This is a genomic window from Lewinella sp. IMCC34183 (assembly GCF_003390915.1).
Lineage (GTDB): Bacteria > Bacteroidota > Bacteroidia > Chitinophagales > Saprospiraceae > Neolewinella.
In genome coordinates this window covers 344,808-459,841 of sequence record NZ_QMEM01000001.1, presented here as the reverse complement: position 1 = coordinate 459,841, position 115,034 = coordinate 344,808, and the positions used below count along the sequence as shown (strand labels likewise).

The following is a 115,034-nucleotide window of genomic DNA, read 5'->3' as shown; positions in this document are numbered from 1 at the left end:
TTGTCGATATGGTAATTACCGATGCTGGCGATCCCCTGGCGGATGATCTCGGCTCCCGGCACGCGAAGCTCGTTACTCACCTTGGCGCGGTCTTCGCTTTCCAATTTGAGCAGCTGGTCCCGCAATTGCTCGACTACCTTGATGAGGGCATCCTTCCGGAAGTAAAAGTCTTCCGCGGGGAGCCGCAGGAGGGCATACAGGTCGTCCTTCGGGAAGCTGCGCTCGAGCATGGCGAAGGCCGCGTAGCTGATCAGGTGGCTGGGAAGCACGATACCGTCCGCATGGTAGCGCTCGACGATGCGGTTGGCCAGTAGCCGCGTATACTCGCTTTCCCGCTGCAGGTCTTCGTTGATAACCCCGTGCTGGTCGCGGAAGTACTCCCGGGTCGATACGTGGCGTCCGCTTAGTGCGTAGCTCTTGCCGTTGGCCTCTACGCGGTTGCCGACCACGTCCAGGGGCTGGCCGAGGCTGATCGTGATCTCGTTGCCCTTGCTGAAGACGCCCCAGACGAATTTGAGGATACTGCGCAGCGAATGGAAGCTGTCCTTCGCCTTGATGTAGCGGTCCTGCCCCTCGCGGCGCAGGTGTTGCTCGATGAGGAACTGTGCCTCCAATACGAAGGGGTAGCTCAGGATGACCGGCACGATGAATACCTTTTCGTCGCGGCCCTGCTGGTAGCGCGCCCGCTGTGCCTCGACGGCCGTACCCAGCAGACCGAGCTTCAGGTGGGTTTCCAACGCGCCGGATCGCGAACGCGTCCCCCCGGGGAAGAAGAGTGAGGGCACCCCCCGCTGGATGAGCAATTTACTCATCAGCTTCAGGGTGGTCATGTAGATCGGGTTGCGCTTTCGCCGGTCGACGCGGTAGGCACCCAGGCGGTTCATGAAGTAGGCCGTGTAGCCGGTGTTGTACAGGTTGAGTCCCGCACCGAAGGCCATCGCCTCGAGTCCGGCCACTTGGTCCAGGGCGTAGCCGATCAGGATGCTGTCGAGGTTACTGAAGTGGGTGGGGACCAACACCACGGTACCCTTGCGGCTGAGTTGCCGCACCTGGTCGACGTAGCCGCGTACCTGCAGCTTTTCCTGCAGCAGCACCTTCTTGGAAAAGAGGCTGGTGAACGTGCGCCCGCCGGCCGCATTAAGCAGGCGGCCGAAAAAGAAGGTAAGGAAGCGCCGCGCGAAGCGGAAGGTGGGTATTTTGAACGTGCCCACAATCTCCTCGGCGTACCGGTGCACGATACGCTGCAGCAGCGACTGGGCGGCTTCCTCGGCGGAGGCGGGTTCGTCCTCGTCGATGGAGTGGGTGGCCAGCAACTTGGCCAGACGCTTCCAGTAGCTGCGCTCCTGGGGCGGGTCCACCTTCCAGGGTTCGGTTTTGGTACGTACCTGCTCGCTGAAGATGGTCTTGCTCAGCACGTCGGTCAGGTTGTCCCCGTGCTCCTGGTTGATCCGGTCCACGCTGGCCGCTTCGAGCCGGCGTACGAAATTCGCCCGGTCCTCGCTCAGCTTGTAGATCTCCCACTTCTCGATGTCCGATTCGGTGTGCGCGTACGCGCTGCCCTCCCGTTCGAAGGGCGGGGCGGGGTGGGGAAGGGTAGGGTCCGGTGTGGGGTACATCTGCTCAGCTTTGACCGTCGGGACGCCTTATGCGCCCGTGGTTCCGTAGAAGGGCCAATTTACCGCTTCCAGGGCGCTTTCCATGTATTCGAGTATTTCGTCGCGCCCGGCCTCGCTGGTGGCGCTGGTGAGGAAAACCGGTGGCAGTTCTTCCCAAGACTTGAGGAGCTCGGTACGGAACTCCTCCACGCGTGCCCCGTCGCGCGCCTTTTTACGGTCGGTCTTGGTGAAAGCCAGCACGAAGGGGACCCCGTGTTCACCCAGCCAGTTGACGAATTCCAGGTCGATAGTTTGGGGAGGGATATTGCTGTCGATCAGCACGAAGGCACTGACGAGGGACTGCCGGTTCAGGAAATACTTTTCCGTGCGGCTCTCCCACTTTCCGCGGGTCTTCTTGCTCTGCTTCGCGTATCCGTAGCCGGGCAGGTCGGTCAGGTACCAGCTGTCGTTGATCAGGAAGTAATTGAGCAACTGGGTCTTTCCGGGTTTGCCGCTGGTATGCGCCAGCTCCTTGCGCTGGGCGAGCATGTTGATCAGGCTGCTCTTGCCTACGTTACTGCGCCCGATGAAGGCGAATTCCGGCTTTCCGTCCTGGGGAGCCTGCACGACGCGGGCGTGGGAGGAGGCGAAACGGGAGGTCTTGATCTGGGCCACGGGGAAACTCTTGGGGGTAGATAAAAAACGGGCGCCCGCTTACGTGAAGCGGGCGCCCGATAGATCGTAGGCTGAAGCCTAATTGTTGGAGTCGCTGTTGGAATCCGACTTGGAGGATTTCTTGGACACCTTCTTGGGGCTGATGATTACGTTCATCCTACGTCCCTCCATCTTCGGCATCGCCTCGGCGGCACCGAGATCCTCCAGCTCCTTCATGAAGCGGAGCAGCAGCAGCTCGCCACGGTCCTTAAAGACGATGGAGCGGCCACGGAAGTGGACGTAAGCCTTAACCTTGGCGCCATCCTCCAAGAAGCCACGGGCGTGGCGGGTCTTGAAGTCGAAGTCGTGGTCGTCGGTATTGGGGCCGAAACGGACCTCCTTGATGACGGTCTTAACCGCTTTGTTGCGGATCTCCTTTTCCTTACGCTTCTTTTCGTACAGGAACTTTTTATAGTCCGTAAGCCGGACGACGGGCGGACTTGCGTTGGGGCTAATTTCCACCAGGTCGAGTCCGAGGTCACGTCCCCAACCTTTTACCTGCCGGGTATCGAATACGGTGCCGCTTTCCAGCTGCTTACCGATCTCTCCTGAAATCTCTTCCAGGTTATCGCCTACCAGGCGCACCTCGGGTACGCGGATCATGTCATTGATCCGAAATTGGGGGGTGGTTTCCTCTCTGCGCGTATAACGATTGCGGCCGCCGCCTCTTCTCTTAGCCAATAGATTGTTGGGTTATGTTATAAAATGTAAAAGTACGTAAGGGGGGATTGTTCAACCCACTACCGCCGCCGCCCCGGATATCCCGAAAAAATCCGCGTGAGCGGGCATTTTGGGTCCTCCGGGGCGGCGGATAGGGTCGTTGGTTACTCTTCCGAAGTTACCGCTTCCTGCTGAATGATCGTCAGGCCGTCGCCACTTTCGTTCAGCTTCGCCACGAGGGCGGTGCCACCCTCGGGGTTGTTGTTCAGGATGTACTCGGCCAGCGGATCCTCGATGTACTTCTGGATAGCGCGGTGCAGGGGCCGGGCGCCAAACTGAGGATCGAAGCCTTTCTCGGCCACGAACTTCTTGGCATCCTCGGCGAGCTCCAGCTGGAACTCCATGGTCTGCAGCCGCTTGTACAGGTCCGACAGGGCAATGTCGATGATGCGGAAGATCTCGTCCTGTCCCAGGCTGTTGAAGATCACCACGTCGTCGATCCGGTTCAGGAACTCCGGCGAGAAAGTGCGCTTCAGGGCGCTGTTGATCACCGACTTGCTGTTCGCCTCGGCATTCTCGGTACGGGCCTTGGTCGCGAAACCTACGCCCTGACCGAAGTCCTTCAGCTGGCGGACACCGATGTTGGACGTCATGATGATCATGGTATTCTTGAAGTCGACCTTGCGCCCCATACCGTCGGTCAGCTGTCCGTCGTCGAGCACCTGTAGCAGGATGTTGTAGACGTCGGGGTGGGCCTTCTCGATCTCGTCGAGCAGGATGACGCTGTAGGGCTTGCGGCGGACCTTCTCGGTAAGCTGGCCGCCTTCTTCGTAGCCGACGTAGCCCGGAGGCGCACCGATGAGGCGGCTGACGCTGAATTTCTCCATGTACTCCGACATGTCGATCCGGATCAGGCTTTCCTCGCTGTCGAAGATGTACTTGGCCAGGGCCTTGGCGAGCTCCGTCTTACCGACACCCGTGGGGCCGAGGAAGATGAAAGTACCGATGGGCTTGCTGGGATCCTTCAGGCCCACGCGGTTACGCTGGATGGCCTTGGTCACTTTGGTGATGGCGTTGTCCTGTCCGATGATGACGGACTGCAGGTCGCTCTCCATACCGACGAGTTTCTTGCTCTCGTTCTGGGCCACGCGACGGACGGGAATGCCGGTCATCATGCTGACCACCTCGGCAATGTCTTCTTCGTTGACGGGGTAGCGCTTGGTCTTGGCTTCCTCCTCCCACTGCTTCTTGGCGTCCTCCAGGTTGCGCTGGAGTTTGCTCTCCTGGTCGCGGAGGTCGGCGGCGCGCTCGTACTGCTGGTTCTTAACCGCAGCGTTCTTCTGCTCTTTGACCTCCTCGATCTTCTTCTCGACCTCCTCGATGTGCTCGGGGACGGTGATATTCTTGAGGTGGGTGCGGGCACCTACTTCGTCGAGTACGTCGATGGCCTTGTCCGGCAGGAAGCGGTCGGTGATGTAGCGGTCACTCAGCTTTACACAGGCCTCGATGGCTTCGTCGGAGTAATTGACGTTATGGAAGTCCTCGTACTTCGGCTTGATGTTGTTGAGGATGTGTACGGCCTCCTCGGCGCTGGGCGGGTTGACCAGGACCTTCTGGAAGCGACGATCCAGGGCGCCGTCTTTCTCGATGTGCTGCCGGTACTCGTCCAGGGTAGAGGCACCGATGCACTGCAGTTCGCCGCGGGCGAGGGCGGGCTTGAAGATGTTGCTGGCGTCCAGCGAACCGGTAGCGCCACCCGCTCCCACGATGGTATGGATCTCGTCGATGAAGAGGATCACGTCGCGGCTCTTCTCGAGCTCGGTCATGATGGCCTTCATTCGCTCCTCAAACTGGCCACGGTACTTGGTACCGGCTACTAGGGCGGCCAGGTCAAGCATCACGATGCGCTTATCAAAGAGTGTCCGGCTCACCTTGCGGTCGCGGATGCGCAGCGCCAGACCTTCCACGATGGCGGTCTTACCCACGCCGGGTTCGCCGATCAGGATCGGGTTATTCTTCTTGCGCCGGCTGAGAATCTGGGAAACGCGTTCGATCTCGGTTTCGCGGCCGATGATGGGGTCGAGGCGGTCTTCCTCGGCCAGGGCGGTGATGTCCCGACCGAAATTATCGAGCACGGGGGTGCGTGACTTGGAGTTACCCTGTCCGCGTCCGCTACGACCCTGACCGCCGCGGCCGGATTCGTCGTCCTCGAAATTCTCTTCGCCGCTGCCCGGTGCCTGGTTGAGGGGCAGGGAGAGGTCTTCGGTAAAATCTTTTTCGTCTTTCACGTAGTCAAGTTCAGCTTTGTAAATTTCGTATTCCACCTCGAACTGTCGCAGGATCTTGGTCGCGGGCAGCTCTTTGTTGCGCAGAATAGAAAGGATTAGGTGTTCGGGGCTGACCTGGGAGGTCTTCAGGGCTTTGGCTTCCAGGAACGTGACTTTCAGGACGCGGTCGGCCTTGTCGTTCAGGGGAAGCTTGGAAAGGGAGTTGCCGCTGGCTTGTCCGCCGTTGCGCTGGATGTTTTCGCGCAGGGTGTCGGTGAGGGCACTGATGTCCACGGCGAGGTTGCGCAGGACGCGGGTAGCCAGGCTGTTGCCCATGCTGAGGACGCCAAGCAGCAGGTGTTCGGGGCCCACGTAGGAGTGCCCCATTTTCTCGGCCTCCTGCTTACCGCGAGCCATGGCCTGCTTTATTTCGGGGTTAAATTCCCGTTGTGGAGGATTCATTCAATAGACTTTGGAGGGGTTTCAATAAATAGATCGGGCGGGGTCGCAGGTGCGGGGGGGGATTGGTAGAAGCGAACGCCTGCCCGTAAGTTAAGACGTAACTGAAAGAACCGTGCCACGCGTATGGGGCTGACAAAATATCCTGACAATTCGCCGCGGTCGGCCAACAAAATTCGGCCCTTCGGTTGACTTACGGTATGGAAACAAAGCAGGGACCCAATAGTTGGTTTCCTGCCGGCTTGGTTGGGGCTTCTGGACTGCTTTTCCGGCCGGGACCGAGCCTTCGGTCGGTTAAGGAATACCTAAGGCCCACGGGCGGCCCGGCCCCCGCCTTGCGACTTCGTACCTTCGTGGACGCTTCGGGGCCACCCGGCGTGCTACTGCTACCTGCCATGTCTTTCTACCGTTACCTTCTCCCGGCCACGCTGTTCCTATCCTGTGCCCTGCTACCGCGGGAGGCCCTCGCCACCGGTGACAGCCTGTACTTCCTGCTCCCCTCCGATACCGTGATTCTGCGGTCCGACCGCCTGTCCGGCCACCTCCTCTTCGATCACGTACTCGCCCCGCGGCAGACCCTTTACGGTGCCGCTACGTTCTACGGCCTTTCCCTGGAGGAAGTTTACCGTATCAATCCTGAGCTCCGTAAGGGCTACACCCCCGGCTCCCGCGTCACCGTGGCGATTCCCCGGGAGGCGGTCCGGCCCTCCTTCTCGGCCGACAGTATCGCCTGGTTCGTGCCGGTCCGCTACCGGATGTCGCCCGGCGAGACGCTCTTCGGCCTGTCGCGCCGCACGCTCGGGTTGCCGAGCGACAGCCTGCTGCGGGCACTCAATCCGGGGCTTACCCCGGAAACCCTGTCGCCCGGGCAGGTGCTGAAGGTCGGCTACCTGCGCATCGACGGTATCGCCCCCGATTCGCAGGTCGAAGTATCCGATCCGTACGTCCTGCGCAACATGCCCCTGCGCACCCAGTGGGACAGTACAATGCTGCAGCGGAACCTGCAGCATACCAACGGCAAAGCCGCCTGGTCGGGCCACGGCGACCAGGCCAAGTGGATGGTCCTGCACCGGACCGCCCCCCTGAACAGCCTCGTGGAGATCGAGGAGCCCCGCAGCCGCAAGACCCTTTACGCCCGCGTGGTCGGCCGTATCCCGGAACAGGTCTACGACAGCCGGGTGATCCTGGTCGTGAGTCCGCTACTCGTAAAGGCCTTCGGGGTCCGGGACCGGGAATTCTACGTGCGTACCCGACATCTTTAATTAGCAGCAGGAGTACCGGACGGGTTACCGCCTCCCGGGGTAACGGCCACCGGCCAGGACAATCGACCGGGATATTGGCTGAGTACCACGATACCTGCGATCGGCCGCTGCAGGAATAGCCTCGGCACCCGCGGCCGCGCCAGGCAACCATCACCCGTGGTGAGGTTAAAAGACGACATCCATACAACCGACGGCCTCCATCAGACTGCTTACTTTACTACCTTCGCCGCCCGATGCGCCTCAAGCAACTGGACATAAAGGGATTCAAGAGCTTTGCCAGCCAGACGGTGGTGAACTTCGACGCGGACGTGATCGGCATCGTGGGCCCCAACGGATCGGGCAAGAGCAATATCGTAGATGCCATCCGCTGGGTACTGGGCGAGCAGAAAGGCTCGGAACTGCGGCTCGATAAAATGGCCTCGGTCATCTTCAACGGTACCCGCAAAAAAAAGGCGGGCAACCTGGCCTCGGTCAGCCTGACCTTCGAGAACGACAAGGCGCTGCTTCCCACCGACTACAACACCGTGACGGTGACCCGCATGCTGTACCGGAGCGGCGACTCGGAGTACCGCCTCAACGGGGTACAGTGCCGCCTCAAGGATATCCGGGATCTCTTTCTCGACACCGGCATCGGCTCCAATTCCTACGCCATTATCGCACTGGGGATGGTGGACGATATCCTGGCCGACAAGGACAACAGCCGCCGCCGCATGTTCGAGCAGGCCGCGGGCATCAGCAAGTACAAGAACCGGAAGAAGGAATCGCTCCGTAAGCTGAAGAATACCGAGGATGACCTGGACCGCATCGAGGACGTCCTCCACGAGATCGCCAAGAACCTCACGAGCCTGGAGAAACAGGCCAAACGGGCCCGCAAGTACCGCGAGCTGAAAGGGCAGTACCGCGACCTGAGCCTGCTGCTCACGGGGATCCGCGTAGAGAAACTGCGGCTCGACTTTTCCCGCGTGAAGGCCGAAACGGAGCAGGCCGAGACCGCCTACCGGCAGGCCGACGAACGCATCGAAGCCCTGGAACGGCAACTCGACCAGCAGCGGAAGCAGCACGTGGACAAAGAACAGCTGGTCGGCGAACGGCAGCGGAAGCTCAACGCCCTGGTCGGCGAACTGCGCGGTCTGGAGAACGACCAGCGCCTGCTGCAGCAACGGAAGACCTTCATAGCCCAGCAGACGCAGAAACTACGCGCCGATATTGCCGCGGCCGACGGGCAGCTGGCCGACCTGGCCGAGCAGCGCGACCGCATGTCCGCCCAGCTCAAAGAGGAGCGCGCCACTCTCACGGCGCGGGAAACCGAACGTACCGCCGCCGAAACCGCCCTGCAGCAGGTGCGGGAGGGCCACGCCGGGCTGAAGTCGCAGCTCGACAGCGGACTGCGGGAGCAGCAGGAGGGCGAGCGCAAGATCTTTGAACTGGAAAAGCGCCGGGCCATCAACGGCAACCAGATGGACAACTTTCGCTACCAGGTGGAACGCAACCTCGGTGACTTGGAAGCCCGCCGGGGGGAGCGCGAATCGGTGGAAGAGGAACTGGCGGCCCTGCGCAAGGAGGAAACCGCCCTGGCCGAAGCCCTGGCGGACCTGGAACGCCGCGAGGCCGACCGGCAGCAGGCCATCGAGGTCACCGTAGCCGAAACTGAGCGACTGCAGGCGGAACTCAGCCGCATCAACCGCGGTCTTGATGCCCGCCGCAACGAGTACAAACTGACCAAAAGCATGATCGACAGCCTGGAGGGTTTCCCGGAGTCGATCCGCTACCTCAGCAAGAACCGCGGCTGGACCGACGACCCCCAGCTGCTCTCGGACCTGCTCCTCGTGGACGCCGACTACCGCGCCGCCATCGAAAATTACCTGGAGCCCTACCTCAACTACTACGTCGTGGAAACGGCGGCCGAGGCCCAGCGGGCCATCAAAATGCTGGCGGACAAGCAGAAGGGCAAGGCCAACTTCTTCCTGCTCGAGGCCATCCCCGCGGAGCCTGCGGGGAGTCCCGCCGCCGCTCCGGAGGGGGCGCGGCCGGCCACGGCGGTCGTCACCGTAGACGCCGCCTACCGGCGACTGACCGACCGGCTGCTCCACAACGTTTTCGTGACCGGCGACGACGAGCTGCCCCCGCCTCCCGCCGACGGGGCAACGGTGCTCTCGCGGGCGGGCCGGTACATCCGGCGCCCCTTCGCGGTCTCCGGCGGTTCGGTGGGGCTTTTCGAAGGGAAAAAGATCGGGCGCAAGAAGAACCTGGAGCTGCTCGAGAAGGACATCCGCGAGGCGGAGGGACAGGCGCGGGGCGTCAGCAAGCAGCTCGAGGCCGAGCGGGCGGCCCTGGCCCAGCTGCGGCAGAACCGGCTCGACCGGCAGCTGCCCGAGCAGCAGCGCTCGCTGAGCCGGCTGCAGCAGAAAGCGGCCGGCATGCAGGCGCGGGTGGAGGGCTTCCAGTCCTTCTTTTCCGATACCCAGGCCAAGAACACCCGCCTGGAGGCCGACGCCGAAAAGCTGGTCGCCACCAACGCCGAGATCGACGCGGAACTACGCCAACTGCGGGGGCGCATCGATGCATTACGCGATGCCGTATCCGGTACCGACGAGGAATACCGTCGCTTGAGCGAGGCCCTGTCCGCCGCCAGCGCCCGCTTCAACCAGGAAAATATCCAGTACATCCAGCAGCAGAACCGGGTGGAGACCCTGGAGCGCGAGCTGGCCTTCCGCGAAAACCGCCGGGCGGAACTGGGCCGGCAGGAGGAACGCAACCGCGAGCAGCTGGCGGCCCTGACGCGCGAGGGCGACCAGATCGGGCAGCAGGAAGGCACCCTCGCGAATAACATCGCCCAGATGCGCCAGGAGAAGGAGGCATACCAGGAAACCCTCGGCGCTGCCGAGAAGGCCTACTACGCCGCCCGCTCCGAGATCAACGCCCGGGAGGACGAGCTGCGCAAGGAGAACCGGCAACGGCAGGACGCGCAAGTCAAGGTCAACCAGCTGCGCGAAAAGCTCACGGACGTCCGTTTCCGCCTCAACGGCGTCGAGGAACGGCTGAAGATCGAATTTAACCTCGACCTGGCCCAGCTCGCCGAAGTGGAGATCGAGGAATGGACAGGTACGGTACCCGAACTGGAAATGAAGGTAGATCGCCTCCGCAGCCGCATCGGGAACTACGGCGAGATCAACCCGATGGCGGTGGAGGCCTTCGACGAGATGAAGGAACGCCACGAGACCATCACCGCCCAGCGCGACGACATCATCGCGGCAAAGGGTACCCTGCTGAAGACCATCAAGGAGATCGAGGAAACGGCGACGGTCCAGTTTTTAGACGCCTTCGAGCGGGTGCGGGTGTACTTCATTGACGTGTTCCGCAGCCTCTTCACGGAGGACGACAACTGCGACCTCATCCTCCTGCAACCCGAGGACCCGTTGGAGTCCGGTATCGAGATCGTAGCCAAGCCAAAGGGTAAGCGGCCCCAGACCATCAGCCAGCTGTCGGGTGGGGAAAAGACGCTGACGGCCACGGCACTGCTCTTTGCCCTTTACCTGCTCAAGCCCGCTCCCTTCTGCATTTTCGACGAGGTCGACGCGCCGCTGGACGATGCCAACATCTCCAAGTTTAACCGGATCATCAAAAAATTCAGCAAGGACAGCCAGTTCATCATCGTAACCCACAACAAGCTCACGATGGAGGCCGTGGATTCGATCTACGGGGTATACACCACGGAGCAGGGCGGATCCGGTGTGGTCCCCGTGCAGTTCACCGAGCTGGAAGGCAGCACGGCCTTTTCCGCCCGCTAGGTCAGTTCCTTACCCACGAGGTATCCCGACGTGCCGTTCAGGCCGGGGCCGGGGTGGGTGGCCGCGCCGATGTGGTACAGGTTCTTGATGGGGGTATGGTGCCCCTTGGGGTCGGGAAGGGGCCGCCAGAAGAGGAACTGGTCGAGGCTGGCTGCACCGCAGTAGGGGTCGCCGTTCACGAGGTTGGGATTGATGCGGGCCAGATCGGCGGGTGAGATGACGTGGCGCTCGAGGATGTCGGCACGGAAACCGGTCAGTTGCCGGTCGAGGATGTCCACTACGCGGTCGGCGTACGCTTCGGCGATGGCCTCGGTCCACGCGCCGGCGCACTCGATCTCGCCCTTGCTGTCTCCGGTGGGATAGGCCGGAAGCTCCTGCAACTGGATCCAGATCGTCCATTTGCCCTCCGGGGCGCGGCTCGGATCGATGGCCGTATGCTGCCCCACTACGATCGTCGGCTCGGTTGGTAGCAGGCCGCAGACCGCTTGGTTGACGGCCTGGCTCACGCCGTTGAGCCCCGGCGTGACGTGAACCATGCCGGTGCGGCCCAGCAGGGGGTCCGGCCACCGCGGCGGGTGGTCCAGGGCAATCATGATCTGCATGTCCGCCCGTCCGTAGCGGTAATTGCGGGCTTGGTTCCGGGTCTCGGCGGGTACCGCATCCTCCGGCAGCAGGTGGGTGTACAGGGCGGTGGGGCTTACGTTGGCCAGGACGATCTCGGCGGGGTAGGCGGTCCCCCCCACGCTAACGCCGGTCACGCTGCCGCCGGTGACGTGGATCTTCTCGACCAGAGAATTGGTATGACAAACGCCCCCCTGCTGCTCGATGATGCGTACCAGGGCTTCGGGCAGCCGGGAACCTCCTCCTTCGGGAACCGGCATTCCAACCTGTTCGAAAGACGCCAGGATGACCCGTAGCATCAGGCTGCCGGCGGCATCGTCGGGACCGAGGCCCGTGTGCAGCGTCCAGGGAGCGATGGCGGCGTGGACCAGTTCGCTTTGAAAGGTGTTGTCCAGCCACTTTCGCGCGTTGGGAAGGGCTTGGCCCAGAAAGTCCATAAGTCCGTCCGGTCCGAGGTTCCACACGCCCTTGGCGGCCAGGCCGGCGCCGGACAGCGACCACAGTTCCCGTGAAAGCAGGCCGAAGACCAGCTCGGCGTGCCGGTCGAACGCTTCCATCGCGGCAGCGTAGGCGTCGCCGTCGCCGGAATGGGCGCCGTTGAGGGCCGCGATATTTTTTTCGCGGCTATCGTGCAGCACCAGCGAGCGTCCGTCGGGCAGCAGCACGCCGGCCGTATTCTCCGTATTTAGGTAGTTGAGCCCCTGCTCGGCGAGCGCCTCCTTCAGTTCCTGGTAAAAGGGGCCGGAGGTGAACAGGGGGTGAAAACCGCTGAATACCTCGTGGCGGAACCCCGGGACGTCCATCTCTTTGGTCAGGATGTTGCCCCCCAACCACTCGTTTTTTTCAAAGACCGTGACCTGGTGGCCCCCGCGGGACAGCAGGACGGCGGCGCAGAGGCTGTTGATGCCGCTGCCGATTACGATTACACGTTTACTCATGGGGTGCTGGAGTTGGGGGCCGCTCCCCGCGCGGCCAATTGGGCGCGCAGGGCTTCGATGTTGCCGAGGTACTTTTCCACGAAAGGCAGCCACCCGCCGATCTGTTCGCGCCGCGCGGGGGTGTCGGCAGCGGCGATCTCCGCTTCCAGGTACCTCCGCGCCTGCGCCCGCAATGCCGGCGTGGTACCGATCCGCCGCAGCGCCGTAAGCACCACGAAGCGGTAGCGGGAGCCGATGCTTACCCCGAGAACGGCCGCCAGCATCGCCGACCGGTCGCGCAGCGGCAGTGACCGGCGGCCGAGTACATTGAGCACCTCCACGTAGACCTTGTCGTAGCGCGAGCGGACCAACTCCCGGAGCCGCGCTTCCGTCTGGGCCGGCAGGGGGTCCGCCGGCGGGTGTTCGGCCAGTACGATCTTGAGTTGCAGCAGGGCGTTCCGTTGCAGGCGGGGCTCTGGCCGTGCCAGGTACTCGCCCAGCACGGCAACCGCGTGGTCGGCCGGGGTGGTCCGCACCAGGTCCGCCCAGCCGGGCTCGAGCTGCTGGGGCCAGTTGACGGGCGGTACGTCGGTGAAGGCCGGGCGGGCGGCCTTGCGGTTCATGGCCTCGAGGTCGATCCGTTGGGCGGCTACCTCGAGCCCGTTGACGGCCCGCAGCAGGCGGTCCAGCACGTAATAGTCGGTTTCTTCCCCGTCGAAGCGGGCGCGTATCCGGTGGGCCACTTCGGCCCGGGTCTGCCCGCTGGAGCCCAGCGCGTGTACGATGCCGTCCACTTCGTAGGGGTGGTCGGCGAGAATTTCCTCGAGGTGGGGCACCAACTCGGGCGTGCGGTAATGAGCCAGCAGGTGCAGGTAGGCGGGCAGGTCATCGTCGCCGAACTTGCCCCCCCGGTACACGGCGGCAAGGCGGGCCAGGGTCTCAGCATCGCCGTATCCCGAAAGGTTTTTCAGGATGGCGGTGGTGTAGATGTGCCGCCCCTCGCTTTCAAGCGACTCCAGCAGGAAATCGCGGGCTTCCCCGTTCCCCAGGGCCCCGAATACGCCGTAGATCAGCCGGGTAGCTTCCGGCGATTCGATGGCCAGCAGCCGGTGCAGGTACGGCGGCAGAAATTGCGCCAGTTCCGGTTCCTTCGCGTGGACGGCGGACTGCCCCAGCCGCCGCAACACGCCGTTGCGCGCCCCCTCGTCGAAGTCAAACAGGGCCATGTATTCCGGGTGCTTAGCCCAATAAGCCACGTAGGCATCGGGTACGGCACCCGTACCGGATTCCCGGCGGAACGCTCCCACCACCCCTTGGAAGGCTTCGGGCACCACCGTCGACCCCAATACGGCCGCTACGCGGTAGGGGAGGGTGGCACCCAGATCGGCGAAGTACGTACGCACTGCTTCCCAGCCGTTTCCGTAGGTGAGTTTCCAGACGCTTTCGGGTAGACCCGCGTACGGAAGCGCCGCTACCGTCACCCGGCCGCCGCCATCGAGCAGAAAAGTATACGTAGCGGAACCGTAGCGGGTTTCTAGGGTAGATCGGTATTCGAATGGGGCCATGTATCGCTGTAAACGCGTGAAGTGCCTAACGGATGACGAGCACCTGGTCCGGACGAAACGGGGGCGTGGGCGGCGGCTGACGGCCCTCTCCGTCGCCGATGAGCCCGAAAAGCAGGGGGAGGGCGTAGGGTTGATCTGGGTAGGCGGTCAGCCCGTCGGTAAGTACGAGGACCGCATCCGGGCGCGGCGTCAGTTTGAGTGCGGCGGTCAGTCCGGCGCGCATATCGGTGCCGCTGCCGCCGGGGAGGTAATTGATCCGGAAAGCCTCCTGCTGCGACACCACCCGGATCGGTTCGTAGGCCTGAAGGTCGCAGGGAATGATCGTCACCGGCGCGTCGAGCTGCCGGACCACGCCGGCCACTTCCGCGAGGGCCCGTTGCAGGTCGGGCGCCTGCATCGAGGCCGAGGTGTCTACGACAATGGCTACGTTGGCGGTCCGGTCACCGGCCAGGGTCGGCGGTAAGACCGGATGGTACACGGACTGTCGCCGGTTCGGCCGGCCGGAAACGTAGTCAGTGCGCATCCCGCGTCCCCGCTGCAGGGCGATGCTCAGGCGGTGATTCAGTCGCTGCCGCCAGTTGACGCGGCTGCCCAAGACGTCGGCGGCCCACTCCTTCCAGCTTCCGGGGACGTCGCTGTCGGCAGCCTCCCGGGTACGACGGGCCACTTCCCGTCGGAGGATCTCCTCGTCGAGCGGACTGAGCCGCTGCCGGTCGCCCCGCTCCCAGGGGCGGGGCTGTCCGTGAATGCCGCTTCCCTCGTCGGGCACTTCGTCCGCCGCGGCGGGCAGCTGACGGTAGTAGGTTTCGGCGAGTTCCCCGTCGGCGAGTCCGTAGGCGGCCGCCCGCTGCCCGGGATAGGCTTGGGGCATGTGGAGACCCCGCCACCGCCCGTCGTTAATTTCCAGGTCAGCCGCCACGTTCCACCGGCGGGCGGCTGCCTCCCCACGTACGCCGAGCGCTTCGGCCCGTTCCCCGTGCTGCCGCAAACGGTGGCTGATCTCATGGACCCACAGGAAGGCCAGTTCGCTCAGTGCGCGGGTATGGTCGTGCTGCTCATAGATACGGTCGACGACGGACGGATTCCAGTATATGTTATAGTGTAGGTCGATGGCGGCCACCCGAACCGCCTCCGAAACGAGGATCCGGCAGCGAAACAGGGCCGGTGCGAACCAGGGCAGCTGCTCCGCGGCGAAAGCGCGCCCGAAGCGTACGCGTTCCGCCTGCCGCCGCCGCTCATCCGAGGACACGTACGAACTCGTTGAAGGCCGGGTCGCTGAAGACGGTACTCACCCTTTCCATCACCGTAGCGTAGGCGTCGGGGTTTTCTTGCGGACCGTGGGCCGCGATGCGGGCCAGCCAGCCGGCGCGGGCCAATTCCTTGAGGTGGACGAAGATCACGTCCCGGCGCCCGTCCGTGAATACATCCTCCGCCAGTTCCAGGTACCGACGAGAATAGGGTAGGAGGTCATCCGATTCGAGGGCGGGCAGAAGGCGGGCGTTGAGCCCGTAAAACAGCACGTAGAGCTCGGCGTCGTCGAGGTCATGCACCTCCACTTGGGTCTCACCACTGAGCAATTCGCGTGGGTCCGGCAGGCGGAGGTTGGCCAGGTGCTCGATCAATTGCAGGGCCGTAGCCTCCCCCAGGCAGCCCGCCACGAGGGCCAGGATGACGCCGCGATCGTCCGGCTCCGGGCCCTGCAGGGTATAACCCAGCAATTCGCAGCTGCACAGCAGGGCGGCCACGAAGTCCCAGGTACGCGGACTGGCGAAGCCGAAGGCGTTCTCTTCCGGATTACCGTGCAGGGCAGCGGGCCGCAGCCGCAGGAAACCACCGATGCGAATCTTCCATTCCGGCAGCTGGGCCCGGTGAGCGGCCGGGTCGATCTTTGGCAGGGTACCGGACGTCCAGCCCTCGGTGAGGGACCGGATATAAAGGTCCTCGGGAATATCCCACTGCAGGTGCACGAAGCGGTTGCGCAGGGGCGGACTCAGTTCCCACCCTCCCACCATCAGGTCGGGCGGGTTGGCGGCGGCCACGATGCGTACGCCGGTGGGAAGTGGCGCGAAACCTACCCGCCGCTCGAATACCACCCGCAGCAGGGCCGCCTGCACCGACGGCGGGGCCGTACTGAGTTCGTCGAGGAAGAGAATGCCGTCGGCGGCGGCGGTGAAGGCTTCTACCCATTCTGGCACGGCGTAGCGCACCCGCCCGTTCTCGAGGAAGGGCAGCCCGCTGAAGTCCGTCGGATCGTGGATACTGGCGATCAGCGTCGTCACCCGTACGTCATCCGAGGCGAGCCCCTCGATGAAGCTCGATTTGCCGACCCCCGGGCGTCCCCACAGCAGTACGGGAATGCCGGTCGGACCCTGCGGCGACGGGGTAGCCAGGGCGATCAGGAGGGCTTCGGCGCCGGTGGGCAGGAAAGTGGAATCCGGTAGGGGCATACGTAAGATCAGGGGGCGGAAACGCGGGTGCAGGGTAAAGGGGGACGCCCGGGCAATTGTTTGGGCTAGCAGGGAAATTGTCGGCCCGGGCTTTTTAGTCTGGCCTCGGGGCAGTAACTTTGTAAAACAAAGTGCTTCATGTCGCGTAACATCTCTACCCCCATTTCTGATCTCAGCCGCATCCGCAGCCTGATGGAGCGGTCGCGCTACTTCATCGGGCTCAGCGGTCTCTCCGGTATCGGGGCGGGCATATCGGCGCTGTTGGGCGTCGTAGCGGTAGTCGCTTACCGGTGGGCGGGGGGTAACGATCTCGCCTATATCTCCGAAGATCTTTACGCCAATGCTGCCCACCCGTGGGGTATGGCTCCGCTGCCCTTTCTGGTGGTGACGGCCGCCGGGGTGGTCCTGTTGGCCCTGGCCAGCAGCTACGTATTCACCCACCGGCGGGTACGGCGACTGGGGCACTCCATCGACGACCCCAAGACCTACAAACTCATCGCCAACCTGGCCGTTCCCCTCATGGCCGGCGGCGTCTTCTGCCTTGGGTTGCTGTACCACGGCGCCCCCGGCTTGATCGGGCCGGCCACGTTGGTGTTCTATGGGCTGGCGTTGCTGAACGGCAGTAACTTCGTCAGTGAGGCCCTCCGCGTACTGGCTTACCTGGAGATCGGGCTCGGGCTGTTGGCCCTCTTCGTGCCCGGCTACGGCCTGTACTTCTGGGCTGCCGGCTTCGGCTTCCTTCACATCGGGTACGGAGCCTGGATGTACCGTAAATACGACGCTAATGAACAAGGTTGATGCCGTAAAATCTACCGTAGCCGGGCTGAGTAAGCTCTATAGCCACCGCATGCGCCTCGGCCTGATGGGCATTTTGGTGGTGAACGACTGGGTCGACTTTGTCACCCTTCGCGATGCCCTGAAGCTGACCGACGGAAGTCTTGCCGGGCATATTAAAGCCCTTGACAAGGCAGGGCAGATCGAGACGGAGAAGCAATTCGTCGACGGCAAACCGCGAACCTCCTACCGCGCCACCGCCGCCGGGCGCACCGCCTTCGAACACCACCTAGGCGAACTCGAGGATTTCCTGCGTCTAATGGATAACTAGGCATCCGGTGGCCCACCGGCGAAATCGTCATGTCTTAAAACTTTAAAAATAAAAGTTCTTTATGATAAAATCCTATCATCTCTTCCTGCTTAGCGTGGCGTTCGCGTACTTCTTTTTTCCCATGGAACTCGGGGCGAACGTGTTTGCTTTCGATGCCCTGCTGATAGTGTTTCTCCTGCGGCAGCGGCCCACCCTCGGTCGGCGGGCACTCTTCGTGTGTACGGTAGCCGGACTGCTGGCCTCCGCCGTCAGCGTGGTGATCGTACATGGACGCGCCTCTATCCTGGCGCACCATATATCGCTGCTTTTGCTTCTCGGCTATGCCCAGCGGCGGGAGTTGCGGTTCGTCGGGTACGCCGCTCTGCTCGGGCTACTATCACTGGCCTGCGGACCGATGCGGTTCTTGCGGCGCATTGGCCGGTCCACGCAGTTTCTGCCCGTCGTGCGTACCTCCGGGCGATGGATAGGCCCCGCGGCGGTGGCGGCAGGGGTGAGTGTGCCGTTCCTGGTGCTCTACGGGGCGGGCAATGCTGCGTGGGGAGAGACGCTGCAGGAAGTCTTCGGGCGTTACCTGCCCTTCATATTCCACGTTACGGCACTCGAATTCGTAGGTATGATGGTGCTGGGATTAGCATTAACGGTGCCATTCTTCCTTACCGGCGACGAGGGCGGGTTGCTTGGCTATGATGCCGCCCTCAGCGATGAACTCCTCCGGCAGCGAAAGAAACGCTTGTCGCTGATTTCTCCGCTGGCTCTTCCGCGGGCGTACCGCCGCGGCCTGGTGACCTTTGGCCTGCTCAACTGTATCCTTTTTGCCGTCAACCTGACCGATCTGCGGTTCGGGTGGTGGTCGCCGGCCGGGCTGAGTGCTGCCGCGCTGAGCAGCTACCTCCACGAGGGGACCTACAGCCTTATCCTGAGCATCTGCCTGGCTATGGTCATGGTGCTGTACTACTTCCGGGGGAACCTGAACTTCTACGGGCCGGCCACACCGCTGCGGAGAATGACGTACCTCTGGCTCGGCCAGAACGCGTTTCTGGCCTTTTCGGTCGCGCTCCGCAACTACCACTATGTCCGGGAGTACGGCCTGGCCACGGGGCGGGTACAGGTAGGGTTCGTACTCGTGTTGATGCTGGTGGGACTGTACACGCTTTACCGCAAGGTGCGGTACCGCCGGTCGCTGACTTACCTTCTCCAGGTGAACGGACTTGCCGCGTGGCTCTTTCTGATCGCCTACGGCGCGGTAAACTGGAGCGGGGTGATCACCCGGGTGAATCTGCAAAGTGCTCCTGAGCGCATCGACTGGCAGTACCTCGTGCATGGACTGGACGACCGCAACGCCTTTTTGTTGCAAGCTTCATATGATCGGATTCCTGCCCAGTTTCAGCGCAACGTGAAGACCTCCAGGATGAAAATACCGCGCTACGACTGGCGGAGTTGGAATTACGCTGATTGGCGTAACCGATAGGGAACCATCGTCAGGGAAAATGCGCAACGTGACACGGCAATACGGTTGCCTAATCAGCGCTGGGGCGTAGCCTGATGAGTGGCCAGGCTACGGCAATTTTTTCTGTGCAAAAGGTTCCGGGGAGGCGCTAGAGCAAGATGAGGTATAGTCAAGATTACTGGCTTACGCAGTTGGTAGTGTTTATGTCCTGGCGGCAAACCGGATCGGATCAGCTTGGTCCTTGTGGAAGTATACCGCCCGCCTGAACGACCAGGCTTTATGTTAACTGTGGGTTAAGTTTTCGAAACTGGTACGTACGGAAACTCGCCGGTCCGGTAGTGGCCGGTCGATTTATCGACCGGCCACTACCGGACCAGCCACTAGTCGAACGGCCGCTACGCTGTCCCGCCTACCGATAGGCCAACTCAATTAGTTACTTAAAGAAACGGTAGGCAGCCGTCAAGGCGACCGAATTACTGTTCAACCCGGCGCTGAAGCCCACCACGTCAAGATTGCCGGTCGTGATGAGGACCGACACACTGGGAATCACCTCCGCCGAAACGTGAAATTGTGGATTGATGGTGTAGACCAGACCCAGTACATACCCGAAACCCGGAGTGATATTCACCACCGTCTGGGAAGCAGCGAAAAGGGCGCTCAGCGACAGGCTAAATTCCGGGCCCCGGGCAAATTGCAGGCGATCTGTTAGCGGACTACGACGCTCCTTGCCGATGGCGGCACCAACGCCCAGGTTTCCCTGGGAACCCGCGTTCGTATTTAAGTACGTGACGGAAGAACTGAACAGTCGGTACCGCCGGTACACGTCCTCGCCAATCCCCCGCTTGTAGATGAAGCCGAAGTTCTCCAGCCCGGTCAGGCGTATGCCGACCTCGCGCACCATCGCCGTCTGCGCACTTACCGTATTGCTGGTAGTAAGCACTACTGCCAGGAAAAGAAGGAATAGTGAAACTGAACGCATGATTTGGGCTCTAGTCTGCCGGACACCCGGCTGCTGCTATGATACGCTGCGCGTTCACTCCTTCATACCGCGGTGCTGGGTTTAACCCTACCTTAGGACTTACCGTCTACCTTAGCCGGTTGCTGCGCGCCCGCACGCAGTACGCTTTCCACGGACGTCCACTCCATATCCGCATAGCGATCGTTGTCGAGCGGGTTAAGCTTCCCCCGGCCGCTGAACATGTTGCGCATGTACTGCATCCCCTGCCAGGGCGGATATACCTCGTCGCGTTGGGGAGCTACCAGGCGCGTGACGTCGATTAGCGTACTCAACAAGCGTACCCCGCCGATGCGCAGGGTCCGATAAGGTTCGCCCCGAGCCCGGGTGGCCGCCTCCGCCAGTCCGTGGGCGTCGAGCACGTCGCCCGCGATACGCAGGTAGCGCGGGGTGTCGGGATCCAGGGCAGCGTGGGCCGTGAAGCGGGCGGTGTCGTCCATGGTGGTGAAATCCATGGGCTGACTGGCATCCCCGTAGTACAGCACGCGGTGGATGCGGTCGATTACGAAGGGCGCCAGCCCGTTGAGCAGGTCGGCAAACATGCCGTTCAGCACGGAGGTGATGCGCAGGGAAGATGCATCGGCGCGCGCGCGAAAAACGTTCCGCATATCCAGGTTGCGGTTCGTGCCCCGGGGAAGCCCCGTAAAGTCCAGCGAAAAATCCGAAGGCATAAAACGCGGTACCCCCGCCGCTTCCGCAGCTTCGAGCAACTGCGTCTGGCCGTCGATCACCGTGGCGGCCAGGCCCGATAGCGCGGAGACCACGCAGGCGGCCCCGCCGCAGGCGTCGGCCAGCCCGGCGGCGTCGGTGAGTTTGACTTCCCGGATTTCGGCTCCGAGCTCCCGGAGCGACCACAGGCGATCTTCCGCGGTGCCCGGCCGGACCAGTGCGCGTACCTGGCCGCCGAGCTGGGTGATCTCCCGGGCGATCCGCCCCCCTAGGTCGCCGGTTGCTCCGGCCAGTACGATGATGGGTGCCTTCTCCTCCATAACGGTATTTTATTGGTGTAACCCGCGCCAGACGGCCTCCGTTCGCAGTTGGAACTTTTACGAGCGCAGCTAGCGTTACCCACCCATGAAAACCGGAAAAGACCTCATCGACCTCGGCTACCGCCCGGGAAAATGGTTTGGAAGTGCATTGGCGCACATCAACGCTGCCGGCCTGGAGGGCGATGCGCTGCACCGGTTCCTGGCGGATGCGCAACCCCATGTGGTCGAACCCCACGCACCGGGCGCGCTGCCGTTCCACTGCAACATCCGGGCCGAAACGCCACTGGAGGAAGAAAACGTCCGGGCCGTTTCCGAAACGATGGAAGCAGTGATGACTACCCCCACCGCCGTAGCGGGTGCCGTGATGCCGGACGCGTGTCCTACCGGCACCCCCGGACAGATCCCGGTGGGTGGGGTAGTAGCTACCCGCAACGCCATCCATCCCAGTATGCACAGCGCGGACGTCTGCTGCTCCGTAATGATGACCAATCTGGGCTACGCCGATCCGCGGACGGTCCTCGACCACGCCCAGCAAATCACCCACTTCGGGGGCGGCGGCCGTACGGACACCTTCCCGCTGGAGGATGGCATAAGTAAGCGTATGAAACAGAACCCGCTGCTCAACGACGAGAAGAGCCGGCAGCTGGCCCGCGCGCACCTGGGCACCCAGGGCGACGGCAATCACTTCCTGTACGTAGGCCAACTGGAATCCACCGGCGAAACCGTCCTGGTGACCCACCACGGCTCCCGAGGCTTAGGGGCCTACCTCTACTCCCAGGGTATGCGGATCGCGGAAAACTTCCGGGCCGAACGCTCACCCCGTACGCCCGCGGTGAACGCCTGGATACCGGCCGACGAAGACTACGGACAAACCTACTGGGACGCCCTGCAGATCGTTCGCGACTGGACGAAACTGAACCACGGCGTCCTTCACGATCGTACCGCGTCCGCCGCCGGGCAGGACATAGTGCACCGCATCTGGAATGAGCACAATTTCGTCTTCCGGGACGGTAAGCTGTTCTACCACGCCAAGGGGGCCACGCCCCTAGAGGACCGCTTCGTGCCCGACAGCACCGACGGCCTGCGCCTGGTGCCGCTCAACATGGCCGAGCCCATCCTCATCGTGCGTGGCAGCCGTACGGCCACCAACCTTGGCTTTGCGCCCCACGGTGCCGGCCGCAACCGCAGCCGCGCGGCACACCTCCGGAGCAAGCGCGGCATGCCCGAGCGGGAGGTATTTGCCCGGGAGACCGCCGGGCTCGACGTCCGGTTCTTCTCCGGGCACATTGACCTTTCTGAATTGCCATCGGCCTACAAGGACGCCGCGACCGTGCAGCGGCAAATGTCCGAGTTCGGGCTGGGTGAGGTGGTCGATCGGGTACTGCCCTACGGCTGCATCATGGCCGGGAACTGGAAGCGCGACGCGCCCTGGCGCAAAAAGCGCAGGAAGTGACTAGGCTTCGCGGGTACGCAGGGAGGTTCCGTCCGTGCCCGTGAGGTCTTTTTGTCGTCCGATGGTGCCGCCGAAGAAGCCGGCCGCGGCACCGACCAGCAGGGCAAAGAACCCAATGATGGCGACGGTGGAGGCGGTACCGGCCACGTCACCCCCGACTTGCTGGGCGGTTTGTCCCAGTTGGTCGAGTTTGGTATTGACGGTGGAAACGGCGGTTTCGTACTGCTCTACCCACTCGCCGACGGTTTCGTCGGCCTCCGCCGCTGTCATGTCGGTACGCTCGGTGAGCACGTTGACCAGCGCCTGCCGGTCGGCGGCCTCGACCACCGCTTCGCCCTTCTGGCCAATGCGATCGATAACGGCACTGATTTCCCGGGCGGCGGACAGTGGATTCTCGGTGGCGCGTTCGACACCTTGCCGCGCGGTTTCCGCGGCCGAGCCGGCACGGTCCTCAAGGTTAGTGGGATCCAGGGCGGGCTTACCGGTGTCTTCCAGGATCTGCATGGCCTCGTTGCGGATGTCGTCGAGGCTGATGTCCACTTCCTGCAGCTCGCTGCGTACGCGCTGGCCGAGGTCGTCGGGTACGACGGCCCCTACGGCGCTGCCTGCGGCACTGGTGACGGTAGACAGGGTGGAGCCGACCACGTTAAAGGCAGCACCAACCGCGGAATTCAGGAGGTAGAGGCTGAAGATGGTAAAGAGGGCCCACGCGAGGAGCCCGTGCAGACCCGCCGTGGATGCCTTGGGAAAACCGGCCAGGCGCCCGGCGACGTAGCCTCCGGCGAAGAGGGCCAGCAGCATGGAAATGACGTACCAAATGATGGCGCCCGTGCCGATCCCCGCCAGTGGGTCGGACTCCGCGGCGGGATTGATCGTGGAGAGGCCGATGCCCAGTCCAAGCAGGTTGAGGGCAAATGCCACCGCTACGGCGAGGAGCGCTCCGGCGAAGACGGCGCCCCAGCTGATGCGGCGGAAAGCGGCGTAATCTTCGTTGTGGGCGGTGACGGGTTGGCTGTACATGGGGAAGAATTGAAAATAATGGGTTGCAAAAGTGATGTACAGGGGTAAGGCAGTAGGGCAGTGCATGTTCGGATTTGTGAAAAATATTGACATATATATAAAAGGGTCTTGCGTCAAACCGGGGCGATAAATAGTGTTATTATCGCGTGAAATTTTCCGTTTTACGTCAGCAAATTGCCGCTCCTGCACGTTGCGTGGTAGTATATAGGTCTCCGACCTCCCCAAAATCAACCGAATGTTTACCCGATTTCTCCGCCTTACCCTGTTCCTCTGCACCTGCGTTCCCGCCCTCCTTCTCGCCCAGCCCGATCGCTGGCAGCAGCGCGTGAATTACGAGATGGACATCGACATGGACGTGGAGACCAATCAGTACAGCGGTACCCAGGTGCTTACCTACTACAACAACTCTCCGGATACCCTGGATAAGGTCTTCTATCACCTCTACTTCAACGCCTTCCAGCCCGGTAGCCAGATGGACATCCGCAACCTGAACCTGCCCGACGCCGACGACCGCGTGGCCGACCGCATCAGCAAACTGGACGCCGCCGGTGAGGGCTACCTGAAAGTGAACGAGCTGACCCGCGACGGGGGCTCGCTGACCTACGAAACCGTAGGGACGGTGCTGGAAGTAGCCCTCGACGAGCCCATCATGCCCGGCGACAGTGCCGTATTCCGCATGGCCTGGGACGGACAGGTACCCGAACAAATCCGCCGCAGCGGACGCGACAACGCCGAGGGTATTCGCTACAGCATGGCGCAGTGGTACCCCAAGCTGGCGGAGTACGATTACCAGGGCTGGCACGCCAATCCGTACATCGGCCGCGAGTTCTACGGCGTCTGGGGCGATTATACGGTCAACCTGACCATCGACGAAGACTACGTGGTAGGCCACACCGGCTACGAACGCGGAGCACCCACCGCCGCCGGTAACGGGAAGCTTCGTCACCACTATGAAGCCCCGATGGTGCACGACTTCGTGTGGGCCGCCGACCCCGACTACCGGGAAATTACCCTTGACCGGCCCGACGGGCTGGCACTGAATTTTTACTTCCAGCCCGGGGAGGCCACCACCGAAAACTGGGAGGCCCTACCCGCGATCATGAGCGCGGCCTTCGACTACATCAATGCCCATTACGGTCCGTACCCCTACGAGGCCTATAGCTTCATCCAGGGCGGCGACGGCGGCATGGAATACCCCATGGCAACGCTCATTACGGGCGAGCGCAACCTGAACAGCCTGGTGGGCGTGAGCGTCCACGAACTAATGCACACCTGGTACCAGATGCTGATGGGCACCAACGAGTCGCTCTACGCCTGGATGGACGAAGGCTTCACCAGCTGGGCCAGCAGCGAGGTGATGAACCACCTGCGTGCGGAAGGCCTCATCTCGGGCGAGGTAGCCGAAAACCCCCACGCGCGCACCTTCGCCAGCCTGCGGGGCTTCCGGCAGTCGGGCCTGCAGGAACCCCTGACGACCCACGCTGACCACTTCGCCACCAACGCCGCCTACAGCGTGGCCAGCTACGTCAATGGCTCGGTCTTTCTGGAGCAACTGCGCTACATCATCGGGGAGGAAGCTTTTGACTGCACCCTCCACCGCTACTACCACGACTGGCGCTTCAAGCACCCGAACCCCAACGACTTCATTCGCGTCGCGGAAAAGTGCTCAGGACTGGAGCTCGACTGGTACCGCGAGTATTGGGTCAACGGGACCGACTACGCCGACTACGCCGTAACCGACGTGGAGGATCTCGACGACACCGGCAAGACACGCGTCGACCTGGAACGGGTAGGACGGATGCCCATGCCGCTGGAAATTACCGTGACCCTGGACGACGGCAGCGAGAACTACTACTACATCGCTCCGCAAATCCTGCGCGGAGAGAAGCCCCAGCCGGATTACGCCACCAGTTGGGCCGTACTGCCCGACTGGGGGTGGACCAACCCGAAGTACTCTTTTGAGCTCGATATTGACAAGAAGCAAATCGAACGCGTGGAAATTAACGCCCGGGGCCGCATGTTTGAGGACGACGTTGACAATAACAGCTGGAGCCGGTAGGTCGCTGTTGGGTAAAAAGTGCTCAACTTTTGGCACTTTCGCCGAAAGTTTCGTGTTAGCAGGCAACGGATAGCGGGGAGGAAGTATCCTCCCCGTAATCCGTGCCCCACCACAGCCCCACCCGGTATGAAATTACTCGTCCTGACCAAAAAATTCCCCTTCCCGCTCAAGGACGGGGAAAGCCTTGCGATACATGGCCTGACGAAGAGCCTGAGCGAGTTGGGTTGTCAGGTGAGTCTGCTGGCGATGAATACCACCAAGCATTTCTACGCCGGCACCGACCGCCCGGCCGAGATGGCGCACTACCGGGAGGTACGTACCGTAGCCATCGATAACCTGATCAGTCCCATTGACGCGGTCGCCAACCTGGTCCGGGGCACCAGCTACCACATCAGTCGCTTCCACCAGGAGGCCTACCACCGGGCACTGGAAGAGTGGTTGCGCCAGGAGACCTTTGACATCGTTCAGCTGGAAACCCTGTACCTGGCCCCTTACATCCGTACAATACGGCTCAATTCTAATGCCCAGGTGGTCATGCGGTCGCATAACGTCGAGCACGAGATCTGGGAGCGCTGCTGCGAGAATATCTCCTTTGCGCCCAAGCGATGGTACCTCCGGCACATCACCCGCCAGCTCCGGGAGTACGAGCGCAGCCAGCTGAATCAGTACGACCTGCTGCTGCCAATTACCCACCGCGACCGGAAGAATTTCGAACGGCTCGGCGGCCGGGGCCGTATGCACGTCCTGCCCATCGGGCTGGAAACCCCCTGCGGGCCGCCCACCTACGAAAGCTTTGATGCACCACCCGATCTCCACTTCATCGGTTCGCTCGACTGGTTGCCCAACCTGGACGGTCTGCAGTGGTTCCTGAACGACGTATGGCCCGAGATCCACCGGCGGTTCCCGGCCATCCGCTTCCACGTGGCGGGCCGCAACATGCCACACAGCATCCGGCAGCTGCGGCTGCGCAACGTCGTCATCCACGGCGAAGTAGAAAGCAGCTGCGCATTCGTGGCGGCGTACAGCATCAGCATCGTGCCCCTGCTCAGCGGCGGCGGCATGCGGGCCAAGATCCTCGAAGCCATGTCGCTCGGCCGGGTGGTCGTGACCACTACCCTGGGCCTGGAAGGTATCCGGGCCGAAAACCGCCGCGACCTCTTCATCGCCGATACGGTCGAACAGTTCGTACAGGTGATCGAGGAATGTTTGCGCATGGGACCGCGGCTGGAGGACGTCGGCCGCAACGCCTACGCCACTTTCCTGCGCCACTACGACCGCCGGGCGCTGGCCCGGCAACTGGTGGACACCTACCAGGGAATCCTGCACGGCAGCCCGGTGGCCCAGTAGCACCCCGCGAACCCGGTTCGAAACCCGCGGCCCGAAAATGATATATTGTGCGGCACACCACCGAGATCATGCCGCAATACATCCTAGCCCTCGACCAGGGCACCACTTCCTCCCGGGCCATCCTGTTTGACCACGCCGGTGCCATCGTCGGCACCGCGCAGAAGGAGTTCACCCAGTATTACCCAAAGCCCGCGTGGGTCGAGCACGACGCCGATGAGATCTGGACTTCGCAGGTAACGGTGATCCGGGAGCTGCTGCAGCAGACTGGCACGGATGCCTCCCAACTCGCCGGTATCGGCATCACCAACCAGCGGGAAACCACCCTGATCTGGGACCGCGCCACCGGCCGGCCCATTCACCACGCTATCGTGTGGCAGGACCGCCGCACGGCGGGTCTCTGCGACGAACTGAAGGCCCGGGGGCTGGAAGCTCACGTACGGGATACCACCGGCCTGGTGATCGATGCCTACTTCAGTGGGACGAAGATCAAGTGGCTGCTGGACAACGTACCCGGCGCGCGCGAGCGTGCGGAAGCCGGCGAGCTCTGCTTCGGCACGATGGACAGCTGGCTGGTGTACCAACTCACCGGCGGCGACATCCACGTCACCGACGTCACCAATGCCGGCCGAACCATGCTCTTCGACATTCGCAAGCGGGAATGGGACGACCGCCTGCTGCGGGAGCTGGACGTACCCCGGTCCCTGCTGCCGGAGGTAAAATCCAGCAGTGAGGTCTACGGCCGCACCTCCCTGTTCGGGGCTTCCGTACCCATCGCCGGCATGGCCGGTGACCAGCACGCGGCCCTCTTCGGGCAGGCGTGCTTCTCCCCGGGCCAGGCCAAGAATACCTACGGTACGGGCTGCTTCATGCTCCTGAATACCGGCAAGGATGCGGTGCCCAGCACCCACGGGCTGCTGACGACGATCGCCTGGGAAATCGGCGGCGTCACCGAATACGCCCTGGAGGGTAGCGTCTTCATTGCCGGCGCCGCGATCCAGTGGCTCCGCGACGGCCTTAAACTGATCGACGAGGCTCCCGACAGCGAATACTTCGCCAAGAAAGTGAAGGACACCGACGGGGTCTACGTCGTCCCCGCCTTCGCCGGACTAGGTGCGCCCTACTGGGACATGTACGCCCGCGGTGCCATCTTCGGCCTCACCCGCGGCACCTCCAAGGCACACATCGTACGCGCCACCCTGCAGAGTCTGGCCTACCAGGTCAAGGACGTGCTCGAGGCCATGCAAAAGGACGCCAACATGCCGCTCTCCACCCTGCGGGTAGACGGCGGCGCCAGTGCCAACAATTTCCTGATGCAGTTTCAGGCCGACATCCTCGGGGCCTCGGTGGAGCGGCCGCGGATCGTGGAGACGACCGCCCTTGGCGCGGCCATGCTTGCCGGACTGGCCGTAGGGTTCTGGAAACGGGAGGACCTGGAGGCCACCTGGCAGCTTGATACCGCATTCAAGGCGGAGATGTCTGACGCGGACCGCAAGCGGCGCTACGCGGGCTGGCAAAAGGCCGTGAAGCGAACCATGGACTGGGAGGAAGGGGAGTGAGCCGCCGGCCCCTAGATGGGGATGGCCTCCAGCAACTCCTCCAGTTGCCAGGCCTCCTCAATGCGGTATGGGCCCACGGAGACACGCCGCAGGGCCGTGAGGTGCCCGCCGCTGCCGACGGCCTGCCCGAGGTCGTGGGCCAGCGAGCGTACGTAGGTCCCCTTGCCGCACGCGACGTGGAAGTCTACACTCTCCCCGGTGAAGTTGCTCAGTTCGAAGCGGTCCACGCGGACCGGCCGCGCCTTTACCTCGATCGCTTCACCGCGGCGGGCGCGCTTGTAGAGGGGCTGTCCGTCCACCTTGATCGCCGAGTAAACGGGCGGTAGTTGCTGCAAGTCGCCCGTGAGGGATGCGGCGGCGGCGCGCAGGTGCTCTAGGGTCAGGTGAGCTACGGGGAAGGTGGAATCGACCTCCGTCTCGGCGTCGTAGGACGGGGTGGTCGCTCCGAGCCGTATGGTGCCGGTGTACTCCTTGTCGAGGCCCTCAAGTTCCTGCAGGCGCTTGGTCCACTTGCCCACGCAGAGGTTCAGCAAGCCGGTGGCCATGGGATCGAGGGTACCCGCGTGGCCTACCTTGAATTTTTTCACTCCCAGGTGTTTGCGGATCCGCCAGCGCAGCTTGTTGACCACGTCAAAGCTGGTCCAGCCCTGGGGCTTGTCGATGAGGAACAGGGCCCCCTCCCGGAAGGGGAAGGGCGGGGTAGTAGCGGCGGGTAGCGACATGATCAGGCCAGGTGAAGTAGACGGACGAAGAGGACCACCGCGGCGACGGCAAAACAGTAGTAGGCGAAATACTTGAGCTCGGCTTTCTTGACCAGCTTGATCATCCACATACACGCACCGATGCCGGTGAAGAAGGCCGCCAGGAAACCAACGGTGAGCTCCGCCGTGGAAGTAGTATGGGAAAACTCACCGTCCAGCAGGTCCTTGGCGATCTTGCCGAGGATCAGGGGCACCACCATCAGGAAGGAGAAGCGGGCCGACTTCTCGCGGTCGATGCCGAGCAGTACGCTGGTGGAGATCGTGGCCCCGGATCGGCTGATGCCCGGCAGGATAGCGATGGCCTGGGCAATCCCGATAAGAATGGCATCTTTCCAGCCCACTCTTTTCTCGGTGTGGCGGGCGCGGTCGGCCAGGAAGAGCAGCAGGCCCGTCACGATAAGCATAAGCGCCACCAGGACGACCTGCCGGTCGAAGAGGGTTGTGAGCAGGTCGTCGTAGAGGACGCCAACCACGGCGGCGGGGATCATGCTGACGACAATGAGGGCGGAAAACTTGGTGCCCTCATTCCACTGGAAGCGGAACAGGTCGGCCAGTATCTCGGCGATATCTTTTCGAAAAACGACGATGGTAGCCAGGGCCGTGGCGGCGTGCAGGGTCACCGTCATGAGCATACTATCGGCGGCGAGGCTCTGGTCGCCGGAGATCCACTTGGTGAGTTCCAGGTGGCCGCTGCTGCTGACGGGGAGAAATTCGGTGAGTCCCTGGACGATGCCGAGGATAAGCGCACGCAGGATATCGAGCACGGGTTATTTCTTGAAGATCGCGTAGGTGACCACGCCGAGACCAGAAAGAATAATGATAGGGGCCAGGGTGATCTTTCGCCAGCTATAGATGACGGATTCGTCGAAGACGGTAGGATCGTCGCCACGGCCACCGGTCATGAGCAGGAAGCCCAGTACGATGAGCAGGAAGCCCCCCCCGAGCCAGAGGTATGTCTGGCGACCGAAGACGAGCGGGTGCGCCGGCCGTTCCGTCCGCCGCTGGGTCGGCGCGGCCGTCTTGGGCGCGGCAACGGTACGTACGGGGTCGGCGGTCCGTTCCCCGGCCGGGGTGGACTTAATCTTCTGCTTCTTCCGTTTGCTCATACTCTGGTGGTTCGTTAGGCGCGACGAAGGTAAGGAGATTACCGGGCTACCCGATGGGTAAACGGCCCGAAACGCTACTTTAGCGTCCGTGGCACCCCTGCGCGGGGCACTGAGCCGCTATTCTTCACCCTGACTATTTGCCATGAACCGCCTCTTCCCGCTCCTCGTTGCCTGCCTGCTTTGCACCTGCGTCCGCGCCCAAATGACCAACGCGGCCGACCGCGGCGAGGCGTACGGCGCGGGCCCGTATTCCCAGCTCATCCTGCGCGGCGTGACCCTGATCAACGGTAACCTCGCGCCGCCGATCGGGCCGGTAGATATCGTGATCGAGGACAACCGCATCGTTTCGGTCAATACCGTAGGCTTTCCCGGGATGCCGATCGAGGCGGACGGGCGCCCCGAACTCCGGCCCGGCGGACGAGAGATCGACGCGGAGGGTATGTATGCCCTGCCCGGCTTCATCGATATGCACGGCCACACCGGCGGGCGCGCACAGGGTACGACACCGGATTACGTCTACAAGCTCTGGCTGGGCCACGGCATCACGACCATCCGCGAGCCCGGCAGTTTTAATGGCCTGGACTGGACGCTGGAGCACAAGCGCCGGTCGGCGGCCAACGAGATCGCGGCCCCGCGCATCCAGGCCTATACCGGCTTCGGCATGGGCCGCGCGGAACCCTTCACTACCACCGAAGAGGTCCGACAGTGGGTGCGGGAAAACCAGGAAAAGGGGAGCGACGGCATCAAGTTCTTCGGCGCGCGACCCGACCTGATGCAGGCGGCGCTCGAGGAAAACAAGCGGCTCGGACTCCGGAGTGCCATGCACCACGCCCAGATGAACGTGGGCCGCTGGAACGTACTTAATTCCGCCCGCGCCGGTCTCACCACGATGGAGCACTGGTACGGCCTGCCCGAAGCGCTCTTCGAGGACCGCCGCGTCCAGGACTACCCCGTCGACTACAACTACCAGAACGAGGACCATCGTTTCACCGAGGCCGGTAACCTGTGGCAGCAGGCAGCCGAGCCGTACAGCGACCACTGGAACGCCGTGATGGACACCCTGCTGGCACTGGACTTCACCATCAACCCGACCTTCAATATCTACGACGCTAACCGCGACATCATGCGCGCCCGCAACGCCGACTGGCACGAGGAATACACCCTGCCCAGCCTCATGCGCTTCTACGCGCCCAGCCGGGTTAGCCACGGCAGCTACTGGCACCACTGGGGCACCGAGCAGGAGGTCAACTGGAAAACGAATTACACCCTCTGGATGACCTTCGTCAACGAGTACAAGAACCGCGGCGGCCGCGTGACCGCGGGCTCCGATTCTGGATACATCTACCAGCTGTACGGCTTCGGCTACATCCGCGAGCTCGAACTGCTGCGTGAGGCCGGCTTCCACCCCCTGGAGGTGATCCAGGCAGCTACCCTAAGCGGAGCGGAGGCCCTGGGCATGGAGGACCGTATCGGTACCATCGAGCCGGGCAAGCTGGCCGATATCGTGCTGGTAGCGGAAAACCCGCTGGCCGACTTCAAGGTCCTTTACGGCACGGGGGCTACCCGGCTGACCGAGGACAACCAGGTCACCACCACCGAGGGCATCCGCTACACCATCAAGGACGGCATCGTCTACGACGCCATCAAACTGCGGGCAGCCGTACGGGATATGGTCGCCGAAGCCAAGGCCCGGTAGGGCTACTTGGCCGACAGGGTCTCCTCGATCTCGGCGCTGACTTCCGCCAGGTGGTACTTGACGATGCCGTCGCGGTAGCCGCGGGCGGCGCTTTCCGTCAACTTGGCGATCGCGTTGAGTTCCGCACGCACGAGGGCGCTTACGTCACTGGGACTGTCCGCGTCCTCCTCGAGCAGCTCGGTCAGCCGCTCGACGTGGGCGCGTTGCAGGTTGCGGCGGTAGACGTCGATATCGCGGCCGCGGCCCGCCTCCGACCACAGGCCGTTGCGCAGGTCGCGGAGCATGTCTGCGGCCGAGTAGGCAGCGCTGCCGTTAAGGGCTTCATTCTCGATCATGCGCTCCAGCCGGTCCGCGTCGAGCAGGTTGTTGAGTTGCCGGGCCTGCAGGTTGCGCATACGGGTGATGATGCCGCTGGCTCCGATGTTGGTGATGATCTCCTCGGGCATGAGCCAGTCGAGGGTAGTGAAGACCTCTTCGTTGAGGAAGGTCACGGCTTCACGCTGCTTCTCCCGTGCTACCGGCGTGTAGGTGGTACCCTCCTCGTCGGTGGTGCGCAGCTGTTCGTAAACGCCGCCGACGTTGGCGGTGACGTGGGCCGCGTAGCGGGACCACACGCCCAGCAACTCGCCGTACAGTTCATCCAGGTCGGTGTAGTCCTCGCCGGGCTGATTGACCCAGTCGGCCAACTGGTCGGCTACAATGTGCAGGTTCTTCATGCCGTAGCGGGTGGCCTTGACGGGATCATCACCGACGGACTCGGTCTGGGCGCTCGGGTCGGAATTGCTGCGTCCCCCGAAGAGGTATACCGGGTCGCCCTGTTTTTCGGCGATCCATTCGTTCAGCGTTTCTTTCTCCTCGGCGGGCGTCTGCATGCCGGGCAGGTAGCGGTAGCCGTAGTTGATCGCGTAGCTGTCGTAGGGACCGAGCATTCGGACCCAGCGTACCCCCTCGTCGCCCGGCTGGGCCACGTAGTTGTAGCGGGTATAATCCATGATCGTGGAGGCCAGGCCCCACTTGTTGGTGAAGGTGGCGGAGCGCAGGCTGTCGGTGGGGTAGGCGTAGCTGGCCTTCATGTTGTGCGGCAGACCGAGTGCGTGGCCGACCTCGTGGCTGATCACGCGCCGCATCATTTCACCGATCTCCTCGTCCGGGGTGTCGAGCGTGCGGGCGGTGGGGTTGGCCGCTCCGGTTTCCAGGAGGTAGCGGTTACGGTAGCTGCGCAGGTGGTTATGGTACCAGATGATGTCGCTCTCGATGATCTGCCCGGAACGCGGATCGGACACACTCGGTCCGACGGCGTTGCGGGTGGTGGAGGCTACGTAGCGCACCACCGAGTAGCGGCTGTCCTCGGGGCTCCAGTCGGGATCCTCCTCCGGGCTGGGGGGTAGGCGGGCGACGATGGCGTTCTTGAAGCCGGCGGTCTCAAAGGCCTCCTGCCAGTCCTCTATGCCCTGGATGAAGTAGGGGCGAAACTTTTCGGGGGTGGCCGGGTCGAGGTAGTACACGATGGGCTGTTCGGGTTCCACGAGCTCACCGCGGGCGTATGCTTCCTTGTCCTTCGGCACCAGTTTCCACCGCTTGATGTAGCGTTTTTGGTCGGCCTTCAGGGCATCGGAGCCGTAGTCGATCTGGGACACCGTGAACCAGCCAACGCGCTGGTCGTACAGCCGCGGCATCATCGGCGTGGTGGGCAGCAGGTACATGGACTGGCTCAGCTGCATGGAGATCGTGCCGGTGCTGGAGTTCGACGGCGGGTCGCTGGCTACGTAGGTCATGTCGTGCCGTACCTCCACGTTCTCGGGGTAGGCGGCCATGCGGCTGATGAAGCTGCGGTCCTTGTCCAGGTTACGTACCCCGTAGGACTTGCGCAGCCGTTGATTGAGGCCTGAAATCGCGGGTACGTCGGTGGAAAAAAGTTCGTCCACCTGAATCACCGCCGCCGTGGAGTCGGGGGAAAAGGCCTGGATGGGGAAGGCCATGATGACCGGGGCGTAGTTGTTGTCCCGGACCGACTGGCTGATGGGCAGGGCGTCATCCGCCACGCTTTCGTAGGAAACGGAGGTCAGGTGGAGGGCGTCGTTGACGCGGCTCCACTGCACCAGCTGTTCGTTGGCCTTGGAGCCGGCGTTCAGGTAGCCGCCCCCGAGGTCGGAGGGGATCTTGGCGATGCGGCTGACGAGGAGCATATCCTGCCCCAGTCGCTCGAAGGGTACCTCATAAAAGTATTTGCCGTCTACCCGGTGCACCGTGAAGAGCCCGGTGTCGCTTACGGCGGCGCTGGTGATCACTTTTTCGTAGGGTTTGAATTTTCCCGCTTTAGCGGGAGCCGGGTCAGTTTCCGCAGCCGCTACGGCGGTGGTGTCGGGGGCGGGAGCGGGGGGTGCCGCGGCCTGGCCGGGGCGGGTGGTCTGGCAGGCCATGCAGGCCAGAAGGCAGAGGTAGAGGTAGCGCATTGACTGGGAGGCTTTTGGGGTAAGGGCGGGTACTATTCTTCGAAGTCGAACTCTTCCGTAAGGTTGCCGACGGTGACCCGGAACGTACCGGGCTCCGTCACTGGTAGGTTGCCCAGGCCGATGAAGGAGACGTCAGCCGGGGTCAGGGCGAACGTGATGTCGCGGTATTCCCCGGGTTCAAGGTGGAGTTTGGTGAATTTGCGCAGCCGCAGGACGCTTGGCGTGACGGAAGCTACGAGGTCGGAGGTAAAGAGCAACACGGAATGCTTGCCCGCGCGGTCGCCCTCGTTGGTGACGCGCACGGATACTTCCAGGGTGTCGTTGGGGTTTAGGACGCGGCTACTGAGGTTGAGCTCGCTATAGGTAAAGTCGGTGTAACTAATTCCGGCACCAAAATCAAAGAGCGGATTGTAGTTGCCGTTCAGTTCCTCGGTGTACTTGTGGTCGTAGGTGAGCAGGGCGTTCGGCTGCCGGGGGTAGGTGAGGGGCAGGCGACCACTGGGGTTGACCCGTCCGGACAGGATGGCCGCCAGCGCATCGCCCCCGTGGGGGCCCGGGTAGCCAGCAAAGATGACCGCCTGTGACCGATTGGCCATTTTCGACATGAGGCGGGGCCGGCCGGCGTTCATTATTAGCGCGATCGGCTTCCCCGTTTCATTAAGCCGGTTGAAGAGGCGACGCTGTGCGTCGGGCAGCACCAGGCTGTTGATGTTGCCCACGTCTTCGGTGTACGAGAGTTCGCCCACGCACAGCACGATCACGTCCGCATCGGCCGCCGCCGTCACGGCTTCGTCCGCGTTACGCAGGGTATCGAAAGAAGCCCCTTCTACGTAGGTGAGACGGTCCGGGAATTCGCGCTCCAGGGCTTCGCGGATGGTGTTGAATTCTTCCAGGTAGGTATCGGCCTCATCCCCCTGCCAGCTGTAGGTCCACCCGCCGTTCAGGCTGCGCATGTTATCGGCGGTCGGTCCCACGAGCAGGACGCGTTGCTCCGGCTTGACGGGCAGCAGCAGCCCGTCGTTCTTGAGCAGCACGATAGATTCCTCGGCCGACTGCATGGCCTTGCGGGCGAATTTGTCGCTGCCGAAATCCGGAAAATCCGCCGGGTCCCACAGGTGCTCCTCGTAGAGGCCCATGGCTACTTTTACCGCGAGGATACGCGCCACGGAGGTGTCGATGCGGGCCTCGGTCAGCTCGCCTTCCTGGACCAGCTCGACGACCATTTCCGGGAAGTCGGTGGTCACGGCGGTCATACTCATGTCGAGGCCGGCGTCGATGCTCATTTTCACCGCCTCCTTGAGGTCACGCGCGACGTGGTGGCGCTCGTAGAGGTAACGCACGTCCTGCCAGTCGGAAACCACTAGGCCCTCGAACCCGAGTTCATCCCGCAAAACTTCCGTCAGCAGGTACTTGCTCACATGCACCGGTACGCCGTTCACTTCCCCGGAGTTGGCCATGACGGTCAGGGCCCCGCTGTCGATGGCGGTCTGGAATTGCGGCAGGTAGTACTCGCGCAACTGACGTTCGGGCAGGTAGGCCGGCGTGCGGTCGCGGCCGCTGCGGGGCGATCCGTAGCCCGTAAAGTGCTTGAGGCAGGCCACCACGCCCGTGCGCGAACCCAGAGAGTCGGTCTGGTACCCCTGGAGCATGGCCAGGCCGAATTGCTGGTTCACATAGGGGTCCTCACCGAAGCTCTCCCAGGTGCGCGGCCAGGCCGGGTTGCGCCCGACGTCCATGGCCGGGCTGAAGTTCCAGGGGATACTGGCCGCCTTCATCTCGTAGGCGGTAATGCCGGCCAATTCACGGGCCAGTTCGGTATTGAAGGAGGCGGCGAGGTTAAGGGGCTGCGCGTAGAGCGTGGCGCCCCCGATGTAGTTGGCCCCGTGGATAGCGTCCTGCCCGTAAAGCAGCGGGATGCCGGTCGTCTCCATGGCTTTGGCCTGAAGTTCGCCGATAAAGAGCCGGTACTCAATCGGCGAGGGGTATGACCGGCTCGGGTGATTGAGGATGGAACCGATCTCCAGCTCCCCCACTATGCGGTCGACCCGCTCGTCGCTCAGAACGGGCGGTACGGTGAGCACGTAGGTCGGTCCTTCAAAAACCAGGTCTACGGCTACCTGCGTCATCTGCCCCGCCTTCTGCCGCAGGGTGAGGCGACGCAGCTCAGACTGCACGAAGGCGTTTTGCTCGTCGTCCAGGAAAGAAAAACGCTGCTGTCCGTACAGGCCGATCCCGCAGGGAGCCAGCAGGAAGGGACCTACCGTGAAGCAAAAGAATAATAACTGGGATAACAGGCTTCGCATACCGGATTTATGGTTCGGCGCTAAGCTAAGCAATCGTTGGGTACCTTCTTTTATCCCGACCGGCCTACCGGGGCAGTGCGTCGGCGATTTGCCGATCATTGGCCAGGCGAGGGACTTTATTCTGCCCTCCGAGCTTTCCTTGCGCCTTCATGTAGCGCCGGAACGCGTTGGCCGGAAGCGCCGTCACCACCAGCGGGCGCAGTACCCTGCCGTCGATCAGGTCGCGGTAATACAGATTTTCGCCGACCATGGCCCGGTCGAGATCCGCCGCGAAGGCCACCGGATCGGCGGGGGGCGTTCCGAACTCCACCAGCCACTCGTGGTAGGGCAGGCCGTCCGGGGGACTCACCTGGGGGGCCACGGTAAATTCAGTAACCTGCGCCGCGTGCCGCGCGGCTACGGCCCGCAACGCGGTCTCTACCTCTTTGCCGATCACGTGCTCGCCAAAGGCGCTGATGAAGTGTTTGATCCGGCCCGTAACCCGGATACGGTGGGGAGTCAGGCTGGTAAATTCTACCGTATCGCCGATGTTATACGCCCACAGTCCCGCCGTGGTAGATAGTACGATAGCGTAATTGACCCCCGTTTGGACCTGCCCGAGCGAAAGTCGGGTGGGGGAGGGGTCAAATACTTCGGCGGCCGGTACGAACTCGAAGAAGATGCCACTGCCCGTGTTCAGCAGCAGGCCGGGTGCCGTCTGGCTATCCTGAAAGGCGATGAACCCCTCGCTGGCCGGGTAGGTCTCTACGCTGGGAATACGGGCACCCACCAGCCGTTCGAGGCTTTGGCGGTAGGGCTCGAAGTTGACTCCGCCGTAAACGAACATCTCGAAGTTGGGAAAAACCTCCCGTACCGTATCCTTGCCGGTACGGGCCAGCAGGCGTTCGTAGTACATCTGGATCCAGGGGGGGATGCCACTGATCAGGCGCAAGTCGGCGGTGCGGGTTTCCTCTACGATCGCGTCGAGCTTGGTCTCCCAGTCCTCGATGCAGTTGGTGGCGTAGCTGGGCAGCTGGTTGGTGCGCAGCCAGGCCGGGACGACGTGATTGACGATCCCGGAAAGCCGGCCGGTCGGTATGCCGTGGGTATCGCCCATTTCCGGGCTGCCGCTGAGGAAGATCATCTTGCCGTCGAGCCAGCGGGCGTGGCCCGTTTCGCCCACGTAGTTGAACAGGGCATTGCGGGCCGAACCAAAGTGATTCGGCAGGCTCTCGCGGGTGATGGGGATGTACTTGACGCCGCTGGTCGTTCCGCTGGTCTTGGCCAGGTAGCGGGGCCGCCCGGGCCAGCTTACGTCGGCCTCCCCGGCCTTGATCCGGTCGGCGTAGGGCCGGAAATCTTCGTAGTCGCCGATCGGCACCCGTTCGCGGTAGTCGGCGTAGGACCGTATGGCCCCGAAGTCGTGGTCGCGGCCGTAAGCGGTGTCCCGGGCCGTACGCACCAGTTCGCGGCGGATCTCCTCCTGCAGTTCCACGGCGAGCCCGGCGCGGCGGTGGAGCCGGCGACGGACGTAGGAGGCGTATGGGCGCAGGAGGGAGGAACGTAGCGGCATGGCGACGGGGTTCAGGGATTGGGAATACGCAGGTCGCAGGTGGTGCCCGACGGCACGTCGAGGTCGCCGGTGATCAGCCAGGGATTATAAAGCTTCAGCATCCGGTAGGTGGTGCCCTGTTCGCGGGCAAACGTGCCGAGGTTGTCTATGGAGCGGGAAACGGTGACGGTACGGTAGTCGTCCAGGGCGGGGTAGTTGGCGGCGGCCGGGACGTGGTACCCGAACTTCTCGGGCTCCTCCATGATGTACTTGATGGCTACGATGCGGAAAAGGTACTGCATGGTTTCGTTGTTGATGTCGAGATCGTAGAGCTCCTCGGCCTGCTGCCGTTCCAGCCATTTTTTGAGGTTGGGTCCCCCCATGTTGTAGGCCGCGGCGACTTTCTTCCAGTCGCCGAACTGCGCATAGTAATCTTTGAGATAGGCCGCCGCTGCCCGCGTGGCTTTCTCGAGGTCGTAGCGTTCGTCGACCTGGTCGTTAATGGTTAGGCCAAACGCTCGACCGGTCGGGGCCATAAGCTGCCATACCCCCTTGGCACCTGCGGGGCTGACTGCCTCGTCAAGGGTGCTTTCGGCGGCGGCCAGGTACTTGAGGTCGTCGGGCAGGCCCTCTTCGCGCAGCACCCGCTCGATGGTGGGAAAGTAGCGGGCCCGCCGCTTGAGGAGCAACAGGGTGTTGCGGTGGAAGTAGGCGTTGCGCATAAGCTCCAGGTCCAGCCGTTCCCGCACGTCGAAGTTGTCCAGGGGCAGGGGTTCGCCGGCGAACGTAAAGGGCCCGGCGAGGTCCATGGGCTCTACCCGCTGGGGAAGGTGGCCCGGAGGAAAGGAGTCGCGGGGCGCGGCCGCGGGTGCGGTGGAGGCCGGGAACACGCTCGTGCCGGTGCTCAGCAGAATGAGCCAGCCGACGAGAAATAGGGCGCCGACACCGATACCGCTGAATATTGCTTTCATAATTTTATTACATTGTGGCGCGTCAGGCCGGGAAACTACCCCTCACAAAGGTAAATCGACCCCAACTGTCGCAGGTAACTGAGCCTACAGGAAGATAATTTGCCGTGCCCGCAGAAAATTTTTGAAAAAATTTCTGCACCCGCGCACCGCCGCCTCAACTGATTTCATCAATGTCCGCATCGGCTGGTAAAGACAGACAGGACGTATTGCTAGACCTCCTTCTACGGAAGGATGAGTCTGGAATGCGCTATCTGTTTGACCACTACGGCGGGGCACTGAACAACATAATCAGCCAAATCGTCACCGAGCAGCAGGTCGCCGAGGAAGTCCTGCAGGACGTCCTGATGCGCATCTGGGACAACATCGGGCAGTACGAAACCAGCAAGAGCCGGCTCTTCACCTGGATGGCCCGTATCGCCCGAAATGCCGCTATAGACCGGGTTCGCAGCAAGTCCTACCGCAAGTCCAGCAAAACCGATGAACTCGATGTTGTCGTAATTAATCGCAACAACAGCGAGACAATGTCTGTCGAGCACATCGGGCTTGCGAAGGTGATCAACCAACTCGACCCGAACTATAGGTCAATCATCGACCTGCTCTACTTCAAAGATTACACCCAAGCAGAAGCCGCCGAGGCTCTTGACTTGCCCCTGGGCACGGTCAAGACCCGGTCCCGGCGTGCCCTGCAAAAGCTGCGTGAGATCCTCCGCAGTGAGTTAATCGTCCTACTTGTCAGTCTGTTAAATTCAATCATGTAACCGTACCCCTACTTTGGACCTTTCAGCATACATAAACTCCGGCGTTCTGGAACTATACGTTCTCGACCGTCTTTCTCCCGGCGAACGCCGGCGAGTGGAAGCGTATGCGGACGAGTATCCGGAAGTGCGTTCGGAGATTGAGCAGATTGAGCTAGCCCTCGAGGAATACAGCTTACTGCGCGGCGAGGCTACCCCGCCTAACCCCGCGGTGCTCACCAACGTACTCAGCCAGATCCAGCCCGCCGCGGTGGCCACCCCACCGCCCCCGGCCAACCAACCTGCCGCAGCAGCACCCACGCCTACTTCCAGCGGTGCGCCCGCCTGGGGCCTCTGGACCCTTGCCCTGCTGCTGGCGCTCGCCCTGGCCGGTCTGCTCTACTTCTTCTTCCAGAGCCAGGATCAGGCCGAACGCCTCGGCACCCTCGAAAGCGAACTTTCCACCCTGGAAAGCGAGTGTAACCAAATCGCCGCCGACTACCAGGCCGACCAACAGCAAATCCAGGTCCTCACCGACCCCGATACCCGGGGTATCGTACTGGCCGGTACCGACAACGCGCCCGATAGCCGGGCCGTGGTGTTCTACAACCAACAGGAGGGAACCGTGCTCTTCGCCGCCTCTAACCTGCCCGCACCGCCTACCGGCAAGCAGTACCAGCTCTGGGCCATCGATGCGGAAGGGCCCCAGGACCTGGGCGTACTCGATACCGGACTTACAAATGACGAGCTCCTCTCGGTCCCCTTCGTAGCCAATGCCGCCGCCTTCGCCATCACGCTGGAGGACACTGGCGGACAGCCCCAGCCCGACCTGACCCAGCTGCAGGTCCTTGGTGAGGTGGGCTCATAAAAAAAACTGCCCCGAACGAGCCTAAAGGTCGTCGGGACAGTCCACACACTATGAGAACACCCATTAATTCTTGCGACGGTGGCGGGTCGCTCCGCTATTTACCTATAAGACAAACGGCGGCGCAAAAAGTATGTGCGTTTGACCTTGAAATTAGGTTAATAATTCTTTAAACGTACTGGCCTTCAAACGGTTACGTTCTGCATCCTGGCCAACTACTGACATTCAGCCGACTAACATTATCCGTACCTTTACCGCATGATCACGGAAGAGAGCGTACGGGAGGTCATCGATAGCGCACGCGTCGAAGACGTAGTGGGTGACTTCGTCAATCTGCGCCGCCGGGGGAATAACTACTCGGGCCTTTGCCCGTTCCACAACGAGAAGACGCCGTCGTTCAACGTCAATCCCGCCCGCAATATATACAAGTGTTTCGGTTGTGGGGTAGGAGGTGACCCGGTAAAGTTCCTGATGGAGCTGGAACAGCTCAGTTTTCCCGATGCAATCCGCTGGATTGCGCGCAAGTACAATATCAAGCTGGAGGAAACGGAAGTAAGCGAGGAAGTACGCGCCGAGCTTCAGGAACGCGACAGCCTCCTCATCGCCAACGACTTCGCCCGCAAGTACTACGCCGAGCAATTGCTGGATACGGACGAAGGCAAGAGTATCGCCCTGAGCTATTTCCGCGCCCGTGGATTCCGCAAGGAAGCGATCGAAACGTTCGGGCTGGGCTACGCTCCCAACCAGCGCGACGGTCTCCTGCAGGCGGCTACGGCGGCCGGATTTGGGGAGGATCAGCTGGAGAAGCTCGGACTGGTCCGCAACGGACGCGATTTCTTCAGGGACCGGGTCATGTTCACGATCCACAACCTGGCCGGAAAGCCCATCGCCTTCGCCGGACGGATACTTAAAAAGGACGTCAAGGCACCGAAGTACATCAACAGTCCGGAAACCGAGGTCTACCATAAGTCCGACGTCCTCTATGGAATGTACCAGGCACGGCAGGCCGTCCGAAAGCTCGATAACATCTTCATGGTGGAGGGCTACACCGACGTCATCAGCCTGTACCAGAGCGGCATCCGCAACGTAGTGGCCACGTCGGGTACCAGCCTGACCGCCGGGCAGGCCAAGCTGGTAAAGCGCTTCACGGAGAACGTTACGCTCCTCTACGACGGCGACAAGGCCGGGGTCAAGGCAGCCCTGCGCGGCGTGGACGTACTGCTGTCCGCCGACCTCAATGTGCGCGTGGTAGTGCTGCCGGAGGGAAAAGATCCCGACGGCTACATGCAGGAGGTCGGGGTCACTGTATTCGAGCAGTACCTGACGGATGCCCGCAAGGATTTCCTGTTCTTCAAAGCCGACATCCTGCTCGAGGAAGCGGGCGACGACGTCGCCGCGCGCAGCGCGGCGATCCGGGACATCAGCAGCACGCTCGCCCTAGTCACGGACCCGCTGAAACGGGCGGGGTACCTCCAGCAGTTCAGTGCCAAACTCGGGATCGACGAGAGCCTGCTCGTCGGCCTCGTAAACGGTGCCATCGCGGACCACCGCAGCGAACGCAAAAAGGCCGCTGAGCGAGAGCAGCGGCGGCAGGCGCGTAGCTCCGGCGGGACCTCCGCCCCGCCGCCCCCAACCTCCGAGGATGACTGGGGGGGGCTGAGCGAACCCGCCTGGCTGGACACGTCCAGCGACGATCCGGGGCCCGTGGCCGCCGGTGGCGCGCCGCCTCCCGTTGCAGGTAGTCCCGCCGCCGAACCCCGGCAGCCAGAAATCGGCCACGGACACCAGGAGCAACACTTCGTCCACCTGCTCGTGCGCGACGGCCACAAGTGGTACGACGAGCCGACGAAGACGACCATCGCCGGATTCCTGACCGCCAACGTGGCCGACCTGCTGGGCGATTTCGACGTGGCCACCTACCGGGAAGCCGTAGAGCAGGTAACCGATCACCTGCGCTCCACCGGCGGTGCACCGGACCCCGACTGGTACACCCGTCACGCCGACGAACGCATCCGGCAACTGGCCACGGAAGCCGTGACAAGTCCCTACACCTATAGCCCCAACTGGCAGGAGAAGTACGGCCTGCGGCTGAGCCAGAAGATGCCGGACGAAAATCAACGCCTTGCCGCCGAACTGTTCCTACGCATATTCCGTATGGAGAAGATCGAACGCAAGGGCAAGGAGAATACTTTGCTTATCGCCCGGTACCAGCGCGAGGGAAACTTCGAGAAGCTGAAAACCCACATGAAAGTGCAGATGAAACTGGACGAAATGCGGATCTCCCTGGCAAAGGAACTGGGTACCGTAGTTTTGAGCCGGTAATTCTGATTAATCCCAACTGCGCGTGACTTCCCAAGCGATCCAGGAACTTCCCGACCCCACTACTGTCCCCACCGCGGGATTCGTACCCCGCCTTGCGGCCTTCGTCCTAGACTTTCTCCTGGTCTCTCCCCTGGTCTATGGTATGTACTATTTCCAGGTGGAGCAGCCGATGCTCTACGGCGTGATCGCGTGCTGGCTGGTCTACCATTTGTATAAACCGCTCACGGAGGCTCACTTCGGCTGCACGGCCGGCAAGGCTGCGCTACGGTTGCGGGTCGTGACCATGGGCGGTCGCCGGCGCATCACGTACAACCAGAGCTTCATCCGCTATCTCCCGTGGGCAATCTCGGCCTTCATCACGCTGTTCGTTTACATCCGGGTCATGCAGTCGCCCTCCTTTGCCGAAGTGGACGACGTGTGGTCGTACAGCAACTACATCAATGAATTCCCGCTGCAGCAGAATTTCTTCGTGAGCCTGGGAAATAACCTGCCTACCTTTTCGGCCGTCTGGATGATCATGGATCCATGGAACCGGACCCTGCACGATCGTTGGGCGCGCACCTTCGTAGTGTTCCATCAACCGGCGGAGGCCGGAGAAACCGAATAAGGCGGGGCGCTACTGATCCGCGAGGGAAAGGTCCTTCTCAACGGAATTGTATCCGGCGAAGACACCCAGCCCACTCTCGACATTATTGAAGAAAATCACTGGCTCCTCAAGCCCCATGGAGGGGTATTCGATGGGCAGGGCTAGGCTTCGCTGGTAGAAAAAGTACTCGGGCGAGACCGTGCGCAATTCGGCTACGACCCGGCCCAGCAGCTCGCGGTCCGGGTTCAGGCGACTCTGGAGCCGCAGGTTGACCGGCGGCGCCGGACCGCGATCCTGGAGTAGGAGGCTAATCGTGGGTTGCTCCGCAACGGGGTTCTGCGGGCTGCGGATAGATTTGATATACGGAGTACGCCGGATCGTGTCACCCGCGGCACTCACCTCAAAGGGAATGACCAGCTGGCTGATGCGCAGATCGTAGTAATTCGTTTCGTTTTCCGGGTCGGCGTAATCAACCGAAAGGGTGTAATCGCAAATTTGCTCGCCGGCCTCGGTACGGCGGCTTAGTTCCGAGACGGAAAGCGCCCGGATCGGCACCGACTCGGGGATCGAGGACACGGCCGTTACAGGATCGTAACCGGGGACCGATACGTGAATGGTATAATCGTGGCCGACTTCGGGGCGAAATGCAAGTGTCCGGTAGTACCCGCCTTGTCCACTCTCCTTATTTGGGTGGTAGGTAAGTTCCTCGGCCAGTTCGTTGCCCTCCAACAGGGAGACCTGGGCATCGGATATCTCGGTCACCGCGGCTCCGCCGCGCGGGCGGGTCGCCGTCACCGTTAGCGAAACGGGCTGGTGGGGGACGAAGCTTGAGTTGATGACGAGCCGGCTCTTGGGTATTTCGATGTCCAGCTCGATCGCTTCCTCACACGACCATAGCACGAACACTCCCAGGCACACGAGGCTGAGAGGACGTATGAGTCCGGCGAAGAGGGCTTTCCACATCGCCTGTAAAAATAGGGATTTGTCTACTGCCTTCCAAATGTTGGCCGGGCCGGGGCCCCGAAGGTGAGGTGGTAGCTGAGGGAGGGGAGGATCGGGGCGATATAGATCCGATAGAATTGTTCCCGGCTGACGGGGGCGTCGTCCTCCACGGAATACACGGGCCGCGTCTCATAGTATACGGGGTTGTGCCGGTTGTATACGTTATAGATGCCCAAGTCGATCGCGTGGGTGATATTGCTCTCCGAAGTACTCAACTCGGTGTGCAGGTTAAGATCGAAGCGGTGGTTGGGCGGCATGCGGAAGCCGTTTCGCTCCAGCACGACGGGAATATTCTCTGGCCCCTCGCTCGTCGGATTGGAGCGGGTCGCTACGCTTACGCTATAGGCCAGTCCCGATTCGTACCGCCAACTACCCGTGAGGGTGGTGCGCTCTCCGAGCTGATAAATTAAGAGAAGATTAACGGCGTGGCGCCGGTCGTACCGGAAGGGGAAGGTCATTCCCTGGTTGATTCGTCGGTCGAAGGTGCGGTCGCTGCGGGCTAGGGTATAGGTCAGCCAGCCCCGCAGGCGGCCGCGGCTGCGTTGCACGGAGGTTTCGAGTCCGTAGGCGCGGCCGGTTCCCGTACTGAGGTCGTCGATCCAGGTCTCGGAGTTTTGCCGGCCCTCGGCGTAAGCGACCAGCCCCTTCATTCGCTTGTGGTACAGGGATCCGGTAAGGTTCCAGTCCGGCTGCGGTCGCCAGGTCAGTTTACCGCTCACCTGGGGAGAGGTGGCCGGTGCGATCTGTTCGGTGGACGGGATCCAGAGGTCGGAGGGCAGTCCGATCACGAAGCTGTTCAGCAGGTGGACGGATTGTACCGTTCGGTCGTAGCTCAGTTGCCAGTCTACCTGCGGCGACAGCGGGCCCGCCAGCAGGAGGCGGGGGGAAAGGTTGAAGTAGTGGGCGTCCGCCGTTTGCCAGAGACTTGCGCGAATGCCCAGCCGATAGTACAGGTTGCGCCACTTACTGCTCACTGACAAATAGGGAGTCACTTCGACGGGGCGCTGGATAGCTTCGTTTCCGGGCCGCTCGTAGGTGCTGAGGCTGCTTTCGCTCGTCATCAGCTGGGGCAGGAAATGATGGACGCTGCCCTGCGCTCCGAAGCGAAGGTCCGTGGAGGACGTCACCCGGTGCTGACCGTCAAAGGCAATTCCCAACTGGCGGATTTCCGAGAAGTACATTCCGCTGAAGAGTTGCCCCTCGTAGATGCGATTGGATTGCTCAAGGATGCTGTCGTAGCGCTCGAAGGCGGAGCGCGTTTGAAGGTCGGAGTAGGAAACCCGGAAGTTGCCGAAGGTGCGGTCGCTGAATACGTGGTTGTAGCGGAGGGCTCCGACCGTATTGCCCCACCGGGCCCGTTCGGAGCGGTAGGTAGGAGTGGTGTACCGAAATTCCGTACCCGCTTCGTTCGTATGGCTTAAGGACTGGGATTGCCAGCTGTCGTTCTGGTAGTTATCGAGCCCGGTATACAGACTAAGGTATACGCGGCCCCGCTTGCCCGCTTTCTGGTTGAGTTTCAGGTTGAGGTCGTAGACATCGTAGTCGGTGGATCCACGCCGGCCCCGGTCTTGCTTGTACGCCTCGCTGAAGCGCTCGAGCAGTCGGCTCGCCCAGAAGTAGCGGCCGGTGACCAGGAATGAGCTTTCCCCTACCCGGATGGGGCCTTCGGCAGCCAGCTGACCGCTTAGTAAGCTGCTGCCTACCGTAAGCTCGTTGTTGTAGAGGTTTCCGTCGCGGGTGTGTACGTCCATCACTCCACCGATGCGTCCGCCGAAGCGCGCGGGCAGGGCGTCCTTGTACAGGTCGATACGGCGGATGGCCTGATTACTGAAGATGCTGAGCAGTCCGCCGGCGTGACTCAGCCCGTAAACGGGTACTCCATCGAGCAGAATGAGGTTGTGTCCCGCCTCGCTTCCGCGGATTAGGATGCCGCCGATCCCGTCGGCCCCGCTGGTCACTCCGGGTAGCAAGCGGGCAAGTTGCAGGGGATCGTCCTCCCCCGCAGCCCCTCCGAGCTGGGTCACTTCCGAGCGACCGATGCGGGTTCCGGTTTCAAAGTAGCGGGCTTCCCCTTCCGCTTCGGGAGAGGAGGTGACCAGCACCTGCGGCAATTCGCGGTTCGGTTGCAGCGCCAGGTCGAGGAGGGTATCGCCGCGGACCAGCAGGTCGACGTCCTGCGGCAGGTAACCGACGTAGGTGACCCGCGCGTACAGCCGGCCGCCGGTGACCGGCAGGGTATAGAAGCCGTATTCGTTGGTGTAGGTACCGCGGGCCTCTGCGGGCAACTGAACCGTGGCTCCGATGAGCCGCTCGCCGGTTTCCCGGTCGGAAACCATGCCGAAAAGCGTAAAGGATCGCTCGGTCAGGGCGGTATCGCTGAAGACGAGGTAGCCCGCCGCGCCGCGGCGGTACGTCAGGCCGGTACCGCCGAGTACCGCTTCCAGCCACGCCTCCGCCGTACGCTGACCGCGGGGCACGTTGACGGTAACCCCGGCAACCTGGTCGGGCCGGAAACTGAGTTGGGTACCGGCCACGGTAAGCTCCAGCAGAACTTCCTCTAGGGGCCGTTCGCCGGGGGTGAGGGTAAAATTATCGGGTAAGGTGTCGGCCTGGGCGAGAAGCGACACGAGGGAGCCGGCCACCAGCAACAGGGTGCAGAGGAGGCGGGACCAGGTCATATCCGGGCGTGTTTACTTGGAGCAGGTGCCGGTAAGCTCGAAATGTTTGCCATCAGTACCGGTGGAACGGACCTTGACCCCATTCAGTTCTGCGATATCTTCCAGTACCGAGCGGGCATCGGAGGTATGGTAGCTGGAGGTGACGGGAAAAGAGCAGGTGGTATCGTCCTTCCAGGTACAAACGATGCCCCAGTTATCGTTCAGGTAGACCAGAACCTGCTCGAAGGGGGTATGGTCGAAACGCAACTCACCCGTGCGCCACGCATGGTGATTCAGGTTGGGGGCTTCCTCGCGTTCCATGGAACCGCCATCGACGGCCAGCGCCGCTTCACGGGCCTTGACCTGCATCTCCCGGCCGGCGTGTTGGAGCAGTACGGTACCCTCGCTCACCTCCACTTCCAGCTCGGAGGAACGGGCCCGCAGATTGAATGCGGTACCGGTAACGCGCACGGACCCGACAGCGCTTGAAACGGTGAACGGGCGGTCGGCGTCGGGCGCAACTTCGAAGAAACCCTGACCGTCCAGGGTAAGGCGGCGCTCGGCGGTATTGAAATCGCTGGCGGAGTAATGAAGGACGCTGCCGCTCTGAAGCACCACGGAGCTTCCGTCGGGTAATTCGTAGGTGGCCAGCTGGCCGGTATCGTTGCGCAGCTCCGTCAAGCCCCGGTCGGCAAAAACAAAATAGCCGGCGGTAAGGAGCAGGAGCACGGCGGCGGCAATAGCGTATAGCCGGCCGTTGTTCCGCGGACGCAGGCGCCGGACGGGCGTCAGCCGACCGTGAAGGGCGCGCAAACCCTGTTCGACATCGGGGGTAAAATCCTCCCGGTAGTTCTTGACCAGCTGATCGATGTCGTTTTGTTCCAAGCTCATTAGGACGTTGCGTGAGTGTTAGCTTCGTCGGTGGGACCCCAAAGGTAGGCTACCCCCCCTAAGCGGATTGCGGGTGATGGCAGCATTTGGTCCGTCAGCTGACGGGTTGGGACTAATTTAAGCATATATACTGACAAAATAGGAGGACGAGTACCCCGAGCCATTCCCGCAGGAATTTGTACGCCCGGGTCATTTGATTTTCTACCGTTTTTACAGAAATATCCAGGGCATCAGCGATCTCACGGTGGCTCATGTGCTCCAGCTTGCTCATGACGAAGACCAAGCGACAACGCTCGGGGAGGCGGTCGATGGCGTGATTGATCCGTTGCCGGGTCTCCGCCGACTCCAGCCGGGCTCCGGGTTGTTGTTCCAGATCGGCGGCCAGTTCGGGCAGTTCCCCGTCGTCAACCGGGATGCGTTTGCGGTCGCGCAAATAGTTCAGGCTGCGGTTGCGCACTGCCCGTCGTAAATAGGCCCCGACGGACTGGGTGTCGGGCGGAAGGCTCAGCCGCTTGGTCCACAGCCGGGTGAAGGTCTCCTGTACGATATCCTCCGCCGCCGCCCCGTCGGCCACGAAGCGAACCGAAACCCGGCACAGGTCCACGTAGTACCGGCGGAAGAGCTCGTCGAGCGCGCCCGGGGCCCCATCCCGCAGGGAAGCAAACAGCTCGGTATCGGTATCGGTGGAGGTCGGTGGCATAGGTTGGAGTGGGTAAGGTAGTATATCTACGTAAAAGCAACAGGGTCTGGTGCCGGCCGAGCGCACACCGTATTTTAAGCTTTTAATAAAGTTGCTACCTTACGGCTTTGACTAGTTACCCGTGACCCAATCCCAAATGGCCAAACGCTGCGCATCCTTACTGCTCACTCTCTTTCTTCCGCTTCTCGCCTTCGCTCAGGACCCCGCGGTGCAAGCAGACCTGGAAACCCCCTCAGGTCCCACCATTGACGAAAAAATTCAGTCGGTTTTCGAGCCGGTCACCCGCGTGGTGGAGGGCATCGTATTCTATCCCGTGACCATTGCCGGCTTCGAAATCCCCTTCGTACTGCCCTGGCTGATTATCGGCGCCTTGGTCTTTACGGTCTACATGGGCTTCATTAATGTCACGGCCGTTAAGCACGCGCTGGACGTGGTGCGCGGTAAGTACGACGATCCGGACGACCAGGGGGAAGTATCGCACTTTCAGGCCCTGACCGCCGCCCTTTCGGGTACGGTAGGCGTCGGCAACATCGCCGGCGTAGCCTTCGCCGTCGCCCTCGGCGGTCCGGGCGCAACCTTCTGGATGATCATCGCCGGCCTGCTCGGTATGACGTCTAAATTCGTCGAGTGTACCCTCGGCCTCATGTACCGCGACGTACACGCCGACGGTTCCGTCTCCGGCGGCCCTATGTACTACCTGGACAAGGGTCTGCGCGAAAAGGGCCCGGGGTGGGCCGTCCTCGGTAAGGTACTGGCCGGCATGTTCTCCATTGCCTGTATCGGCGGCAGCTTCGGCGGAGGCAATATGGTACAGATCAACCAGGCTACCCAACAGCTGACCGAGGTTACCGGCGGGGTCGATAGCTTCTTCTACGGCCGGGGATGGATCTTCGGCGTAGCCATGGCCCTTACCGTAGGCCTCATCATCCTGGGGGGCATCAAAAGTATTGCCAAAGTAACCGATAAGGTTGTGCCCTTTATGGTGGGCGTCTATGTCCTGGGTGCCCTGGTGGTACTCGGCTACCACTTCACCGACATTCCCGCGGCCTTCGGTACGATCCTCGACGGTGCCTTCAACGCCGATGCGCTCTACGGCGGTATCATCGGGGTGCTCATACAGGGTTTCCGCCGCGCCGCCTTCAGCAACGAGGCCGGCGTCGGTTCCGCATCTATTGCTCACTCCGCCGCCAAGACCGACGAGCCGGTGAGCGAGGGCGTGGTGGCCCTGCTCGAGCCCTTCATCGATACGGTGGTCATCTGCACCATGACCGCCCTGGTCATCATCATCACCAACTACGGCGGTTACGGCGCCGAGGCCGCCTTCAACAACAAGGTGTCGGGTACGGTAGGGGATATCACCCTCACCAGTGCTGCCTTTGAATCCGTCATCAGCTGGTTCCCGGTGGTATTGAGCTTTGCGGTAATCCTCTTCGCCCTGTCGACCATGATCAGCTGGTCGTATTACGGGCTCAAGGCCTGGACCTACCTTTTCGGTGAGTCCAAAATCAACGAAGCTATTTACAAGATCCTCTTCTGCATCTTCGTCGTCATCGGCTCGGCCATCTCCGCCTCCGCCGTCTTCGACTTCGGTGACGCCATGATCTTTGCGATGTGTTTTCCCAACGTGGCCGGTCTGTACATTCTGATGCCCAACGTGCGTCGGGCCCTGCGCAGCTACCGGTCGCGCATTGCCAGTGGCGAGATCGCCCGGTACGACTAACGCACCCGCGGTAGCGCCCCATAGAAACGCCCCGTACATCAGCTGATGTACGGGGCGTTTCTGTGTGGGGCGGTAGTAGGAAAACCTACCGGCTGGCCTCGGTCTCGGTGGGGTCGGCCTCCAGCGTAAAGGTGCGGCGGACGGGGTTGAGGGGGGCGTCCACGATGCTGTCGCCCTGCATCAGGGTCAGCGTCACGGTGTTTTCTCCCATGGGAAGTCCGGTGATGTAGTAGGGCTTCCACTCCTCGATCGTGAAGTCCTTTCCGTTAATGGTCGCCTTCACCGTGTAATCACCGCTACCAATGGTGGCGTTGACGGGGTAAAAGTCAAGCATTACGTTCTCGGTCTGCTCGCGACCCACGTAAGTGCCCTTGGGGCGGCTGTAGAATAGCATGGGGTCGGTGATGTCTTCCTCGCTGGTGAAGTTGTTGTTGGCTACGTTGACCTTCACGGCGCGGTGGGCTTCGTCGCTCTTGATGGATTCGTGGTAGCTGCGGCTGAGGAAGGTGAGGATGTGGTGCTCACCGTCGGCCATCGGCTCGTCGAACGTAGGCTGGTACTGTGCGATGTAGGGCTCGTTGTCGATGATGAGGTGGACGTGCTGCCCCTTGTCCGAGTTGGCACACATCAGCTGGCTGGCATCGTCGGTGATTTTGCCGAAGGTGTAGCCGCTTACGTCGTAGTTAAAGGTCCCGTCGCTGTAGTTCCAGTCGTCGATGCTGGCGTTGGGGAAGCCTTCGGTCGGGGGCATGTCGGTCAGGTCAATAGCGGAATTATCGGGGTTGCCGGTGCCGATCATGGCACCGTCCTCCTCGGAGTTGCCGCCCTGGTCCATTTCGGTTTCTTTAGTGTCTCCACCGCAGGCGGCAAGGAGAAGCAGGCTGAGGAAAAGTGTAGATAGCGTCTTCATACATGTGGTTTAAGTAACTGTTTTGCCCGGTGGGGCGTTAATGGTAGAAGTAAAAACTCAACCGTTAGTTCGTGACCAAGCGCTCAGACATCATAGAATTGCAGGTAGACGGGATGGATTGCAACAATTGCGCCATGTCGATCCAGCGGTACCTCGAGCGCAAGGGACTGGAAGACGTGATGGTCAATTTTCAGACCCGTGAGGTGCGCTACCGGCGCGACGATGCGGCGCTGGACGCAGGTGCGGTGAAGGAGGGTATCCGCAAGCTGGGCTATACCGTGGTCGAAGATTCTTCCGACGGGGCCGTGGCCGAGGCCGCGGGGCTTACGGCACGACAGCGGCTTCTGATCTGCGCGGGTTTTACGCTCCCGTTGCTGCTCAATCATTTCCTGATGGTGGCGGGGGTGGCTTCTCCCCTCGACAACGGCTGGGTACAGCTGGCCCTGGCGGCTCCGGTCTACCTGGTCGGGGGCCTGCACTTCGGCCGGTCGGCCTGGTCGGGCCTGCGTACTGGCATGCTGAACATGGACGTGCTTATCTTTCTCGGCGCCACGGCGGCCTTCGTCTACAGCCTCATCGGGCTGTACTGGCAGAACCCGCAGTACTACTTCTTCGAGACGGCGGCTACCATCATCACCCTGGTGCTGGTCGGCAATTGGCTGGAGGCGCGGGCCGTCGAACGGACCACCACCTCCATCGGGGCACTCACCGCTCTCAAGGAAGAGCGGGCCTGCGTACTGATGTCCAGCGGCACGCTGGTAACGCTGCCCGTCGACGAGGTCAGACCGGGCAGTCGGGTGCGCGTGAATACCGGTGACCGCATCCCCCTCGACGGTATCCTCCGCGAGGGAACCCTGAGCGTCAACGAAGCGATGCTGACCGGCGAAAGCCTTCCCGTAGAGAAGCGGGTGGGGGAAACCCTCCTCGGCGGGAGTACCGTGGTGGCCGGACAAACGACCTACGAAGTCACGGAGGCCTACCGCGACGGTACCCTGGCCCGCATCATCGAGCTCGTCAAGACCGCCCAGCGCGACAAGCCGGAACTGCAGCGCCTCGCCGACCGCATCAGCGCGATCTTCGTGCCGGTGGTGATCGGGATCAGTCTGCTCACCTTTGTCGTGGGCTGGCTCACGGGCTACGCCACCGCTACCCAGGCGCTGATGAACGCAATCGCCGTACTGCTCATCTCCTGCCCCTGTGCAATGGGACTGGCTACACCTACCGCCGTGATGGTCGGGGTGGGCCGCCTGGCGCGGACCGGAATGCTCATCCGCGGCGGGAGCACCGTGGAGACGCTGGCCGGCATCCGCCAGATGGTATTCGACAAAACCGGGACCCTGACTACCGGCGAGTTGGAAATTGGCTCCTTTACCGTCGTACCCGAGGCCGATTCCGCCCTCGTTTACCGCCTGGTCTTCGAGCTGGAGGGGTTCAGCAGCCACCCTATCGCTCATTCGGTCCGTAATTACCTCTGGAAACAGGAAATGGCCCACCCCGAAAGCGACGCCTACCGGGCGTTCGCGGGTGACCTCACCGTAGAGGAGACGCCCGGCCGCGGGCTGACGGCCGGCGATTTTTACCTCGGTGCGGTGCGGGGCGACGGCCCGGAAGCAGATGTGGTACTCAAGCGCGGGGATACCGTGCTGGCCTGGTTTACCCTGGTCGATACCGTCCGTCCCGGCGCCCGCGAGGTCATCCGCGACCTGCACGAGCAAAACATCACTACCGCTTTGCTTACCGGCGACCGCCGGGCCAAGGCGGAACGCGTCGCCCGGGCGGTGGGCATCGACGAGGTCTACGCGGAGCAGCGCCCCGAGCAGAAACTGGAGCAGATCACCCGCCTCAGCGAGCAGGCCCCCACCGCAATGGTAGGGGACGGCATCAATGACGCCGCCGCCCTGAGCCGTGCCGACCTGGGCATCAGCCTGGGGGGGGCTAGCGCCGCCGCCCTGGATGCGGCGCAGGTCGTGCTAATGCGCGACGAACTTTCGGTCCTGGTAGAAGGCCGACGGATCGCCGCTCTGACGGTGCGGACGATCCGGGAGAGCCTGTTTTGGGCGTTCAGCTACAACATCGTGGCCATTCCACTGGCCGCGCTCGGTTACCTGAATCCTATGTGGGCCGCGCTCTTCATGGCCTTTTCCGACGTCGTGGTGATCGGCAACGCGGTACGGCTCAAGTCCCGCTAGCCGTGGAGACCGACCGACCGAATACCCCGCGTCCCGGGCGCGGCGCACAGCTCAATCCCGACAATCCCTACCACAACCTGCGGTACGACGAGCTGCCCGACCCGGAGGACGCGTTGCGGACCGAATACATCCCCACCCACCCCAAAACGATCCTGAACAAGATCACGAGTCCAGACCTGGGTGAGGGCTACGGCCTCAACAGTTATCAGGGGTGTGAGCACGGCTGTGTGTACTGCTTCGCCCGCACCACCCATACCTACTGGGGCTACAGCGCGGGCCTCGACTTCGAAACCAAGGTGCTGTACAAGGCCGAGGCACCGGCACTCCTGCGGGCGGCCCTTCGCAAGAAGTCTTATGTACCGTTTCCGATCATGATGTCGGGTAATACGGACAGTTACCAGCCAGCGGAGCGCAAGTTCCAACTCACCCGTCGCTGCCTGGAGGTACTCAACGAGTTTCGCCACCCCGTGGGCCTCATCACCAAAAACAGCCTCATCATACGCGATCTTGATCTGCTGCGGGAACTGGCGGCCGAGAACCTGGTGCACGTCTGTTTCAGCATCACGACCCTCGACGAGGACGTGCGCCGAATGCTGGAACCACGCACGGCCAGTATCGCCCAGCGCTTCCGCGCGGTGGAGACGCTTAGTGCGGCCGGCATCCCTACCATGGTGAACATAGCACCGGTCATTCCCGGCCTCACCGACCACGAGCTGCTGGGCATCGCCGAGCGGGCCGCCGCCGCCGGGGCCCGGAAGATCGGCTACAGCCTGGTACGCCTTAACGACCAGATCGGGGAGATTTTTACGGATTGGGTACACAAGACATACCCGGACCGCGCGGACCGCATCCTTAACCGCATTCGGGATACCCGCGGTGGGGAGCTCGGCGAAAAGCGGTTCGGTATCCGCCACCACGGGGAGGGTGCCCTGGCCGAACTCATTGGCCAGCAGTACCGCCTGGCCAAGCGGAAATTCTTTGCCGTCCCCCGGCCGTGGCCGGCCTACGACTTCGAACCCTTCGAACGGGGAAGGCGGCCACCGCAGCTTTCGCTCTGGTAGGCGGGTACACAATAAGCAGCGGAGAAAAGCATTTAAATGGCTGTCGACTTTATTACCGCCTGCGCATGACCCCAACCCGCCTTTTGCTGGTATTCCTGGCCTGTACCTTTCTGTCTTATAGTCCCGCTGAGGCCCAGCGCCGGCGCAAAACCGAGGAGCCGGTCTGGCCCCCCGAGCGCGGCTACAGCCGGTTGCACCTGGGCGGGGCGCTGCAGGACGTTTTCGAGCGGCACTACTCCTTTTGCGGCTTTGCCCAGCCTGCCGGGCGTCGCGATTATACCCCTCCAAACATCGCTTCCTTCCTGGGGAAGCGTACGCTGCGTACCCGCGTCGAAAAGGCCAACATCAACGGGGGCAATCTTCTCAGTTACGTATTCTCCGCGGCTGAAACCTCGGCCGCGCTCGACGACATCCACTACAGTCCCGGCAAACTGCTGTTCCCCGAAGAGCTGGGTGTAAATCTGTTGCCGCAGCCGCGTGATGGGTTTGACAGCTTCGTCCTCACCAAAAATTGCGGCGGGTACCTTAAAGCTTCGCTGGACGCCGGTCTCAAGCCCCCCTACGCCGCCTTCGCGGCCGCCCTCGATACCGACGCCCGCCGCAGCAGTAGCGTGCTCGCCATGGCGGGAAGCTTCGAGAGTCCGCTGTCGGAAGTGCTGGGAGCCAACGACGCACGGACCACCGAATTGATGGTCCACCTCTGGCAATTCTACCAGGAGCACCCCGAGTACGGCGGAGAAGCCTACTACCTGCGACAGTTCGACGGGATCGCCATCAAGCACCTGACCGAGAGCCAGGAAGTCATCGCCGCCGAGCAGTCGGTTGGCCTCAATGTTTCCCTGCCCTTATCCGCCAAGATTAATAGCCAGCTAAGCCACCGGCGCGAAAGCACCAATGACTTCGCCGCCAGCGACTGGGAAACCATCGTCTACACCGACTTCGCGGGGCCGTATACCCGGGAAAGCATGTACTACCGCCTTCCCGGTCCGGCGGAGATCGCCGACTACTTCGCCACGACGGGCGCGGTGGCGGTGGATGTGTCCCCCCTCCGGGAGGCGGCCAGTCACCAGCAGACCGTGGTGGTGCGGGGACTGCCGGCGAGCCTCGCCGGTGCCGGCTGGGAACTCCATAACCTGACCGGGGCGGCGTACGCAACGCCACCAAGTCTGTCGGTGCAGGCGGCGGAAACGGGATTGGCCTTTACGGTGACGGGCTACACCGCTCCGGAGATATTCCATACGGGCAGCCGTACTCCCGTACCCATGTCCTACGAGCTGGTGTTGCCGGCGCGGGGGCCCGTGTTGCCACTGCGCATCCCCGTAGGGCAGGACCTGACCGTCTCGGCGCATCCCCTCGTCGACCTGGCCGGCTCGCGCTTCGAATTGCACCGCCGGAATACCGGTCAGTACGCCTTTCAGTGGCACCTTACGCTCAACATAGAAGATCAGGAGAACCCGCTGGACGCCGCAGGCCGCTTCGATGCCCGCTCCCTGCGCATTGGAACCGTCGGCGATACGGTGCTCGACGCACGGGTGGTGGAGGCTACTTATGATGCCCGCCGCGCCGTACTCAGCGTGACCCTGGAGAGCGAGCGCAGCTGGCCGCTACAACTCATCGACGACCGCACGATGCGCACGTTCCATGTGGAGGCGGAACTCAATCTACCGGTAAAGGATGGATACAGCGTATGCCGGCGGCCGCTTAGTGCCCGCCTCGCCGTACCGCGCATCGTGGTGCCTGCCACCCCTTCGCTGCCCCCTAGCCGTTTATCCCCGGATCCTGTGCAAGGTTGAAGAATTCGTCGAGGGCGGGGGTGATGACGATCTCGGTCCGCCGGTTCCGGGCGCGACCCTCGGCAGTTCCGTTATCGGCGCGCGGGTCGTTATCGGCGCGGCCGGCGGCGGTAAGCCGGTAGGGGTCGACGCCGAAGTCGGTGACCAGTTCCCGTACCACGGCGGCGGCCCGCATGGTGCTCAATTCCCAGTTGTCCTTGATGGAATTGCTGCGGATGGGCACGTTGTCGGTGTGTCCCTCCACGATGATGCTGAGGTCGCTGTGGTCGTTGAGTACGCGGCTCACCTTGTCCAGTACCCGTTCCGAGGCGGGGTTCAGGCGGGAGGATCCGCTGGCGAACAGCAGGTTGTCGCTGATGCTCACGTGGACCTTGCCGCCGCGGACCTCTACGTGTACGTCATCGTCGTTGATGTTGTCAAGGCTGCGCTTGAGGTTCATCACCAAGGCCAGGTTCATGCTGTCCTTGCGCTGGATACTGCGGTTAAGCTCGTTGATACGGCTGGTTTGCCCGCTGATGGACTGCAGGCTTTCGCGGATGCTGGTCGCGCCTTCCTTACTGATCACGGAGAGGTCTTCCATCCGGTTGAGCAAATCGCCGTTGGTCTGCTGCACGCTGGCCAGCTGCCCCTGGAGGAGTTCATTCTCGCGCTCGGCGCTGCTGAGCTTGGTCTCCAGCTCGGTGATCTTGGATTTGTTACAGCTGAGCAGGGGAAGCAGCAGCAGGGCGATGGTCAGGTATTTCATTTGGTATACGTTTAGGCTGCAATAACGCGGATATTCGCGATAGCGCATCCGGAGACGGTCAGGATTCGAAGATCACCTCGGTGGCCCCGTAACCGTATTTAGGGTGGTATTCGTTCGCGAATTTCTTTACGAAGGGGGTATGTTCCAGCTTCCGGTGCAGTTCGGTCTTGAGGATGCCGTTGCCCAGTCCGTGTACGATGACGACACGCTCGACGTCGAGGCGCAGCGCCTTGTCGATGAAGCGGTCGAAGTGTTCCAGCTGGGTGGAAAGGACCTTGTCGCGGGCTATTGCCTTGGGATCTTCGACCAGGGCCTCTAGGTGGAGGTCGAGCACCGGGTTGAAGGCGTTGCGGGCTTCCAGGCTGGAGAGCCGAGGCGGTGCGGCGGCGCTCTGCGGCTGCTTCTTGAGCTGGGCGCGCGTCAGTTCCCGCAGGCTGGTACCGCTGTTGCGGTCGGCTACGGAGACCGCTTCCAGGTGGGGAAAGACCGTGAACAGGTGAGCCCCGCGGCTGAGTTCCGGCACTTCACGGTAGCTGCTGAAGAACTGCTTGGGGCGCACCTTTACCTGGTGAAAGTGCCTCGGCCCGGTACCTCCTTCCACGACCGCCCGTACGTCAAGGTCTACGGCCAGCCGTTCGTTGAGGAAGCCGTAGGGAACGTCGGCCAGGGATTTTTTCTCGTAGGCGCCCAGGGGGCCGAACTTGGAGGTGCGCGACCGTTCTCCGGTCAGTACCTTGATTTCATAAAGGATCTTGCTCCCCGTACCGTTTATGAGGTACAGCTGGTACCGTTCGGGCTCACCGGATTCGTCGAAAATCGGATCGAAGGCGAGGTGAATACCCGTATCGTGGGTGCTATTCCGGCGTTCGGAGGGGGCATCGGGGGCGGGGGTGTCGGCGGCGGTGGAGCTGCCGTCGAGGGGGGCCATGGCGTGGCCCGGTACGGGCAGGTGGCCCAGGCCGCCGTCGAGCCGGACCTGGAACATGTCCTTTTCGAGGACGGCGGATACGGTTCCGGATTTTCCGGTGCGCAACAGGGTGACGCGGTCGCCGGTAGTAAAGGTCATGGCGGGCTTGCTTGAGTTGTCTGTGTAAAGGATTGCCGGCCCCCGAAGTTGTGCCGACCTCCCGATTTGCTTGCCTACCTTGGCGGCATGTCCGCACCCTCATCCCCGCGGTGGCGCCTGGCCCAGTTTTTGGAGTTACGCTGGTGGCGCCGCTACCTCCGTCGGCGCCCCCCGGGAGAATATCTCCGCGACAAGCGCGCCTACTGGCAGCGGGTGCTCGATCAGCTGGAGTGGGAGGTGCAACCCGGGGTCCGGACCCTGGACGCCGGTTGCGGGCCGGCGGGTATCTTCATTCTGCTGCACGACCGGCAGCGCATCACGGCCCTGGATCCCCTCCTGGTGCAGTACGAGGAGCTACCGGTGTTCGACCGGGCCCACTATCCCGCGGTCCGTTTCCTGCCGTTGCCCCTGGAGGCCGCCGGGCGCCTGGACCCCTACGACTGTATCTACTGCTTCAACGCCATCAATCACGTCGCGGACTGGGAGCAGTGCCTCGACCGGCTCACCCAGCTGGCCCGGCCTGGTACCCGCATGATCCTTAGCAGCGACGTACACCGGTTCGGCGCGCTTTATCACCTGTTCCGGGCCGTACCCGGCGACGCCCTCCATCCGCAGCAGCACCGCCCCGCTGCCTACCGGGAGGCGCTGCGCCGTCGTGGCTGGCGGATCGAGCGGGAAACGCTGTTGCGCACGACCCCGATCTTTGACTACCGGGCATGGGTTTGTCAGTGGGAAGGGAGTTCGTCCGGATCCGTATAGCGCCGGAAACGCTGCGTGAAGCGTGGACTTTCGGTCCCCATCCATTTGTCCCAGAAGGTGAAGTATAGCCCGAAGTTGTACCGGGCCTGCTTGTGGTGCACGTCGTGGTGGGTGGCACCGATGAGGCCGCGGAGCAGCGGCAGGCGACCCCAGGAGGCGGGAAATACCTCGACACCCGCGTGGTTGATGGTGGCCGAGAGGGTCATCACCGCCAGCAGGGTCAGGAACGCCAGGGCGTGCATGGGGATGAGCAGCACGCTCAGGGGGAGGAATACCGCCTGCAACAGGGCTTCGAGGGGGTGGAAGCTGAAGGCGGTCCAGGCCGTAGTTTCGATGCTCTCGTGGTGCCACCGGTGGACGCGCTCGTAGATGCCCGGGCGGTGCATCCAGCGGTGGACCCAGTAGTAGTAGGTTTCTTGGATGAGCAGGAAGAGTACCGGTCCCGCGACAAGCCACCAAACGTCCCGGCCCGAATCCAGACTCAGGTACAGGCGGGTATACCCCTCCTGCCACAGGAAGAGTACGGCAATTCCGAACACGGCAAAGATGAGGGAAACGACGGCCGACCGCCAGATCTCCCGCTGCACCTGCGCTCCGGCGCCCACTTCGTAGTGAAAAATGCGGTGGCGCAGCCGCTCGCGCAGGCGGAGGCGCAGCAGGTAGTGGTAGCCGCCGCTGAAGAGGAGGTAACGCAGAAAGATGACGCCGAATAGCGCCCCGATCCAGAATAGCCAGTGGGAGAGCATGGCGAGGGGGTTAAAAGGGGTAGCCGGCTGCCGAAGGGGAAACCGGTGCGGCTGCGGACCGCGTCCGTATCTTAGCGTTCCGGCCAGCTGCCGGCAACCTCAACAGCGAACCTTGCTCCGCATCCGCAAATATACCACCCTCCTGCTGCCGCTACTCCTGCTGGCGTGTACCACTCCCCGTATGACGAATGCCCCCGTCCCCCCATTCGACTGGCAGGGACACCGCGGTGCCCGCGGCCTCCTGCCCGAAAACACCATTCCCGCATTTCTGCGCGCGCTTAGCTACCCCGAGGTCGTCACGCTCGAGCTAGACGTGGTCATCTCGTCCGACGACCGGGTAATCGTCTCCCACGATCCCTACATGGAACCTACGCTCTGCCAGACCCCCGATGGCGGACGCATTACGGATACCGTCAGCCTGCGACAGCTGACCGCCCGCGAGATCGAGGCCTACGACTGCGGCCAACTGCCGCACCCCCGCTTCCCCGAACAGCAGCGTCGGCCCGCCGCGAAGCCTACGCTAGCCGCCGTCTTTGCTGCCGTAGACCGCTACTGCGTGCAGCAGGGGCGACCCACGCCCCGCTACAACATTGAACTTAAATACCAGCCCGACTGGGAGCCGGCCCTGGTCCCCGACCGGGAAACCTTCGCGCGCCTGGTGCTGGAGGACGTAGCCGCCTGGGGTAAGCCCGAGCTGGTGAATCTGCAGTGCTTCGATCCCCCGACCCTGGCCGTGCTGCACCGCCTAGCGCCGGACATCTCCCTGGCTTACCTCGACGAAGCCCCGGGTGGGGTCGGCGAGAAGATGGAAGCGCTGGGCTTCGTCCCCGAAATTTACAGTCCCTGGGAGCAGGGCCTCACTACCGAGGTGGTGGAAGCGGCCCATGCGCTGGGCATGCGGGTGATTCCCTGGACCGTGAACCAGGTCGACCGGATGGAGGTCCTGGTAGGCATGGGCGTCGACGGGATCATCACGGACTATCCGGACCGCATCGCCGGGGTGAGCACGGGACGCTGATGGTTCGCCCGCTGTCCCCCCTCATCTTTTTACTGCTTTTCCTGGCCTGCAACCGGGCCCCGGCTCCCGTACGCACCGCCGCGGCGCGCGAGCTGCCCGCCGACTTTCTGCGCGGCATGACATTCGCCCACGAGGGCTACCGCGGTCATAACGGGTACGGAGGGGATCTGGTGGGACCTTCGATCGACAGCCTTAAAAAATTGAATGTCAATGCGATAGCTATCGTGCCCTATACCTTTATGCGTGACCCGCACCGCATCGATTCCCTGCCGGTGCCGGGGCACTACGGCGCGGAGAACGACAGCGCCGTGCGCTTTTCGATCCGGCAAGCGCACGACCGCGGGTTCAGCATCATGCTCAAGCCGCAGATCTGGATACGGGGTGCGTGGCCCGGAGAGGTGGATTTCACTACGGACGCAGATTGGGACCGCTTCTTCGACGCCTACGGGGCATGGATGCACCACTACGCCGTCATGGCCGAGGCGGAAGGCATCGAGGCCCTCTGCATCGGCACCGAACTGGTGCAGACCACCCGCAAGCACCCCGCCCGCTGGCGGCAGCTGATCGCCGAGCTACGGCAGGTGTACGGGGGGCGGCTCACGTACGCCGCCAACTGGGGCGAGGAGTTCGAGGGACTGTCCTTCTGGGAAGACCTGGATGCCATGGGGTTGAACAGCTACTACCCGCTCTCAACCGCGGAGGCTCCCACGGATGCCGACTTACTGGCGGGCGCGCGGCGGTGGATGCAGCTGGCGGACAGCATAAGCCGCGTTCACGAGCGGCCCCTCTGGCTGACCGAGGTCGGATACCGCTCGGTAGACCGCGCCTGGCAGAACCCCCACGCGGAGGCCGCGGACCGGGGTGAAAGCCTGGAGACTCAGGCGCGGTGTTACGTCGCCCTGTCGACCGCGGCCCGGGAATCGGACCGGCTGCAGGCCATGTTCGTTTGGAAGTGGCCGTCGTACCTGGGCCACCGGGAGAGCCGGGACGAGCGGCAGACCGGGTTTGTCCCCGGGGGTAAGCCGGCTGCGGATATTCTTACGCGGCTCTACGCGTATCCTTCCACAGCGGTTACTCCAGGGTCGTAACCACGAGATCGTCGAGTAGGAGGGGCGGCTGCGAAGATCCGCCGTTCCAGACCGCCACCGCCACTGAGTCGGCTCCCTCGTAGGGTGCCCGGGCTTCGATGGCTATCCGGCGTTGGGAACTGTAGTTCAGGACGCGGTGTACGCGCACGATGCGTTCCTTGACCCGTTCGCCTCCCGCATAGAAGCGCAGCACGAATTGGGCGGACTGGTGAATATTCCACCGCTGGTTGGGGGACAGGAAGGTGGCCTCGGCCCGTACCCACTGTCGGGCACCGAAGGGCCCCGGCACGTGAAATTCTTCCGTCCCCTGCATATCACCCGTCAGGCAGTATGCGCCGCGGCCGTTCAACGGTTCCAGTCCGCAGTCCGCGGGGGAGTGGTCTTCAAAACCCGTTTGGTAGAGGGTATCGGACCGGACGACCGTGCCCCGGAAGAACTCGGGATTATCCAGCAGCAGCTTGTCGTCGTGGTCGATGTCGAAGGTGAAGAGCGTCCGCCAGTAGTAGGAGCGGTTCATCCACTCCGTGACGAAGAGTCCGCCCCGGTGGGCCTGGTGGGTGAACCACAGGTTGTGGGCTACGCAGAAGACGACCAGGGCCGCGAGTCCCAGTTTCACCCACCTGCGGCGTTGGCCGGCCCACGTCAGCGTAGCCGCCAGTGGAAAAGCCAGCACGGCGTAGGCCTGTACCATGGTGCGCTGACCGAGGCTGCCCCCGTACCACCAAATACTCCATGAAAAGGCGACGTAGATGAAGAGCAGAAAGTGAAGCAGCGTGGCGGGAAGCAGGTCAGGCCGCTGTTTCCAGAGCGCGATAAATCCGAACACGGCCAGCCACATAACCGGGGTGTAGGTAAGCCAGCCAGCCTTGTAGCTGAACAGTCCGTTAACTAGATGAGGGCGCAGGAAGTCAAATCCCTGGTCCTGGTAGCTGTACTCAATCCAGCTGCCCGTCACGTATTTCCAATAGACGAGTTGCAGGGAACCTACAAGTATGCACAGGGCCGCCGCCACGGCCACGCCGCCCAGCTGGCGACGGAGAAAGTCAATGCGCTGCCGGACCCCCGCCCGGGTAGGGGGCATGCCCCACAGTAGCGGGATCAGTACGGCCAGGATCTCGGTGGGCCGCGTAAGCGCCATCAGGCCGATCAGCAGGCCGACCACCGGAAACAGGTAAGGGGCGGGCCCGCGGGTGCGGGGAACGTACAGCCGATGGGAGGCGTACAGCAGCAAGGCATAGAGGGTGAAGACGTAGTTGTGCGTCATGGCCCCGTCGATGGCCGTATAGTTGAGGTAGTTGGTTCCCAACGTGATGATCAGCAGGCTAAGGGCAACCGCCGTTTCCGGGAAGTACGGCCGCAAAGTTCGCATCAGCACGAAGAGCCCCAGAAAACCTACCAGCAGGCTCCACGCGGAAATCGCCACCTGGTAGGGCCGCGAAAATCCGTCCGCGGGATAGGCATCCACGGCGCTGGCGTATAGGTGCCCCACCACGAAGGCCGGCAGGTAGAGCACGGCCTGCCCCACGCTGTATTTCATCACCTGATTGCCGTTGGCGTGCGCGTAGGTCTGGTAGGGATCGTAGGTCGGTGCGTAGGTTTCGATGATATCGGGTAGAAAGGTAACTTCCCGCAGGTCATCGTAGATGAAGGCGGCGGGCAGGTACAGATAGTAACCCGAGACATCGTAACTCAGGGTAGCCTCGGTACCGGCGTGCTGCCATTTGGGATAGTACAGATTGGTTGCCACCAGTACGAGGTAGCAGATACAGAGCGCCAGGGGAGCGGATACCTTCACGGCCGTGAAGGTACGGACCGCCGGGCCTTAGTACCTTAGGGCGGACAAATCCCTCGCCCATGCGTACCCTCTGCCTGTTCGTTGTTCTGCTCTGCGGAGCTTTCCTCGCCGCTCAGCCGACCATGCCCGCCATCCTTACCCTCCGGGAACAGGGAGAACTCCGCGATCGGTGGCTGCAGGAGCGGTTCGCCACGGTGGTACCGGAGCTGATGCGGCGGGAGGGTATCGACATGTGGGTGATGATCACCCGCGAGTACAACGAGGACGCCGTGGTCAAAACGCTGCTGCCGAGTACCTGGATGGGAGCCCGCCGAACGACCATGCTGCTGGTGTACGATCCCGGCGACGGACAGCCCCTAGAAACCCTGGCCTGCGCGCGCTACGACGTCGGCGACGTATTTAAAAAAGCCTGGGACGCCGAGGCCCAGCCGGATCAGTGGAAACGGCTGGCCGAACTGATCGCCGAGCGGAACCCCCAAAAGATCGCCGTCAATCGAAGCGCGGAATTCGGCCTCGCCGACGGTATCAGCAGCTACCACTACGACCGCTTACGGGAGGTGCTGCCCGACGACCTGTCCGATCGCGTGGTTTCGGGCGAAAACCTGGCCATCGGGTGGCTCGAAACCCGCACCCCCGGTGAGATGGTCGTGTACCGCCAGATCATGCAGATCGCCCATACCATCATCCGGGAAGCCTTCAGCGAGGCGGTGATCCAGCCCGGGGTCACGACCACCGAGGATGTCGTCTGGTACCTGCGGGAGCGCACGCGCGAACTCGGCCTGGGCACCTGGTTTCACCCGACGGTCGACGTGCAACGCACCGAAGGCGAGGAGTTGTACGGCTTTAGCGGCCGGCCGGAAGCCGAGGTGATCCAGCCCGGCGACCTGCTACATTGCGACTTTGGTATTACCTATTGCGGACTAAACACCGACACCCAGGAGAACGCCTACATCCTGCGCCTGGGAGAGACGGAAGCGCCCGGCCACCTCGTGGCCGCCCACCGGCAGGGCCTGCGCCTCATGGACCTGCTCACCGAACGTTACCGCAATGGTACGACCGGAAACGAGCTACTGCTCTCCACCCGGGAGGCGGCCGAAGCGGAAGGCATCCGACCAAGCATCTACAGTCACCCGATCGGCTTCCATGGCCACGGAGCGGGACCAACCATCGGGCTTTGGGATCAGCAGGAAGGAGTACCCGTGAACGGGGACTACCCGGTCTATCCGAATACCGCGTACAGCATCGAGCTCAACCACACGATCTACCTCCCGGAATGGAAGAAGGAGGTACGGATCATGCTGGAGGAAGATGGCTTCTGGGACGGTGAGGAATTTCGGTACATCAATGGGCGGCAGGAAGAACTCTACCTGGTCCCCCGGCAGACGGGGAATACCGACCGGGCGCGTCGCTAGCGAAGGGCTATCCTTTCGTTGCCGCGGAATCCATCCGGTCGAGATTGGCCTGCCGGTCCGTGGCAAAGCGGATCAGCGACTGTCCGGTCTGACCCGTGAGTCGCTGGAGAATGTGGGCCGAGGTGAAGGAGGGGGTCGTACGCTGCATGGCGGATAGCTTATGCAGTAAAAATACGGCCTGTTTGTTTATAAAGCAACAATCAAACAAAAGTTTTTAAACTTTTTGTTGCTTAGCAAGAGGGTCTGCCCATGGTTCCGGTTCGCAAGTCTCTGTCGCGCTGCGGGCGGCAAGCAGACAGCGCTGGGCACCCGGGCCAGCGGGTGATAGTCGCCTATAGCTTGATCATTTTCAGCATCCGCAGGGTATGCTTTCCCGAGGTTATGCGACCGATGTACGCACCGGCCGGCCAGCCGGTGCCGAAGTGGATCGTACCGGAGTTGTCCGGCATTTTCTGTCGGTGAATGCGCTGACCCGTAGCGGCGGAAAACACTTCCAGTTCACCGCCCAGTAGCCAGATGAAGTCGTAGGCGAGGGTAAATTCCCCCGCGGCCGGGTTGGGAAACAGGTCGGTGGCGATGTCTATCGAGTCGGGGTCTTCGGGTAAGGGGGGCAGGATGAGGCTGTCCAGGACCCGAAAATTATCAAACCCTGCCTCCACCAGGTTGTCCGCGTCTTCGGGATCGGCTACGGAGATGATCAGGTGCATCGAGTCGGTGAGGGGCAGGTACTCATCCACCCGCAGCGTATCGCGCGTCCATTCGGACACGGCAGTCCCGTAGGCGGCCAGTAGGGTAGTATCCTTTCCGCTGCTGATCGATATGGTCAGGCTGTCGTTGGGCACGAAGCCCCCGGAGGCATTGGTAAACCAGTAATCGTAGATCAAAAAGACGGCCGACTTAAAGGTGCTCAGGTCCATCACCGGTGACGTCAGTATGGTGGGGCCCCCGTCAACGTCGTACGCCAGCCCCGGTCCGGTACGCCCGTCCGTCACGTACGCCAGATTGCCGATGTCGTGGGGTGAATCTCCGTCCGGATTCCCGGGGCCGTGATAGCCGAAGCTGGCCAGGGGGGTGACGCGTTCCCACTCCCCCGTGGTAGCCGTGCCGTTCACTGTCCAGCCCAGGTCGGTGAGAAAGGTATCCTCATATCCCGGTTCCAGAAATAGGGTGTCCCCATCCACCAGGGTAGCGCCGTTGCGGTCTGCGAACTCCGTCAATTGATATCCCCAGGCGGTCAGCAGCAAATCGTAGTCGTAGTCGTAGACCCGATCGAGACGCGCGACTCCATCCTGGCCGGCGACCGCAAAGTAGGAGACGTCATCGTGTTCCAGGGCTAGGGTGGCTCCCGCCAGGGGTGTCCCGTTCCTTCGGTCGGCCAGGGTAACCGCGATTGGTGCCAGGGGCCGTGGGGTCAGCTCCACGTCTTGGCGCAGCGTCACGCCGTTTTCCAGGGGAATACGCAGGGTATCTGCGTAGTAGCCGACCGCGCTGTAGATCACCTCGACCGATCCCGCTTCCGCCACGCCGGTGGCGTAGCTACCAAAGGCATCGGTGACGCCTTCGTTAATTTGGTCGGAGAGCACTACGACCCGTGCATCGTTTAGCGGCTGGCCGTCGGTGGACCGCGTCACGGTGCCTTCCAGGCGTGCGGCACGCTTGTAGTCCACGTCGATTACGAACAGTCCCCGCTGGCGGTCGGACACCAGTGTCAGCCCGCTCGGCAGGAAGGGGTAGGCCCCCCAGGCCCCCTGGAATCCACCGTCGGGGCCCTCGTAGGTGTCGTAGTTGGCCACCTCGATGAGGTTGGTGGGGTCGCTGGCGTCTACTACCCGAAGTCCGTCGGTGTAGTAGCTGATGGATAGGTAATCGTCGATGAAGTGAGCGTTGTGCGGAATGGTCCCGGTGTTAAGGCTGGTCAGCGGCCGGTACTCGTCCAGCAACACGATATCGCCGGGCTCGCTGATGTCGTAGGCCGCCACGCTCGCGTTGCCCTTCTCGTCGGTAGTGAAAACCGTGGTGCCATCTTGGTCGGACCAGGCGTTATGGGTAAAGCGGTAGGGCGTCTGGGTTTCGCCCAGCTTAGTAATGTTATCTACGTCGGTGATATCGTAAATCCCCAGTTCGCCCTTGTAGATTTCCGAGGCGTACATCCGGTTGTCCTGAACGTATACGTCGTGGGCGTAGGTATCCGGACCCAGGGCCCGGAGGGTAGGCTTCGCGGGATTTTCCTTCAGGTCGAAGATGAGTACGCCGCCGCGGTTGAGTGCGGCGGTGCGATCGCCCCCGGCCGTGAAGGCGTAACCCAGGGTGGTGTCGATGTAGATATTGTGGGCGCGGACGTACGGGCGGTCCTTGGATGCCGGCAACTCGTAGGCGAACGTCTCGTAGGTGACCGCAGTAGGAAGCTGGGTAAGGTTGATAACCGTAAGCCCGATCGTGCCCTCGTCAGCGGTAACGTAAGCGTAGTCGCCGTAGGTTTTGATGTCTCTCCATACGCTCTTCGGCTGCTCGATCCGCTCGATGAGCGTAGGTGCATCCGGGTCAGCGAGCGAAATGATGGCCACCCCGTGGGTCAGTGCCATGAGGGCGTACTCGGTACCGTCGGGGGCCACGTAGCCCCAGATGTCGTTCACCTCGTCGTCGATATCGAAGTTGCTGCGTAGGGTAGTATTGAGTTGGGCACGTACCGACAGGCCGCTCATCAGGAGCAGCAGGGCAAGTAAAATTTTCTTCATACGGCAAAAGACATCTTGACTATACACTAACTCCATGACCCCGATCCCGGGTCTGTACCCCTAATCAGCGCGCCGATAAACGACGGTTTCGCTACTGATACCCAGCAGCTGCAATTCCAGCAGGTCTTGGGTGAGCCGGACGATGCCGAAGCAGTCCGTCTGGGCCGGTCCGGCGATCGTGAAGCAGGGCTCCCCGGTAGAGGTGCCTCCGCTGCAGGCCGCCGGGCAGCGCCCGTGAAAGCTCATATTCTCCTCCACGAGCAACTCGCCCTGGTAAAAGGTCTTGTAGTGGGTCGGGGTAAATTCCACCGTTTCCTCACCGTCGTCCATATTCACCCAGCGACCGGTCAGCAAACGCTGGGCGGCCTGCGCGGGTGCGGTGGAATTACTGGGGTCGACCGCCTCCGTACCGTCGGCTGCCTGCGGCGGCTGGATCGTCATGCCGTAGGGCGTCGGAGCGTCCGCGTCGGGGGCGGTCAGCGAGCCGGTATCGGCCCGGGGTGCCCTGGGCTCCGGGTTGCTGTAGATGGTCGCCGGAATGTCTTCTTCTACGGCCATATCCGAGGCACAGTAGGTAAGCAGCAAACTGGATATAAGCAGGACGAAATAGCGCATGCGGGCGGGTTGGGTGTCGCTTTAACGTCCCGCCGGCAAATTTGGTGCGGCGGACTCCCGGAAGATTCGGTGCAGGCCCAGTACCTGCGGCAAAATTAGCCGGCGCCCGTCGTTGTGGATCAGGTGATCGGCCGCCGCTTCCTTGCGTGCGTCCGGCCACTGCTTTTCCGCCCGCTCCGCGAAGGCTGCCGAAGTTATGCCGTCGCGGGCGAGTACCCTCGCCTGGCGGGTGGGGTAGGGGCAGGCGACGACCACCAGGGAGTCGTAGTCATCCGCGGCCCCAATCTCCAGCAGGATCGCCGCTTCGTGGAGGGTATAGGCCGTGGTCTGGGTGGCGTGCCAGGCCGCGGCATCCCGGGCTACCGCGGGGTGGACCAGGCGGTTGAGGATCGCCAGCTTCCCGGCGTCGGCAAAGGCGCGTTCGGCCAGGTAGGCCCGGTCGAGGTCTCCCCCGGAGGTGTAACTCGCCGGGCCGAAGTGAGTCACGATACCTTCCCGCAGCTCGGGATCGCTGTTCATCAGGGCCTTGGCGCGGGCGTCGGCGTAGTAGATCGGCACCCCCAGGCGCTCGAATTCCCGGCAGACCGTGGTCTTACCCGCGCCGATATTGCCGGTGATGCCGATCCGCAGGGCCATGGGACTGGGTTTTACACAAGGTAGTTTAGACGCCGCGGTCCACGGCCACCTTGTAGGTAGGGTCGTCCATAACGTTGACCTCGATGATGGCGTCGGCGCGCGTCAGCAGGCGGCGGCAGTCCTCGCTCAGGTGTTTCAGGTGGACGGTCTTGCCCACCTTGTGGTAGCGCTCGGTAAGTTTGTTGAGGGCTTCGATGGCCGACATATCGACCACCCGGCTTTCTTCGAAGTCGATAACGATCTCTTCGGGGTCGCCGAGCACGTCGAACTTCTCGTTGAAAACCGCTACCGAGCCGAAGAAGAGGGGACCGTAGATCTCGTAGTGCTTCACCCCGTGCTCGTCGATCCGCTTGCGGGCACGGATTCGCTTCGCGCTCTCCCAGGCGAAGCGCAGGGCCGCGATGATCACGCCTACGATGACCGCCAGGGCGAGGTTGTGCAGGAAAATGGTCACCAGGGTCACGAGTACCATCACCAGCAGGTCGGATTTCGGCATCTTGCCGAAGGAGCGCAAGCTTGCCCACTCGAAGGTGCCCACCGCCACCATGATCATCAGGCCCGTCAGGGCCGCCATCGGTACCAGCTCGATCAGGCTGCTGCCGAACATGATGAAGACCAGGAGCATCACCGCGGCCACGATACCCGAGAGGCGGGCCCGCGCTCCGGCGCTGATGTTGATCAGGCTCTGACCCAGCATGGCGCAGCCCCCCATACCGGAGAGGAAGCCCGACAGGACGTTGGCGGTACCCTGAGCGACGGCCTCCTTGTTGCCGCGGCCCCGCGTTTCGGTGATCTCGTCGATGATGTTCAGCGTAAGCAGACTCTCGATGAGGCCAACACCCGCCACGATAAGGGCGTAGGGCGTAATAATGGTCAGGGTCTCGAACGAGAACGGCACGTCGGGAATGTGGAAGGGCGGGAAGCCGCCGGAGATGCTGGCCAGATCGCCGACGGTGCGGGTGTCGATCCCGAAGGCCGCCACGATGCCGAATACGGTAAGGATGGCCACCAGGGAGGCGGGTACCGTCTTGGTCAGCTTGGGCAGTCCCCAGATGATCAGCATCGTGAGCAGGACGAGCCCGCCGAACAGGTACAGCGGGGTGCCCGAGAGCCACGCCCCGGTTTCCCCGTTGCGGAACTGGTCGAGCTGCGACATGAAGATGATGATGGCCAGTCCGTTCACGAAACCGAAAATAGCGGGGTGGGGGACAAGCCGCATCAGCTTACCCAGGCGCAGCAGGCCGGCGGCCACCTGGAAGAGTCCGGCCAGGATCACCGTAGCGAAGATGTATTCGATGCCGTGGGTCTGAGCGAGGGAGACGATCACTACAGCTACCGCTCCGGTAGCGCCACTGATCATACCGGGGCGGCCGCCGAAGACGGCCGTCACGATACCCATGACGAAGGCCGCGTATAATCCCGTCAGCGGAGGCAGACCCGCCAGGAACGCAAAGGCAACGGCTTCGGGAACCAGGGCGAGGGCAACCGTGAGTCCGGAAAGGATCTCGATCCGGTAGTTGACCTTCTGATTGAAGTCAAAGAGATTGATGTATTTCTTCATCGGGATAACGGCGGCTTGGGCCGCGGGCCAGCCCGCGGCGATTCTTGTTGTTCCGTGTTTGATCGACATCCCCCCGGAATGAAGCCGCAAAGGTACGCCACCCGGACCGTCCGGCCTAACGCGTCGTAAGTAGGCCCCGCAATAACTTTCTCCTGCCGGCGCACACGTTACCTTTGCCGCGTAAAACGTAACCCCATGCCCGAACCCGGAAACATCCTGATCACCGTCGTCGACCGCCACGGCGAGGCGCACGAGCTCGAAGCTCCCACCGACATGAATATGAACGTGATGGAAGTGTGCAAGGCCTACGAACTTCCCGTCAAGGGTACCTGCGGGGGTATGGCCCTATGCAGTACCTGCCACTGCTACGTGCTTTCCGATACCGAACTGCCGGAAATGGGAGGAGACGAGGAAGACATGCTCGACCAGGCGTTTTTCGTCGAGGACAACTCCCGCCTGGGCTGCCAGCTTCGCGTGACCGATGCCCTCGACGGTCTCCGCGTCCAGCTTGCTCCGGAAGCGGAAGAATAATTGAAAGATTTTCGGAAAACTTTTGAAGTTCCGAAAACGTATGTATATTTGCAGCCCGTTACGATGGTAACGTGGTCAAAAATAACCTCGCGGGGTGGAGCAGTTGGTAGCTCGTCGGGCTCATAACCCGAAGGTCGCAAGTTCGAGTCTTGCCCCCGCTACATAGTGAAAGCCGTTACGGATTAGGTTCCGTGACGGCTTTTTTTGTGCCCGTTCGGCAGGATACGGGCGACCGGGTGCCCGCGCGCAGTGTTGCGCCCGGCACCCGGCCACTCCAGTCCCGTAGGCTTACCCACCGCCGGATTTCTTTCGCTTGAAGGGGTTGAATTTTTCGAGTTCCTTCTTGACGTCCTCCACCGCGTCCCGTCCTACGTTAGGCAGGGCGAGGCTGTCGCGGGCGGTGGTATCCTTGCCCAGTCCCAGTGCATCCTGCAGGCGGCGACCGGCCTCGTTCTCCAGGTTACGGGCTTGTTCGTTAGCTACGTTAGCCAGGCTGTCCCGGAAGCCGTTGGCACGCTGCTGGGCGATGGCCCGCAGGGTGTCGGCGCGGGAGGTCAGTTCCTCTTCCACCCGGTCACGTACCGCTCCGGCTACCGTCCCCGACGCGGAACCGCCACCGCCCTCGGTACCGAGCAGGTCCAGGGAGGCGCGGGGATTGCTGACCGTGCCGGTGATGCCGATATTCAGGTTCAGGGTATCACCGGGTGAGATGTTGAGTCCCAGTTTGCCGGCCTGACCCGCCAGCCTGTCCAGAGCGCCCAGCGCGGCGCCGGTCACGATGTTGCCCTCAATGAGCGTGCGGGGCACGGCGGCCCGCAGGCGGTAGTCCATATCCGTATCGAGCCCGTGGGTGCCCCCGAGGTTCATACCGATGCCGGCCAACTGAAAGTCGAAGGGGTCTACCGTCACCTTACCGTCGTTGACTGCAAAGGCGGCGATGATGTCCTTTAGGGTAGCGCTTTCCCTAAGCTCCTTGACGTTGAGGGCCGCCCCAATCACCTGCAGGGGCTTGAAAGACGCGATACGGGCCTCCGCGGTCCGCAGGAGTCCCTTGGCGTCGATGGTCTGCAGGTCGGGCATCAGGTCAGGACCGAGGCGGCCTTCCATGACCAGGTCCGAACTGAAGGTTCCCGACACGAACTTGCCGATCGGGGCCAGGGCGGAGAAGGAATTAAGGGCGCTGAAGGCCTGGCCGAAGTCCAGGTTCTGCAGATCATACGCGAAGCGGAACACCGGTTCGTCTCCTTCGGCCGTATCGTAGGCCCCGGTGAAGCCCATGGCCCCGCCGAGCAGGTTGGCCCGGCCGTCCTCGATCACGATGGCACCGTCCCGCACCGCCAGCTGTCCCCTGACGGCGTTCATGGTCAGGTCGGTGTACTGCACCCGGTCGGCGTTCAGGTTGACCGTCAGGTTGATGTTGCGGGGCACGGGAATGGCGGCGGATTCTGCGGCGGTGGTGGCCGCGGGAGCGGGGGCTCCGGGATCCTCGGCGGGGATGAACGCAGCTACGTCAAAGAAGCCCGAACTGAGTTCGAGGGTGCCCGTGAGGACGCCGTCGTCGAAGGTGTAGTCGAAAAGGTTGTTAACCACGCCGCTGGCCGCGAAGGTGCTCTCGCCCAGGGTGGCGGCGGCCTCCCGCAGGTCCAGGCGGTTGGGTTTGATGTTGCCGCGCACCCGTAGGTCGGTGGGGCGGTACTCGCCGTAGCTCAGCGCTTCGATGGCAGCGTCGAGGTCGAAGTCGAAACGGTCAAAGACCTCCGTTTCGGCCGCGGCCTGCTGACCCGCGTTGAGCTCGGCCGGCGTGGTAGCGGTAGTGTCCGCGGTTTCGGTCATCCACTCGTCGGCGTCGAAGTAGTTGGACCGGACGGTCATACTGCCCCGCATGGTCTGCTCCGGGCTGAAGTAGGCCAGCAGGTTGTCGATGCGCCCCTCGGCGGAAAGGTCGCTGCTGCCGAGCGTGGCGGTGAACTGTTGCAGGTCTACGTACTGGGGGCTAAACTCCGCCCGGGCCTGGGCGATGCGCACCGCCGGCGTCCCGTCGGCGGCGTAGACCAGGTTGCTCACCAGCAGGTTACCGGCCAGGTTTACGTCCTCGTAGCGGCCGGCGTCGAGGGTACTCTGGCGTACGTTGTCGGCGGTGATGTCCGCCACGATGCGCCCGGCCAGCTCGTTGACCCCCTCCAGGGGAATGGCGGAGGCCCACTTGGCCAGGTCCAGCGTGCCGTTGAGCCGGGCGTCGATATTGGGGTCGGAAAGGGGGGTAGCCAAACGGAAGCTCCCCGCGAAGGGGTCGCCCCCTAGCGTGAAGTCGAAGCGCGGTACCTCGACCACCAGCCGGTCGAGGTCGGCCGACGGACTCTCGACCCGCAGGGCGGCATCGATGCCGGTGATGCCGACGGGGCGACCGGGGTACTGCACGCTGCCGCCGACAATCTCACTGCCTACCGTGAAGGCGGGGTAGGTTTCAGTTTCGCCGTTGTAGGCCCCGTTGACGGTCCCGTTCAAGGTAAAGGTGCCTCCGGTCTGTACCTGGTCGTAGCCTTCGGTGTAGGCACTCGGGATCAGGCTCCAGAGTTGCCGGAAGTCATTGGCCGGCGCGGAGTAGGTCAGGTCGAAGAGGATGTCGTCGTTCTCCTCCAGGTCGATGCTGCCGTCGAGGACGAGGTCCAGGGCGTTGAGGGTGACGTCGGCGTCCGTAAAGGTGTAGCGCATGGCGTCGGCGTCGACGTTGACGGTACCGTCGGCGGTGGCCCGCACCTCGCTAAGGTAGGCCACACCGGCCTGCCGCAGCGTAAAGGCATCGGCCTGCGCGTGGGTCACTACGTCAAATACCGATGCGGTAAAGTCGCCTTCCCCGGAGGCATTCAGGCCTTCCAGCCTGACGTACGTTTCGGTGGTACGGTCGTCGTAGATCAGTTTGCCATTGTTGATCTCGAAGTAGTCGAGGGTGATCGTGGCGCTAGTACCCGAGCTATCCACTGCACCCGCGTCCGCGCCCGATTCCGGAACGATCAAGTAGTTGGCCAGCTCGGGGGTGAGCACGAGCAGGTTGACATCCGGCCCGTCGAGCTGTACGGCGTCGATGTTGTAGTTGCCGTTGCCGGCCAGTACCGACCAGAAACCGAGGTCCACGCGGGCCTGCTCGCCGCGCACCAGCGGCAGGCCGGCGAAGGTATCCACGCCCACCACGCTGAAGTTATCGACCGTCAGGGCGATATCCGGGAAGCTCCGCAGGAAACTCACGTTGGCATCCTCGAAGTCGACGCGGGCGTTCAGCGATTCATTCAGACCGGACTTGACGCTTGCCACGATCCGGTCCTTGAACAGTACGGGCGCGGCGAGCAATGCCGCCACGACGACGAAGAGGAAGATGGCGAGACCGATCAAAATTCGCTTGGCAAGTTTCATGGGGGTGTTTTGGTTGAAAACAGCTTAACCGGAGACGGGTTGGCTAGCTGTTGACGTAAACGCTTACCTTGCGTCACCCATTATCCTGAAGCAGAACGCTTAACCTACGCCCATGACCGTTGCCGGTATTGACTACACCATGATTGACACCCAGGAAGGCCTGGAATCTTTTTACCACCAACACACCGGTATCGACTGGATGGGGTTCGATACCGAATTCATCGGGGAGAAGCGGTACCACACCCTCCTCTGTCTGATTCAGATCAGCACGGAGAACGGCTTTTACCTGCTTGACCCGATCGAGGTGACCGACCTGACCTACTTTCTGCGGCTCGTCGAGAACCCCGACATCATCAAGATCACCCACGCCGGCGACAACGATTACCGGCTGCTGTACCGCGCCTACGGAACCGTGCCGGCCAACGTATTTGATACGCAGGTGGCCGCCGCCTTCTGCGGGCACCGCTACCCCACGAGTTTTGCCAAGTTGGTCGACGCCGAGGTAGGAGAGAACGTGGGCAAGGGCTACGCCGTGACCGACTGGTCCAAGCGGCCGATGAGCGAAAAGCAGATCAAGTACGCCCTGACCGACGTCCTCTACCTCCGCAAACTCTACGACACCATCACCGCCAAGCTGAAGGATAACGGTCGCCTGGACTGGGCACTCGAGGAGTGCGCCCTGATGGCCAGCGAAGACTACTACTACCGCGACCCTAACCACGAGTTCCTGAACAGCAACATCGCCCGCTCCAGCCGTACCAAGGAGCGCGTCTTTCTGCTGCGCCTGTACGAATGGCGCCGGTCCCAGGCCGAACAGCGCAACTACAGCAAGGAAATGATCCTGCCCAGCAAACTCATCGGGCAGCTGGTGCGCGGCGTACGCGGCGGCAAACAGAGTATGCAGGATAACCGGCGCCTCCCCGGCAAGACCGTCGGCCGTTACGGGGACATGTTTGTCAACTTCTATGAGAAAGACGCGACGCCCGAGGAGCTCAAGATCGTGAAGAGCGTGCAACGCTCCAGCCAGGAAGACGAGGAGGACGACATGATCGTCGAGCTCCTCTACCTCCTCATGAAGTACCGCGCCAACGAGGCCGACATCAGCCACGCCCTGGTGATGCCCCGCAACGCCATCCGGCGCATGAAGCAGGACGATGAGGTGCGGAAGTCCATTCTCGGCTCCGGCTGGCGCCGCGAATTGCTGGGCGATGACTTCGTCAACTGGCTGAAGAACTTCGACCACCTCACCATGAAGATCGAGGGCGGCAAGATCAGCCTCACGACCTGAGATCGCGCTCCACGGCGGCGTAGATCTCCCGCAGCTTCGGGGCTTCCCGTTCCCAACACAATTCCCCGGCCGCACGCCGGCAATTATCCCGCAGTGCCGCGTAGCGCGCGGGGTCGTTCCTCAGCGTGCGTATCAAGTCCGCGAGGGCAGCAGCGTCCAGCTCCGGAAGCAGTTCGAAGCATCCGTATTCCCGGTTGAGGGCGGCGTACTCCGGAAAGTCCATCTGGACACTCGGTAAACCGGTTTGTACGTAGTCCAGCGCCTTATTTGCCAAGCTATAATAATAGCTGGGGCTGTCGCCTTCTAATAAGTTGATTCCCAGCCAGGCGCGGCTGGTGATCTCAGGAAGTTCGTCGGGGGGGCGAAAACCGGCAAACCAGATGCGGTCCGAAACGCCGCACTCTTCCGCCAGGGCTGCAAGATTCCCTGATTCCGGTCCAGACCCAACGATCCAAAGGCGGCAGTCGGGAAGGTCCTGCATGGCCCGGACGGCGGTTTCGAGGCCGCGGCCGGGGTTCACCATGCCCTGGTACAAGATTACTCCTCCAGTATTTTCCGAAAATGTGTATGGCCTTTTCACCGGGAGATTGCGGACGACCCCGAACGGCTCTCCGTAGTCCAGGGCCATTCGTTCGGCCAGGGCTGGGCCCACTGTATAGCGGGCATCCGTCCGGGGTACCAGCCAGCGGCCGAGGGTGCGCCAGGCTTTCCGCACGGCCGGTCGGGTAACCACCTCGGGCGTTTCACTGAACCACTCGTGGGCATCGTAGGTTAGCGCCCGCCCACCGTCGCGGCACAGCCACCAACCCGCCAGCAGGGTGTCGAGGTCCACGGAGCAGCATACGTCGAAATCCCAGTGGCGCAGCGTGCGCCAGAGGCGCAGGTTGAACTCCGCATAGAAGCGCTTTCCGTCGTGGTACCGACACCTGATCCGGTGTTGCTGGTATGGGCGGTCGGCCAGTGGCGGACTGTCGGGCAGCGTACGCCCCACCAGGGTGACGGTATGCCCGGCCGCCACCAGGGTCCGGCAGATGCGGTCCATCCGCTGGTCGTGGGAGAGGTCGTTGGTGACGGTACAGACGATCCTCATGGTAGCCGTAGGGTATCGTCCCGCTTTACCAGCAAGCCCTCGTTGACCAGTTCCTGCAGCACGGCGGCCACTTCGGGGCGCGCCAGGGTAGGGAAGAGGTCGAGCGCTTCCGGCAGTGGTATCTCGCGCTGCCGGCGCAGCCGCTCGCGGAGGGTAGCGTGGACCATTTCCGGGTCGGGCACCAGGGTACGCTTGCGGCGGCAGACGTCGCAGATGCCGCACTCCGGCGCGTCCGTTTCCCCGAAGTACTGGAGCAGGCGTTGGGAGCGGCATCGGTCGTCAAAGGAGCAGTAGGCGATCATCGTATCGATGCGGTGACGGGCCTGCTCCTTCAGGAAGTTGTAGCGGCGCGCATCGATGCGGAGGTTGTCGGGGTCGATGCGTTCTTCCACGAAGACCAGCTGCGGACCGGTGCGTTCGGGGGTGTAATCGATGATGCCTTCCGCCTGCATTTTGACGAGGGTGCGCTGCAAATTCTCGAGCGTCACCCCCAGGAAGTTGGCCAGCGATCCCTCGCGGAGCTGCACCGGATTCAGGAAGGCACCCTGGGTGGTCCGCAGGATAGACTTGACCAGCCGCGTGGTCTGCGGGTGCTTGATCTGGTAATCGTACAGCTGTTCCTTGGTGACCAGGAACTGCAGCTGCGCGGCCTGCCGCAGGTCGTCGGTGAGCAGGATGTACCCGGCCTGCTCGAGTGCCTTGAGTCCGCTGTAGGCTTGCCGTACCTCGAAGCCGAACCGCTGCGAGAAGGAAGCCAGGTCGAAGGCGTAGGCTTCGCCCTTCCCACCGCCTACGGCCAGTTGAAGGTAGCTTCCCAGGGCCCGGTACATCCGCTTCACCTCCGGGATGGGCGGGTACCGTTGTTCCCACTGCCGCAGCAGGCGCTCGCCGTCGGAGGCGTGCCAGAGCAGCACCGCGAAGCTGGGCTGGCCGTCGCGGCCCGCCCTGCCGGCTTCCTGGAAGTAGGCTTCCGGACTGTCCGGCGGCCCGTAATGGACGACGGTGCGCACGTCGGGTTTGTCGATCCCCATCCCAAAGGCGTTGGTGGCGACCATCACCCGCTGCCGGTCGTCGATCCACTGTTCTTGCCGCAGGTCCTTCTCTTCCGGTTCGAGGCCAGCGTGGTAGGCCGCCGCGGAGATGCCCCGCCGGCCGAGGTGGTGGGCGATCTCGCGGGTCAGGCCGCGGCTGCGGACGTACACGATACTGCTGCCCGCCACGCCGGTGAGGATTTCGGCGAGTTGCTGCTCTTTCCCGGGCGGGCGGCGCACTACGTACGCCAGGTTGTCCCGCGAGAAGCTCTGCTGGAATACTCCGCGCTCTTTGCGGAATTCCAGTTTCTCCTGGATGTCCTCGATCACCTCCGGAGTGGCCGTAGCGGTCACGGCGATGAAGGGAACGTCGGGGTGCAGCTCCCGCACCTCGGCGATGCGCAGGTAGGGCGGCCGGAAATCGTAGCCCCATTGACTGATGCAGTGCGCCTCGTCGATGGCCACGAGGCTCAGGGGCATACGGCGGATGCGTTCGCGGGCCAGGTCGGTCAGCAGGCGTTCCGGGCTGAGGTACAGGAGCTTGGTATTGCCGTAGACGGCATTGTCGAAGATGCGGTCGATGTCGCTGGACCGCATGCCGCTGTAGACGGCCTCCGCCACGATGTTGCGGGAGCGGAGTTGCCGTACCTGGTCCTTCATCAGGGCGATCAGCGGCGACACCACCAGCGTAACGCCCTCCCGCGCCAGGGCGGGAACCTGGAAGCAGATACTCTTGCCCCCGCCGGTAGGCAGCAGGGCCAGGGTGTCCCGCCCGGCCAGTACGCTGTCGATGATCTCCGCCTGCAGGGGCCGGAAGGAGGGGTATCCCCAGTACTGTTTGAGTATGTCGTTGGCTTGCGCCATGGGCCGTGCTTGCTGCCGGTAAGGTAGCCGTTCGGCGCCACTTGGGATGCGGGGAGGGCGGCGACTTGTCCGGTTGCGGGCTGTGGGGTATTATTCCGGTCCACCAATGCCCCCTCCCGTGTCGATCCGCCCCCTCGTTTTCCTTTACGCTTTGCTTTTCTTCGGTTGTCGCCCTACGTTGACGCCCGCCGCACCCTCCGCATCCGCGGGCGATCCGGTGGTATACCTGACCACGGCCGACAGCGCGCAACTGCTCGCACGACAACCTGCCGGCGGCGGGGCGCAGGTGCCGGGGGGCGCTACGGAAATCACGATCAATCCGGAATTGCGCTACCAGACGATGCAGGGATTTGGATACACCCTCACCGGCGGGAGTGCGCAACTGATCCACGAGCTCCCCGCGCGCCGCCGCCGGGCCCTGCTGGACGAACTCTTCGGCGACGGACCGGAGGCCATCGGCGTTAGCTACCTGCGGGTGAGCCTGGGAGCTTCCGACCTGGACGCGGAGGTATTTAGCTACGACGACCGGCCCGCCGGGGAGACCGACCCGCAGCTGATGCACTTTTCCCTCGACGCGGATCGCCGTCACCTGATTTCGCTGTTGCGTGAGATCCTGGCAATTCGCCCCGACCTGCGCATCATGGCTTCCCCGTGGTCACCCCCGGTTTGGATGAAGGACAACGGCAACTCGAAGGGCGGCAGCCTGTTGCCCGAATATTACCCGGCCTACGCCGATTACTTCGTACGCTACGTGACGGGTATGGCTGGAGAGGGCATCCGGATCGACGCCGTCACCGTGCAGAACGAGCCGTTGCACCCGGGCAACAATCCCAGCCTCCTGATGCTGGCCGAGGACCAAGCTACCTTCGTCGGCGAGCACCTCGGGCCCGCCTTCGCGGCCGCTGACGTCGATACGCGGATCGTGGTGTACGACCACAACGCGGACCGACCCGACTACCCCCTCACCGTACTGGCCGATGACCGCGCTCGGCCGTACGTGGACGGCTCCGCCTTCCACCTATACGGCGGGGAGATAGACGCCCTGAGCGAGGTCCATACGGCCTACCCGAACAAGCACCTCTACTTCACCGAGCAGTGGATCGGAGCGCCCGGCAACTTTGCCGAGGATCTGCGGTGGCACGTCCGTGAACTTTTCATCGGGGCCCCGCGCAACTGGTCGGAAACCGTACTGGAGTGGAACCTCGCGGCCGACGCTGACCAGGACCCGCACACGCCCGGGGGGTGTACCCGCTGCCTAGGCGCGCTTACCATACAAGACGGTACGGTGCACCGCAACACGGCCTACTACAACGTGGCCCATTCCAGCCGTTTCGTGCCGCCGGGGTCGGTACGTATCGGTTCCGATGTACCCGCGGGACTGCCCAACGTGGCGTACATCACGCCTTCCGGTAAAGTGGTCGTCTTACTGCTGAACGATGGAGAAGAAGCGCGGTCCTTAATCCTGCGGGTAGCGGATAGGACCTATCCGGTCACCCTGCCGGCCGGGGCGGTAGCCACCTGCATACTGCCGGCCGCCGCCGGTTAGCGCTGCACCCGCGTGCCGCCGCCGCCTAGCAGTCGCCGCGCCAAAGGAGTCGCCGGTCGACTAGTGGCCGGTCGACTAGTCGACCGGCCACTAGTCGTACGTACCAGTTTGCAATTCTTAACCTTGAGTTAACATTGGGGGGTGGTCGTCACTGGCCGGCTACCACTTACGGCGTTCCAGACTGAGGACGGTGAGCAACAGGAAGAAGGCGGTGATGCTGAGGAAGTATACCACGTCGCGACTGTCGATAAGCCCACGTCCCAGGCTCCGGAAGTGGTCCTCCATACCCAGCCCGCTGATGAAGGCGTCGCCGTTCCCGTAGAATACCGGCAGGGAAGCCAGGTAGTCGAAGCCAAAGTAGCACCAGAAGGTAAGCGCCAGCGCAAGCAGGAAGCCCACGATCTGGTTGCTGGTCAGCGAGCTGGCGAACAGGCCGATGGCCACGAAGGCCATGCTCAGAAAGAGGAGCCCGACGTAGCTGCCGATGGTACCCCCCACGTCGATGTTGCCCTCCGGCGCCCCGAGCTGGTAGATGGTGAAGTAGTACAGGCCGGTGGGGAGGAGGGCGATCACGACGAGCGCGAGGCAGGCGAGGAACTTGCCCAGCACGATCTCGACGTCGCGCAGCGGCCGCGTGACCAGCAGCTCGATAGCACCCGTCTGCCGTTCCTCGGCAAAGGCCCGCATGCACACCGCCGGGATGAGGAACAGCAAAATATTCGGTGCCAGGGTGAAGAAGGGACCCAGCGTGGCGTAGCCGTAGGTCAGCAGGCTGGTCTCCGGAAACACGAAGAGGAAGAGGCCCGTGACCACCAGAAACACCGCGATGACCACGTAGCCGATCAGGCTCGAGAAAAAGGCATTTATCTCCTTGCGAAATATAGCGGTCATCAGCGTTGGGCGGGTGGCGCGGGCAGAAGCAACGGGTGACGGGAATTGTATATTTCGAGGGCCCGCAGCAATTTGTCGGTCGTGGCGTCGGGTGTCTGTTCGAGGGCGCTCCGCAGGTCGCGCTCGTCGCGCACCAGTAGCAGAACGGTGGCGCGGTCGAGGGGGCGCAGCGTACCCGTGTCCATGTCAAGAATGCGCGTGATCCGCTCCCGCCGCTGCCGCTCCACGTAGCCTTCGCGGAAGGGTTTTCCGTTGGCGGGATTGTAGGCCTTCATAAGGCGGCGCAGGTTTACGGTGGTGTCGTAGGCCACGGTGGGGTAGCGGCCGGGCCGCAGCAGGCCGGCGAATTCGGAAAAGCCCCGCCGTCCGTCGACCTGTACAAACAGGTAGGGAAGGCCGTCCAGGGCGATAGCGTAGGGCGTGCCGCGGTCGTTACCGGACTTATACCCGTATCCGTCGATCTGAACGCGGTGGTCCTCACTGAGCTGGACCATCTCCCCGGCAATCTCCGACCATTCCACGTCGGGTTGGTTGGCCAGCAGGGCCTCGTGGGTGAGGTAAACCCCGTCACGGAACCGGTAGTCCGGTCCGTAGGCTTCGGGAGACTGGGCGGGGAGCAGGCAGGGCAGGAGTAGCAGGAGCAGGATCCACTTCATCACGAACAAAGGTACGGTTAACCGGCGGCGGTCAGTGCGCGGAAGACTTCCTCCACGCTCAGTTCCTCCCGCGAGAGGCCCAGCAGGACGCGGTCGTTGGCCACCGCGAAGCGGAAGACATCGGCGCGTGGGTCCGCTCCCGGAGCCAGCAGCAGCCGGTACGTACGGGCGCGTTTACCCGCCTCTACGGAGGTGACTCCCGCAATGGTCGCCAACCGGTCGGGCACCACGTCGCGGTCAAACTCCACCAGGAGGGAGCTGCTGCCACTAAGCCTGCGTTGCAGCCGCTCGATGGGATCGTCGGCCACCAGTCGTCCGCGGTCGATGATGACCACCCGGTCGCAAATCGCCTGCACTTCCTGCATGATGTGGGTGCTGAAGATCACGGTCTTCTCCTGGCCGAGCCGGCGGATCAGTTGCCGGATCTCCGCCAACTGGTTGGGGTCCAGGCCGCTGGTGGGTTCATCGAGGATCAGTACCTCGGGGTCATGCAGCAAGGCCTGCGCCAATCCCACCCGCTGCCGGTAGCCCTTGGAGAGGGCGCCGATTTGCTTGTTGGCTTCCCGTTCCAGTCCCGTCATGGTGACGAGCTCGTCGATGCGCGCCCGCGGTCGCCGGATGCCGTTGGCATCGGCAGCGAATTTGAGGTATTCACGCACGTACATATCGGGGTAGAGAGGGTTGTGCTCCGGCAGGTACCCCACGCACCGCCGCACAGCCAGGCTGTCCTCCTGCACGTCGTGGCCGCACACTTCTGCCGTGCCGCTGCTCTGGCTCAGGTAGCAGGTGAGGATCTTCATGGTCGTGGTCTTCCCCGCACCGTTGGGACCCAGGAACCCCAGTACCTCCCCGGACCGGGCGGTGAAGCTGATGTCGTCTACGGCGCGCTGTTCTCCGTAGGTTTTGGTGAGGTTGGTTACGGTTACCATTTTGGTTGTTGCGTTGTTGCGGGTTTGGGTTGTTGCGTTTGCCGGGATTTCATTTGCCCGTCGCTTTGCTCGGGTAGGTGGGTTGTTGCGTTTGCCGGGGTTTCATTTGCCCCTCGCTTTGCTCGGGTGGGTGGGTTGTGGCATTGTATTCACGTTTTGCTTGCTTTTTGCTTCGCTTTGGGTTCTGATACGTGGCGGATTTACTTTTAGTATCTTAATGGGCTCGCGCTCATAGTTGGGCGGACCGATTGGATCTGATTTTTGTCATTGAACGCGCCACTTCGCAATTTCAGCACAAGACCTGCTTCGGACGGCAAGACGAGATACAAAGATTCCGACAGAAGCCACTCCCGCAACCATCGCAAGCGAAGCAAGCGGCAGGCAAACTACGCGCAACTCAACAACTCAGTAACGCAACAACTCACCAACCAGCGACTCAACAACAGCCGCGAGCGAAGCAAGCGACAGGAGTCCTGCGCGCAACCGCACCAACGCACCAACGCAACAACTAATACCCAATATGAAAAAGAGCATCCCCCTGACTCACCAGTGCCGAGTTGTTATGCCCGATGATGAAGCCTTCCCGGGGGGAAAGGATGCGCTTGTTGGGCTTGACGCCGTGGGGATCAAAGATCATACCGATGGGTTCACCTTTCCGAACGGGGTAGCCGCTGCGCTTGCTCCACTGGAATAGTCCGGCGCGGCTGGCGCGGACCCAGCTGCTGGCGACGAGGCGCACGGGGGAGCGGTCGGTGAGGGCATTACAAGGGCGCTTGAGCATGTCGCGGTCGTATAAAAGGCGCTTGATGCCGGCCAGGCCCTCCTGGATACTATGCCCGTCGTAGCGCAGGTTTTCTCCGCCTTCGTAGGTCAGTACACTGAGCCCGAGCGATTTATGGGCCGATCTGCGCAGTGATTTTGAGGGAGCCTTACTTGCCAGGACCACCGGTGGATTGAAGGCGAGCGCGGCGGCCTCGGCCGTTTCGTCGCCGGGAGAGTAGCGGATCTGGGGGTAGTTGAAAAGTCCGCGCCCGCCGGTGTGCAGGTCGACAGCCAGGTCGCAGTGGGCCAGCAGGTTCTTACTGAGGCCGGCGGCGATGCGGCTGGCCAGGGAGCCGCTGCTGGTGCCGGGGAAGCTGCGGTTCACGTCCTTGCCGTCGGGGACGTCGCGGCTGAAGTTGTTGAAGCCGTACACGTTCAGCAGGGGGACGACCACCACCGTACCGGAGATGAGATGCTCGAAGGTCCGGGTGCGCAGGCACCGCCGCAGGATTTCCACGCCGTTGATCTCGTCACCGTGCACGCCCGCCAACAGCAGGATGGTCGGCCCGGGACGAAAGCTGCGGAACACGTGGGCCCGGATCGAAACCGGGTTGCCGCTCGGCAGTTGTCCGGCTACCAGCTCCACGGTGCCTGACTGCCCGGGATAAAACTCGCCATTGGCCAGGGCCAGGGGGGAAATGTCACTCATATCTTTTGCTCTGCGTGCCGGATGATGGCCCCGGCGATGTCTACTTCGGTAGCCCCCTCGATGCCTTCCAGGCCCGGGCTGGCGTTGACCTCCATGACCAGCGGTCCGCGTCGGCTCTGGATCAGGTCGACCCCCGCTATTTCCACGCCGATCGTGCGGGCCGTGAAGCGGACCAGCTCCTGGGAAGCATCGTCGAGCTCGATCCGTACGGCGCTGGCGCCCCGGTGGATATTGGCGCGAAACTCCCCGGGCGCCGCGCGGCGCTCCATCACGGCCACGATCTCATCGCCTACCACGAAGGCCCGCTGGTCGCAACCCTTGCTTTCGCGGATGTATTCCTGGATCAGCACGCGGTCCTGCAGTTGCAGAAAACCCTCCACCACCCGGTCGAGCTGGTGCAGGTTATGGGCCAGGGCTACCCCTACGCCGTGGGTGCTTTCCAGTAGCTTGACGACCACCGGGAAGGGCCCGAGCCGTCGCGCCACCTGCCGTGCCTCCCAGGCGGAGAAGCAGAGCACCGTGCGCGGTACGTCGATGCCGGCACCGGCGAGCACCTGCAGGCAGCTCATCTTGTCGCGGGCCAGCAGTAGGGCATCGGGCGACAGGGTGTGCGGCACGGAGAGGGCATCGAGTTGCCGGATCAGGGACACTCCGCGGGTGGTGATGTTGGCGCCGATACGGGGGATGGCCACGTCGGGCAGCTCCAGCGGCGATCCGTTATGCAGGAGGGTGGATTTGCGCCCCGCCAGGAAGGGACTGCACAGGGCGTGGTCGATCACGTCAGCTGCGTGGCCGCGTGCCGTGGCGGCGGCTACGAGGCGGCGGGTGCTGTACAGGCCGGGGCCGCGGGAGAAGATGGCTATCCGCATGGCCGCAAAGGTAAGCTGCCTTTTTTGGTATCTTTCGCTCTCGCCCATACCTCGCCGATTCATGCAAACGCTTACCGCACGGGAATTTTTCGGGGAAGCTTCCCGTCCGGTGCTGCTGGATGTCCGTAGCCCCGGTGAGTACGCCCAGGGCCACGCCCCCGGTGCCGTTTCCCTCCCCCTGTTCTCCGACGAGGAGCGCGCCGAGGTTGGTACCCTCTACAAGCAGTCCAGCCCCGAGGCCGCCCTGCTGCGGGGCCTGGAGATCGCCGGAACCAAGATGCGCCCCCTCGTCGAGGCGGCCCGCGCCGCCGCCCCCGAAGGCCGCGTCGTGGTACAATGCTGGCGGGGCGGACAACGCAGCGCCAGCGTGGCCTGGCTCCTGGAACAGGCCGGCTTCAAGGTCCGGCAGCTCACGGGCGGTTACAAGGCCTACCGGGCCTACGCCCGTGCGTGGCTGGGGGAGGAGCACCACCGCCTGCGCGTACTGAGCGGACCGACCGGGTCCGGCAAGACCCGCATTCTACATGCCCTGCGCGACGCCGGGGCCGAGGTGGTGGATCTTGAGGGACTGGCCCACCACAAGGGGTCTTCCTTCGGCGCCCTCGGCGAGGACCCACAGCCCAGCAGCGAGGAATTCGAGAACCGCCTCTTTGCGTCGCTCTTCCGTATCCCACGGGGGGCCACGGTATGGGTAGAGGACGAAAGCCGCATGATCGGTACCGTCTGCCAGCCAGAGGTATTCTACGAGCGCCTTATCGCCGCACCCGTAGTCGAGTTGCGGCAGCCCGAGGAGTGGCGCGTCCGCAACCTCGTCGAGGACTACGCCGGCTTTTCCACCGAATTGCTCGCCGCCGCCTTCCAGCGCCTACGCAAGAAGCTCGGAGGACAGCACCTGCAGACCGCGCTCACCGCCCTTGAGGAGGAGAATTACGCGGCCGCGGCCCGGGTCGCCCTGGTCTACTACGACAAGGCCTACGCCCACTACGCCGAGCGCAAGGCCACTCCGGATCTCACTCCGGTCGATCTGACGTCGCCAGATCCGCAAGCATCCGCCCGTCAACTCCTGCACCTGCCGTGAACCGCCTCTTGACCGCTATCGAGGCCCTGGTCGCGGCCATCGGCCGTGGGGCCGGCTACCTGAACCTGGTCTTGATCGTAGTGGTAGTGGTTGACGTACTCCTACGGTGGTTTTTCTCCCTGACCGCCGCCTGGGTCATCGAACTGGAGTGGCACCTCTTCGCCCTCATCTTCCTGCTGGGTATTCCCTACGCGCTGCAGCAAGACCGCCACGTGCGGGTCGACCTCTTCTACGAGAACTTCCGTCCGCGTGACCAGCGTACGGTCAACCTTGTGGGCGGGCTTATTTTCCTGCTTCCCTGGGCGGCGGTCCTGTTCTACTACAGCGGATACTACGCCCTGGAGGCCTGGCGATCGGGGGAGGGCAGCCCTAATCCCAACGGTATTCCCTTCTACTTCCCGATCAAGTCGGTCGTGCCGCTCGCAGCCGCGCTGCTGCTATTACAAGGCCTCGCGGAGTGCTACCGGGCGGCTACGGGTGCCCCGGAAACTACCGAGACATGAGCCTGGCCGTAGTGGCGCTCATCCTGTTCGTGAGCATCTTTCTGCTGGTCCTCTACGGATATCCGGTAGCCTTCACGCTGGGAGGGCTCAGCCTGATCTACGCCTTCTGTTTCCTCGACCCCAACGTGCTGACCCTGCTGCCCAACCGGGTCATGGGGGTGATGGACAACTCCGTTTTGCTGGCGGTGCCCCTCTTCGTCTTCATGGGCATCATGCTGGAAAAGAGCGGGCTGGCTGAGCGCATGCTGACCAGCATGGCCGGGCTCTTCGGCCGGGTACGGGGCGGCATGGCGGTCTCGGTGGTGGTCGTCGGGGCCCTCCTGGCGGCGTCCACGGGCATCGTGGGGGCGACCGTGATCACTATGGGACTGATCAGTCTGCCACCCATGCTGCGGCAGGGCTATCCGCCGGCCCTGGCGACGGGGGTGATCGCCGCCTCGGGTACGCTCGGGCAGATCATTCCCCCGTCGGTGGTGCTGGTATTGCTGGGCAGCGTGCTGCAGGTCAGCGTGGGCGGACTGTTTCACGCGGCGCTGTATCCCAGCTTGCTCCTCGTGGGGCTCTACATCGCGTACATTCTCTTGCTTGGCCTACTCCGGCCCGGCAAATTTCCCGCCCGGGAAGCCGCCGTGCCGTGGGATCGCGCCCTCCTGCTGAGCGTCGTTCACAGCCTGCTGCTTCCCCTGCTGTTGATCGTGGCAGTCCTCGGCAGCATCCTGGCCGGCGTGGCCAGCCCGACGGAGGCGGCGGGGGTCGGGGCCGCGGGTGCGGTGCTGCTCACGTGGACGCAGGGCCGGCTGGACTGGCCGACCGTGCGCACCGTCTGCCGGGATACGACCCACCTGACGAGTATGGTCTTCATGATCCTCCTGGGGGCTACTACCTTTTCCCTGGTTTTCCGGGAGCTGGGGGGCGACCGGTTTCTGGTCGGGCTGATCGAGCGCAGTGACCTGCCGGAATATCAGTTCCTGGCACTGGTCATGGTCGTGGTGTTTCTGGCGGGCTTCTTCATCGACTTCATCGAGATCGTATTCATCATCGTCCCGGTGGTAACGCCGGTATTCGTGGCTTACGGGACGGACCTGATCTGGCTAGGCATCCTCCTGGGCATCAACCTGCAGACGAGCTTCCTCTCGCCGCCCTTCGGTTTTTCGCTGTTCTACCTCAAGGGGGTGGCGCCGCCGGGCGTGACCACGGGGCACCTGTACCGCGGCATCATTCCGTTCCTGGTCATCCAGGCCCTCCTGCTCGTGGTGGTGATCTTCGTGCCGGAGTGGCTGGGCGTCCGCTAGGTGATCGGCTCGCCGGCGGCGGGGGGCGGACCGAAGTCCACGTCCACGTCGTTGTCGTCGACGATCAAACAGAGCACGGCCGCCAGGGTAAAGGAGGCCGCGCCGATCAGGATGGCGTAAATGGAAACGTTGCCGAAGAAGGTACTCAGGATGAAGCCGAGGAGGCCCGCGGCGACGATCTGCGGGATGACGATGAAAAAGTTGAACACACCCATGTAGTAGCCCATCTTGTTGGGCGGCAGGATACTGCTGATGATCGCGTACGGCATCGACAGGATACTGGCCCAGGCGATGCCCACCCCCACCATGGAGAGCAGCAGGAGGTTGGGGTCGTCGATGACGTAGATGCTGCCGAGCCCCACCGCGCCGCAGAGGAGGGAGATCAGGTGGGTCAGCTTGCGGTTGAGCACCTTCGCCAGCATGGGCAACAGGAAGGCCACCAGGGCCGCGACGCCGTTGTAGACCGCGAAGCAAATGCCTACCCAGTCTGCCCCCTCGTTGTATAGCGCCGACCGGGTATCCGTGGCACCGTAGATGAAGTTGGTGACGGCGGGGGTCATGTAAATCCACATCGCAAACAGCGCGAACCAGGAGAAGAATTGCACGGCCGACAGCTGCACCATGGTTTTTGGCATGTGGAAAATCCCCAGGAACGATTCCTTGAGGCCGTCGTAAATCCCCCGGTCAGCGTTCTCCCGCCGCAGGGCCGCGAGGTCGTCGGGCGGATATTCGCGCGACTTGAAGACGGTCCACATCACGGCGGCGAAGTACGCCAGTCCCCCCAGGTAGAACGACCACCGCACGGAATCGGGGATGGCGCCCTCCGGCGCGGTGTTCGTCAGGCCGAACCAGTTGGTGAACATATAGGGTAGGGCGGAGGCGATCACGGCCCCGGTACCGATGAAGAAGCTCTGCATGGCGAAGCCGGTGGTCCGTTGGGAATTGGGCAGCATATCTCCCACGAAGGCCCGAAAGGGCTCCATGCTGATGTTGATCGAAGCATCGAGTAGCCACAGCATGATGACCGCCATCCAGAGGGCGGTGGAGTTGGGCATCAGGAACAGCGCCACCGTGGCCAGGATGGCGCCCACGGCGAAGAAGGGGCGGCGGCGGCCCCAGCGCTCGCTCCAGGTGCGGTCGCTGTAGTAGCCGATAACGGGCTGTACCAGCAGGCCCGTGGCCGGGGCGGCCAGCCACAGGATGGGCAGTTCGTCGGGGGAGGCCCCCAGGGTTTCGAAGATGCGGCTGACGTTGGCATTCTGCAGGGCGAAGCCGAACTGGATACCGAGGAAACCGAAACTCATATTCCAGATCTCCCAGAAACTGAGCCGGGGCTTGAACGAACTGATGGAAATGCCTGACATGATCGAAGTAGTGTGGGTAAGCGTGGCCCGGAGACGGCCGCGGGACGGCAAGATAGCCTTGGCGGTTCCAGTAAACCCAAAATTTGGCCGGCCTTTACGTGCCGGAAACGGGAGCGGGCGGTCCGTCGCGCGTATCTTCACGGTCCCAAAAAACCGCATACGTATCCCATGGCATCTACTACCGCAACCTCACCGCTTTCCGACCGCGTCACTTCCATGGAAGAGTCAGCCACCCTGCGCATGGCCCAGCTCGGCCGGGAGGTAATGGCCCAGGGCCACGACGTAATCAGCCTGAGCCTCGGCGAGCCCGACTTCGATACCCCCGAGCACATCAAGGACGCCGCCAAGCGGGCGCTGGACGCCGGAGAAACCAAGTACACCCCGGTGCCCGGCACCGCCCAGCTGCGCAAGGCGATCTCGGACAAGTTCAAGCGGGAGAACGGACTGGACTACGCCCCCTCACAGATCGTAGTCAGCACCGGCGCCAAGCAGAGCATCGCCAACGTATGCTACGCCATGCTGAACCCCGGCGACGAGGCCGTCATTCTCGGTCCCTTCTGGGTCAGCTACTCCGCCATGGTGGAAGTTGCCGGCGGTAAGGCCGTGATCGTGGGCGCCGGCATCGACCGCGACTACAAAGTGAACCCAGACGAGATCGCGGCGGCCATCACCGACCGGACCAAGTTCATCCTCTTCTCTTCGCCCTGTAACCCCACGGGTTCGGTGTACTCCGCGGAGGAACTGGCCGCAATCAGCAAGATGCTGGCCGATTATCCCCACGTCTACGTGGTATCCGACGAGATCTACGAGCACATCAACTTCGTCGGGAAGCACGCCAGCATCGGCAACTGCCCCGAAGTAAAGGACCGTACCATCACCGTCAACGGCTTTTCGAAAGGCTTTGCCATGACTGGCTGGCGCCTGGGCTACCTCGGTGCCCCGCAGGAGATTGCCGACGCCTGCAATAAGCTGCAGGGACAAAACACCAGTGGAGCGAACAGCATCGCGCAAGCCGCCGGCGCCCACGCCCTCAACAGCGACCTCGGGCCCACCATCGCCATGAAGGAAGCTTTCGCGCGCCGCCGCGAACTGATTATCGAGGGACTGGAGAAGATCGAGGGCCTGAAGGTGAACCGCCCCCAGGGTGCCTTCTACATTTTCCCCGACGTAAGCCACTTCTTCGGTAAGTCCGACGGCGAAACCACCGTCAACGACGCCGACGACCTTGCCGCCTACCTGCTCGTGAACGCCCACGTAGCCACGGTGACCGGCGACGCCTTCGGTGCGCCCGACTGCCTGCGCATCAGCTACGCTGCCAGCGAGGAGCAGCTGAAGGAGGCCGTCCGCCGGATCGACGAGGCGCTGGGCCGACTAAAGTAGGCTACAACGTCAACGAACGGGCCGGGCGGAACTTCCGCACCGGCCCGTTTGCATTTTTGGTCGCTTCGTACTACATTTGTAGAACAACAACTACAAATGTCACTGCCCGAACTTACCGCCGCTGAGGAAGGCCTGATGAAGCATCTCTGGAAGCTCCGGCGCGCCTACATGAAGGAGCTCCTGGATGAGTTGCCGGAGCCCCGGCCCGCGAAGACCACCGTGGCAACCCTGCTGCGCCGGATGATCGACAAGGATCTGGTGGGCTACGAGAACCACGGCAACAGCCGGCAGTACTTCCCCAAGGTCACCAAGGAGGCGTATTTCGGCCGCCGTATCAGGGGTATGGTTAACCAGTTTTTCGGGGGCTCACCCCTGGAGTTCGCCTCCCTGCTGACGGGACAGGCCGAGCTCTCGCAGGAAGAACTGGAAGAACTGCAACGGATGATCAAGGACCAAATCGACCGGAAGCAATGATCGACTGGACCTACCTCACCCATGCATTTGCTGCCCAGTTCGTCCTCCTGGCGGGCTACTACTTGCTGCTCGACCGGCTGCCGGTGGGCCAAGTTAAGCGGGGCTACCTGTTGATCACCTTGCTGGCAAGCTTCGTGATTCCCGTCCTGCCGGTTTACCCGGCCGCCGCGACTGAACCCTTGCTTACCGCCACGCCACTTATTGTAGAGCCCCTGACCGGGGAAGGGGCTCCGCAAGTCCCGGTAAGTGACTTGCCCGCCGGTACCAACTCGTACTGGTTTCCGGCATTGCTATGGACGGTGTATTTCACCGGCGTCCTTTTTTCTACCCTACGCCTCCTCGCCTTTCTGCGCGGCGTCGCCTCCCGCCTCAAACGGGGTACTCGCCATCGTCGGGACAGGTTCACCGAGGTCATTCTGGACGATACCACGCCCCCCCATACCTTCCTGCGGTGGGTCTTTCACGGTCGGCAAGCGGCGGCGCATTCCGCCGTGCTCATCCACGAGGCGGCCCACGCCCGGCAGCTACACTCCGTCGATCGCCTGTTGGTGGCCGGCCTGCGAATTATCTGGTGGTGGAACCCGCTGCTGCTGGTCTATGGGCGCGCGGTTGCCGCCAACCACGAATTACTTGCCGACCGCGCGGTCCTCGACCGGGGGTATCCAGCAGCGGCTTACCAGCAAACGCTGCTGGATACCCTCCGCCCCGCATCCGCGGCTTCCTACCTGGCCAGTCCGGCCGGCTTTTCGATCACTAAAAAACGCTTTGCCATGATGAAATCTGTCACCCCCTCTCCGGCCAGCCGCTTCGCCCGTTACACCCTGGTGGCCGGCATCGGCATCGCTACCGCCCTTTTCCTCGGAGATCGCGCCGTCGCTGCCGCCCCCCCCGCCGAACCTGCGGCCCCGATTGCGTCCGCAGCCCCGCCCCGGGTGGTCGCTGCGGCTGTAGTCCCTGCCGACACGATTCCGCCGCCACCGCCGATTCCCGACTTCTGGGAAAAGATCAAACCCGCGCAGCCCAATCCTCCCTCCGCCGCAACCCTGCAAGCGTGGAAGGATCCAACGACCTACGGCGTCTGGATCGACGGGCAGCGGGTCGCTAACGATGAATTGCAGAACTACTCCCCGGGTGATTTTGCCCACTACTACCAGAGCAGACTGGAAAAAAATGCGACGAACTACGGCAAACACGTTTTCCAAATCGACGTATCCACGGTCGACTACTTCAAGAAGCACAATAAGATTTTCCCGGACGGCACCTTCGAGATCAGGGGAAGACCCGCTGCTCCCGGAACGGATCCCGGTACGGGACTGAATGTACCCGATTTTGAAAAGCGCCTGCTCAGGCTTGCCGGCGCCCGCCTTCCTGCGGCCCCCGGTGAGGGCTGTTAGCCTAGTCTCTAATACCCTTCCACGTCATCGTCCGGATTCCGCGGATCGGCCGCGGCCTGTAGGCTGCCATCGGGTAACACCTGCACGGCCTTGATGACGGCCATACTATTGACCTCCCGGAAGGTGTAGCCAAGTTCCTGCAGGCTGTCCAGCACGCCACCGCCCAGGGCGTCCTTCTCGTACAGGATCTCATCGGGTAGCCACTGGTGGTGGAAGCGGGGCGCGTCCACCGCTTCGGGCAACGTCATGCCGTACTCGGCTACGTTGAGGAAGGTCTGTAGGACGGCGGTGATGATGGTCGATCCGCCCGGGGCGCCGAGGACCATGAAGAGGTTTCCGTCTTTTTCCACGATGGTCGGCGTCATGCTGCTCAGCATCCGCTTGCCGGGCTGAATGGCGTTGGCCTCCTTTCCGACTAGCCCGAACATGTTGGGAACGCCGGGTTTGGCGCTGAAGTCGTCCATCTCATTGTTGAGGAAGAAGCCGCCGCCGTCGACCATCACCTTGCTGCCGAAGTTGCCGTTGAGGGTGGTGGTGATGGATACGGCGTTGCCGAGGCTGTCGACGATGCTGATGTGGGTCGTTTCGAAGTTCTCCTTCATGGCTACCTGACCGGCCGCGATATTATCGCTGGTGCCGGCGGAGTCCCAGCGAAAATCCGACATCCGTGCTTTCAGGTAGTCGTCACTGAGTAGGCTGTCGACGGGGACGGGGTAGAAGTCCGCGTCGCCCAGGTACTCGGCCCGGTCGGCGTAGGCCCGGCGCATGGCTTCGGCGATCACCTGTACGGAACGCACCGACTGGAAGCCGTAATCGTCCAGGGGGTAGGGCTCCACCATCTCCACCATCTGGGCCAGGGCGATGCCTCCACTGCTGCTCGGGGGCATGGAAATCAGGCGGTAGTCGCGGTAATCTTTCGTGATTGGCGCCTTCCACTTCGCTTCGTAGTTTCGCAGGTCCTCCCGGGTGATGAGTCCGCCGCCGCTTTCCATTTCCGCGACGATGAGGTCCGCGGTTTCACCTTCGTAAAACCCGGCGTGGCCTTCCGCCTGGATCCGGGTCAGCGTGGCGGCCAGGTCCGGCTGTTGCACCTGCGTTCCCGCCACCATACTGCTATCGCTGAAGGGGGTCGATTCGTTGAATTCCGCAAAGTCGGCGTGGTAGCGCTTGAGGCGGCCGATCTCGGACTCACTCAAGCGGTAGCCGTCGCGCGCAAAATCGATGGCCGGCTGTACCAGTTCCGCCCACGGCAGGGAGCCAAAGCGCTCGTGCATGGCAACAATACCCGCTACCGTACCCGGAACGCCTACCGCCAGGTGTCCCCGCGTACTGAGTCCGTCGGTCACGTCGCCCAGGGAATCCAGGTACATGTCGCGGCCCGCCGCGGCCGGGGCGATCTCGCGGTAGTCGAGCGTGACGGGTTCTCCCTGGGCAGGCCGGTAAACGAGGAAGCCGCCCCCGCCGATGTTGCCCGCCCGCGGGAACACGACCGCCATGGTCAGTTGCATGGCTACGGCGGCGTCGATCGCGTTTCCACCGCGGCGGAGTATTTCCAGCCCGGTTTGGGTAGCGAGGGGGTGGGGGCCGGCAATGGCGGCGGTGGGGAAGGAGGCACTCTTCTGGGCTTCGTAATCGACACGGGGCGTTTCGCGGCAGCCGAGAAGGACCAGGAGCAACAGGGGGAAGTACTTCATTTACCTGACTTTTACGCAAGGTAAGCAATGCGTGCCCCCGGGCTTTCCGCGTTTCGTTTTCACTTCGCACCTTAGCGTGGTCCCAACCGAATTCATGCAAACCACCAACCACCTCCTCCTCGTCCGCCCCGCCAACTTCGCCCGCGCCAGCGAAACCGTCGCCGACAATTCCTTTCAGCAGCCCGTAGCCAATGAAAGCTTCACCACCATCGGCCAGCGGGCCGTCGAAGAGTTCAATGCCTTCGTAGCCCTGCTACGCCGCGCCGGCGTCACCGCCCACGTCATGGAGGACACGCCCCGACCGGTCAAGCCCGACGCCGTATTCCCCAACAACTGGTTTTCCACCGACGCGGCCGGCACGGTGATCACCTACCCGGTTTACTGGCCCCAGCGCCGCATGGAACGGCGGGAGGACATTCTGCGCTACCTGGAGGAGCACTTTACGGTAGAGCAGTACGTCGACCTGGCGGACTGGGCAGGGGAGGGGCTGTTTCTGGAAAGTACCGGTAGCCTTCTGCTGGACCGCCAAAAGCGGATGGCCTACGCCTGCCTCTCCCAGCGCTGCACCCTGGAGGCCGTCCACCGCTGGTGTACCCGTATGGACTACAAGCCCGTCACCTTCCACGGCCACGATGCCGACGGGGAGGTCATCTACCACACCAACGTGATGATGGCCATCGGGTCCCGTGACGTCCTGGTATGTCTCGACGCCGTACGCGATCCGGCCGAAAAGACCAAACTTACCGAAAGCCTCTTGCTGTCCGGCAAGCGGATCGTCGGGCTGTCGCTGGAGCAGGTCGACCGTTTTGCGGGCAACGCCCTGGAGGCGGTTACGCCGGACGGTCCCGTGTGGATCATGTCGACCGCGGCCTTCGAAAGTCTCGACCCGGCACAGCGTGATGCCCTGATGGAACCCGCGGGCATGCGCATCGTGCACGCGGACCTGGGGACCATCGAGCGGTACGGTGGAGGTAGCGCCCGCTGCATGCTGGCCGAAGTTTTCCTTAACAAATCTTAAGCGGCTTTAATTCTATTATCACACAATTCGGTTTTGCGGGGACTAGTTTTGGTGTAAACCAGACGACTAAACATGAAAGCCCCGCACGCATACGCCCTGTTGCTCATGCTGGGAACGCTGTTCCTCACCGTTCCGTCCTGCCGTTCGGTAGATGCGATGGTGGAGTCCGGCAATTACGAACGGGCCATGGCCCTCGCCCAGCGCCGCATCACCGGCAAAGACAAGAAGAACCCCAAACTGGTGGCTGCCCTGGAGGAGGCGGTCAACCGCGCCAATGAGCGCGACGTGAACCGCGCCGAGTACATGAAGCGCGGCAATGCGACCGACTGGACGGAGGTCCACGCCATCTACGACAACATCCGGCGCCGGCAGGATGCCCTGCGTCCCCTGCTGCCGCTCTACGATAAGAATGGCCGGAAGGCCGAGTTTCGCTTCGTGCGCGCCGAGGAATTGGTGATCGAAGCCGAGGACCGCGCTGCCAAGCAACTCTACGCCGAGGCAAACGAACTACTGGAAAACGGCCGCCGCGTTGACCGCGCGGCCGCCCGCGAAGCCTACCTCACCCTGGAAACCGTTCAGCGCTACCGCCCCGATTACCTGGATACCCACGACCTGCTACAGGAGGCCGAGGCACTGGGACGCGTGTACGTCGCGGTGCGGGTGGAAAACCAGAGCGGAGCTATCCTGCCGCGGGGCTTCGAGGACGAGTTGCTCCGGATCCGGACCAGCGACATGGACGACCGTTGGCGGATCTACGACCTGCAGCCCCGCGACGAGGATGACTACGACTACCGCGCCCGACTGGTTATCCGCGACATCCAGATCAGCCCGGAACGGCTGTCCGAACGCAGCTACGTGGACGAAAAGGAGATCAAGGACGGCGAGGAATACGTGCTCGACGAAAACGGTAACGTAGCCAAGGACTCCCTCGGCAACGACATCAAGCAGCCCAAATCGGTGATCGTACGGGCTGAAGTCCTCGAGGTGCTACAGCAGAAGACCGCGCTGGTGTCCGGCAGCATGGAGCTATACGACCTCCACCAGCAGCGGGTAGTGGACAGTGAGGACCTGACCGCAGAGGCGCTATTCGAGCACTACGCCAGCACCTTCCGGGGCGACAGACGCGCACTGACCCCATCCTCCCGCCGCCGCATAGGCAACAAGCCGCTGCCCTTTCCGACAAACGAGGAGCTGGTACTGACCGCCGCCGAACAGCTCAAGCCGATTCTGCAGCAACGCCTGGTGGCGAGCCGCAGGATGATGTGATCCCGAAGACTATTAGTCGTCATTTCCCGTATTTAACCGCCCCGCGCCGCGATTTTTCCGGCGGCGGGGCTTTTGGCTAGTCGCGCAGCAGGCCTGCCCGGCTCAGGACCCAGGCGTAGTCGCGCGCCATCTCTTTCAGGCTGTCGAAGCGCCCGGAAGCGCCGCCGTGGCCGGCCTCCATGTTTATGTGGAAGAGGATCTCGTTGTCGTCGGTCTTGAGTTCGCGCAGCTTGGCTACCCACTTGGCCGGCTCCCAGTATTGCACCTGGCTGTCGTGCAGGCCGGTGGTGACCAGCATAGCGGGGTAGTCCTTTGCTTTCACCTGGTCGATCGGGCTATAGCTCTTGATGTAGTGGTAATACTCTTCCTCGTTGGGGTTGCCCCACTCGTCGTACTCCCCCGTGGTCAGCGGGATGGAGTCGTCGAGCATGGTGGTCACCACGTCCACGAAGGGCACCTGGGAGACGATGCCGGCGAAAAGGTCCGGCCGCAGGTTGGCCACGGCGCCCATCAGCAGCCCGCCCGCGCTGCCCCCCATCGCGTACAGCCGGTCGGCGGCCGTGTACCGCTCGGCGATCAGGTACTCGGCCGCGTCGACGAAGTCGTTGAAGGTATTCTTCTTCTTGAGCAGCTTGCCGTCCTCGTACCAGTGGCGCCCCATCTCCTCGCCGCCCCGGATGTGCGCGATCACGAAGATCATGCCGCGGTCCAGGAGGCTCAGGCGCGTGATGCTGAAGCTCGGGTCCAGGCTGTGGCCGTAGCTGCCGTAGGCGTAGAGCAACAGCGGTGCCGATCCGTCCCGCGGCGTACCGTTGCGGTACACGATGCTCAGGGGCACCCGCGTGCCGTCGCGGGAGGTGGAGAACACGCGTTCGCTGGTATAATTGTCCGGGCTGAAGTCGCCGAGCACGGGGTGCTGCTTCAGCAGGGTACGCTCGCGGGTGCGCATGTTGAAGTCGTAGGTACTCGGCGGGGTGGTCATGCTCTGGTAGCCGTAGCGCAGCACCTCGGTCTCGATGTCGGGGTTGGTGCTGGTGTAGGCCATGTAGGCGGCGTCCGGGAAGTCCAGGTAATACTCCTCCCCGTCGAAGGGCCGCACGCGTAGCTTGGTCAGCCCGTTGGCCCGCTCGCTCAGGACCAGGTAGTCGCGGAAGATGTCGAGCCCTTCCAGCAGCACGTCGTCGCGGTTGGGGATCACGGTTTTCCAGTTTTCCTTGCCGGTGGCGTCCTCGGGGGTTACCATCAGCTGGAAGTTTTTGGCCTGGTAGTTGGTCAGCACGTAGAAGCGGTCGTCGATGTGCTCGATGCTGTACTCCAGGTTGCGTTCGCGGGGCTGGAACAGCCGCGGCTCGCCCAGCGGGTCGTCGGCCGGCAGGACGCGGTACTCGGTACTTACCGTCTGGGCGGAGCCGATGATGATGTACTTACGAGACTTACTCCGGTACACGTAGGCGCGGAAGGTTTCGTCGGTTTCCTCGTAGATCGTCACGTCGTCCTGGGGCGCGGTGCCCAGCTCGTGGCGCATAATCTTGTAGGGGCGCAGGGCCTCGTCCTTTACGGAGTAGAAGACATATTTCCCGTCGGCGCTCCAGACGCTTCCGCCGGTGGTATTGGGGATCTGGTCCGGCAGGTTCTGTCCGGTCAGCATATCCTTGATGTGAATGGTGTAGATCCGGCGGCTGATGGTGTCTTCCCCGTAGGTCACGTAGCGGTTGTCGTCGCTCACGGCCATGCCGCCCACGTGGTAGTAATCGTAGGGCTCGGCCATCTCGTTCACGTCGAACATGAGTTCTTCCTCGCCACCCGCCTCCGGGCGACGGAAGTAGCGGGGATACTGATCGCCGGTTTCGTAGCTCGTCTGGTAGACGTAGCCGCGATTGGCGTAGGGAACGCTGCTGTCGTCCTCCTTGATGCGGCCGCGCATTTCGCGGAACAGGGCCTCCTGCGTTTCCTTAAGGTGGGCCATACGATCCTCAAAGTAGGCGTTTTCGGCCTCGAGGTGGGCGATGACCTCCGGGTCCTCGCGCTGGTTCATCCAGTAGTAGTCGTCGTGGCGGGTGTCGCCGTGCAGGGAGAGGGCACGGGTTTCTTTCTTGGGCTTGGGTGGGGTCATGTACGTTAGTTTCTGGCGCGGACGCGGGTGCAATGGTATCCGGCGCTCCTCTACAATGCGGTTTTTGACCGCGAGGTTGAATACGATTCTGCCCCAGTTTACCGATCCGCCGGCAGGACGCTACGGCTACGTGAAGGCCGCGTCCACCCGCCGGCAGGCTTCGATGGCGTCGTGCGGAGCCTTCTCATTACAGATGCGGCCCGCCCAGAAGAAATAGTCCTCTCTCGGACCGTAACTGGGCTGCCAACCGTCCAGATCGATGCCTTTGTACACCGTGCGGTCGATGTCTGCCATGTCGGTAAAGAGCAGCCGTTGCCGGTTACTGCCGGACGTCCCGGTCTGGTGTTGTCCGGTGCAGGGAGGTGATAAAGGACCGCCCCCGCTCGTTACCGAGCAACTTGGGTACGTGGTGCAACGAATGGTTGTGTACGATGTCGTAGCCGCCGGCAGCGATGCGGGCCATCACATCATGGTAGGCAACCGTCTGGACGAATTCGTCGGTGGTTATGCCCGATTAGTTAATCTCCCCCTCGTCTAAATTGGTCAGCATCGCCACCTTCGAGAGCATCTGCACCACGGGCAGGGTGGGGCAGGAGTCGGCGCGGGCGTACAACTCCACGTCGTGGTTGCGGGCGACGAGTTCCCGCACCAACTGACAGGTGATCAGCTCCAGGCCCCGGCAAAGGGCTCGAAGAAATGGGCAAGGATAACTATTCTCATAATCGGTTGCGGATGTTGACGACAGCGAGCTTGCGGACCGGTGCCGCAGCCGGTGGATTTGGTGGCGGGAATACAGGCGGGAACCCGGGAGCAGGACGGTCAGCCCCGCGGCCATCGCACCCGCGGCCGCGCCCGGTAAATAAGCCGCGCGAATAATTTGCCGGATGGGTGCCAAATATTATATTTGACATAACACACTATTCCGACGAACCTTCTAATCCACTCCAATTTCACGGGCCGTTCGCGCAGCCCTTCCCCCTTCCGGCTATTTCATCCGGTTCCCGTTCCCTCCGCCGCTACCTCCAGAAATCCCTCGCCGGAGGGTAGGGGAGAAGGTACGTCGTAGACCAGGGTATTCACTTCCACGCTACACCCATTTACTATGAACTACACTACACTTTTACTTACGCTCTTTTTTTGTTCCCTCGCTCCGGGCCTGCTGGCTCAGAAGGCCGAGGAAGAGATCGTCATAGCGTCCTGTGATCTGCCGCGCGACGAAAAAAATATCGTAGCCGTAAGCCGCTTCGACTACCACGCCTCCGACGCAAACTCCAGCGGTATCGGCAACGGCATGGCGGATATGTTAACCAATGCACTCCTCAATTCCGGTTGCTACCGCGTGGTGGACCGGCAAACGATCGAGGACATTCTGGCCGAGCAGGACTTTGCCACCACCGGCCGCGTCGATCCCGGTACGGCTTCCAGTATCGGCTCGCTCACCGGTGCCCAGCTGATCGTTACGGGCAAGGTCACCGAATTCAAGGAAAATGCGGGCGGCGGCGCGCTGGGAGCCCTGGTCGGTGGTCGAATCGGCGGTGCTGGTTTGGTCAAGGCCCACGTAGGCTTCATCATCCAGATCATCGAAACCAGTACGGGTGAGATCCTGGTCTCTAAATCCATCGACAAGAAGAAGAACAAGATCGGCGTCGTAAGTGGCGCCGGCGGCCGCGGCATCGGCGTGGGGGCCGGGTTCTTCAGTTCCCAGGCTATGGCGGATGCCACCGAGGAAGCCATCATCGAGGCGGTGGCCATCCTGGCCGAGGAACGGGAGTCGCTGCCGCCGCCCACCTTCGTCGAAGGCAGCAGCTCCACCATCCTGATCGAAGGGCTTGGATACAGCGACCTGCGCACGGTAGCTTCCTCCGTAGAGGACTTCCCCGACGTACTCGGCGTGAGCAAGCGGGTGGAAGACGGCAACGGCGTGCTGGAGATTCGTCATACGTGCTCGCTGGAGGACGTGCTGGATCGCCTGCTCGACTCCGCCGGCGGGAGCATGGACGTTGCGGACATGAGCGACAACTACGTGCGGCTCGTAATGCAATAGCCGCTTACCCGAAGACCGCAAACACCCCGTACTCCAGGAAGAAGAGCACCCACACCCCCTGGTAAAAGCGGGCGATGGACGGCTGCTCCTCCAAGTCCAGCCGGCGGCACAGGTACTCGAATCCGGCCAGCAGGGCGAGTTGTCCGAGGGCAAGTGGCAGGTTGTCCAGTTGCCAGCCCACGATAGCCACGCCCAGAAGCGTAAGCCGCAGCAAAATGGCCCCGGTACGGAACACCCATTTGCGGTTCTTGACGAGTGAGAGGGTGCGGATGCCGTAGGCGGCGTCGCCTTCGGTATCCGGCAGGTCCTTGAACCACGCAATGATGATGCCGAAGGTAAACACCGCGGCGGTCAGCAGCCAGACCGTGGCGGGCACCACCGGGTTTTCCCCCAGCCACCAGCGGAAGTGGAGGTACAGCAGCAGGTTGACGATCAGCCCGCGTACCACGATGATGCAGAAGGCGGCCCAGAAATGGTAGTGCTTGAGCCGCACCGGGGGCACGCTGTACGCCGTACCGATCACCAGGCTGGCGATCACGGTGGCCGGCAGGAAGGGCGGATAGATGAAGCAGGTGATGAGCGACAGTACCAGTCCGAGTCCTACGATGAGGTAACCCGTCGTAATGGAGTACGCACCGCTGGCGAGCGGCAGGTAGGGCTTGTTGATCCGGTCGATCTCTACGTCGGTCAGCTGGTTGAGCCCGGTGATGTACACGTTGGCGCACAGGCAACTGAAGAGTGTCACGGCAAACATGCTCCAGTCGCTGGTGTGCAGGTGGCGGCACGCCATCAGGTAGAGCGCCAGTAGGGAAACGGTAGTGCCCACGATCGTGTGGGCCCGGGTAAAGCGGAGGAAAGTGATCATGCTACGGCCGGTTTTAGGCGACCAGGGCGATGCAGCTGATCTCCACGTTGACGTACTTCGGCAGGTTGGCTACCTGCACCAGGGCGCGGGCGGGGGCCGTATCCTCGGCGAAGTACTCCGCGTAGACGGAATTGATGCGGCCGAAGTTCTCCATGTCGCTCACGAAGACTTCGCACTTCAGGACCTGTTCCATGCTGCTGCCGCCGGCCTCCACGATCGCTTTGAGGTTGTCGAGCACGCGGCGGGTTTCCGATTCGATGTCCGCGGTCAGCAGGTCCCCCGTGGCGGGGTCGAGCGCGATCTGTCCGCTGACGTAGAGCACCCCGTTGGCGAGGGTGGCCTGGTTGTAGGCGCCTACGGGAGCGGGTGCGAGGTCGGTGGTGATGATTTGCTTGGGCATGGGTCTGTTTTGCCCGCAAGATACCCGGACTTATTAAAACACGAATAGCCCGCCGGCGGGGCCGGCGGGCTAATGGAAGAAACGAACGTAACCCGGGGGCTAGTCCTCGTCTTCCGTGTTGTCTTCGGTGTCGATCTCTACGATCTCGGGTGCTTTGACCAGCAGGTTCCCGTTGTAGTAGAGATTACCCTCGCTGTCCTTGTAGGCACGGTGGGGCTGGTGCAGCTCGCCGGTGGTCTGGCAGGTGGTCAGGGTAGGGGCGGAAGCCTTGTAGTGGGTCCGACGCTTGCGCTTGCGTTGCTTCGAGATCCGGGACTTGGGATGTGCCATGGCGTAAAACTGTTTTAAGCTTAATTTTTATTCAGGTCCTTGAGTACGTCCCAGGGGCTGGAGCGATCTTCATCCTCGTCATCGGCCGAACGGGTAGGGGCCTCCTCAGCGGTGGCGTAGGAGGCGTCGATCCGGTGGAGCAGGTCTTCGTCGCAGGGGTAGGGTGGTTCGCCGGCCCGGCAATCGTAGGTACGGATCATCGGTACGGCCAGCACCACCATTTCGTAGACGAAGGGCGCCAGGTTGAAGTCGTTGGTGTCCGGGTGCAGGTAAACGATGTCTCCCTCGTCGCGCTGTTCATCCGCCTCCGCGGTGAACTTGACGATGAGTTGGCGACGGTCCTGGATCGGAAGATCAATATCGGCCAGGCAACGGTCGCACGCGGTGGCGATAGTGCCGGCAAAATCGAAATCCACCACCATTTCGCGACTTTGCTTATCGACGATCAGGTGAAGGTCGACCGCAGCGCGCTGGATCGGCGACTCGGGGTAGGCGGAAAGGAATCCGTCCCCTACCTTCAGGTCGTACTCGTAAAATCCCTTACCAAGCCCCTTCAGGGGTAAGACAAAAGCGGAAGGAGTAGACATAAGGCAATCGTTTTGAACCGGAACGGTACCCATTGGTACCCTAGGGACGTTTCAAAGTGGGCGCAAAGGTACGTTATCCCCCGCGATAAAACAAAACGTTTGTCGCCCTAATAATGATAGAAGGGTAGGTAGGCTATCCGGGGCTCGCCGGTATCCTCGTGTGGGTACTGGGTCGTGACCCGGAGTAGATTCTTCCCTTTCCTCAACGGCGGATCGGGCAGGAAGGCGCGTATCCCGTACTGATCACCCGCGGCATTGGTCAGGTACTGCCGCTCCAGCTCGAATTCTCTCGCCGGCTCGCCGTTGACGGCGAAGGAAAGGTACTCCCCGGCACATTGTACCAGCCACTCCCGCCTCCGCATACGCGCCTCTTGCCGATCAAGGCCTTCCGGTACAAGGGCGACGCTGCAGCCTGACTCCAAAAAGAACATCTCCCGCTCTGGCAGGGGTATCCAGACCGTCAGCCCCTCGGAGGTGATGGGCGACTCACCGGTCAGGATCGGCCGGACGTAAATGCCGTCGAATGCCTCCTTACCCGAAACATTGGTTGCGAGGAGGAGCGAATCGTTGGCTATGCGGTGGTAATAATTGTCGATGAAGTAGAGGGTCTGCCGGTTGGCCAGCAGGCTTAGTAGCATCACTACAATGAGGCTCACCAGGCCGAGTAAGTATTTCCAACCGAATCCTTTCTGGTCCGCGTAATAGGACGTGACCAGGTTGATGGAAGTGGTGATGTACTTTCTCGCCACCGGGTACGTGAATCGGCTCACCACCATGGAAATCGGCCACTGGTACCGCCTGACTAGGGGATGGTCGCGATAGCGGGCGCTGTGGGACACCATAGTGAGTACGGAAAGCAGAAGCAGGGGAGCCAGCAGAACACCCATCCCGATAAACACCTGCCGGGACGTGAAGCCGGCGGTCACCAGCCAGGAATGAATGAACAGGAAAACCACACCGACAATCCCGAAATTGAGAAAAACCCCGGCAAGCGCGAATGCCACACCGAAGATCCCGCTCCCCAGGCGGTCGAGGCGCCGGATAAAGCCGTCAATGTCGCCAAACTCCGCCTTCATCCTTTCCTGGTGGTGCTGACTAAAACGCTCGTTCGTTTGGAACCCCCCGGGATACACGGAGTTGAGTCCGACGAGTCCAATCCACATGGCCCGCACCACGAAGTGAAATATGAAGGTCGCGATGAGGCTGGTGGCCAGGACGCGCCAGTAGATCGAAGCGATGTAGCTGATGAAGAGGGAATCCCGGTCGTAATTTAGCAGGAAGTAGCCTTCCATCTGGTCGATCAGCCCCGGAAGCTGCAGGCTCCCGACGATTGCCGCTCCAGAGATAATCAGTTCCGCCTGCCAGCTTTCTCGCTCCAGCTTGCGGAGCCATTTCGGTTTGGGTTCGGCGTCGGGTGCGCGTGCGGGGTCCACGACACTAAGTTATCGCACGAGCGTCACCTGCCCCTCCTCCTGTAGCTCCACGCCGTCCTGACGGAATTTGGCCAGATAGAGGTATACATCGGAGGGTTGCGGCGACTCGTTCTTGGTACCGTCCCAGCCCTCCTGCGGATCGTCGCTGGTGAAGACTTTTTGTCCCCACCGATCGTACACGATCATGGTGTAGTCCGTGATCGTTCCGTTGTAGAATAGCCGAAACTCGTCGTTACGCCCGTCGCCGTTGGGTGTGAAGAGGTCGGGGATCTGTACCAGCGACTGCTCGACCGGTAGAAAGAAACTGGCATCGTAGGTACACTGCCCTTCCTCGCTGGTTACGGTGACGGAATAATTCAACGGTTGGGGGGTATCGTCCTGCCGGGGTACGGTCACGGTGATCTCCTGTCCCGAGGCGGTTCCCGGAGAGTAGTTGCCCGTCCAGGCGTAGGTAAAGTTCTGGCCGGCCGGCAGGTTGGTCACGGTAAGTACGACATCGTTGCCGGCGTAGAGTACGTCCCCGCCCCCGGCGGTAGTGCCGTCGGGCAGCGTGGCCACGATGATCGGAGTGATGTCTTCACCCAGGACCTCCACGGTGATACCGTCCGAGGCAGTGCTGCATCCGAGATCGTCGGTAAAGGTTACCGTATAGGTGCCGCTCTGCGGGGTGTTGACGGCGATCTCCCGGCCCGTCTGGGTGGTTCCGTTCGGCAACAGCCAGGTGTAGGTACCGGTAATGGAACCAGGATCTACCGCGGCGCTCAGGTTCAGTACGTCACTGGCGCAGACCGTCGACGGGCCACTGGCCGTGACCGTGTAATCGGTAGCCAGAACAAGCTGCAGGGTCTGGGTGGTCGTACCGCAATCGCCGGTGGTTTCGATGGTGTAGGTGGTCGTTTCCGTCGGGCTCAGCAGTACGCTGGGGTTGTTGGTGTCGATGCCGCCCCCGGTGATGCGGTAGGTGTAACCGGGAACGGTCCCGCCAACGATCAACTGCCGGGAATCGCCGGGACAAAGCAATACCTCGGTGGTGAGTTCGGGCGATTGATTCTCGGCCACGTTGATCTGGTAGGAGAGTTCGGCCTTGCATTCGTCGTTCCCGGTAATGAGTTCGATGGTGTACTCGGTAGTAGTCTGCAGGGTGGCTATCGGATCCAGGCAGTCCGTGCAGCTCAGCGTATTGGTCGGGTCCATCCACTCGAGCGACCCGGTTCCACTCTGGAAGGTAGCCTGTATCTGGACCATCTCTCCCGGGCATACGGTGGTATCCTGGGGGGAGAAGGTTACTACCGGTGGTTCGACGACGTTGACGTCGATAGTTGCCGTATCGATACACGCGCCATTACGGGTAATGCGGGTCAGCGTGGCGGTATCCTGGGCATTGAAAACGGCATTGTAGAGATCGCGTGGACTCTGCAGGCCGGGGGCCGTCGTCCATTCGTGCTCGATGATGGGGAAGTCACCGACGTCGTAGACGGGCGAAAGAACGTAGAACGTGTCGCCCTGGCAGTACGGATCCTTTTCGGGCTCCAGCATCAGGCTCAGGTCGGCGGGCAGGCTATCCAGGCGCACCGCTACCGAGTCAATGCGGCGGCAGCCGTTGATGGTAGTTTCGGCGTAGTAAGTGATGTCGGCGACGGGACGCACCGTAAAGCTCCGTCCCGTGGGCGCGCTCAGGTTGAAGCGGGTAGGAGACCAGGTGATCTCCCGATTGGCGACAAAGGGGGTGTCGACGACGGTAAGAACGATGGAATCGACCCCCAGGCAGGCAAAGACCGTGTCCTGCGGAATATCGAACAGTCCGTCGATCACGTCGACCTCAACCTCCAGTCGTTCTTCGCAGGCGCCGTTTTCCGACCGGGCCACGATAGCATAGGTAGAGGCGGAATCCACGCGTACGGTGAAGCCGTTCGCGGCCGTAGCGCCGGTCACGGGACGGTTATTGGAGAAGACGGTATAGATGGTATTGCCGGTGTCGTCGACCGGTCCCCCCGTCAGGGAGAGGTCGGTGCCCTGGCATACGGTTAGATCGTCGATCAGCGGGGGGGCTACTAGAACGTCAACGTCCACGAAGATGCTGTCGGAGACCGTACAGCCGTCGCTCCCGGTAGCCGTCACGCGGATAAACCCGCTGGCTTGGGGCCGCACCCGCGGGGAGGCGCTCGTGACCGGGTCGACGAAGCCGGCGGCGGGGGACCATTGGTAGGTCGGGTTATTCAGAGTGTTGGTCTGCTGCAGGCGGATCTGCTCGCCCTGGCATAGACTGATGGACGCGGGGTTGAGAATGTCGACCGTGCCGCAGGGGGTCTGCGCGGTCATGAAAGCACCGCCCGTCAGCAGGAGCAGCAGGCTGGTCAGTAAACGTAGGATCATAGCGTGGCGCCAGGGTGATGGTAGGGCTGCCAAAGTACGAATTTTACCAACGTGGCCGGGCTTCCCGCCCGCGGGCTTGGTCCGCCGTGCGCTATTCCGCGCTCAGCCACCGCCGGGTCTCCTCCACCGTCACCAGTCCGTAGTCGTTGCCCCAGGCCTGATTGATGTAGTTGACGATGTTCACGATCTGAAATTCCGAGAGCTCGATGTTGGCGGGCATGGCCTCGTTGTAGGTTTCCCCGTTCACGACCATCGGGCCTTCCATCCCGTGTCGGATGCCCTGGACGACGGCCGCGGGATTATCGCGCAGGTAGTCGGCACCGGCCAGAGGCGGGATGAGCAGCCCGAGGCCCTGCCCCTCCTCGAAGTGGCAGTTGGCGCAGTGTTCCAGGTACAGGTTCCGGCCCTGCAGGTGCTCCGTCTTTCCGCAGCCGAGTACGCACAGCAGGAGCAGGGTGCAGAGGGTCAGTGAGAGAAGAAGGGTGCGCGGCATGCGGGTGGTTTCCCCCATAACGGGGCGGTTACCACTTAGTTGTGGCGTCGCCGTGACCGGCACGGATCTTCCGCTCCAGTTCTTCCAGGGCCTTCTTGATGTCGTCGTTGGTTTCCATCAGGTCACGCACGGTCTTGATCGAGTAGATCACGGTGGCGTGGTCCCGCCCGCCGAACATGCGACCGATGGCCTTGAGGCTCTGGTCCGTAAACTGCTTGACTAGGAACATGCTGACCTGTCGGGCGAGTACCACGTGCCGGCGGCGGGTGGCACTGGCCAGTTTCTCCACGTCCAGGTTGTAGTATTCGGCCACGGTGCGCTGGATCACCTCCGGGGTCACTTCGCGGTTGATCTCGGTCACGAAGTTCTTCAGTACCTGCCGCGCGAGCTCGAGGTCGATCTCCTTACCCTGGTTGACTCCGCTGTGCAGCACGAGGTTGTTGAGTACGCCCTCTAGTTGGCGGATGTTGTTCTGAATGTGGTAGCAGATGAACTCCATCACCTGCGGTTGCAGGTTGACCTCATTGGCGCTGGCCTTGGCCGCCAGGATGGCCATCCGGGTCTCGAGGGCGGGCGCGCTCAGGTCGGCGGTCAGGCCCCACTGGAAGCGGCTGCGCAGCCGCTCCTCGATGTCGAGCTCGATGATCGGCCGGTCGCAGGTCATCACGATCGCCTTGTTGTTCTGCCGCAGGACGTTGAAGAGGTTGAAGAAGACGTCCTGGGTTTTCTTGCGGTTGATCAGCTGCTGAATGTCGTCGACCAGCAGCACGTCCACGTTCTGGTACCAGTTTACGAGGTCGTTGGTGGTGTTGTTGCCGATGCTCGACACGAGCTGGTTGGTGAAGGTGTCGGTCGTGACGTAGAGTACCGACTTGTTCGGGTATTTCTCGGCGATGCGGTTGCCGACGGCCTTGAGCAGGTGGGTCTTGCCCAGTCCCACGGGGCCGTGAATGACGAGGGGGTTGAAGGCGGTGTTGGAGGGGTTGTCGGCTACGGCCTTGGCGGCGTTGCGGGCCAGGCTGTTGCAGTCGCCCTCGATGAAGTTATCGAAGGTGTACTTGCCGTCGAGGTTGCTCTCGATGCGCGGGCGCGTCATGCCCGGGATCACGAAGGGGTTGGACGGAGTGGGTACGGCCTTGCCGTTCCCCGATTTGGCGGCGGGCTGGTAGCCTTCCTCGTTCTGCCGGGGCGGCTTGATACGGTACTGCAGGCGACCCGCGGTACCCAGCGCCTGGTTGAGGCTAAGCTTGAGGACGTCGATGTAGTGTTCTTCGAGGAATTCGTAGAAGAGCCGGTGGGGGACCTGGATGGTCAGCTCGTTGCTCTGAAGTGCCACCGGTCGAATGGGAACGAACCACGTCTGGTAGCTCTGCGGATCAACGCTGTGCCGGATGGTTTGTAGACAGTTTTCCCAAACTAAGGTGTGGTTCATTAGTGTTGCCAGTTGCACAGTATTCATTCTTCCCGGCGGTGGTAGGGCACCGTAGGTTGGTTAGCGAAACGTTTTGAGGATCAGTAAGTAATCGGTAAAAATTAGCTGCACGATCTCGGGGCCACTTGGTGTCCCGTTCGTCCAGGGGTAGCCCATATTGGGCCAATTTCAGGTAGTTGAGGTAACCCGAGTCCGCCCGGGTGGATAGCAAATATGAGGCTTGGAGGGGCAGTCGGACAAAAGATTGCCGGACTTTTATCACAAAATCTTCTTTGGCGGGGATTCCTTCGCAAAGCGGCAATTTTGTCATAAGCGTACCACGACTATGACCCGTTCTATACCCGCAAATTGCTACAAGACACGCAGCCGCGGTCGCCCGGTCCGCCGAAGGTGATGTCCAGGCGGCCGAGCCGTAAACCGGCAAATCCCACCTGGTTGATCACCACCGGTTCGCCGGCTGCATTCGGTACCTCCACCGGCTCGTCCAGGAACGTATGGGTGTGTCCGCCCAGGATGAGATCGATGTGCCGGCTGGCCGCCGCAAGGGTCACGTCGCTCACCTTCTCGTCGCGGTAGCGATAGCCCAGATGGCTGAGGCAGATCACCAGGTCACACTTCAGGCGCTGCCGCAGGTGCAGGGCCGTTTCGTTGCCGCGGGCGATGGGGTCCTGGTAGGTTGTGGAGCCGTATAGCTCGGACGGCACGAGGCCCTCCAACTCGATCCCCAGGCCGAAGACCCCGACCCGGATCCCGTCCTTGTCGAACACCCGGTAGGGAGCAACCAGGTCCGACAGCGGCGTTCCCGAGAGGTCGTAGTTGGCATTGAGCATCGGGAAGGAGGCCTTCTTCAACTGGGTAGCGAGGTTCTCGATGCCGCCGTCGAAGTCGTGGTTGCCGATCGTACAGGCATCGTAGCCCATCTGCGACATGAGCTTCATTTCCAGCTCGCCCAGGAAAAAGTTGAAGTAGGCGGTACCCTGGAACACGTCGCCGCTGTCCAACAGCAGCACGTTCGGCTCCGCCCCGCGGATGCGCCGGATCAGCGCGGCACGGCGGACGGCTCCGCCCTGGTTGGCATTGCGGGTACCGTCGTCGGGGAAGGGGTCGATCCGGCTGTGCCAGTCGTTGGTGTGCAGGATGGTGATACGGCGGTCGCGGCGGGGAAGGGCCGTGGCGAGTCCGGGTAGGAGGAGCAAGCCACCCCCTACGGCCGCGCGCCGGATAAAGAATCTGCGATTCATCGGTCGTTGAGTTTGATGCGGCTCCCGTCGGAGACCACGGTGATGGGGCCTGGCGCGCGGCCGGCCTGTTCGATCAGCAGGTCACGTACCAGTTGCCCGCTGGCGTACTGCTTTCGGCCGGCCAGCATGCTGGCGTCGCTGCCTCCGTTGGCCACGTAATCGGGTACGGCGATGTAGTAGGTGGCGGTGGGGTCCACCGGACGGCCCTCCACCCGTATCGTGACCGTGCCGTCGTGGCGCACGGCCGTAAGTCCCTCGCTGACCGGCCAGCCGCCATCGGAGAGGGTATGGTCTACGAAGTCGAGTAATTCCTGCCCGTTCACTTCCACGAGTACCAACTGGTTGTCGAAAGGCATCAGTTCGTAGAGTTGGGAGACGGTGAGGTCCCCCGCGCCGATCTCGGCCACACGCAAACCGCCGTAGTTCTGGACCGCGAAACTGACGTGCTTGTCGGGGAAGAGCTCACGGGCGGCGGCCAGGGTGAGGTCGGCCGCCCAGTTCCCCAGGCTGCTCTCCGGCTGTCCCTTCGTGAGGGGAGTTGCTACCTCGGCCACTACGCGATTGAGCAAGTTGGCCAGTTCTTCGCGGTAGGGAGTGATGGTCGCCTCCATCGCAGCGTTGGCCGTGAGGCTCTCGTCGACGCGGGTGTCCTCAGTGATGGGGTAGAGGCGGGGCTGGGTGACGGGGTCCGTCAGGGGGCGGCCGCAGGCCAGGGCGGTCAGCAGCAGCCCCGCGAGCGGCAAAAGACGGTAGTTCATGGTGCGGTAGAATTTGCGGGGGTGGGGGAGAGAAAGAAGGCTACCCACCCCCCGATCAGGAGCAGGCCGCCGACCGGAGTGACCGGACCGAGAAAGGCTACCGGCAGTCCGTGGACCGCACGCAGGCTCAGGGCAAACAGTGAGCCACTGAACAGGAAGATTCCCAACAGCCAGAGCCACGCCGCCAGCTTCAGGCGCGAACGTTGCACCTGCGGCTGCCGCCACAGTACCGCCGCCAGCCCGAGGGCAAAGGTGTGGTAAAACAGGTAGCGCACCCCCGTTTCGTAAATGGCGAGTTGGTCCGGCCCGACCAGCGTCCGCAGGCCGTGGGCGCCGAAGGCCCCGAGGGCTACGCTGCCGGCGCCGAGCAGGGCGGCCAGGCGGATAAGTTGCTGCGCGTTCATGCTGCAAAGCTATCGCCTGTGCCGCCGCCGACGGGGACAAATGGCCCAATCTGACCGGATTATGGCACGGGGTCCTTAGATTGCCGCCTTTACTTATCAGAATCCCGCAAAAGCTTTCGCATGACCGCCTACGTATTTCCCGGCCAGGGTGCCCAGTTCACCGGAATGGGCAAGGACCTGTTCGACCTCAGCGAGCACGCCAAGACCCTATTCATGCAGGCCGACGACGTGCTCGGCTTCTCCCTGTCCGACGTAATGTTCAACGGCTCGGAGGAGGACCTCCGGCAGACCCGCATCACCCAGCCCGCCATTTTCGTACATTCTACGGTAGCCTTCCTTAGCGCCGAGGAGCCCCAGGAGCCGGACGCCGTGGCCGGCCATAGCCTGGGTGAGTTTTCCGCCCTCGTTGCCGCCGGCGCGATTGCCTTTCCGGATGCCCTGCGGCTGGTAAGCCAGCGCGCCCGGGCCATGCAGGAGGCCGCCGACGCGCGCCCCGGAACGATGGCCGCAGTCCTGGGACTGGACGACGCCACTATCGAGGCCGCCTGCGCGGAAATCAAGGACGTGGTGGTGCCCGCCAATTACAATACGCCCGGCCAGTTGGTCATATCCGGTTCGGAAGAGGGGGTCGCTACGGCCTCCAAGGTACTTAGCGACCTCGGCGCCCGCCGCGTGCTGCCGCTCAACGTAGGCGGCGCCTTCCACAGTCCGCTCATGGAGCCCGCCCGCGAGGCGCTGCGCGAGGCCATCGAGGCCACCCGTATCCGCCCGCCGGGCTGCGAGGTGTACCAGAACGTGGACGGGCGGCCCAGCGTCGCCCCCGAAGAGATCAAGCGTAAACTGATCGCCCAACTGACCGCACCGGTGCGGTGGACGCAGACGATCCAGCACATGCAGGCAGCCGGTATCCGGCGCTTCGTGGAAGTAGGGGGTAAGGGAAAGATCCTGGCCGGCCTGATCAAAAAGGTCGACCGCGACCTGGACGTGGAGCAACTTTCCTAAGCTGAAGCATACCTCTGCGCAAGCCCCGGACCGCGACGCGGCCCGGGGCTTGCGGGGAGGGTGATCAGCTGGCCTTCCGCTGCTTGATCTCGTCGCGGATCTGGGCGGCCCGCTCGTAGTTTTCCTCGCTGAGGACGTCTTCCAGCATCGTGTTGAGCTCACCCATGGTGTAGCTCGACAGGTTGTCGCTGCGCTCGCTGGTGGGGTCGTCGCCCACGTCGTGCATCTGCAGGTCCTCCTCCTCGCCTTCGCCCTCCAGTACGATACCCGCATTCTGCAGGATCAACTCGTAGGTATAGATCGGACAGTCGAAGCGGGTGGCCAGCGCCAGCGCGTCGCTGGTGCGGCTGTCCACTTCGATGATCTCGCCGTCGCGGTCAAGCACCAGGCGGGCGTAGAAGATGCCTTCCTTGATGTCGCTAATGATGATCTCGCGCAGGTCGGTACGCAGGGTTTCCAGGGTGTTTTTAAAGAGGTCGTGGGTCATTGGGCGGGGACCGCTCATGCCCTCGATGGCAATGGCGATGGCCTGCGCCTCCGCACTGCCGATGATGACGGGCAGGCGGCGCGGGCCGTCAATTTCACCCAGTACCACGGCATAGTTCAGCGACTGGGTGACGCTGCGGCTGATCGCCATTACTCTGAGCTCGATCTTATCCATTCTGCTTCGGTAAATCCTTCAAATAACTGCTAACGAGCCAGGGACGGACAAGGTTTATCCCGCCGCCCGGCCTAAGGGGGGGCGAAGATAAGAAACCCCTCAGTAGCCGGGGAGGGCAGGGGCCTCCCGGGGCAAAACTTATCGCGATGATTTGTTACGCCCTCCGGCTAAACAGTCGGAGCGACTGAAGCTTACCGGTCCGCCGGCAGCGTTTTGGCCTCCTGCCACAGTTTTTCCATCTCGGCAAGCGGCATGGCCGCCAGTCCTCCCGCGCCCGCCCGCTGCTCCACGTGCTCGAAGCGAAAGCGGAATTTCCGGTTGGTACGTTCCAGGGCGGTCTCGGGGTCGATGCCCCGCCAGCGGGCGTAATTGATCAGACTGAAGAGCAGGTCGCCGAATTCTGCCTCCTGCTCCGCCGCGGAGTCGGCGGCGTGAAATTCGTCCATTTCCTCGCGCACCTTATCCCAGACCTGGTTGACGTTATCCCAGTCAAATCCGAATTGGGCGGTCTTCTCCTGCATCCGCATGGCCTTGACCATGGCCGGCAGGGCGGTGGGGACGCCGGACAGGACGGTCTTTTTACCGCCGCCGCGGGCCAGTTTGATCTGCTCCCAGTTGCGCTTGACGGCGGCGGCGTCTTCCGCGACTACATCGCCGTAGATGTGGGGGTGCCGTTCCACCAGCTTGTCGCACACTGCGTTAAGGGCGTCGGCGATGTCCCAGGCCCCCCGTTCCGAGGCAATGCGGGCGTAGAAGACCATATGCAGCAGCAGGTCGCCTACCTCCTCCTTGATCCCTTCCAGGTCTTCGGAGAGGAGCTCGTTGGCGAGTTCGTAGGTTTCCTCGATCGTCAGTTTACGGAGGCTGAGAAAGGTTTGTTTGCGGTCCCAGGGGCACTGCTCGCGCAGTTCGTCCATGATGGTCAGCAGGCGTTGGAAGGCGGTGAGTTGGGGCGTCATGCGGCGAAGGTACGGAGCGGCGCAGGGTGCCCCCGGCAATCCGCAACCCCGCTCTGTTACGTAAGTGGCAAAAATTAATCGCTTTTGCGCTTGATCCTGTTGCTGGCTTTGCTGCCGGTTTTTGCTACCGCCCAATCGGTCCTGCTGGGCCCCCTTGCCGCCGCGAGTCGCGCCGCGGGAGGTACCGGGGTCACGTCTCGGGGCCTACGGTCCCTCTGGCACAATCCGGCCGGCCTGGCGGACCGACGCGCCTTCGCCGCGGGCGCTTCCGTGGAACAGCGCTTTGGTATTGCCGAACTGGGGATTGCCTCCGGCGGGGCCACCTTTCGCTCTTTCGGCTTGCAGGTCGCTTCCTTGGGCCTGGACGACTATGCGGAGCAACGCTTAGGGTTATCCTACGGTCGTTCCCTGTCCGATCGCTTGCGCGTCGGCGCACAGTTCGGCGTGCTGCACCGCGTGGTCCGGGGCGTCTCCGCCCGGACCCAAGGGGTGGCCGGCGTGGGTGGGCAGTACCGGCTCTCCGGGGTCCTCGACGTCGGGGCGACCTTCCTCACGGCCATCGGAAGCAAAGAGGCTACCTACCTCACGGGGGGCGTGGGGTACGCGCCGAACGCGCGCGTACGGCTGGCGGCCGAGGTGGTACACCGCCCCGATCGTCCGGTCGGAACCCGCTTCGGGTTGCGTTACGCGCCCCATCCGGACGTGGCGGTATACCTCGGGGCCGCTCCGGTCGACCGGTCCGTTACTTTCGGCTGTGGGTATCGCGTGGCCGCCGGTCTGCGGATTACCGCGGCCGTGGCGATGCACGAGCGGCTGGGCCTCAGCCCGGGCATCGGACTGGCGTACCGCGCGGGTGTCGGCGCGGAGCGAAACCAGAGGGAATAGTTTGCCGTTTCGCTATTAGTGCTGCATCCTTGCAGGTAAATTCCATCTCTATGAAATCCAGTAGCGGACCCGTCCGGCAATTTCCCCTGGCGGAGCAGGCCCGCAAAGACTTCGCGGCCCTTTCCGGGGACCGCCTTCCCGACTTCAGCAACACGGAGCTGACCTTCCGCCACCTTTCGGACCAGCGGTTGCTGGGTACACGGCGACTGTTCCGGCTGATGGGCAATCCCTACCTGACCCGGCTCATGGGATCCGCGGGAATGCGCGCGGTGGAATGGTCGCTGCCCGGGGCCGAGTGGATGGT

96 protein-coding genes and 1 tRNA gene (2 of these 97 cut by a window edge) are annotated in these 115,034 nt (G+C 62.6%); 38 read left to right on the top strand and 59 right to left on the bottom strand.

Translation table 11 applies throughout. The features are described 5' to 3' along the window. The 4 genes from DQG19_RS01920 to DQG19_RS01905 form a co-directional block, all read right to left on the bottom strand. Window positions 1–1,616 carry the 5' portion of a 1-acyl-sn-glycerol-3-phosphate acyltransferase gene (locus tag DQG19_RS01920; RefSeq protein ID WP_116124529.1) on the bottom strand. 145 nt of this gene lie to the left of the window's left edge, so only the first 1,616 of its 1,761 coding nucleotides appear in the window; its start codon is at window positions 1,614–1,616; its stop codon lies beyond the left edge, outside the window. A gap of 27 nt (window positions 1,617–1,643) precedes the next feature. Continuing rightward, the gene (gene yihA / locus DQG19_RS01915; protein ID WP_116124528.1) at window positions 1,644–2,270 is read right to left on the bottom strand and encodes a ribosome biogenesis GTP-binding protein YihA/YsxC; all 627 of its coding nucleotides are present in this window, start codon (window positions 2,268–2,270) and stop codon (window positions 1,644–1,646) included. Window positions 2,271–2,348: 78 nt separating this feature from the next. Beyond that, window positions 2,349–2,990, bottom strand: coding sequence for a translation initiation factor IF-3 (gene infC / locus DQG19_RS01910; RefSeq protein WP_198661627.1), 642 nt, complete (start codon window positions 2,988–2,990; stop codon window positions 2,349–2,351). A gap of 143 nt (window positions 2,991–3,133) precedes the next feature. Beyond that, a complete protein-coding gene (locus DQG19_RS01905; RefSeq protein WP_116124526.1) occupies window positions 3,134–5,698 on the bottom strand; it encodes an ATP-dependent Clp protease ATP-binding subunit in 2,565 nt (854 codons plus the stop codon). A 392-nt stretch (window positions 5,699–6,090) separates the two neighbouring features. On the opposite strand from DQG19_RS01905, the gene DQG19_RS01900 reads away from it, so the two are divergent. Continuing rightward, window positions 6,091–6,957: a LysM peptidoglycan-binding domain-containing protein gene (locus DQG19_RS01900; RefSeq protein WP_157974272.1), complete on the top strand. Its 867-nt coding sequence runs from the start codon at window positions 6,091–6,093 to the stop codon at window positions 6,955–6,957. A gap of 233 nt (window positions 6,958–7,190) precedes the next feature. Next, on the top strand, window positions 7,191–10,745 hold the full coding sequence (gene smc, locus DQG19_RS01895; protein ID WP_116124524.1) for a chromosome segregation protein SMC: 3,555 nt from the start codon (window positions 7,191–7,193) through the stop codon (window positions 10,743–10,745). Here the strand turns inward: smc and DQG19_RS01890 are convergent. From DQG19_RS01890 to DQG19_RS01875, 4 genes are read right to left on the bottom strand one after another with little or no spacing between them, the layout of a single operon-like run. Next, a complete protein-coding gene (locus tag DQG19_RS01890) occupies window positions 10,742–12,304 on the bottom strand; it encodes a phytoene desaturase family protein (RefSeq protein ID WP_116124523.1) in 1,563 nt (520 codons plus the stop codon). The two genes, smc and DQG19_RS01890, sit on opposite strands and share 4 nt — an antisense overlap. Continuing rightward, complete coding sequence (locus DQG19_RS01885; protein WP_116124522.1) at window positions 12,301–13,848, bottom strand: hypothetical protein; 1,548 nt, start codon at window positions 13,846–13,848, stop codon at window positions 12,301–12,303. Before DQG19_RS01885 ends, DQG19_RS01890 begins: the two co-directional genes overlap by 4 nt. A gap of 25 nt (window positions 13,849–13,873) precedes the next feature. Continuing rightward, entirely contained in the window at window positions 13,874–15,097 is a 1,224-nt protein-coding gene (locus tag DQG19_RS01880) for a DUF2201 family putative metallopeptidase (RefSeq protein ID WP_116124521.1), read from the bottom strand. Continuing rightward, window positions 15,084–16,295: an AAA family ATPase gene (locus DQG19_RS01875; protein ID WP_116124520.1), complete on the bottom strand. Its 1,212-nt coding sequence runs from the start codon at window positions 16,293–16,295 to the stop codon at window positions 15,084–15,086. Before DQG19_RS01875 ends, DQG19_RS01880 begins: the two co-directional genes overlap by 14 nt. A 138-nt stretch (window positions 16,296–16,433) precedes the next feature. Between DQG19_RS01875 and DQG19_RS01870 the strand changes: the two genes are divergently transcribed. From DQG19_RS01870 to DQG19_RS01860, 3 genes are all read left to right on the top strand, one after another. Then, window positions 16,434–17,093: a hypothetical protein gene (locus DQG19_RS01870; protein WP_116124519.1), complete on the top strand. Its 660-nt coding sequence runs from the start codon at window positions 16,434–16,436 to the stop codon at window positions 17,091–17,093. Further along, a complete protein-coding gene (locus DQG19_RS01865) occupies window positions 17,080–17,400 on the top strand; it encodes a winged helix-turn-helix domain-containing protein (RefSeq protein WP_116124518.1) in 321 nt (106 codons plus the stop codon). The genes DQG19_RS01870 and DQG19_RS01865 overlap by 14 nt, the downstream gene beginning before the upstream one ends. A 61-nt stretch (window positions 17,401–17,461) precedes the next feature. Continuing rightward, window positions 17,462–18,868 carry a DUF4173 domain-containing protein gene (locus tag DQG19_RS01860; protein WP_116124517.1) on the top strand — a complete coding sequence of 469 codons (1,407 nt, stop codon included), beginning with the start codon at window positions 17,462–17,464 and terminating at the stop codon, window positions 18,866–18,868. Between the two features lie 412 nt (window positions 18,869–19,280). Here DQG19_RS01860 and DQG19_RS01855 read toward each other — a convergent pair whose 3' ends face one another. After that, window positions 19,281–19,826, bottom strand: a complete 546-nt coding sequence (locus DQG19_RS01855) for a hypothetical protein (RefSeq protein WP_157974271.1) — start codon at window positions 19,824–19,826, stop codon at window positions 19,281–19,283. 92 nt (window positions 19,827–19,918) lie between these two features. Beyond that, window positions 19,919–20,851: an NmrA family NAD(P)-binding protein gene (locus tag DQG19_RS01850; RefSeq protein ID WP_116124515.1), complete on the bottom strand. Its 933-nt coding sequence runs from the start codon at window positions 20,849–20,851 to the stop codon at window positions 19,919–19,921. Between the two features lie 85 nt (window positions 20,852–20,936). Between DQG19_RS01850 and DQG19_RS01845 the strand changes: the two genes are divergently transcribed. Then, window positions 20,937–22,304 (top strand): RtcB family protein, encoded by a 1,368-nt coding sequence (locus DQG19_RS01845; protein ID WP_116124514.1) that lies wholly within the window; start codon window positions 20,937–20,939, stop codon window positions 22,302–22,304. On the opposite strand, the gene DQG19_RS01840 is transcribed toward DQG19_RS01845, so the two are convergent. Next, window positions 22,305–23,324, bottom strand: coding sequence for a hypothetical protein (locus tag DQG19_RS01840; protein ID WP_116124513.1), 1,020 nt, complete (start codon window positions 23,322–23,324; stop codon window positions 22,305–22,307). Window positions 23,325–23,559: 235 nt separating this feature from the next. Here DQG19_RS01840 and DQG19_RS01835 point away from each other — a divergent pair, with 235 nt between their 5' ends. The 3 genes from DQG19_RS01835 (at window position 23,560) to glpK (ending at window position 28,286) form a co-directional block, all read left to right on the top strand. Beyond that, window positions 23,560–25,383: a M1 family metallopeptidase gene (locus tag DQG19_RS01835; RefSeq protein ID WP_116124512.1), complete on the top strand. Its 1,824-nt coding sequence runs from the start codon at window positions 23,560–23,562 to the stop codon at window positions 25,381–25,383. A 126-nt stretch (window positions 25,384–25,509) separates the two neighbouring features. Next, entirely contained in the window at window positions 25,510–26,730 is a 1,221-nt protein-coding gene (locus tag DQG19_RS01830; RefSeq protein WP_116124511.1) for a glycosyltransferase family 4 protein, read from the top strand. A gap of 68 nt (window positions 26,731–26,798) precedes the next feature. Beyond that, window positions 26,799–28,286 carry a glycerol kinase GlpK gene (glpK, locus tag DQG19_RS01825; RefSeq protein WP_232826445.1) on the top strand — a complete coding sequence of 496 codons (1,488 nt, stop codon included), beginning with the start codon at window positions 26,799–26,801 and terminating at the stop codon, window positions 28,284–28,286. Window positions 28,287–28,297: 11 nt separating this feature from the next. Here glpK and truB read toward each other — a convergent pair whose 3' ends face one another. Genes truB through DQG19_RS01810 form a run of 3 tightly spaced genes read right to left on the bottom strand, consistent with a single transcriptional unit; the run spans window position 28,298 to window position 30,153 of the window. After that, the gene (truB, locus tag DQG19_RS01820) at window positions 28,298–29,008 is read right to left on the bottom strand and encodes a tRNA pseudouridine(55) synthase TruB (protein ID WP_116124510.1); all 711 of its coding nucleotides are present in this window, start codon (window positions 29,006–29,008) and stop codon (window positions 28,298–28,300) included. A gap of 2 nt (window positions 29,009–29,010) precedes the next feature. Then, window positions 29,011–29,811, bottom strand: a complete 801-nt coding sequence (locus tag DQG19_RS01815; protein WP_116124509.1) for an undecaprenyl-diphosphate phosphatase — start codon at window positions 29,809–29,811, stop codon at window positions 29,011–29,013. A gap of 3 nt (window positions 29,812–29,814) precedes the next feature. Further along, a complete protein-coding gene (locus tag DQG19_RS01810; protein ID WP_116124508.1) occupies window positions 29,815–30,153 on the bottom strand; it encodes a DUF3098 domain-containing protein in 339 nt (112 codons plus the stop codon). Window positions 30,154–30,295: 142 nt separating this feature from the next. Between DQG19_RS01810 and DQG19_RS01805 the strand changes: the two genes are divergently transcribed. Then, window positions 30,296–31,849 carry an amidohydrolase family protein gene (locus DQG19_RS01805; protein WP_116124507.1) on the top strand — a complete coding sequence of 518 codons (1,554 nt, stop codon included), beginning with the start codon at window positions 30,296–30,298 and terminating at the stop codon, window positions 31,847–31,849. Window positions 31,850–31,851: 2 nt separating this feature from the next. On the opposite strand, the gene DQG19_RS01800 is transcribed toward DQG19_RS01805, so the two are convergent. From DQG19_RS01800 to DQG19_RS01785, 4 genes are all read right to left on the bottom strand, one after another. Next, window positions 31,852–34,302 (bottom strand): zinc-dependent metalloprotease, encoded by a 2,451-nt coding sequence (locus tag DQG19_RS01800; RefSeq protein ID WP_232826417.1) that lies wholly within the window; start codon window positions 34,300–34,302, stop codon window positions 31,852–31,854. Between the two features lie 32 nt (window positions 34,303–34,334). Further along, on the bottom strand, window positions 34,335–36,605 hold the full coding sequence (locus tag DQG19_RS01795) for a glycoside hydrolase family 3 N-terminal domain-containing protein (protein ID WP_198661626.1): 2,271 nt from the start codon (window positions 36,603–36,605) through the stop codon (window positions 34,335–34,337). 64 nt (window positions 36,606–36,669) lie between these two features. After that, window positions 36,670–38,157, bottom strand: a complete 1,488-nt coding sequence (locus DQG19_RS01790; protein ID WP_116124505.1) for a GH3 auxin-responsive promoter family protein — start codon at window positions 38,155–38,157, stop codon at window positions 36,670–36,672. Between the two features lie 11 nt (window positions 38,158–38,168). Further along, complete coding sequence (locus tag DQG19_RS01785) at window positions 38,169–39,107, bottom strand: lytic transglycosylase domain-containing protein (protein ID WP_116124504.1); 939 nt, start codon at window positions 39,105–39,107, stop codon at window positions 38,169–38,171. Window positions 39,108–39,349: 242 nt separating this feature from the next. Here DQG19_RS01785 and DQG19_RS01780 point away from each other — a divergent pair, with 242 nt between their 5' ends. The 4 genes from DQG19_RS01780 to DQG19_RS01765 all read left to right on the top strand — a co-directional run bounded on the left by DQG19_RS01780 (window position 39,350) and on the right by DQG19_RS01765 (window position 43,635). Then, complete coding sequence (locus DQG19_RS01780) at window positions 39,350–39,865, top strand: RNA polymerase sigma factor (RefSeq protein WP_157974270.1); 516 nt, start codon at window positions 39,350–39,352, stop codon at window positions 39,863–39,865. A 13-nt stretch (window positions 39,866–39,878) separates the two neighbouring features. Next, window positions 39,879–40,709 carry an anti-sigma factor domain-containing protein gene (locus DQG19_RS01775; RefSeq protein WP_157974269.1) on the top strand — a complete coding sequence of 277 codons (831 nt, stop codon included), beginning with the start codon at window positions 39,879–39,881 and terminating at the stop codon, window positions 40,707–40,709. Window positions 40,710–40,964: 255 nt separating this feature from the next. Further along, window positions 40,965–43,028: a DNA primase gene (gene dnaG / locus DQG19_RS01770; RefSeq protein WP_116124501.1), complete on the top strand. Its 2,064-nt coding sequence runs from the start codon at window positions 40,965–40,967 to the stop codon at window positions 43,026–43,028. Between the two features lie 22 nt (window positions 43,029–43,050). Continuing rightward, the gene (locus tag DQG19_RS01765) at window positions 43,051–43,635 is read left to right on the top strand and encodes an RDD family protein (RefSeq protein ID WP_157974268.1); all 585 of its coding nucleotides are present in this window, start codon (window positions 43,051–43,053) and stop codon (window positions 43,633–43,635) included. Between the two features lie 9 nt (window positions 43,636–43,644). Here the strand turns inward: DQG19_RS01765 and DQG19_RS01760 are convergent, their stop codons facing one another. The 4 genes from DQG19_RS01760 to DQG19_RS01745 all read right to left on the bottom strand — a co-directional run bounded on the left by DQG19_RS01760 (window position 43,645) and on the right by DQG19_RS01745 (window position 48,864). Beyond that, window positions 43,645–44,577: a DUF4249 domain-containing protein gene (locus DQG19_RS01760; protein ID WP_116124499.1), complete on the bottom strand. Its 933-nt coding sequence runs from the start codon at window positions 44,575–44,577 to the stop codon at window positions 43,645–43,647. A 23-nt stretch (window positions 44,578–44,600) separates the two neighbouring features. Further along, on the bottom strand, window positions 44,601–47,294 hold the full coding sequence (locus DQG19_RS01755) for a TonB-dependent receptor (protein WP_116124498.1): 2,694 nt from the start codon (window positions 47,292–47,294) through the stop codon (window positions 44,601–44,603). Between the two features lie 12 nt (window positions 47,295–47,306). Continuing rightward, window positions 47,307–48,164, bottom strand: a complete 858-nt coding sequence (locus DQG19_RS01750) for a FecR family protein (RefSeq protein WP_116124497.1) — start codon at window positions 48,162–48,164, stop codon at window positions 47,307–47,309. Window positions 48,165–48,276: 112 nt separating this feature from the next. Then, on the bottom strand, window positions 48,277–48,864 hold the full coding sequence (locus DQG19_RS01745; protein ID WP_116124496.1) for an RNA polymerase sigma-70 factor: 588 nt from the start codon (window positions 48,862–48,864) through the stop codon (window positions 48,277–48,279). Window positions 48,865–49,000: 136 nt separating this feature from the next. Between DQG19_RS01745 and DQG19_RS01740 the strand changes: the two genes are divergently transcribed. Further along, a complete protein-coding gene (locus tag DQG19_RS01740) occupies window positions 49,001–50,584 on the top strand; it encodes an alanine/glycine:cation symporter family protein (RefSeq protein ID WP_116125163.1) in 1,584 nt (527 codons plus the stop codon). 85 nt (window positions 50,585–50,669) lie between these two features. Here DQG19_RS01740 and DQG19_RS01735 read toward each other — a convergent pair whose 3' ends face one another. After that, complete coding sequence (locus DQG19_RS01735; RefSeq protein ID WP_116124495.1) at window positions 50,670–51,494, bottom strand: phosphopeptide-binding protein; 825 nt, start codon at window positions 51,492–51,494, stop codon at window positions 50,670–50,672. A gap of 71 nt (window positions 51,495–51,565) precedes the next feature. Between DQG19_RS01735 and DQG19_RS01730 the strand changes: the two genes are divergently transcribed. From DQG19_RS01730 to DQG19_RS01720, 3 genes are all read left to right on the top strand, one after another. Then, complete coding sequence (locus DQG19_RS01730; RefSeq protein WP_116124494.1) at window positions 51,566–53,683, top strand: heavy metal translocating P-type ATPase; 2,118 nt, start codon at window positions 51,566–51,568, stop codon at window positions 53,681–53,683. A gap of 2 nt (window positions 53,684–53,685) precedes the next feature. Further along, complete coding sequence (locus tag DQG19_RS01725; RefSeq protein WP_116124493.1) at window positions 53,686–54,744, top strand: PA0069 family radical SAM protein; 1,059 nt, start codon at window positions 53,686–53,688, stop codon at window positions 54,742–54,744. Window positions 54,745–54,809: 65 nt separating this feature from the next. Beyond that, the gene (locus tag DQG19_RS01720) at window positions 54,810–56,537 is read left to right on the top strand and encodes a hypothetical protein (RefSeq protein ID WP_116124492.1); all 1,728 of its coding nucleotides are present in this window, start codon (window positions 54,810–54,812) and stop codon (window positions 56,535–56,537) included. Here DQG19_RS01720 and DQG19_RS01715 read toward each other — a convergent pair. Together DQG19_RS01715 and DQG19_RS01710 are read right to left on the bottom strand one after the other, a co-directional pair. Next, complete coding sequence (locus DQG19_RS01715) at window positions 56,503–57,282, bottom strand: flagellar motor protein MotB (RefSeq protein ID WP_116124491.1); 780 nt, start codon at window positions 57,280–57,282, stop codon at window positions 56,503–56,505. The two genes, DQG19_RS01720 and DQG19_RS01715, sit on opposite strands and share 35 nt — an antisense overlap. A gap of 58 nt (window positions 57,283–57,340) precedes the next feature. Next, on the bottom strand, window positions 57,341–58,348 hold the full coding sequence (locus tag DQG19_RS01710) for a Smr/MutS family protein (RefSeq protein WP_116124490.1): 1,008 nt from the start codon (window positions 58,346–58,348) through the stop codon (window positions 57,341–57,343). 87 nt (window positions 58,349–58,435) lie between these two features. Here DQG19_RS01710 and DQG19_RS01705 point away from each other — a divergent pair, with 87 nt between their 5' ends. Beyond that, window positions 58,436–59,107, top strand: a complete 672-nt coding sequence (locus tag DQG19_RS01705; protein ID WP_116124489.1) for a class I SAM-dependent methyltransferase — start codon at window positions 58,436–58,438, stop codon at window positions 59,105–59,107. Here the strand turns inward: DQG19_RS01705 and DQG19_RS01700 are convergent. Next, window positions 59,074–59,853 (bottom strand): sterol desaturase family protein, encoded by a 780-nt coding sequence (locus DQG19_RS01700; protein WP_116124488.1) that lies wholly within the window; start codon window positions 59,851–59,853, stop codon window positions 59,074–59,076. The genes DQG19_RS01705 and DQG19_RS01700 overlap by 34 nt on opposite strands. A gap of 112 nt (window positions 59,854–59,965) precedes the next feature. Here DQG19_RS01700 and DQG19_RS01695 point away from each other — a divergent pair, with 112 nt between their 5' ends. After that, window positions 59,966–60,871, top strand: a complete 906-nt coding sequence (locus tag DQG19_RS01695; RefSeq protein ID WP_157974267.1) for a glycerophosphodiester phosphodiesterase family protein — start codon at window positions 59,966–59,968, stop codon at window positions 60,869–60,871. Further along, window positions 60,871–61,959: a glycoside hydrolase family 113 gene (locus DQG19_RS01690; protein ID WP_116124487.1), complete on the top strand. Its 1,089-nt coding sequence runs from the start codon at window positions 60,871–60,873 to the stop codon at window positions 61,957–61,959. Before DQG19_RS01695 ends, DQG19_RS01690 begins: the two co-directional genes overlap by 1 nt. Here the strand turns inward: DQG19_RS01690 and DQG19_RS01685 are convergent. After that, entirely contained in the window at window positions 61,943–63,754 is a 1,812-nt protein-coding gene (locus DQG19_RS01685) for a hypothetical protein (RefSeq protein WP_116124486.1), read from the bottom strand. The genes DQG19_RS01690 and DQG19_RS01685 overlap by 17 nt on opposite strands. Before the next feature lie 59 nt (window positions 63,755–63,813). Here DQG19_RS01685 and DQG19_RS01680 point away from each other — a divergent pair, with 59 nt between their 5' ends. Then, a complete protein-coding gene (locus DQG19_RS01680) occupies window positions 63,814–65,166 on the top strand; it encodes a M24 family metallopeptidase (protein WP_116124485.1) in 1,353 nt (450 codons plus the stop codon). 7 nt (window positions 65,167–65,173) lie between these two features. On the opposite strand, the gene DQG19_RS20725 is transcribed toward DQG19_RS01680, so the two are convergent. The 5 genes from DQG19_RS20725 to DQG19_RS01660 form a co-directional block, all read right to left on the bottom strand. After that, window positions 65,174–65,314, bottom strand: a complete 141-nt coding sequence (locus tag DQG19_RS20725) for a hypothetical protein (RefSeq protein ID WP_157974266.1) — start codon at window positions 65,312–65,314, stop codon at window positions 65,174–65,176. A 184-nt stretch (window positions 65,315–65,498) separates the two neighbouring features. After that, window positions 65,499–67,901, bottom strand: a complete 2,403-nt coding sequence (locus tag DQG19_RS01675; RefSeq protein WP_198661625.1) for a choice-of-anchor B family protein — start codon at window positions 67,899–67,901, stop codon at window positions 65,499–65,501. A 60-nt stretch (window positions 67,902–67,961) separates the two neighbouring features. Next, the gene (locus tag DQG19_RS01670; RefSeq protein ID WP_157974265.1) at window positions 67,962–68,516 is read right to left on the bottom strand and encodes a hypothetical protein; all 555 of its coding nucleotides are present in this window, start codon (window positions 68,514–68,516) and stop codon (window positions 67,962–67,964) included. Between the two features lie 21 nt (window positions 68,517–68,537). Further along, a complete protein-coding gene (coaE, locus tag DQG19_RS01665) occupies window positions 68,538–69,152 on the bottom strand; it encodes a dephospho-CoA kinase (protein WP_116124482.1) in 615 nt (204 codons plus the stop codon). A 25-nt stretch (window positions 69,153–69,177) separates the two neighbouring features. Next, window positions 69,178–70,713, bottom strand: coding sequence for a SulP family inorganic anion transporter (locus DQG19_RS01660; protein ID WP_116125161.1), 1,536 nt, complete (start codon window positions 70,711–70,713; stop codon window positions 69,178–69,180). A gap of 195 nt (window positions 70,714–70,908) precedes the next feature. On the opposite strand from DQG19_RS01660, the gene DQG19_RS01655 reads away from it, so the two are divergent. Both DQG19_RS01655 and DQG19_RS01650 read left to right on the top strand, forming a co-directional pair. Further along, window positions 70,909–71,244, top strand: coding sequence for a 2Fe-2S iron-sulfur cluster-binding protein (locus tag DQG19_RS01655; RefSeq protein ID WP_116124481.1), 336 nt, complete (start codon window positions 70,909–70,911; stop codon window positions 71,242–71,244). 88 nt (window positions 71,245–71,332) lie between these two features. After that, window positions 71,333–71,405: transfer RNA gene (locus DQG19_RS01650), tRNA-Met, on the top strand. A gap of 127 nt (window positions 71,406–71,532) precedes the next feature. Here DQG19_RS01650 and DQG19_RS21440 read toward each other — a convergent pair. Continuing rightward, window positions 71,533–74,652, bottom strand: a complete 3,120-nt coding sequence (locus tag DQG19_RS21440) for an AsmA family protein (RefSeq protein ID WP_157974264.1) — start codon at window positions 74,650–74,652, stop codon at window positions 71,533–71,535. A 112-nt stretch (window positions 74,653–74,764) separates the two neighbouring features. Here DQG19_RS21440 and DQG19_RS01640 point away from each other — a divergent pair, with 112 nt between their 5' ends. Further along, the gene (locus tag DQG19_RS01640) at window positions 74,765–75,940 is read left to right on the top strand and encodes a ribonuclease D (protein WP_116124479.1); all 1,176 of its coding nucleotides are present in this window, start codon (window positions 74,765–74,767) and stop codon (window positions 75,938–75,940) included. Here the strand turns inward: DQG19_RS01640 and DQG19_RS01635 are convergent. Both DQG19_RS01635 and DQG19_RS01630 read right to left on the bottom strand, forming a co-directional pair. Further along, window positions 75,930–77,030: a glycosyltransferase gene (locus DQG19_RS01635; protein ID WP_116124478.1), complete on the bottom strand. Its 1,101-nt coding sequence runs from the start codon at window positions 77,028–77,030 to the stop codon at window positions 75,930–75,932. The two genes, DQG19_RS01640 and DQG19_RS01635, sit on opposite strands and share 11 nt — an antisense overlap. After that, window positions 77,027–78,925 (bottom strand): ATP-dependent DNA helicase RecQ, encoded by a 1,899-nt coding sequence (locus DQG19_RS01630; RefSeq protein ID WP_116124477.1) that lies wholly within the window; start codon window positions 78,923–78,925, stop codon window positions 77,027–77,029. Before DQG19_RS01630 ends, DQG19_RS01635 begins: the two co-directional genes overlap by 4 nt. A gap of 106 nt (window positions 78,926–79,031) precedes the next feature. On the opposite strand from DQG19_RS01630, the gene DQG19_RS01625 reads away from it, so the two are divergent. Then, window positions 79,032–80,471 (top strand): glycoside hydrolase family 30 beta sandwich domain-containing protein, encoded by a 1,440-nt coding sequence (locus DQG19_RS01625; RefSeq protein WP_116124476.1) that lies wholly within the window; start codon window positions 79,032–79,034, stop codon window positions 80,469–80,471. A 159-nt stretch (window positions 80,472–80,630) separates the two neighbouring features. Here the strand turns inward: DQG19_RS01625 and gldF are convergent, their stop codons facing one another. The 5 genes from gldF to DQG19_RS01600 form a co-directional block, all read right to left on the bottom strand. Then, complete coding sequence (gene gldF, locus DQG19_RS01620) at window positions 80,631–81,362, bottom strand: gliding motility-associated ABC transporter permease subunit GldF (protein WP_116124475.1); 732 nt, start codon at window positions 81,360–81,362, stop codon at window positions 80,631–80,633. Then, on the bottom strand, window positions 81,362–82,018 hold the full coding sequence (locus tag DQG19_RS01615; protein WP_116124474.1) for a hypothetical protein: 657 nt from the start codon (window positions 82,016–82,018) through the stop codon (window positions 81,362–81,364). Before DQG19_RS01615 ends, gldF begins: the two co-directional genes overlap by 1 nt. Before the next feature lie 17 nt (window positions 82,019–82,035). Next, window positions 82,036–82,947, bottom strand: a complete 912-nt coding sequence (locus DQG19_RS01610) for an ATP-binding cassette domain-containing protein (RefSeq protein ID WP_116124473.1) — start codon at window positions 82,945–82,947, stop codon at window positions 82,036–82,038. Window positions 82,948–83,455: 508 nt separating this feature from the next. After that, complete coding sequence (locus DQG19_RS01605) at window positions 83,456–84,418, bottom strand: succinylglutamate desuccinylase/aspartoacylase family protein (protein ID WP_232826414.1); 963 nt, start codon at window positions 84,416–84,418, stop codon at window positions 83,456–83,458. After that, window positions 84,415–85,287, bottom strand: coding sequence for a RimK family alpha-L-glutamate ligase (locus tag DQG19_RS01600; protein ID WP_157974263.1), 873 nt, complete (start codon window positions 85,285–85,287; stop codon window positions 84,415–84,417). Before DQG19_RS01600 ends, DQG19_RS01605 begins: the two co-directional genes overlap by 4 nt. A gap of 61 nt (window positions 85,288–85,348) precedes the next feature. Between DQG19_RS01600 and mnmH the strand changes: the two genes are divergently transcribed. Genes mnmH through DQG19_RS01585 form a run of 3 tightly spaced genes read left to right on the top strand, consistent with a single transcriptional unit; the run spans window position 85,349 to window position 88,160 of the window. Then, the gene (gene mnmH, locus DQG19_RS01595; RefSeq protein WP_116124471.1) at window positions 85,349–86,365 is read left to right on the top strand and encodes a tRNA 2-selenouridine(34) synthase MnmH; all 1,017 of its coding nucleotides are present in this window, start codon (window positions 85,349–85,351) and stop codon (window positions 86,363–86,365) included. Continuing rightward, on the top strand, window positions 86,362–86,868 hold the full coding sequence (locus DQG19_RS01590) for a TRAP transporter small permease subunit (RefSeq protein ID WP_232826413.1): 507 nt from the start codon (window positions 86,362–86,364) through the stop codon (window positions 86,866–86,868). Before mnmH ends, DQG19_RS01590 begins: the two co-directional genes overlap by 4 nt. Next, window positions 86,865–88,160 (top strand): TRAP transporter large permease subunit, encoded by a 1,296-nt coding sequence (locus tag DQG19_RS01585; protein WP_116124470.1) that lies wholly within the window; start codon window positions 86,865–86,867, stop codon window positions 88,158–88,160. Before DQG19_RS01590 ends, DQG19_RS01585 begins: the two co-directional genes overlap by 4 nt. On the opposite strand, the gene DQG19_RS01580 is transcribed toward DQG19_RS01585, so the two are convergent. Then, window positions 88,157–89,524, bottom strand: coding sequence for an MFS transporter (locus DQG19_RS01580; protein WP_198661624.1), 1,368 nt, complete (start codon window positions 89,522–89,524; stop codon window positions 88,157–88,159). The two genes, DQG19_RS01585 and DQG19_RS01580, sit on opposite strands and share 4 nt — an antisense overlap. Before the next feature lie 168 nt (window positions 89,525–89,692). Here DQG19_RS01580 and DQG19_RS01575 point away from each other — a divergent pair, with 168 nt between their 5' ends. The 3 genes from DQG19_RS01575 (at window position 89,693) to DQG19_RS01565 (ending at window position 92,772) form a co-directional block, all read left to right on the top strand. After that, window positions 89,693–90,904: a pyridoxal phosphate-dependent aminotransferase gene (locus DQG19_RS01575; protein ID WP_116124469.1), complete on the top strand. Its 1,212-nt coding sequence runs from the start codon at window positions 89,693–89,695 to the stop codon at window positions 90,902–90,904. A gap of 96 nt (window positions 90,905–91,000) precedes the next feature. Beyond that, entirely contained in the window at window positions 91,001–91,378 is a 378-nt protein-coding gene (locus DQG19_RS01570; RefSeq protein ID WP_232826412.1) for a BlaI/MecI/CopY family transcriptional regulator, read from the top strand. Then, on the top strand, window positions 91,375–92,772 hold the full coding sequence (locus DQG19_RS01565; RefSeq protein ID WP_116124468.1) for a M56 family metallopeptidase: 1,398 nt from the start codon (window positions 91,375–91,377) through the stop codon (window positions 92,770–92,772). The genes DQG19_RS01570 and DQG19_RS01565 overlap by 4 nt, the downstream gene beginning before the upstream one ends. 8 nt (window positions 92,773–92,780) lie before the next feature. On the opposite strand, the gene ggt is transcribed toward DQG19_RS01565, so the two are convergent. Then, the gene (gene ggt, locus DQG19_RS01560; RefSeq protein WP_116124467.1) at window positions 92,781–94,466 is read right to left on the bottom strand and encodes a gamma-glutamyltransferase; all 1,686 of its coding nucleotides are present in this window, start codon (window positions 94,464–94,466) and stop codon (window positions 92,781–92,783) included. 94 nt (window positions 94,467–94,560) lie between these two features. Here ggt and ctlX point away from each other — a divergent pair, with 94 nt between their 5' ends. After that, window positions 94,561–95,484 (top strand): citrulline utilization hydrolase CtlX, encoded by a 924-nt coding sequence (ctlX, locus tag DQG19_RS01555; RefSeq protein ID WP_157974262.1) that lies wholly within the window; start codon window positions 94,561–94,563, stop codon window positions 95,482–95,484. Between the two features lie 72 nt (window positions 95,485–95,556). After that, on the top strand, window positions 95,557–96,750 hold the full coding sequence (locus DQG19_RS01550; protein WP_116124465.1) for a hypothetical protein: 1,194 nt from the start codon (window positions 95,557–95,559) through the stop codon (window positions 96,748–96,750). Between the two features lie 76 nt (window positions 96,751–96,826). Here the strand turns inward: DQG19_RS01550 and DQG19_RS01545 are convergent, their stop codons facing one another. The 4 genes from DQG19_RS01545 to DQG19_RS21435 form a co-directional block, all read right to left on the bottom strand. Then, complete coding sequence (locus DQG19_RS01545; RefSeq protein WP_116124464.1) at window positions 96,827–98,863, bottom strand: S9 family peptidase; 2,037 nt, start codon at window positions 98,861–98,863, stop codon at window positions 96,827–96,829. Between the two features lie 126 nt (window positions 98,864–98,989). Further along, window positions 98,990–99,157, bottom strand: coding sequence for a hypothetical protein (locus tag DQG19_RS20720; protein ID WP_157974261.1), 168 nt, complete (start codon window positions 99,155–99,157; stop codon window positions 98,990–98,992). Window positions 99,158–99,182: 25 nt separating this feature from the next. Then, window positions 99,183–99,326, bottom strand: a complete 144-nt coding sequence (locus tag DQG19_RS20715; protein ID WP_157974260.1) for a hypothetical protein — start codon at window positions 99,324–99,326, stop codon at window positions 99,183–99,185. Between the two features lie 51 nt (window positions 99,327–99,377). Then, window positions 99,378–99,512, bottom strand: a complete 135-nt coding sequence (locus DQG19_RS21435) for a hypothetical protein (RefSeq protein WP_255418671.1) — start codon at window positions 99,510–99,512, stop codon at window positions 99,378–99,380. 453 nt (window positions 99,513–99,965) lie between these two features. Here DQG19_RS21435 and DQG19_RS01535 point away from each other — a divergent pair, with 453 nt between their 5' ends. Next, a complete protein-coding gene (locus tag DQG19_RS01535; RefSeq protein WP_116124462.1) occupies window positions 99,966–100,907 on the top strand; it encodes a CsgG/HfaB family protein in 942 nt (313 codons plus the stop codon). A gap of 4 nt (window positions 100,908–100,911) precedes the next feature. Here the strand turns inward: DQG19_RS01535 and DQG19_RS01530 are convergent, their stop codons facing one another. The 11 genes from DQG19_RS01530 to DQG19_RS01480 all read right to left on the bottom strand — a co-directional run bounded on the left by DQG19_RS01530 (window position 100,912) and on the right by DQG19_RS01480 (window position 111,223). Next, the gene (locus DQG19_RS01530) at window positions 100,912–101,772 is read right to left on the bottom strand and encodes a homogentisate phytyltransferase (RefSeq protein WP_116124461.1); all 861 of its coding nucleotides are present in this window, start codon (window positions 101,770–101,772) and stop codon (window positions 100,912–100,914) included. Window positions 101,773–101,785: 13 nt separating this feature from the next. Then, entirely contained in the window at window positions 101,786–102,172 is a 387-nt protein-coding gene (locus DQG19_RS01525) for a Rid family detoxifying hydrolase (protein WP_116124460.1), read from the bottom strand. 99 nt (window positions 102,173–102,271) lie between these two features. Continuing rightward, on the bottom strand, window positions 102,272–102,502 hold the full coding sequence (rpmF, locus tag DQG19_RS01520; RefSeq protein WP_116124459.1) for a 50S ribosomal protein L32: 231 nt from the start codon (window positions 102,500–102,502) through the stop codon (window positions 102,272–102,274). 20 nt (window positions 102,503–102,522) lie between these two features. Then, the gene (locus DQG19_RS01515) at window positions 102,523–103,089 is read right to left on the bottom strand and encodes a YceD family protein (RefSeq protein WP_157974259.1); all 567 of its coding nucleotides are present in this window, start codon (window positions 103,087–103,089) and stop codon (window positions 102,523–102,525) included. 107 nt (window positions 103,090–103,196) lie between these two features. Then, on the bottom strand, window positions 103,197–104,522 hold the full coding sequence (locus DQG19_RS01510) for a hypothetical protein (protein ID WP_116124457.1): 1,326 nt from the start codon (window positions 104,520–104,522) through the stop codon (window positions 103,197–103,199). 9 nt (window positions 104,523–104,531) lie between these two features. Then, window positions 104,532–106,895 carry a gliding motility-associated C-terminal domain-containing protein gene (locus DQG19_RS01505; RefSeq protein WP_116124456.1) on the bottom strand — a complete coding sequence of 788 codons (2,364 nt, stop codon included), beginning with the start codon at window positions 106,893–106,895 and terminating at the stop codon, window positions 104,532–104,534. Between the two features lie 91 nt (window positions 106,896–106,986). After that, window positions 106,987–107,388 carry a c-type cytochrome gene (locus DQG19_RS01500; RefSeq protein WP_157974258.1) on the bottom strand — a complete coding sequence of 134 codons (402 nt, stop codon included), beginning with the start codon at window positions 107,386–107,388 and terminating at the stop codon, window positions 106,987–106,989. A gap of 28 nt (window positions 107,389–107,416) precedes the next feature. After that, complete coding sequence (dnaA, locus tag DQG19_RS01495; RefSeq protein ID WP_116124454.1) at window positions 107,417–108,820, bottom strand: chromosomal replication initiator protein DnaA; 1,404 nt, start codon at window positions 108,818–108,820, stop codon at window positions 107,417–107,419. A 335-nt stretch (window positions 108,821–109,155) separates the two neighbouring features. Further along, the gene (locus DQG19_RS01490; protein ID WP_116124453.1) at window positions 109,156–110,061 is read right to left on the bottom strand and encodes a bifunctional metallophosphatase/5'-nucleotidase; all 906 of its coding nucleotides are present in this window, start codon (window positions 110,059–110,061) and stop codon (window positions 109,156–109,158) included. Beyond that, on the bottom strand, window positions 110,058–110,819 hold the full coding sequence (locus tag DQG19_RS01485; protein WP_116124452.1) for a 5'-nucleotidase C-terminal domain-containing protein: 762 nt from the start codon (window positions 110,817–110,819) through the stop codon (window positions 110,058–110,060). The genes DQG19_RS01490 and DQG19_RS01485 overlap by 4 nt, the downstream gene beginning before the upstream one ends. Beyond that, window positions 110,816–111,223, bottom strand: a complete 408-nt coding sequence (locus DQG19_RS01480) for a DUF423 domain-containing protein (protein ID WP_116124451.1) — start codon at window positions 111,221–111,223, stop codon at window positions 110,816–110,818. Before DQG19_RS01480 ends, DQG19_RS01485 begins: the two co-directional genes overlap by 4 nt. A 120-nt stretch (window positions 111,224–111,343) precedes the next feature. Here DQG19_RS01480 and fabD point away from each other — a divergent pair, with 120 nt between their 5' ends. Further along, window positions 111,344–112,225, top strand: coding sequence for an ACP S-malonyltransferase (gene fabD, locus DQG19_RS01475; protein ID WP_116124450.1), 882 nt, complete (start codon window positions 111,344–111,346; stop codon window positions 112,223–112,225). A gap of 64 nt (window positions 112,226–112,289) precedes the next feature. On the opposite strand, the gene DQG19_RS01470 is transcribed toward fabD, so the two are convergent. Then, complete coding sequence (locus DQG19_RS01470) at window positions 112,290–112,886, bottom strand: bifunctional nuclease family protein (protein ID WP_116124449.1); 597 nt, start codon at window positions 112,884–112,886, stop codon at window positions 112,290–112,292. Window positions 112,887–113,077: 191 nt separating this feature from the next. After that, complete coding sequence (gene mazG / locus DQG19_RS01465) at window positions 113,078–113,845, bottom strand: nucleoside triphosphate pyrophosphohydrolase (protein ID WP_116124448.1); 768 nt, start codon at window positions 113,843–113,845, stop codon at window positions 113,078–113,080. 84 nt (window positions 113,846–113,929) lie between these two features. On the opposite strand from mazG, the gene DQG19_RS01460 reads away from it, so the two are divergent. Both DQG19_RS01460 and DQG19_RS01455 read left to right on the top strand, forming a co-directional pair. Further along, window positions 113,930–114,730: a hypothetical protein gene (locus DQG19_RS01460; protein ID WP_116124447.1), complete on the top strand. Its 801-nt coding sequence runs from the start codon at window positions 113,930–113,932 to the stop codon at window positions 114,728–114,730. 50 nt (window positions 114,731–114,780) lie between these two features. Further along, window positions 114,781–115,034, top strand: the 5' end (the start) of a protein-coding gene (locus DQG19_RS01455) for a proline dehydrogenase family protein (RefSeq protein ID WP_116124446.1). It continues 1,000 nt past the right edge of the window; only the first 254 of its 1,254 coding nucleotides appear in the window; it begins with the start codon at window positions 114,781–114,783; its stop codon lies off the right edge, out of view.

Bases quoted from the DNA above. Each gene is read 5' to 3' on its own strand.
- DQG19_RS01655 (WP_116124481.1), top strand. From the start codon at position 70,909: ATGCCCGAACCCGGAAACATCCTGATCACCGTCGTCGACCGCCACGGC.
- DQG19_RS01575 (WP_116124469.1), top strand. From the start codon at position 89,693: ATGGCATCTACTACCGCAACCTCACCGCTTTCCGACCGCGTCACTTCC.
- DQG19_RS01720 (WP_116124492.1), top strand. From the start codon at position 54,810: ATGACCCCAACCCGCCTTTTGCTGGTATTCCTGGCCTGTACCTTTCTG.
- DQG19_RS01785 (WP_116124504.1), bottom strand. From the start codon at position 39,107: ATGAAAGCAATATTCAGCGGTATCGGTGTCGGCGCCCTATTTCTCGTC.
- DQG19_RS01715 (WP_116124491.1), bottom strand. From the start codon at position 57,282: ATGAAATACCTGACCATCGCCCTGCTGCTGCTTCCCCTGCTCAGCTGT.
- DQG19_RS01860 (WP_116124517.1), top strand. From the start codon at position 17,462: ATGATAAAATCCTATCATCTCTTCCTGCTTAGCGTGGCGTTCGCGTAC.
- DQG19_RS01630 (WP_116124477.1), bottom strand. From the start codon at position 78,925: ATGGCGCAAGCCAACGACATACTCAAACAGTACTGGGGATACCCCTCC.
- DQG19_RS01840 (WP_116124513.1), bottom strand. From the start codon at position 23,324: ATGTACAGCCAACCCGTCACCGCCCACAACGAAGATTACGCCGCTTTC.
- DQG19_RS01800 (WP_232826417.1), bottom strand. From the start codon at position 34,302: ATGCGCTACCTCTACCTCTGCCTTCTGGCCTGCATGGCCTGCCAGACC.
- DQG19_RS01625 (WP_116124476.1), top strand. From the start codon at position 79,032: ATGCCCCCTCCCGTGTCGATCCGCCCCCTCGTTTTCCTTTACGCTTTG.
- DQG19_RS01565 (WP_116124468.1), top strand. From the start codon at position 91,375: ATGATCGACTGGACCTACCTCACCCATGCATTTGCTGCCCAGTTCGTC.
- DQG19_RS01550 (WP_116124465.1), top strand. From the start codon at position 95,557: ATGAAAGCCCCGCACGCATACGCCCTGTTGCTCATGCTGGGAACGCTG.
- DQG19_RS01505 (WP_116124456.1), bottom strand. From the start codon at position 106,895: ATGATCCTACGTTTACTGACCAGCCTGCTGCTCCTGCTGACGGGCGGT.
- DQG19_RS01530 (WP_116124461.1), bottom strand. From the start codon at position 101,772: ATGATCACTTTCCTCCGCTTTACCCGGGCCCACACGATCGTGGGCACT.
- mnmH (WP_116124471.1), top strand. From the start codon at position 85,349: ATGCAAACGCTTACCGCACGGGAATTTTTCGGGGAAGCTTCCCGTCCG.
- DQG19_RS01690 (WP_116124487.1), top strand. From the start codon at position 60,871: ATGGTTCGCCCGCTGTCCCCCCTCATCTTTTTACTGCTTTTCCTGGCC.
- DQG19_RS01805 (WP_116124507.1), top strand. From the start codon at position 30,296: ATGAACCGCCTCTTCCCGCTCCTCGTTGCCTGCCTGCTTTGCACCTGC.
- DQG19_RS01875 (WP_116124520.1), bottom strand. From the start codon at position 16,295: ATGCCCCTACCGGATTCCACTTTCCTGCCCACCGGCGCCGAAGCCCTC.
- DQG19_RS20715 (WP_157974260.1), bottom strand. From the start codon at position 99,326: ATGGCCCGCATCGCTGCCGGCGGCTACGACATCGTACACAACCATTCG.
- DQG19_RS01810 (WP_116124508.1), bottom strand. From the start codon at position 30,153: ATGAGCAAACGGAAGAAGCAGAAGATTAAGTCCACCCCGGCCGGGGAA.
- DQG19_RS01660 (WP_116125161.1), bottom strand. From the start codon at position 70,713: ATGAAGAAATACATCAATCTCTTTGACTTCAATCAGAAGGTCAACTAC.
- DQG19_RS01580 (WP_198661624.1), bottom strand. From the start codon at position 89,524: ATGTCAGGCATTTCCATCAGTTCGTTCAAGCCCCGGCTCAGTTTCTGG.
- DQG19_RS01755 (WP_116124498.1), bottom strand. From the start codon at position 47,294: ATGACCTGGTCCCGCCTCCTCTGCACCCTGTTGCTGGTGGCCGGCTCC.
- DQG19_RS01610 (WP_116124473.1), bottom strand. From the start codon at position 82,947: ATGGTAACCGTAACCAACCTCACCAAAACCTACGGAGAACAGCGCGCC.
- DQG19_RS01870 (WP_116124519.1), top strand. From the start codon at position 16,434: ATGTCGCGTAACATCTCTACCCCCATTTCTGATCTCAGCCGCATCCGC.
- DQG19_RS01480 (WP_116124451.1), bottom strand. From the start codon at position 111,223: ATGAACGCGCAGCAACTTATCCGCCTGGCCGCCCTGCTCGGCGCCGGC.
- coaE (WP_116124482.1), bottom strand. From the start codon at position 69,152: ATGGCCCTGCGGATCGGCATCACCGGCAATATCGGCGCGGGTAAGACC.
- DQG19_RS01525 (WP_116124460.1), bottom strand. From the start codon at position 102,172: ATGCCCAAGCAAATCATCACCACCGACCTCGCACCCGCTCCCGTAGGC.
- DQG19_RS01830 (WP_116124511.1), top strand. From the start codon at position 25,510: ATGAAATTACTCGTCCTGACCAAAAAATTCCCCTTCCCGCTCAAGGAC.
- dnaG (WP_116124501.1), top strand. From the start codon at position 40,965: ATGATCACGGAAGAGAGCGTACGGGAGGTCATCGATAGCGCACGCGTC.
- rpmF (WP_116124459.1), bottom strand. From the start codon at position 102,502: ATGGCACATCCCAAGTCCCGGATCTCGAAGCAACGCAAGCGCAAGCGT.
- DQG19_RS01545 (WP_116124464.1), bottom strand. From the start codon at position 98,863: ATGACCCCACCCAAGCCCAAGAAAGAAACCCGTGCCCTCTCCCTGCAC.
- DQG19_RS01790 (WP_116124505.1), bottom strand. From the start codon at position 38,157: ATGCCGCTACGTTCCTCCCTCCTGCGCCCATACGCCTCCTACGTCCGT.
- DQG19_RS01680 (WP_116124485.1), top strand. From the start codon at position 63,814: ATGCGTACCCTCTGCCTGTTCGTTGTTCTGCTCTGCGGAGCTTTCCTC.
- DQG19_RS01710 (WP_116124490.1), bottom strand. From the start codon at position 58,348: ATGACCTTTACTACCGGCGACCGCGTCACCCTGTTGCGCACCGGAAAA.
- DQG19_RS20720 (WP_157974261.1), bottom strand. From the start codon at position 99,157: ATGGCAGACATCGACCGCACGGTGTACAAAGGCATCGATCTGGACGGT.
- DQG19_RS01845 (WP_116124514.1), top strand. From the start codon at position 20,937: ATGAAAACCGGAAAAGACCTCATCGACCTCGGCTACCGCCCGGGAAAA.
- DQG19_RS01700 (WP_116124488.1), bottom strand. From the start codon at position 59,853: ATGCTCTCCCACTGGCTATTCTGGATCGGGGCGCTATTCGGCGTCATC.
- DQG19_RS01600 (WP_157974263.1), bottom strand. From the start codon at position 85,287: ATGCGGATAGCCATCTTCTCCCGCGGCCCCGGCCTGTACAGCACCCGC.
- DQG19_RS01670 (WP_157974265.1), bottom strand. From the start codon at position 68,516: ATGCGCTATTTCGTCCTGCTTATATCCAGTTTGCTGCTTACCTACTGT.
- DQG19_RS01905 (WP_116124526.1), bottom strand. From the start codon at position 5,698: ATGAATCCTCCACAACGGGAATTTAACCCCGAAATAAAGCAGGCCATG.
- DQG19_RS01855 (WP_157974271.1), bottom strand. From the start codon at position 19,826: ATGCGTTCAGTTTCACTATTCCTTCTTTTCCTGGCAGTAGTGCTTACT.
- DQG19_RS01745 (WP_116124496.1), bottom strand. From the start codon at position 48,864: ATGCCACCGACCTCCACCGATACCGATACCGAGCTGTTTGCTTCCCTG.
- DQG19_RS01795 (WP_198661626.1), bottom strand. From the start codon at position 36,605: ATGCGAAGCCTGTTATCCCAGTTATTATTCTTTTGCTTCACGGTAGGT.
- DQG19_RS01735 (WP_116124495.1), bottom strand. From the start codon at position 51,494: ATGAAGACGCTATCTACACTTTTCCTCAGCCTGCTTCTCCTTGCCGCC.
- DQG19_RS01740 (WP_116125163.1), top strand. From the start codon at position 49,001: ATGGCCAAACGCTGCGCATCCTTACTGCTCACTCTCTTTCTTCCGCTT.
- DQG19_RS01760 (WP_116124499.1), bottom strand. From the start codon at position 44,577: ATGTGGAAAGCCCTCTTCGCCGGACTCATACGTCCTCTCAGCCTCGTG.
- DQG19_RS01490 (WP_116124453.1), bottom strand. From the start codon at position 110,061: ATGAATCGCAGATTCTTTATCCGGCGCGCGGCCGTAGGGGGTGGCTTG.
- mazG (WP_116124448.1), bottom strand. From the start codon at position 113,845: ATGACGCCCCAACTCACCGCCTTCCAACGCCTGCTGACCATCATGGAC.
- DQG19_RS01500 (WP_157974258.1), bottom strand. From the start codon at position 107,388: ATGCCGCGCACCCTTCTTCTCTCACTGACCCTCTGCACCCTGCTCCTG.
- DQG19_RS01705 (WP_116124489.1), top strand. From the start codon at position 58,436: ATGTCCGCACCCTCATCCCCGCGGTGGCGCCTGGCCCAGTTTTTGGAG.
- DQG19_RS01615 (WP_116124474.1), bottom strand. From the start codon at position 82,018: ATGAAGTGGATCCTGCTCCTGCTACTCCTGCCCTGCCTGCTCCCCGCC.
- DQG19_RS01605 (WP_232826414.1), bottom strand. From the start codon at position 84,418: ATGAGTGACATTTCCCCCCTGGCCCTGGCCAATGGCGAGTTTTATCCC.
- DQG19_RS01485 (WP_116124452.1), bottom strand. From the start codon at position 110,819: ATGAACTACCGTCTTTTGCCGCTCGCGGGGCTGCTGCTGACCGCCCTG.
- dnaA (WP_116124454.1), bottom strand. From the start codon at position 108,820: ATGAACCACACCTTAGTTTGGGAAAACTGTCTACAAACCATCCGGCAC.
- DQG19_RS21440 (WP_157974264.1), bottom strand. From the start codon at position 74,652: ATGAAACTTGCCAAGCGAATTTTGATCGGTCTCGCCATCTTCCTCTTC.
- DQG19_RS01850 (WP_116124515.1), bottom strand. From the start codon at position 20,851: ATGGAGGAGAAGGCACCCATCATCGTACTGGCCGGAGCAACCGGCGAC.
- fabD (WP_116124450.1), top strand. From the start codon at position 111,344: ATGACCGCCTACGTATTTCCCGGCCAGGGTGCCCAGTTCACCGGAATG.
- DQG19_RS01900 (WP_157974272.1), top strand. From the start codon at position 6,091: ATGTCTTTCTACCGTTACCTTCTCCCGGCCACGCTGTTCCTATCCTGT.
- ggt (WP_116124467.1), bottom strand. From the start codon at position 94,466: ATGAAGTACTTCCCCCTGTTGCTCCTGGTCCTTCTCGGCTGCCGCGAA.
- DQG19_RS01635 (WP_116124478.1), bottom strand. From the start codon at position 77,030: ATGAGGATCGTCTGTACCGTCACCAACGACCTCTCCCACGACCAGCGG.
- DQG19_RS01750 (WP_116124497.1), bottom strand. From the start codon at position 48,164: ATGAGCTTGGAACAAAACGACATCGATCAGCTGGTCAAGAACTACCGG.
- ctlX (WP_157974262.1), top strand. From the start codon at position 94,561: ATGCAAACCACCAACCACCTCCTCCTCGTCCGCCCCGCCAACTTCGCC.
- glpK (WP_232826445.1), top strand. From the start codon at position 26,799: ATGCCGCAATACATCCTAGCCCTCGACCAGGGCACCACTTCCTCCCGG.
- DQG19_RS01675 (WP_198661625.1), bottom strand. From the start codon at position 67,901: ATGAAGAAAATTTTACTTGCCCTGCTGCTCCTGATGAGCGGCCTGTCG.
- DQG19_RS01780 (WP_157974270.1), top strand. From the start codon at position 39,350: ATGCGCTATCTGTTTGACCACTACGGCGGGGCACTGAACAACATAATC.
- gldF (WP_116124475.1), bottom strand. From the start codon at position 81,362: ATGACCGCTATATTTCGCAAGGAGATAAATGCCTTTTTCTCGAGCCTG.
- DQG19_RS01865 (WP_116124518.1), top strand. From the start codon at position 17,080: ATGAACAAGGTTGATGCCGTAAAATCTACCGTAGCCGGGCTGAGTAAG.
- smc (WP_116124524.1), top strand. From the start codon at position 7,191: ATGCGCCTCAAGCAACTGGACATAAAGGGATTCAAGAGCTTTGCCAGC.
- DQG19_RS01640 (WP_116124479.1), top strand. From the start codon at position 74,765: ATGACCGTTGCCGGTATTGACTACACCATGATTGACACCCAGGAAGGC.
- DQG19_RS01515 (WP_157974259.1), bottom strand. From the start codon at position 103,089: ATGTCTACTCCTTCCGCTTTTGTCTTACCCCTGAAGGGGCTTGGTAAG.
- DQG19_RS01570 (WP_232826412.1), top strand. From the start codon at position 91,001: ATGTCACTGCCCGAACTTACCGCCGCTGAGGAAGGCCTGATGAAGCAT.
- DQG19_RS01470 (WP_116124449.1), bottom strand. From the start codon at position 112,886: ATGGATAAGATCGAGCTCAGAGTAATGGCGATCAGCCGCAGCGTCACC.
- DQG19_RS01835 (WP_116124512.1), top strand. From the start codon at position 23,560: ATGTTTACCCGATTTCTCCGCCTTACCCTGTTCCTCTGCACCTGCGTT.
- DQG19_RS01890 (WP_116124523.1), bottom strand. From the start codon at position 12,304: ATGAGTAAACGTGTAATCGTAATCGGCAGCGGCATCAACAGCCTCTGC.
- truB (WP_116124510.1), bottom strand. From the start codon at position 29,008: ATGTCGCTACCCGCCGCTACTACCCCGCCCTTCCCCTTCCGGGAGGGG.
- DQG19_RS20725 (WP_157974266.1), bottom strand. From the start codon at position 65,314: ATGCAGCGTACGACCCCCTCCTTCACCTCGGCCCACATTCTCCAGCGA.
- DQG19_RS01535 (WP_116124462.1), top strand. From the start codon at position 99,966: ATGAACTACACTACACTTTTACTTACGCTCTTTTTTTGTTCCCTCGCT.
- DQG19_RS01585 (WP_116124470.1), top strand. From the start codon at position 86,865: ATGAGCCTGGCCGTAGTGGCGCTCATCCTGTTCGTGAGCATCTTTCTG.
- DQG19_RS01885 (WP_116124522.1), bottom strand. From the start codon at position 13,848: ATGGCCCCATTCGAATACCGATCTACCCTAGAAACCCGCTACGGTTCC.